We start from the raw sequence: 115,343 nt of genomic DNA on the forward strand, positions 1-115,343 counted from the left end.
GACGGCGAGGGTGGCTGCGGTGGTGCCGCCCGACGTCCCAGTCGACGTGCCGGTCGTCGTGCCGGCGGCGGGACCGTCGCCCGGCCCGGATCCTGCACCCGCACCGTGCTCAGGTCCGTCGCCGAGAGTGCCGCCGACCACGGCGTACGCCACCGGGCCGGTCGGTCGAGCCGGCCCGCGTCGCAGCGTCGGCCCCTCGGGGAAGCCCAGCTGCCGGGTCAGCGCATGGCCGAGCGGGGAGGCCAGCAGTCCCTCGAGCAGCGCGTCGGCGGCCCGCGGGCCGGGGGTCGCGTGACGGGTGGACGACGGCTTTGCGGACATCAGATCGCCTCCAGGATCGCGGCGACGCCCTGGCCGCCGGCGGCACAGATCGAGATGAGTCCGCGGGCACCGGGCCCGCGGGCGGCCAGCAGTTTCGCCAGCGTCGCCAGGATCCGCCCGCCGGTCGCGGCGAACGGATGGCCGGCGGCGAGCGAGGACCCGTTGACGTTGAGCTTCTCCGGGTCGATGGTGCCGAGGGCGCCGGGCAGGCGGAGGGCGTCGCGGCAGTAGGTCTCGTCCTGCCAGGCCGCCAGCGTGGTGAGCACGGTGGCGGCGAAGGCCTCGTGGATCTCGTACAGGTCGAGGTCCTGCAGGGTCATCCCGTTGCGTGCCAGCAGTCGCGGCACGGCACGCGCGGGGGCCATCAGCAGGCCCTCCCCGCCGGAGACGAAGTCGACCGAGGCGACCTCCGCGTCGACGATCCGTGCGAGCACCGGCAGGTGCCGCTCGCGAGCCCACTGTTCCTCGGCGAGCAGGACCAGCGCGGCGCCGTCGTTGAGCGGGGAGGAGTTGCCGGCGGTCATCGTGGCGCCCGGGCCCTTGCCGAACACGATCGGCAGGGACGCCAGCTTCTCCAGCGTGCTGTCGGGGCGCAGCGATTCGTCACGCGTGACACCGCGGTGCGGGGTCACCAGGTCGTCGAAGAAGCCTGCCTCCCACGCCGCGGCGAGCTTGCGGTGGCTGCCGAGCGCGTACTCGTCCTGGGCCGCCCGGGTGATCCCCCACCGGGCCGTGGTCAGCGCCTGGCTCTCCCCCATCGACAGCCCCGTCCGGGGTTCGGTCACCTGCGGGGCGACGGGGGCGAGGTCGCGGGGGCGCAGCTCGGCCAGGGCGGCGAGCTTCGCCTGGGTGGTCTTCGCGGCGGTGAACCGCAGCAGCACCCGCTGCAGACCGGCGCTGACCTCCAAGGGCGTGTCGCTGATGCTGTCGGCACCGCCGGCGATGCCGCTGTCGATCTGGCCCAGCCGGATCTTGTTGCTGATGTAGATCGCGGCCTCCAGGCCGGTGCCGCAGGCCTGCTGCAGGTCGACCGCCGGGGTGTCGTGGGCGAGCGCCGAGCCGAGGACCGCCTCCCGGGTGAGGTTGAGCAGCGTGCCGTGCTTGAGCACCGCGCCGGCAGCCACCTCACCGAGGCAGGCGCCGGCCAGCCCGAACCGGGCGACCAGCCCGTCGAGGGCGGCGGTGAGCAGGTCCTGCGTCGAATCCTGGGCGTACGATCCGCGCGCTCGGGCGAACGGGACGCGGTTGCCCCCGACGACCACGGCGGTGCGCGGCGGGCCGGTGCGTGCTGATGACCCGGCGTGCTGTGACGACCCGGTATGTTCTGACGACCCGGTGTGTTCTGACGACATCGTCATGCCTCCCCCGAGAGACCGGGTCGGCTGGACATCTTCCAGGCGCCCGCGTCCTGAGTCCGCGTCCACCTGACCGGTGTGGCGCCGTTCACATATTCTAGTGGGAAGCCAGCGTCCCGGGGCGGGATCCGGCCGTACGGCGAGGCCCTGTCACACGGATCGGCAGTCGCTCGACTCGCCGCCGCCCGGATCGGGCCGTACGGGACGCGGACGGACCCTCCCCGGGAGCCGACATGTCCTCCACCCTCCGGCCCGACGGCCCGCGCCCCGACGGGGCGGCCGCCGTCGAGGCGTACGCCACCTCGGACGCCGCAGCCCCGACCGCTGACGTCGTCCCCTCCTCCGCGGCACCGGCGACCACCACACCGCCCACCACCACACCGCCCCTCGGCCAGGCGCTGGTCGAGGCCGCCGACGGCCCCTTCCATGTGCTGCGCGAGCGGTTGCGCCGCGAGGTGCTGACCGCCGACCTGCTCCGCGATCCGACGCTGGACCTGGCCGCCGCGCGGGAGTGGACGACGCGACAGACCCGGCGGTTCGCCGACAGCGGGTGCGCCAGCATCGGCTACCCGCACCAGTACGGCGGCACCGGCGACGCCTCCGACCTGCCGGTCTGCTTCGGGATGCTCGGCTACGCCGACCTGTCGTTCGACATCAAGGTCGGCGTGCAGTTCGGGCTGTTCGCCGGCTCGATCCTCACCCTCGGCGGCCCGTGGCACCGCGAGACCTACCTGCGCGACGCACTCGCGATGCGGCTGCCCGGCGCCTTCGCGATGACCGAACTCGGGCACGGCAGCGACGTCCAGCACGTCGAGACGACGATCCGCTACCTGCCCGCCACCGAGGAGTACGAGATCGACTCCCCCACCCCGACGGCGACCAAGGCCTACATCGGCAACGCTGCCCGGGACGCCCGGATGGCGGTGGTCTTCGGCCGGCTGCTGGCCGGTGGCACCGACCACGGCGTGCACGCGGTGCTGGTGCCGATCCGCGACGAGGCAGGCACACCGCTGCCCGGAGTGACGATCGGCGACCACGGCCACAAGGGCGGTCTGCTCGGGGTGGACAACGGCACCCTGCGCTTCGACCACGTCCGGGTGCCGCGCCGGCTGCTGCTCGACCGGTTCGGCGGAGTGACGGCGTACGGCAGGTACCGTTCGCCGATCGAGAACCGGAACGCGCGCTTCTTCACCATGGTCGGCACCCTGGTCCGTGGTCGGATCAGTGTCGGTGGGTCGGCCGCCGCCGCGACCCGGCGCAGCATCGCGCTGGCCGCCCGCTACGCCCTACGGCGCCGCCAGTTCCCCGTCCCGGGCGGGGAGAGCGACGTGTTGCTGCTCGACTATTTGACCCACCAGCGCCGGCTGCTGCCGCGGATCGCCGAGGCGTACGCGTACGGCTTCGCCCAGAACGAGTTGCTCGGACAGTTGCGTCGGTGGGACGGCCTGGAGTCGCCGGATGTCGGCGTCGAACGGGAGTTGGAGACCCGGGCCGCCGCGCTCAAGGCGGCGCAGACCCGGTGGGCGGTCGACACCGTCCAGGCGATGCGCGAGGCCTGTGGTGGGGCGGGGTTCATGACCGAGAACGTGCTCACCCAGATCCGCCAGGATGTCGATGTGTTCGTCACCTTCGAGGGCGACAACACGGTGCTGCAGCAACTGGTCGCCAAGGAACTGCTGGTCGGCTACCGGGCGGCATGGGGCGACCTCGACCTGCTGGGGATGGCGCGGGTGGCCGCGCGGACGCTGGGCGAGGCGGTGCTGGAGCGGACCGCCGCCCAGCCATTGATCGCCCGGCTGGTCGCCCGGGCCCAGGTGCGTGACGAGGAGGGCCTCCCGCTGGAGCGCGGCTGGCAGGTGGTGATGTTCGAGGACCGCGAGCGGCACATTCTGGAGTCGCTGGCCCACCGCGCGCGGGAGGCGGCCCGGGCCCGGCCGGAGGAGGCGTTCGCGGCGCTGAACGCGCTGGCGCCGCACATGCTCGCCGCGGCGCGGGCACACACCGATCGGCTCGTGCTGGAGGCGTTCATCGCCGGCATCGACGCCACCCAGGACGGGCGGGCGGCACTGCTGCTCGACCGGCTCTGCGATCTGTACGTGATGTCGACCCTGGAGGCGGACCGCGGCTGGTTCCTCGAACACCACCGGATCACGCCGACCCGCAGCAAGGAGATCTCCGCCCGGGTGGACGCCCTGTGCGGGGAGTTGCGACCGTACGTGGCCGATCTGGTCGAAGGCTTCGGCATCCCGGAGGTGCTGCTGGACGCGCCGATGGTGCGCGACTGACCGGCGCCCCGACGTCCCGACCCTCACCTCCGACGTCCCGACCCCTCACCTCCGGACGCCCCCAACCCGCAGCTACCCTCGAGCCGTGAGTGCTGCGCCCCCGGCGCAGCAGCGCTCGAGTCGACACCGTCCGGCGTGAGGAGTCAACGATGTCCACGAGGTCACGGTCCCGAGGCCTGGCCGTGGGCCTGCTCACGGTGTCCTGCGCGCTCGCCCTGGTGGGTGCGAAGGCCGTCCTGTTCCCGCATTTCCGCTTCCCCACCCCGACCGGGCCGTACGCCATCGGCACAGCGACCCGTCATTGGGTGGATCCGACACGCCGGGACATCCTGGCCCCCGATCCGGAACAGCCGAGAGAGCTGATGGTCCAGTTCTGGTATCCGGCCGAACGTTCGGAGGCGCGACCGGCTCCGTACCTCGACGATGCCGCTGTGGTGACGCCTGCGCTGGCGAGGATCTTCGGCGTGCCACGGATGGCTCTCGATCACCTGGCGGCCGTCAGGACCCACGCGGTCGCCGGCGCGCCGGTGGCCGACGACCCGACGCGCTTCCCGGTCGTCCTGCTGCTGAGCGGGCTGGGCGGATTCCGGCAGTCGACGACGTTCCTGGCCGAGGAACTGGTCTCGCAGGGCTTCGTCGTCGTCGGCATCGACCTGCCGTACGCGGCAGCCGCCGTCGCCTTTCCGGACGGGCGGGTGGCCGAGATGGGATCACGCCGCAGATGAAGACGCTGTCCACCCAGAGCTATCTGCCCGCCGCGGAGGCGCCGCTCGCCGCCGGCGTACGACTCGAGAACGGGATGATCCCGTTCCTCGGCGAGGACACCAGTTTCGTGATCGACCGGCTCGAGGAGCTCGAGAAGGGGGACGCGGATCCCACGGCAGGCTCGTTGGCGGGGCGCCTCGACCTGTCGCGGATCGGGATCGCCGGGGTGTCCCTGGGCGGGCTGGTCGCCGGTGAGGTGGCCCGCGCGGACCATCGGATCGTGGCCGCGCTGATCCTCGACGCGCCGGTGCCGCTACGGACGGTCACGACCGGGCTCGACGTGCCGACGATGTGGATCACCCGGCCGCCGAGCACGATGCGCCTGGAGCGGGAACGATCGGGGGGCTGGCCGGAGGACGAGATCGAGGCGCACCACCGGACCATCCGGACGACGTACGACACCCTTCGAGCGCCCGGCTACATCGTCCAGGTGCCGCGGATCTCCCACATCGACTTCACCGACGCGCCACTGTGGTCCCCGTTGGTGCGATGGTTGAGGCTGTCCGGGCCGCGGGACGGCAGGTACGCGCACCGGGTGATCACCGACCACGCGATGGCATTCCTCGAGCACCATCTCCGCGCTCGGGCGCTCACCCCGCTCGACGAGCAGCAGGCCGATCGCCTGCGGGCGGCCCATCCTGGGGTGACCCTGGAGCTCCACCACCCACCGACTGATTGACAGCACGTCCTCGAGACCGGCAACAGCGGCCCACCTTTCAACCGGCAGTGACAGTCCGGGTTTGCGGCGGTCGGGTCGGGCTTCGACGCCAACGGCTACGGCGAGCCGTCCCCGAACGGACACGGCGAGCCGTCCTCGAACGGATACGGCCTGGCTCGGCCGCGGTGGTCGCCGACGATTCTCACGTACGCCGACGATTCTCGCGTACGCCGACGTTGGCCGGGTTCCCCGACCGTTCGGTCGGTGTTGCCGCGGAGCGTCGGGTGTCGGGGATGCTGAGAGTGGTCGGGGATCACAGCCGCGTCGATGTCGACAGACCGTCGCCGACAGCTCTTCACCTCGCCCGTACGTTTGTGCTGAATGACAGACACATCTGCACAGGCGAAATGCAGAGGTCGTCGAATGTGTCCGAACCGGTGCAGCGGGAGGAACTGCTCCGACCACACCTGCCACAGTCGCGGCACTCGGGGCCAGATCGCGGCGCTCGGGGCCCGATCGCGGCACTCGGAGCCCGATCGCAGCAGTCGGGGGCCGGTCGCGGCGTAGGCTGCGGTTCCTCACATCTCGACGAAGCGAAGGCGAGGACGGATGCGTACGCAGGGACTGCTCCTCGACATCGACGGCGTACTGATCGTCTCGTGGCGTGCCCTGCCCGGGGCAGTGGAGGCCTTCGCCGCGCTGCGGGAGGCCGGGGTGCCGCTGCGATTGATCACCAACACCACGTCCCGCACCCGCGCCGAGATCACCACCGCCCTGCAGGACGCCGGCTTCCCGGTGGAGGTCGACGAGGTGATCACGGTGGCGGCCGCGGCCGCCGCGTACGTGCAGGAGCACCATCCCGGCGCGCGCTGTCTGCTGCTGAACCGCGGCGACCTCGGGACCGATCTGGACGGCCTGACCCTGGTGTCACCCGGCACCCCACCCGAGGAGGTGGACGTGGTGCTGATCGGCGGGGCCGGGCCGGAGTTCTCGTACGCCGCGCTGAACCACGCCTTGGCCTGCCTGGTGGCAGGCGCGGCCCTGGTCGCCCTGCACCGCAACCTGGTCTGGCGGACCGATGCGGGGCTGGAACTCGACGCGGGTGCGTACGTCCTGGGCCTCGAGCAGGCCGCCGGGGTGGAAGCGGCGATCATCGGCAAGCCGGCACCGGCGATGTTCGCCACCGGCGTGGCCGCCCTGGGGCTGGACGCGGCGACCATCGCGATGGTCGGCGACGACCTGGTCTCCGACGTCCGCGGGGCGATGGCGGCGGGGCTGACCGGGATCCAGGTGCGGACCGGCAAGTTCCGCGAGGCCCAGCTGCACGATGGCGGGCCGGCGCCGGACGTGCTGCTCGACTCCATCGCGGATCTGCCGCGGTGGCTCAGCGGCGCCTGAGCCCTCCGACCCCGGAAGCGTCAGGTCCCCCGCGGAGCGCGGCAGGATCCTCCCTCGCCGGCCTGGGGATCAGCCGCGCGCCTGTTCGAGGCGGACCTGCAGGCCGAGGATCCTCCCGCGCGGCCTGTCAGCCCGCCCGCCGATGCGTCCAGGCCAACAGGTCCTCCACAGGCCAGGTGTTGACGATCCGATCCAGCGGCACCCCGGCCTCCTCGGCACGAGCACAGCCGTACGCCTGCCAGGTCAGCTGACCCGGGGCATGGGCATCGGTGTCGATCGCGAACAGGCAGCCGATCTCGACCGCCTCCCGCAACAGGCGCATCGGCGGGTCGAGACGCTCCGGCCGGGAGTTGATCTCCAGGGCGACGCCGAAGTGGGCGCAGGCCTCGAACACCAGTCCGGCGTCGAGCTCCGACTCGGGCCGGGTGCCGCGATCACCAGCGATAAGGCGTCCGGTGACGTGACCGAGGATGTCGACGTGCGGATCCGCGAGAGCGGTGATCATCCGCCGGGTCATGGCAGCGCCAGGCATCCGCAGCATGGAATGCACGCTGGCCACCACGACGTCCAACCGGTCGAGGAGCGCCGGTTCCTGGTCGAGTCTGCCGTCCTCGAGGATGTCGACCTCGATCCCGGTGAGCAGTCGGGCGGAGGGGCGCATGTCGGCGGGCCGTACGTCACCGTCCGCAGCCTCGGCGCCGATCGGCGAGGGAACGCCCGGGGACGGAACGCCCGGGGAGGCGAGCGCCGCAATCACGTCCAACTGATCGCGGAGGCGTTCGGCGGTGAGCCCGTGGGCGACCGTGAGGTGCGGCGAATGGTCGGTGAGCGCGATGTAGCGATGACCCAGGCCGGTGGCCGCGGCGACCATCTCGGGGATCGGGCTGCCACCGTCGGACCAGTTCGAGTGCAGGTGCAGGTCGCCCTGGAGAGCAGCCCGGATGCTCTCCCCGCCGGTCGTCACCGGGCCCGAGGCGTCACGCTCCAGCCCGGTCAGGTAGTCCGGGACGCGCCCGGCCAGGACCTCGGCGATCACTGCGGCCGTACGCTTCCCGACGCCGGGCAGCTCGGTCAGGGTGCCGAAGGTCGCGCTGCGACGCAGATCGTCGATGCCGATCCGCTCGGCGGTGTCCGCGGCATGACGGAAGGCCCGCGCCCGGTAGGTGTCGGCCGACGCGCGCTCCAGCAGGTAGGCGATCCGGCGCAGCACCGTGGCGGGATCGAGGTCGTCGGTGGCCACGGGCCCCAGTCTTCCACCGCCGGCCCTCCGCGGGGACGAGAGCGCAGGCTCGACAGTACGGAAGGGCCGCCCGGGACATCCCGGGCAGCCCTTCCGCCGTGCTGCGTCTGTCGGCTCGCGCGGGGCCTCAGGCGAGCGCCGACCGGGCCTGCCACTGCTCCCAGGAGTCGTTCCAGGCGGTCCAACCGTTGCCGGAATCGAGCGGCCGACTGGTGCCGGTGACGACCACCGGGTCGCCGATCTGGATGATGCCGAAGAGCTTCTGGGCGTCGGCGGTGCCCATGCCGACACAGCCGTGGCTCTGGTTGCTGCGGCCGAAGTAGGCGGCGTTCCACGGCGCAGCGTGGAGGAACTCGCCACTGGTGGTGATCCGGATCGCGTACTTCACCTGCAGGTCGTAGCCGTCGGCCGAGTCGTTGGCGATGCCGATGGTCTCCGAGGCCATCCGGGTCTGGGCGAGCTTCTCCATCACGACGCTGGTGCCGCTGCGGGTGGTGGAGCCGGACTTGCCGCCGCTCACCGGCACCGTCGCCACGACCGCGCCGTCGACGTACTGGGTCAGCTGCTTCGAGGACAGGTCGACCTTGGTGATCCGCGACTGACCGATGGTGAAGTCGGCCGAGGCCGAGTTCTGTCCGTATTTGCCGTCACCGGCGCTGACGCCGTTGAGATTGGCCTGCACCGTCACCTTGGTGCCGGGCTCGAAGTAGTTCTCCGGGCGCCACTGCACCTCGCGGTCGGAGAGCCAGCCCCAGGACCCGTTCTGGGCCGGGACCGTGGTGACCTGGAGCGCCTGCTCGAACGACGTACGGTCGGCCACCGGCAGGTCGAAGGTCACGTCGACCGGCATCGCCACACCATACGTGGAGCCGGACTGGTTGGTGATCGTCGCATGGATCTGCTGCTTGAGCGTCAGCGCGACGGTGGTGAAGCGGGAGGTGACCGAGGACTCCCCGGCACCAGAGGTCCCGGTCGCGACGACCGTGTAGACGGTGGCCGGATCGAGACGCTCGGTGGCCGTCCAGGTGCCGTCCTGACCGATCGCGCCCGGCACCGTGCTGGTGGACGGGCCGCCCTTCGTGCTGGAGCCGACGCCGGTGACCGCGACCGAGGTCAGGGTGCCCGACGACGGCGTGACCTTCACCAGCGTGTCGACCGCGACATCGGTCGCGTCGCCAGCGATGTTGACGGCCGCCTGGAACGCGGCGGGTGTCGCGTGGCCCGTGGCCTGACCGCCGACCCGGTCGGCGGATTCAGCCGGCGCGCAGGCACCGAGGGCGGCAGCCAATGCCACGGCCATCAGCGCGGCGGCCCCGCGGGACTTCCAGGTCATCAGTGCCTCCAGCGATCCCCGTACGAACGACCATCGGCGCCCAGAGTACCTGGCGCCGGCCCTCGGCCCAGAATCCGCTGTGAATACGGCGGAGAAACGCCGACCGGGCGCCATCGGGAACTGGCCCCGATGACGCCCGGATCTACCGTGCGCGAGCGTCGTACGACAGCGGGATCAGGCAGCCTTGATGGCGGAGATCTCGAACTCGAGGGTGATCTTCTCGGAGACGAGGACGCCGCCGGTCTCGAGCGCGGCGTTCCAGGTCAGGCCGAAGTCCTTGCGGTCGACGACGGTCGAGCCCTCGAGGCCGACGCGCTGGTTGCCGAACGGGTCCTGGGCGGCACCGGCGTACTCGAAGTCGATGGTGACGGGCTTGGTGACGTCCTTGATGGTGAGGTCGCCGGTGACGCGCAGGGTGTCGTCAGCAACGGCCGAGATCTCGGTCGAGGAGAAAGTGATGGTCGGGAACTGCTCGACGTCGAAGAAGTCGCCGGACTTCAGGTGACCGTCGCGGCCCTCATCGGTGGTGGAGACCGAGGCCACCTGGATGGTGACGTCGATCTTCGGGTCGGCCAGGCCGGCCTTGGTGGTGGCAGTGCCGGCGAAGTCGGCGAAGCGGCCGCGGACCTTGGTCACCATGGCGTGGCGGGCGACGAAGCCGATCTGGCTGTGCGACGGGTCCAGGTTGTAGGTGCCGTCCAGCTGGAACAGCGGGCCGTCGGTGGCGACCTCGACGGCGGTGGTGGTCTCGTCCTGCTTGCGGTTGAAGAAGCCCATGACATCTCGCATTCGTGTGGAAGTGATCAACTCTGAGGTTTAGTTGATAGTTAAATAATACAAGTTTTCAGCACTTGCGCAAGTCGAGTGTTCCGCCCGACGATCTGGCGCGTGCACCACGTCCGAGGTGTAATGGGGGTCACGTTTCCTGTGGCGGTGAGGAGCCGGCCGATGACCGAGCACCCGGCGCAGCTGCGCACCGAGATCAGCGACTCGTGGGACCGGTGCGCCACGACCGGGGTCAGCATCGACCTGCCCGCCGCCCCCGTCACGCTCGACGACGGTGCGCTCCGGCAGCGCCGCGGCACCCATCCGCTCCGCGGAGTGCGGCCGTTGGTGGAAGACGTGCTGGGCCAAGCGGTCCGCGACTGCGGTGCGGTGCTGGCGCTCGGTGATGCCGACGGCCACCTGCTGTGGGTCAGTGGTGCCTCGGTCGCGCTGCGGAGGGCGGAACGGATCGGGTTCGTCGCCGGCGGCAACTGGAACGAACGGGTCGCCGGCACCAACGCGCCGGGCACCGCCCTGCGGCTCGACACCCCGGTGCTGGTCCGCGGCCGCGAGCACTACGTCGACGCCGTCCGCGCCTGGAGTTGCGCGGCCACGCCGATCCACGACCCGGTCACCGCGTCGGTGCTCGGCGTGCTGGACGTGACCGGCGGCCGCCAGGTCGCCGTCCCGCAGACACTGGCCATGGTGCGGGCGGCGGCGCGGATGGCGGAGGCCGAGCTCGCCCGGCTGGCCCCGGCGCGGGGACCGGGCGATCGCGCCGCCGAGTTCGGCATGGACATCGGCGGCAGGGCGGCACCCGGCCGGGACGGGCACGCCCCGGACGGCTCGACCCTGAACGGGCTGGCCCTGAACAGGCTGGGTCCGGACGGCCTCGACACGGATGCTCTCCGGCTCGATGCGCTCGGACGCACCGAGGCCCTGCTCAGCCGCGCGACCGGCCGGAGCGTACGCCTCGGGCAGCGGCACAGCGAGATCCTGGTCGTCCTGGCGACGCACCCCGGCGGGCTGACCGGGACCGAGCTGGCCGACCTCGTCTACCCCCACCCGGTCAGTCCGGCCACTGTCCGCGCCGAGGTGAACCGGCTGCGCGCCTTGCTGGGACCCGAGGTGCTGGAGTCACGGCCCTACCGGCTGCGGGCACCGCTCGGCGGGGACTGGTGCACCGTACGATCCTTGCTGACCGTCGGCGACGTCGACGGTGCGGTGCGCGCCTACCGCGGGCGGCTGCTCCCCCGCTCCACCTCGCCGGCTGTCGAGGCGTTGGCGGACGACCTGGAGTGGTCCCTGCGGACAGCGGTGCTGGACAGCGGGCGCGTCGAGCTGATGGCCGCATGGACCCGGACCGCCGCCGGCGGAGACGACCTGGAGATGTGGACCGCCCAGCTCCACCGACTGCCGGCCGGATCGCCGCGGCGGCCGCTGGCGGCCGGACAGGTCGCCCGACTGGACCGCGAGCTCGGCGCCACCACGCCGATCCGGCGCCGCTGAGGCGAGAAGATCCTCGTCCGGCAGGTGTTCCTCGGTCAGCCCTTGGGGACCAGCGTCGGGAAGACATGGGCGAACGACACGGACATGCCGAACCCCGGGGCGATGATGACGAGCAGACCGGTGATGATCGCGAAGGCCACGATCAGACCGCAGAGGACGGCGAAGACCCAACCCATCGGGTGCGGTCGAGCATCGCGGTCCACCTCGGCGATGCCGGCCTGGGCCCAGGCCAGCGAACGGATGCCGAGGGCATAGAACACGGGCAGCCCACAGCCCAGGACCAGGCCGGCGAGCAGCACCTGCCAGGCGCCCTCCAGGGCGAAGACGACATTCTGCATCAGACGTGTGCTTCCTTCGAGGAGGGCCCGGCGGCGCGCGCGGCCGCAGGTGCGGAGCCGGGCGCGGCCACAGACGCCGGTGCGGAGGCCGGCGTCCGTCCCGGGGCGGCGGCAGGGGCAGGGGCGACGCCCTCGCTCCAATCGGCATTGACGTTGCCGGCGTGGACCGGCCTCTTCTGGGCGTGGTGATACATCCAGGCCGCCAGCACGAGGAGGATCACGAAGACGACGATCGGGCCGGCGACGAACCCGAGGGCCCGGCCGATCCACAGCATCACCGCTCCGACGATCGCGGACGCCGGCAAGGTGATCAACCAGGCGAGCGCCATCCGTCCGGCGACCCGCCAGCGCACCGTGGCACCCGGGCGACCGAGACCGGTGCCGAGGATCGACCCGGTCGCCACATGGGTGGTCGACAGGGCGAAGCCGAGGTGGCTGGAGGCAAGGATGGTCACCGCCGAGCTGGCCTCGGCGGCCATGCCCTGCGGGGACTCGATCTCGACCAGGCCCTTGCCGAGCGTACGGATGATCCGCCACCCGCCGATCCAGGTGCCGGCGGCGATGGCCACCGCACAGGCGATCTTGACCAGGATCGGCACGCTGGTCACGTCGTGCCAGACGCCGGCAGCGAGCAGGGCGAGGGTGATCACCCCCATCGTCTTCTGTGCGTCGTTGGTGCCGTGGGCGAGTGAGACCAGCGAGGCGGTGCCGATCTGGCCCCAGCGGAAGCCGGCCTCGGTGTACTTCTCGGCCACCGCACGGGTGATGCGGTAGATCAGCCAGGTGCTGGTGCCGGCGACGATCGCCGCGATGACCGGAGAGACGAGGGCCGGCAGGATGACCTTGCCGACGACACCGTCGAGCTTGGTGCCATCGCCGACCCAGTTGACACCTCCGAAGCCGAGACCGGCGATGGCGGCACCGATCAGACCACCGAACAAGGCGTGCGATGAGCTCGAGGGCAGACCGAGCAGCCAGGTCAGGAGATTCCAGACGACGCCGCCGACCAGGCCGGCGAACACGATCAACAACAGCAGGTGGCCACCATCCGCAGCAAGAGCGGGGCTCGGCGCCCCGCTCTTGTCCTGGATCCTGACGACGGCATTGGTCACTGTCAACGCGACCTGGACGGAGAGGAAGGCTCCGACAAGGTTGAGACAGGCCGACAGGATGACGGCCGGGCGCGGCGCCAGGGCGCCCGTCGCGATGGAGGTGGCCATCGCGTTGCCGGTGTCATGGAACCCGTTGGTGAAGTCGAAACCGAGCGCCGTGACGACCACGAGCGCCAGCATGATGATCTCGGTGGTCACCCGAAGGACATTAGCCATCCCGCTGCGGGTGCCGGACCGAGCCGCAACCGCCCGACGTGTCCGCTGAAGACCCCCTGGTGAGCCGCATCACAGACACCGCCGCCCCAGATCCCCGACACCGTGCTCATCAGGCCGCCGTGCGTGCAACGTTCACGCAACGTACGCGTGACTAGCATCACACCTCACCGGACAGAGTGGTTCGGATGAAAGGACAACGGGCATGACTGTGTACAGCCGACCGGGCAGCTCCGGCTCCACGATCGAGGTCAAGGACACGTACGGGCACTTCATCGGTGGCGACTGGGTGGCACCGACCAAGCGCGAGTACTTCGACAACTTCGCCCCCGCCACCGGCGAGCTGTTCACCCGGGTGGGCCGTGGCACCGCCGACGACGTCGAGGCGGCCCTGGACGCCGCCCACGCCGCGGCGCCCGCCTGGGGCAGGACGGCTCCGAGCGACCGGGCCAACATCCTCAACAAGATCGCGGACCGGATGGAGGAACACCTCGAGGACCTGGCCGTCATCGAGACCTGGGACAACGGCAAGGCGGTGCGCGAGACGCTGAACGCCGACCTGCCGCTCGCGGTCGACCACTTCCGCTACTTCGCCGCCGCGATCCGTACGCAGGAGGGTGGCATCAGCGAGATCGACGCCGACACGTACGCCTATCACTTCCATGAGCCGCTCGGTGTGGTGGGCCAGATCATCCCGTGGAACTTCCCGCTGCTGATGGCGGTCTGGAAGCTCGCCCCGGCACTCGCCGCCGGCAACGCGGTGGTGCTGAAGCCGGCCGAACAGACGCCGTGGTCGATCCTCAAGCTCGTCGAACTGATCGGCGACCTGCTCCCACCCGGCGTGCTCAACATCGTCAACGGGTTCGGGCTCGAGGCGGGCAAGCCACTGGCGTCCAGCAAGCGGATCCGCAAGATCGCGTTCACCGGTGAGACCACCACCGGCCGGCAGATCATGCAGTACGCCTCGGAGAACCTCATCCCGGTCACCCTGGAGCTGGGCGGCAAGTCGCCCAACATCTTCTTCGACAGCGTGGCCGACGACCGCGACTCCTTCTACGACAAGGCGCTGGAGGGCTTCACGATGTTCGCCCTCAACCAGGGCGAGGTCTGCACCTGCCCGTCGCGGGCGCTGGTCGAGCGGTCGATGTACGGCGACTTCATGACCGACGCGGTCGCCCGGGTGGAGAAGATCAAGCAGGGCGACCCGCTCGACACCGAGACGATGATGGGCGCCCAGGCGAGCACCGACCAGATGAAGAAGATCACCTCCTACCTCGACATCGGCAAGCAGGAGGGCGCCACGGTGCTCACCGGCGGCGGGCACGCCGAGCTCGGCGGCGATCTCAACGGCGGCTACTACGTGCAACCGACCGTCTTCCAGGGCCACAACCGGATGCGGATCTTCCAGGAGGAGATCTTCGGCCCGGTGCTGTCGGTCACCCCCTTCGACGACGAGTCGCAGGCGCTCTCGATCGCCAACGACACCCTCTACGGGCTCGGCGCCGGCGTCTGGTCACGCGACGCCTCACAGGCGTTCCGGATGGGCCGCGGCATCGAGGCCGGCCGGGTGTGGACCAACTGCTACCACCAGTACCCGGCGCACGCCGCGTTCGGCGGCTACAAGCAGTCGGGCATCGGCCGGGAGAACCACAAGATGATGCTGGACCACTACCAGCAGACCAAGAACCTGCTGGTCTCCTACAGCCAGGATCCGCTGGGCTTCTTCTGATCGGCTGGTCCGCGCCCCCCTCCGGAGGCCCCTGCGGGTGCAGATGTATCTGCGGGTTCAGATGTATCTGCGGGTTCAGGTCGCCTGTGACGGTTCAGATGCACCCTGACGGCCCAGATGCACCCTGACGTACGCATTCGTTCGTGGGCGCCCACGAACGAATGCGTACAACGGGGTGCATCTGCAGGACGTCGGCCCGCCGTTGCGCGCACGTGCGCTCACGAACACCCAGCACCGTACGTGCCCTCACGAACACCCAGCAGGGCCGCCATTGCCCGTACGTACGCTCACGAACCGCCGTGCTCGATGTCGAGTTCGACCCACTGGGCGGCGAAGCGGGTGATGCCCAACAGCAACGGGGTGCCGTCGGGCAGGACATCGAGGGCGCGGACGACCAGGACGACGGCGCCCACCGTGAGCTCCAGGTCGGCCGCCTCCGCGGCAGTGGCGTGGCGGGCGCCGACGGTGGTCGAGGCACGCAGGTAGTCGTCGATCCCGCCGGCCCGCAGCCCCGCGGTGACCGACCCGGTGCGCCGATACTTCTCGAGGAAGGCCGGAGCGAAGTCGATCGCCAGCCACTGGGTCCCCCGCAGCACCGGTCGCCCGTCGACCGTACGGACATTGTCGAGGCGCAGCGCCTCGCGGCCGTCGATCTGTAGACGGGAGGCGACCTCGGCCGGCGGAGTCTCCGGACCGGCGCCGAGCAGCCGCATGCCCACCGTCACCCCGGCGCCGAGGCTGTCGGTCAGTCGGGTGCGCATGCCGATCCGGTGCACCAGCACTGCATGCTCGTTGACGTACGTGCCGCTGCCGCGCCGAGCGACCACCAGACCGTCCGCGGCGAGTGCAGCGACCGCACGGCGCACGGTGTGTCGGTTGACGCCGAAGCGTTCGGCCAGTTCGCCCTCGCTGGCGAGCTTGGCGCCGACGGCGACGTGGCCGTCGAGGATCTCGCCGCGCAGTTCCTCCGCGATGAGGCGCCACGCCTGGTAGCCGCTGCTCACCGCGTGGTTCCCACCGATCAGGGGGGTGGTCATGCCACCCGCGGCGGCTTCGGTGGCAGTCGACGGGTCCGAACTGGTCATCGGCTCCGGAGTCTAGCGGCTGGTCATCCGGCCCAGCACGTACGCCGCCCGGCCGGCGGGCAAGGCCGTCAGTGCGTACGTTCCAGCTCGAGCAGCATCCGCTTGCGGGGCAGGCCGCCGCCGTAGCCCGTCAGCGACCCGCCGGCGCCGATGACGCGGTGGCACGGGACGATGATGGAGATCGGGTTGCGGCCGTTGGCCATGCCGACGGCGCGGGACGCCGTCGGCCGCCCCAGCGCCTGGGCCACCTGCCCGTACGTCACGGTCCGCCCGTAGGGGATCCTGGTCAGCTCGGTCCAGACGGCCAGCTGGAAGGGAGTGCCGCTGGGCGCCAACGGCAGATCGAAGATCTGCAGGTCCCCCTCGAAGTAGGCGTCGAGCTGCTGGCCGACGTGGTCGAAGGCGTCGGCGCTGCGCCGCCAGTCGTCGCCGATCGCCGGGGCGTAGCGGTGGTCGGGCAGCATGTAGAGCCCGGTGAGCGACCGCCCGTCCCCGGTCAACAGCAACTCGCCGATCGGGCTCGGGTGCACGAGGTAGAGGGGCGGCCCCGACAGGCGCGACGCGAACTCCACCGCACGCAGGCCGTCCGGTGCGGCGTCCAGCGGCGAGCCATCGGGCTGCGCCTCATCGTCGAGATCGTCGAGCGGCCCTCCCCAGGGAAGGGATTGCTGGGCGGAAGCGAGTGCTGAGCTGGTCACGTGTTCCATCATCCCCGACCCAGCGATCCTCGACCGGCAGGATTGCGACGTCACCCCCGGACATGCAGATGTCGCATTCCTGCTGGTCCCGGACGGCACGGCAGGCGATGCTGGTGGGGTGCATGAGGATTTCGAGCGGTGCGTACGGGCCGTACGTTCCCGCGACGCCCGCTTCGACGGATGGTTCATCACCGCCGTGCTGACCACGGGCATCTACTGCCGGCCGAGCTACCCCGCCCAGCCGAAGGAAGCGAGCATGCGCTTCTATCCGAGTGCCGCCGCGGCCCAGCAGGCCGGCTTCCGCGCCTGCAAACGCTGTCGCCCCGACGCCAGCCCCGGCTCTCCCGAGTGGAACGTCCGGACGGATCTCGTGGCCCGCGCGATGCGACTGATCGCGGACGGGGTGATCGACCGTGAGGGCGTGCCCGGGCTGGCGTCCCGGCTCGGGTACAGCGTCCGGCAGATCGAACGACAGCTGGTCGCCGAGCTCGGCGCCGGACCGATCGCGCTGGCCCGCGCACAGCGGGCGCAGACGGCGCGGATGCTGATCGAGTCCAGCACCCTCCCGATGAGCGACCTCGCGTTCGCGGCAGGGTTCGGCAGCATCCGTACGTTCAACGACACCGTGCGCGAGGTCTTCGGCGTGACGCCGACCGCGTTGCGTACCCGCGTCGGGCGGGACGAGCAGCCCGTGCCGGCGGGCACGCTACAGCTGCGGCTGCCGTTCCGAGCACCGCTGTGTCCCGACAACCTGTTCGGGCATCTCGCTGCCACGGCGGTGCCCGGGGTCGAGGAATGGCGCGACGGCGCCTACCGGCGCACCGTGCGGCTGCCGCACGGCCCGGGCATCGTCTCGCTCCGTCCGCGGCCGGACCACGTGAGCTGTCGGCTGACGCTGACCGACTTCCGGGACCTGTCGGTCGCGATCAGCCGCTGCCGGTGGCTGCTCGACCTGGATGCCGACCCGGTCGCCGTCGACGAGCTGCTCGGTGAGGACCCGGCCCTCGCCCCGCTGGTGGCCGCGAGCCCCGGGCGCCGGGTCCCTCGAACGGTGGACGGCGCCGAGTTCGCGGTGCGTACGGTCCTCGGCCAGCAGGTGTCGACCGCTGCGGCCCGCACGCATGCGGCGCGGCTGGTGAACGCCCACGGCCGGCCGATCGACGACCCCGGCGGCGGGCTGACCCACCTCTTCCCCGACCCCGGAGCGCTGGCCGAGCTCGATCCCGAGACCTTGGCGATGCCGCAGACCCGCCGCGTCACGCTCACCACCGTGGCCCGGGCGCTGGCGGAGGGGGACCTGGATCTCAGCGTCGGCGGTGACTGGTCGGACGCCCGGGAACGGCTCGCGGCGCTGCCGGGCTTCGGCCCGTGGAGTGTGGAATCCATCGCGATGCGCGCGCTCGGTGACCCCGATGCCTTCCTGGCGACCGATCTGGGCGTACGCGCTGCGGCCGCGGCACTCGATCTGCCCAGGTCCGGTGCCGCGCTGACCCGTCGCGCCGAGGCGTGGCGGCCCTGGCGCGCCTACGCGGTGCAGTACCTCTGGGCCACCGGCGACCATCCGATCAACCGCTTCCCCGGCTGACGGGTCGCGAGCCGGCCACGCGAGTCGATGGCGGCCCGGTCGCGAAACGAACGCGCCGAGTCACCGGGCTGACGGGTTACCAGATCGTCAGCGGGTGAGGTCGAGCACCATCCGGAAGCGGGCGTCGCCCGCCATCATCCGGGCGTACGCCGCGCCGGCCTCCGCCAGCGGCACCGTCTCGATCATCGCGGCGACGTCATGCCTACGGGCGAAGGCGACGTTGTCCTCGTTGTCGCTGGGCGTGCCGGTCAGCGATCCCACGATCGAGCGGCCGCCCATGATCAGCGGGACCGTGCCGACCTGGATCGGGTCCGGTGTCACACCGAGAACCACGAGCTGACCGCGCAGGCCGAGGCCGCCGACGAGCGGCGACATCGACGCGCCGCTGCTCGCGGTGGCGAGGATGACCCGGGCGCCGCCGAGTTCCTGCAGCGCCCCGGCCGGATCGACCCGGGTGGAGTCGAGGTAGTGGTGCGCGCCCAACTGCCGGGCCAGCTCTCGCTTCTCCTCGCCGCGGGCGATGGCGACGACCTCGAAGCCCATCGCTCGGGCGTACTGGATCCCGAGATGGCCCAGACCGCCGATGCCCTGCACGGCGACCAGGTCGCCCGGCCGGGCCGGTGAGGCCACCAGCGCGTGGTGCACGGTCAGGCCGGCGCACATCAGCGGCGCCAGTTCGACCGCCAGCACATCCTCGGGGACGGCGACCAGGCCGGAGGCGCGGGCGAGGAGATACTCCGCGTAGCCACCCTCCTGACTGTCGCCGAGCACGGGCTGGCCGGTGCAGTGGACGAACTCGCCGCGACGGCACATCGCGCACTCGCCGCAGGGACCGCCCAGATAGCCCAGACCGACCCGCTGGCCGACCGTCCACCGGGTGACGCCCTCACCGACGGCGTCGATCCGGCCGATCACCTCGTGGCCGGGCACCACCGGCGTGCCGGCGGGCCGGCTGCCGGTCAGGTTGTGGATGCCGGCGGCGTCGCTGTGGCAGACCCCGCAGGCCTCCACGGCGATCCTGACCTGCCCGGCACCGGGGGCGCGCAGCTCCCGGTCGACCAGGGCGAACTCGCCGGCGGTGGTCGCCTCGATGGCGCGGTAGGTGGTCATGTCGTTCTCCTTGCTGGGTGGGGCGTTGACGCTGGGGTCATCGGTCAGGCGTCAGCTGGTCAGGGTCGTACGTCCGGCAGGCATACGTCTCGGGGGTCAGTGCTGATCGGAGTCGGGCGTCGGCGCCCGGTCGGTCGGGGCGGGGTGCAGGTCCGGGCCCTCGATGACCAGTTCGTCCTCCCGGACGCGGTGACCGGCCTCGCACCGGATCTCGACATGCGCCGCCGCCCCACACCCGGCGTGGGTCAACACGGTCGCGCCGTACGAGGTGGGCACGTGTTCGCCCGCCCAATCGAGCAGCGCCATCACGGCCGGCAGCAGGTCATGTCCGGCGTCGGTGAGGACGTACGCAGATCTGGTGCGCTGGCCGGGCTCCCGGTACGGCTCCTTGGTCAACAGACCCGCGGCGACCAGACGCTTCAGATGCTGCGCCACCTGTGCCTCGCTGGCACCCACCCGTCGACACAGGGACTCGAAGCGGGACGCGCCGTGGAACGCCTCACGCATCAACAGCATCGCGACCCGGTTGCCGACCACCGCCATCGCCCGCTCGATGCCGCACGCCTCGCCCAGCGGCTCATCTCCCCGGGCCGCGAGCCGGCCCCGAAGCTGCACACTCATGACCCTGACCCTACCGGCTGACTTTGGATTTCAAAAGTCAGCTGCCTCATCCACTCCGCAGCGACAGGCTTTCCCGCACTGTTCACCTGCTGGCCATCCAGCAGGCCCCGTCGCGTCGCCGATCACCGGATAGCGTCAAGTTATCTACTCCAGTAGACAACTTGAGAGGTGAGATGAACGACACCGCAACCGCCCACCGGCGCCGTGCGGCCCGCGCGCTCGCGCTCGCGGACACCGCACGCCTCGCCGACCTCTGGGCGGCCTGGCCGGACGCCCCCGAAGTGGAGTACCTCCGGGGCCCCGAGGCCGGGCTCGTCATGGTGCAGGGCCGCATCGGGGGCAGCGGCGACCGGTTCAACCTCGGCGAGGCGACCGTCACCCGCGCCACCGCGCTGCTGCACGGCGGCGCGCTGGGCGCCGAGCGGCTCGGCACCAGCTACGTCCTCGGCAGCGACCCGGCCCATGCCGGGCTGGCGGCGATCTTCGACGCCCTGCTCACCGACCCCGCCACCGCGCCGCAGGCGCTCAGCGAGGTGATCGAGCCGCTCGAACGCGAGCAGGCGCACCGCGACGATCGAGCGCGCGCCGAGGCCCACGCCACCCAGGTCAACTTCTTCACGGTGGCCCGGGAGAACCTCGGCGGCGACGAGGAGGACGACGAATGACCACCGCGGGTTCCACCGACCGCGTGCACACTCCGGCCCCCGGCTTCGCCGATCCGGTGCACGACGCCCAGCAGACGTTCCGTACGTTGCTCGACGCGCTCGCCCGGCCGACCACCGCCATCCCGCTGCCGGTCGCGGTGACCGCCCCGGGCGCGCTCACCGATGGCGCGGCGGCTGTCCTGCTGACCGTCGCCGACGAGTCCACGCCTCTGTGGTTGGACCCGACGCTGGCCGGCGACGCCGATCTCGTCGCCTGGCTCGCCTTCCACACCGGCGCCCAGCCGGTCGACGACCCCGCGCTGGCAGCCTTCGCCGTCGTCGCCACCCCCTCGGCGCTGCCGCCGCTGGCCTCGTTCGCCCCCGGCACCGACGAGGCCCCCCACACGTCCACCACGGCGATCGTCGCGACGGGACGCGCCGTGGTGGGCACCACCCCCGCAGGACACACCATCCCCGCCGGACGGACCTTCACCGCCGACGGCCCCGGCTTCCCGGTGCCCGCGCTCTGGTCCGCCCCCGGTCTGCCGGCGGACTTCGCCGCCCAGTGGGCCGACAACAGCGCCGCCTTCCCCCGCGGCGTCGACCTCGTGTTCGCCGGTGACGACACCCTCGTCGGCCTGCCGCGGACGACCCGACTCACGGAGGTGGACTGATGTACGTCGCCGTCAAGGGTGGCGAGCAGGCGATCGCCAACGCCCATGCGCTGCTCGCCAAGCGCGGCCGCGGGGAGGAGACGACCCCGCGGCTGACCCCCGAGCAGGTCCGCGACCAGCTCGGCGTCCTGGTCGCCCGGGTGATGACCGAGGGCTCGCTCTACGATCCCGATCTTGCGGCGCGCGCGATCGTGCAGAGCCAGGGCGACGCGCTGGAGGCGATCACCCTGATGCGTACGTATCGCACCACGCTGCCCCGGCTGGGGACGACCGTCGCCCTCGACACCGCCGGCCTGCCGTCGGAGCGCCGGGTCTCGGCCACCTTCAAGGACATCCCCGGCGGCCAGCAGCTCGGCGCGACGTTCGACTACACCCACCGGCTGCTCACCGATCAGGACGTCAGCGACGGGCCGACCGACGTCCCCCCGGTGCCGACCGATGACGAACCGGCCGCGCCGATGCCGCGGGTCACCGACCTGCTCGGCGCCACCGCGATGATCGAGCCCGCCGTCGACCACCCCGCCGACGAGGACCCCGAGCCCGCCGATCTGACCCGCGAGCCGACGGTGTTCCCGATGTCGCGGGCCGAACGGATGCAGGCGATCGCCCGCGGCGACGAAGGATTCCTGCTCGGGATCGGCTACTCGACGCTGCGCGGCTACGGCTCGACGCATCCGTTCGTCGGCGAGGTGCGGGTCGGTGAGGTCGAGGTGGAGATGGTCGTGCCGGAGTTCGGCCACGCCGTCTGTCTGGGCCGGATCGAGGTCACCGAGTGCCAGATGGTCACCCAGTTCGTCGGCAGCGCCACCGAGGCACCGCGGTTCACCCGCGGCTATGGGCTGGCGTTCGGCCGCTCCGAGCGCAAGGCGATGTCGATGTCGCTGGTCGACCGCGCGCTGCGCTGGGAGGAACTCGGGGAGCGGAAGGTCGCCCCCGCCCAGGACGAGGAGTTCGTCGTCGAGCACGCCGACAACGTCCAGGCGACCGGCTTCGTCGAGCACCTCAAGCTGCCGCACTACGTCGATTTCCAGGCCGAGCTGGCGCTGATCCGCAGCATGCACGCCGATCTCGGCGCCCGTGCGGCCGCCGGGACGAACGCCGACGAGACCGAGACGTACGACACCGACACGTACGAGGCCCGGGCGTACGACGACGCGGCGTACGACGCCCACCCGTACGACACCGACCCGTACGACCCCGAGGCGAAGGAGGGGACGGCCCGATGACCGCACCGCAAGCGGGGATCTTCCCCCGCATCGAGTACAACGAGGCCTACCTCGACGAGCAGACCAAGCGGGTCATCCGCCGCGCGCTGCTCAAGGGGATGGCGATCCCCGGCTTCCAGGTGCCCTTCGCCAGCCGTGAGGTGCCGATGCCGCGAGGCTGGGGCACCGGCGGCGTGCAGGTCACCGCCTCGGTGATCGGCCACGACGACACCCTCAAGGTGATCGACCAGGGCGCCGACGACACCACCAACGCGGTGAGCATCCGACAGTTCTTCGAGAAGGTGACCGCCTGCGCGACGACGACGCGCACCGACGACGCGACGGTGATCCAGACCCGGCACCGGATCCCGGAGACCCCACTGACCGAGGGCCAGATCATGGTCTACCAGGTGCCGACGCCGGAGCCGCTGCGCTGGCTGGAACCGCGGGAGTCGGAGACCCGCCGGCTGCACGCCCTGGAGGACTACGGCTCGATGTACGTGAAGCTCTACGAGGACATTTCCCGCTACGGCCACATCGCGAAGACGTACGACTATCCGGTGATCGTCAACGGGCGTTACATGATGGCGCCGTCACCGATCCCGAGTTTCGACAATGCGAAACTCCACCGCTCCCCCGCGGTACACCTGTTCGGCGCCGGCCGCGAGAAGCGCATCTATGCGGTGCCGCCCTACACCGATGTCACCAGCATCGATTTCGAGGATTTCCCGTTCGAGCCACAGCAATTCGTGACGCCCTGCGAGATCTGCGGATCGGTCGGCGTCTACATGGACGAGGTCATCACCGACGACCACGGCGCCTCGATCTTCGTGTGCTCCGACACCGACCACTGCGAGCGCACCGCCGCCCAGCAGGCCGGACCGTCGCCGGTCGAGCACGACCAGCCCACGCTGCAGGAGGCACAGGCATGACCGACACCACCCTCGAGGACGGGCCGCTGCTCAGCGTCACCGGCGCCGGGCACCGCTACGGCGAGCGCTTCGGCTGCCGCGACGTCTCGTTCGACCTGTGGCCGGGCGAAGTGCTGGCGGTCGTCGGTGAGTCCGGCTCCGGCAAGTCGACCCTGCTCGGCATGCTCGCCCAACGGCTGAGCACCGACGAGGGCTCCATCCGCTACCGTACGAACGGCTCGTTGGTCGACCTCGGCGACTTCTCCGAGCGTGACGTACGGACGCTGTGGCGCTCCGAGTGGGGCTTCGTCCACCAGGACGCGACCGCCGGACTGCGGATGCACGTCAGCGCCGGCGGCAACATCGGCGAACCGCTGATGGCCACCGGCTGGCGGCACTACGGCCGGATCCGCGCCAAGGCCGAGGAGTGGCTCGCCAGGGTCGAGATCCCCGCCGATCGGATCGACGACGCCCCGGCCACCTTCTCCGGCGGCATGCGCCAGCGGCTGCAGATCGCCCGCAACCTGGTGGTCTCGCCGCGGCTGGTGTTCATGGACGAGCCGACCAGCGGGCTGGACGTCTCGGTCCAGGCCAGGCTGCTCGACCTGATCCGCTCGCTGGTCGGCGAGCTCGGCCTCGCTGTGGTGATCGTCACCCACGACCTCGCAGTGGCCCGCCTCATCTCGCACCGCACCGTGGTGATGAAGGACGGCGGGGTCATCGAGGCCGGCCTCACCGACCGCGTGCTCGACGATCCGCAGGCCGCCTACACCCAGTTGCTCGTCTCCTCGATCCTGCAAGGATGATCGTGACCGACACCCCACTGCTCTCCGTCCACGGAGTCGACAAGACCTTCACCATGCACCTGCAGGGCGGCCAGCGGCTGCCCGTGCTGCACGGCCTCACCCTGGACGTGCACCGTGGCGAGTGCGTCGTGCTGGCCGGCCCGTCCGGCGCCGGCAAGAGCTCGGTGCTCAAGATGGTCTACGGCAACTACGGCGTCGACGCCGGCTCGATCCTCCTTGACCGGATCGGTGGCCGGCTCGATCTGGCCACCGCCAGCCCGCGCGAGGTGATCGCCGCCCGACGCGACACCATCGGCTACGTCAGCCAGTTCCTCCGGGCGATCCCGCGGGTCTCCGCGCTGCAGGTCGTCGCCGAGCCGCTGGTCGAGCGCGGCGCCTCCCACGCCGTCGCCGAGGAGCGGGCCGCCACGCTGCTCACCCGGCTCAACATCCCGGAGCGGCTGTGGAGCCTGCCGCCGGCCACCTTCTCCGGCGGCGAGCAGCAGCGGGTCAACATCGCCCGCGGCTTCATCACCGGCCACCCGATGCTGCTGCTGGACGAGCCGACCGCCTCGCTCGACGCCCGCAACCGGGAGACCGTCATCGAGCTGATCCGCGAGCAGCTGTCCGACGGTGTCGGGATGCTGGCGATCTTCCACGACGCCGAGGTGCGCGAGGCGGTCGCCGACCGCTGCATCGACGTCGAGGCGTTCCAGGCCCCCGCCGGCGCGGCCGCATGAGCCCCCGCTACGCGATCTACGCGCTGCCCGGTGCGGTGGCGCCGGACCCGCTGCGCCGGCTCGCCGAGGCGTGGATCGGGCGCACGGTCGAGGGTCGTACGGTCGAGGGTCGTACGACGGACGATCGCGGACTCGGCGGCCTGACAGACCCTGCCGCGACACCGGCTGTGACCCCGGCCGGCTGGACCCGCGACGAGCTGGACGCGATCACCGTGGATGCCCGCCGCTACGGCTTCCACGCCACCCTCAAGGCGCCGTTCCGGCTCGCCGACGGCATCACCGCCGACGACCTCGACGACCGGGTCGCCCAGCTGGCCGCCGACCTGGCGCCGGCCGTCGTCCCTCGGATCGGCCTGCGGCTCATCGACGGCTTCTACGCGCTGACGGCCGGCGATCCGGCCCCTGGACTCCATGCCCTGGCCGACGCCGTAGTCCGTACGCTCGACGACCTGCGTGCCCCGCTGACCGACGCCGATCGCGCTCGTCGCCACCCCGAGCGGCTCAGTGCGCGTCAGCGCGAGTTGCTCGACGCATGGGGCTACCCGTACGTGTTCGACGAGTTCCTGCCCCACCTGACACTCACCGACCGGATCGCCGAGCCCGACCGGCCGCGGGTGTCTGCGGCGCTGGCCGAGCACTTCGAGGGCCAGTTGGACCGGGACGTGGCGGTCGACGCGTTGTGCGTGTTCGTCGAGCCCGCACCGGGCAGCCCGTTCGTCCTCCGGTCCGTCCACCCGCTCCGGGGCCTGCTCCCCCACGGCCCGCTCGACCGCGCCGCAGGCCCCTTCCACCACGACCCCGATCTCCTCGACGACAACCTCCTGGACGTCAACCCCCTCACCCCACCCGAGCCCGCCGCGGCGGGCGACCGAGAAGGAGAAGCATGAGCAGCGAGCATGTCCTGACCAACGCCCGGGTCGTCCTGCTCGACGAGGTCGTCAGCGGCTCCGTCGTCGTCCGTGACGGTCGGATCGCCGACCTCGATGCCGGCTCGACCCGGCACGGCGAGGACCTCGCCGGCGATTACCTGCTGCCCGGCATCGTCGAGCTGCACACCGACCACCTGGAGCAGCATTTCGAACCGCGGCCCGGCACGCACTGGGACCCGGTCGCCGCCGTCCTGTCCCACGACGCGCAGCTCGGCGCGTCGGGTGCGACGACCGTCTTCGACGCGGTCCGCCTCGGCAGCACCCCGAACGCGAAGGACGCCGCGCCCGCCAACGCGCACCGGCTCGCCGAGGCGATCGACCATGCCGCCGTCGCCGGCCTGCTGCGGGCCGACCACTGGATCCACCTGCGCTGCGAGGTCTCCGCGCCGGACTGCCTGACGTCCTTCGAGTCGTTCGAGGAGTCCCCGCGGGTCCGGCTCGCGTCACTGATGGACCACACCCCGGGCGAGCGCCAGTACGCCGATCTGGAGGCGTTCCGTACGTACATGGTCGGCAAGCGGCACATCCGCACCGACCAGTTCGACGACCACGTCGCGGCCCTCAAGGAGGCGTCCTCGGTGCACGCCGCACCGCACCGGCTCGCGATCGCCGAACGGGCGCGGGAACGCGGTATCGCGCTCGCCACCCACGACGATGCGACCGAGGCGCACGTCGCGGAGTCGACGGCGCTCGGCGTCGACATCGCCGAGTTCCCGACCACCGTCGAGGCGGCCCGGGCGGCCGTGGCGGCAGGCCAGCGGGTGGTGATGGGCGCGCCGAACATCGTCCGCGGCGGCTCGCAGTCGGGCAACGTGGCGGCGGCCGAACTGCTCGAGCTGGGCTACCTGCACATCCTGTCGTCGGACTACGTGCCGGCCAGCCCGCTCCAGGCAGTCGTCCGTCTGGTGGCCACCGGCGCGCTGAGCATGGCACAGGGCGTCCAGCTGATGAGCACCAACCCGGCGCAGGCCGTCGGCCTCACCGACCGCGGCGAGATCGCCACCGGCCTGCGGGCCGACCTGGTGCGGGTGCATGTGCACGAGGTGCCGTCCGCCGTCCCGACCGACGAGCACCACGTCCCGGTGGTGCGCAGCGTCTGGCGGGAGGGTCGCCGGGTCTCCTGAACCGTACGGCGGCGGTCCTCGTACGCCGCCGGCGTCGTACGACACAACAGATCAGCCTCACCCAATCGAATATCAAGCACCTCGACGGAAATACGCTCGAGGAATTTGACGCATATTCTTATCAAGATTCAAGGTGAACAAGAGGCAAATCTCTTTGCGGCCGAAATTCACCTGAGGACCACTTTCCGGTCGCCCGCCATCCACCTTCTTTTCCTACCGTTTTGATCGCACACGCCACCCCGACCACGGTGTGCCAACCGAAAGGCTCCCTGATGCATCTGTCCGCCCCCAAGCGCGTCATCGCGGCCGCCACCGCGGCGCTGCTCGCCTCCGCCGTCCTCGCCGGCTGCGCCACCGGCTCCGCCACGTCCGGCACCACCGCCAAGGCCAGCTCCAGCGCCGGCTGGGCCAAGGCCGAGGGCACCATCGTCTTCGGCGCCACGCCCGACCAGGCCGGCTCCGACTCGAACAACAAGCCGCTCGAGGACTACATCGCCAAGCAGACCGGCTACAAGGTCGAGTACTACCCCACCGCCGACTACACCGCACTGATCGCCGCCGCCGTCGCGGGCAAGATCGACGTCATGTCGTCCGGCGCCCTGCAGTACGTGATGGCCGTCAACAAGGGCGCCAAGCTCGAGCCGGTCGCCGCCACCCTCACCTCCCCCGACGTCGACGACCCGGGCTACTACTCCGAGGCCATCGCCCCGGCCAGCTCGACCATCAAGACCCTCGCCGACGCGAAGGGCAAGAAGGTCTGCTTCGTCGACCCGAACTCGACCTCCGGCTTCCTCTTCGGCCTCTACCAGCTCTCGAAGGCCGGTCTCGACGTCACCGCCACCGGCACCGACCCGAACGGCAACCCGACGTTCAAGGACTTCACCCCCTTCTTCGCGGGTGCTCACGACAAGTCGGCCCAGGCCATCGCGAGCGGCCAGTGTGACGTCGGCTTCGCGGAGGACACCGAGGCCGAGCCGGTCGTCTCCTCGGGCAAGGCCAAGCTCATCACCAAGGAGTACGTGCCCGGCGGCCCGCTGTCGATCTCCTCGACCCTCCCGGCCGACGTGAAGACGAAGCTCTCCGACACCCTCAGTGGCGCCTCGGTCGAAGCGATCACCGCGTCCGGTGTCCCGCTCACCGACGGCTTCAAGGAAGGCTACTTCGGCGCCAAGAAGGAGGACGCCGCCTACTACACGTCCATCACCAATCTCTGCACGTCGATCCCGGCCGCCAAGTGCGCCAAGTGACCTGCGGAACGGAGTGACACCATGAGCGGTACGACGATCTCCCCTGCCATCTCGGTCACCGGGCTCTCGAAGTACTTCAGCCAGACGCGAGCGCTCCACAACGTCACCATGACGGTGGAGCGGGGGGAGGTCGTCGTGCTGCTCGGGCTGTCCGGCTCCGGCAAGTCGACCCTGCTGCGCCACCTCAACGGCCTGGAGTTCCCCTCCCAGGGCCGGGTCCACGTCCTCGACCAGGAGGTGCAGACGCTGCGGCCGAAGGCACTGCGCGCTCTGCGCGGCCGGGTCGGGATGATCTTCCAGCAGTTCGAACTCGTCGGGTCGCTGACGGTGCTCGAGAACGTGCTCACCGGCGCCCTCGCCCGGCTGGCGGGTCCCCGCCTCGGGCTGTGGGCCTACCCCAAGCCGCTCAAGCTCGCCGCGCTGACCCACCTCGATCGCGTCGGCCTGCTCGAGAAGGCCTACCAGCGCGCCGACCAGCTGTCCGGCGGACAGCAGCAGCGGGTCGCGATCGCCCGCGCGCTGATGCAGAACCCCGAGATCCTGCTAGCCGACGAGCCGGTGGCCAGCCTCGATCCCGAATCGAGCACGCAGGTGATGGCGCTGATCCGCCAGATCGCCGCCGACGACGGCCTGACCGTGGTGTGCAGCCTGCACCAGATCGACCTCGCCCTCGGCTGGGGCGACCGGATCGTCGGCCTGCGCGACGGCGAGGTGGTGCTCGACACCAGCACCACCGGTCTGACCCGGGCGGAGGCGATGCAGATCTACGGTCGTACGACCGCTGCCGACGAGTTGGCCGCGCTCGACCGCCAGCTGGCCGACGTCGACACCGACGTACGCCTCGCCGGCGCCGGCGCCGCGTCGACCGAGGACGGTGCGCAGTGACCGCCCCGCTGACCGCCGTACGCCCCGATCCGGCCGCGGCGGTCGCGTCCGTCGCCGCCCGGGCGCCCCGGCGCCGAGTCGCCGTCGACCGGGTGGCCGGCCTCGGCGTGATCGTGGCGATGCTGGCCTTCGGGGTCTACTCGCTGACGACGCTCGACTTCACGACGGCCAATCTCAGCGCGAGCATCACCACCGCGGTCCGTACGTTCAGCCTGATGGACCCGATCAGCCTGCCCGGCCCGGCCGACCTCGCCTACCTGATCGGCCTGACCGTCGGCATCGTCATCCTCGGCACCCTGCTCGCCGCGCTGCTGTCGGTCCCGGTCGCCTGGATCGCCGCGGACAGCACCACCCCGGCCGGCTGGCTGCGCTGGGTCGGCCGGGCGATCGGCGTGATCACCCGGGCGGTCCCCGACGTCGTGCTGGCGCTGGCCTTCGCGCTCACCTTCACCCTCGGCAGCCCGTTGCCCGGCATCTTCGCGATGGGCATCCACTCGATCGGGATGATCTCCAAACTCTTCGCCGATGCGATCGAACGCGCCGACGACGGGCCACGGCTGGCGATCCGCGCGGCCGGAGGAGGCCGCGCACAGGAGTTCTGGGCGGGCGTCTTCCCCCAGGTGCTCCCGTCCTGGATCGCGACCGTCCTGCTGCGCTTCGACATCAACCTGCGGGGCTCGGCCATCCTCGGCTACGCCGGCGTCGGCGGCCTGGGCTACGCGATGCGGGTCGCCTTCCAGCAGTTCCCGACCGGTTATGGTCGCGGCCTCGGCCTGGCGGCCGTCATCTTCGTGCTGTGTGTGGTGCTGGAGATCGTCTCCTCGACCGTACGACGCACCCTGCTCGGCGTCGACCCGGTCGGTGTCGGGATCGGCGACCGGGTCCTCCGAGCGGTGACGCGCAGCCGACGGGCGACGCGACGCGTCCGCCCGACGGCAGCAGCCGGTGCTGCGCGAGTTGACACAGCCGACGTGGGCACCGCCGGGACCGCCGGGACCGCCGGGACCGTCCACACGGTCGGCCTCGCCGGCACCCGGCCCGCCCGCTCGTCCGCCGCCGGCCACTCCCGCTCGGTCGAGGCGATGCTCCGGCGGCCGTGGACCGCCGACCGGATCCGCAACGCCAGCTGGACCATGATCGCCGTCGCGCTGATCATCGCGAGCTGGTGGTGGGCCGATGTCGACTTCTCCCAGATCACCTGGGAGTACCTGGTGCCGACGCTGCAGAGCTTCTGGCCGCCGACCGTCGGCAGTCACACCTTCGGCGAGTTCGCCCAGGGGATGCTGGTGACGATCCAGGTCGCCTTCGCCGCCGCCCTGCTGTCGCTGGTGATCTCCCTGGTGATCGGCTCGCTGGCCGCCCGCAACGTTGCGCCGTCGGGCCGCGTACGCTCCGTCTTCCGTTTCGTGCTGGTGATCTTCCGCGGCGTGCCCGAGCTGGTCCTCGCGATCTTCCTGATCATGATCACCGGACTCGGCAACCAGGCCGGTGTTGTCGCGCTCGCCTTCGGCGGCATCGGCGTGCTCGGCAAGCTGATCGCCGACTCGTTCGAGGAGGTCCCGCACAGCCTGGAGCGCGCGGTCACCGCGACCGGCGCGACCCGCGCCCAGCGGTTCTTCGCGGCGACCTGGCCGGTCGGGCTGCCGTCGCTGATCGGCAACTCGATCTACCTGGTCGACACCAACATCCGCGCAGCGACGCTGCTCGGCATCGTCGGCGGCGGTGGCGTCGGCTTCTACATCACCCAGGCGTCGACCGTGCTGCAGTTCCACGGTCAGGTGACGGTGCTGGTTGCCATGGTCTTCATCACCGTGCTGGTCATCGAGGGCATCGCGGCGTGGCTGCGGCGGGTGTACCGCTGAACGGCGCCCGTCGCGCCGCGGTCGGCCGTACGACCCTTGCGACCGCGGCGGAGATGGCGCGGGTCGCCCGGGTCGGCGTACGGCGGATGCAGGAGACCTCGCCGCGGAACCGGGGCGTACGCCGCGCCGGGTCCTCCTCGACCTACGGCTGGACCGGGCCCGGGCCGACCTGCGAGGCGGCGAACGTACGGTGAGCGAGGTGGCGTCGGCGGGGGGGTCACGAACCCCGGGCGATTCGCCGCGGCCTACCGCAACCGGTTCGGGGTGCTGCCCTCCGCGGAGGGCGTCGGGAACCGACCGGGCGCTAGGTCCTTCTCCCATACGGACGTCAGCGTGCCCCGGCGGCCCCCTGTAATGCCGCCGAGATCCGGGCGGCGATCCCCTCCGTCAGCCGCTTGCCGCCCAGCACGCCGAGCACAAGGCGCTCGAGTTCCTCGGGATCATCGGCGTGGGTGCGGCTGGCGATGTTGCGCATTTCCTGGGGGTGGACGTCGTCGATGGTCAGTCCGGCGGTGACCAGTGCCTCGGGGCGGTAGCCACGGAAAGCGTACGGCTCGACGTCGGCGGGCCAGACGAACCCGTCGGCGTCGCGGCGGAAGCCCACCTCGCTGAGGATGTCGAGGGTCGACTCCCGGCGGGTCTGCCGGACCCGGCGCAGGTCGAAGGCGGCGCAGGTCAGGCTGACCAGGCGTTCCTCCCGGATCGGGTACTCGACGTCGACGATCTCGCGGGCCACCTGCTGGACGGCGGCGCGGGCCTCGTCCTCGCTGTCGGCGGCGTTGAGCATCGCCTGGTCGCCGACGATCCGCACCTGCCAGGCCGCGAAGGCCGACCGGCCGTCGGGGTCCCGGCGCGTCGTCGTGCCCTCGGCAGCAGGTGTCGCCTCCGTGAGGCCGGGCGCCGTCGACCGCTCGGCGGACCGCAACGCCGGCATCGGTCCCGAGGTCGCGGCATCCTCCTCGCCTCCGGGCGGCGTCGACGCCATCGCCCGGGACGGGGTGGTCGCTCCCCCGTCGATCCCGTCGACTCCATCCAGCACGTCGACCCCATCCAGCTCGTCGGCCCCGTCCAGCTCGTCGAGCTCTGCCCGGCGCGGAGCAGGGCCGTCCTCGACCGGCTCGTGCTTGTCGGTCAGCTCCGCGGCAGCCCGCCGCGTGGCCTCGACCAGACGGTCGACCACCGCCCCGGAGTCATCGAGCCATTCGGGCAGCCAGACCCGCTGGACGTCGGGCCAGTGCAGCATCCCGCCGAGCACATCGACGGGCAGGGCGTCGCGATCGCCCGTGGTCGCGCGCTGCGACCAGGGCACCGAATCGAGCAGCACGGCGACCAGCGGTCGACCGGCGTTCCCGTCCGGCCCCGGCACGGCGAGCACGAGGTCGATGCGGAAATCGGACAGGCCCACCGCGGTCTGGACGAGCAGCCCGCGGGCGCGCAGGGCCTCGGCGACCTCGTCGCGATGCCGGTCCACCTCCACTCGGCCCTTGCCGCCGCGGTAGCGCAGCGCCGTGGTCCCCCGCTCGGCGACCTCGAGGTAGGCCCGCAGGTCGCGCAGGCCTTCCGAGGAGGTCTCCTCCACCCGCAGGTCCTGCGGTGCGAAGCTGGAGAAGATCACCACCTCGCGCCGTGCCCGGGTGATGGCGACGTTGAGGCGCCGCTCGCCTCCGGAGCGGTTGAGCGGGCCGAAGTTGAGCGGCAGGACGCCCTTGGCGTTCTTGCTGAACCCGGTCGAGAAGAGGATGGTGTCGCGTTCATCGCCCTGGACGTTCTCCAGGTTCTTCACGAACACGCCCTCCGGGTCCTCCAGCGCGTCGGTGACCCGCTCGTCGTCGAGATCACGCAGCAGGTTCTCGATCAGATTGCGCTGTTGGATGTTGAACGTGACCACGCCCAGCGACGGCAGGCTCTCCGGGGAGGCCTCGAAGCGCCGGCGGATCTCGTCGACCACCGCCTGGGCCTCGACCAGGTTGGTCCGCAGCAGCTTGCCGCGGCCCTCCCGCTGGAACTGCCCGTCGACCCGGACCAGCCGGATCCCTCGACCATCGCCGGCCGCTCCACCGGGGGCGACCGGGGCGGGGAAGGACGACAGCCTGCCCTCGTAGTACTGCTGGTTGCTGAACGCGATCAGTGACTCGTCCTGGCTGCGGTAGTGCCACGACAGCCACACCCGCGGGACGCCGGCCTGGATGCATTCGGTGAGGATCGATTCCTCGTCCTCGACCGTCTCGACCTCGGTCTGCTCGTCGGTCTCCGCCGTCACCGCGCTGGCTTCAGCGATCGAGGTCGGCGGCATCTGCTTGCTGTCCCCGACGACGACCGCGGAGCGGCCCCGCCCCATCGCTCCGATCGCGTCGGCGACGCGGATCTGGGAGGCCTCATCGAACACGACCAGGTCGAACAGCTGGTGGTCCGGTGGGAAGAACCGGGCCGCGGAGTCCGGACTGACCAGGACGCAGGGAGTGATCTCGGTGATCAGGTCTCCGTACTCGGCGATCAGGGCCCGGATCTCGACGCGTTTGCGGCCGGTCAGTCGCCGGGTCAGTTCGCCGATCCGGCTGCGGCCGGTGGATCGGACGAACGTACGCCGATCAACGATCTCCTGCGGCAGCACGGTCCGCAGCTGCTGGCGGACCACCCCGGCGGTGGTGCTGAACCGTTCGACGTCCTGGCCATGACGCTCCCGGTCGAACGAGATCAGCCCGGTGGCGCGCATCCGCTCGCCGAGGGCCGCCCGGGCCAGACCGCTCTGCAGCCCCAGCCGGGCGTCCTCCCGGGAGAGCCCGCCGTCCAGATAGGCGGAGTACGCGGCGTGCAGTCCGCTGTCAGCCAGCGGCTGCAGCGCGGTGAGCAGGTCATTCCAGCGTCGCCAGGTGACCGGTGTCAGGTGCGCGGGAGCGGCATGTTCGCGGCGATCGGTCCATCGGGTCAGGAAGCCCTGCTCCCACGGCGACACGTACGGTTCGAGCGCGACCAGCGCCGCCTCCACCCGCGCCAACGCCTCGGACCGCGGCCCTGGACCGTTCTGCGGTGGCCGCGGGGCGGCGTACGCGTCGGCCAGCAGAGCCTGTGCCCGGGTGAGGTCGGGCCCGGCGCCGGGCCAGGCGAGCTGAGCGACCCAGGTGAGATAGTCCAGCCAGCGGAGCGCCTCGGCGCGATGCTCCGGATCGTACGGGTGCCAGTCGGGCGGCAGTTGCAGCCCTTCGAGGTCGCGGACCCGTTGGGCGACCGCGGTGCCCTTCTCCTGGAGCAGGACGAGGTCGTCGAGCAGCCCGCCGAAGGTGCTCTCGTCGACGGTCGCCTCGGGACGGCGGTACCGGTCGACCTGCTGGATCACCCGGCGCCGCTGACGGCCGCCGAAGATCTTTCCCTCGACCGCGCGCCACTCCTGGCGGATGCCGGCGAGGTCGAAGTGGAGCACCGCCAGGTCGTACGTCGCGGCCACCTGGGCGGGCAGCCGGTCCATCATCGCGAGGTCGGCGCGCAGGGCGTACGCCGCCTGCTGCCAGTCCGGGCCGACGGTGGCGCTGAGCACTCCCCAGGTCATCCACGGCTGGGCCTCCAGGGCGGCCAGCTGCTGCAGGTGCGTACGGTCCGGGAGGTGGTGGACGATCCCGCGCAGGTCGGGGGCGACGCGGGTCAGGTCGGCGATCGCCGCGTCGAGCTCGGTGGCGGCCGCGTAGAACAGGTCCTCGGCCCCGTCCGGGAGCGGGCGGCCGATCACCTGCCAGGGCACCGATTCCTCGTCGGTCAGCACGGCACCGAGGTCGCTGATCGATTCGGCCGCACGGCGCAGGGCGTCGAGCGCCGGCACGGACGCCCGGTGGACGAAATCCTCGTCGACCGGCGCCGGAGTGACCTCGCCCAGCGCGAGCAGCTTGGTGTGAGCGGTGTAGGCGGACAGGTCCAGCGCGTTCTTGCCGTGCACCTGGTCGCGGTAGCCGGCCAGCCGGCGGCGGGCCTGCTCCATCCGGGTGCTGCTGGTCTGCAGCCCCTGCAGGTCGGGGGTGGGCAGGTACTCCAGCGCTGCCCGGAGCTTGGCCTTCACCGCAGCCGGCTTCTGGCCGCGATCGTGCAGGTTGAGCACGAACGGACCGACACCGACATCGTCGAGGCGCTTGCTGACGACCTCCAGGGCGGCCTGTTTCTCGGCGACGAACAGCACCTTCTTGCCGTCGGCCATCGCTCGGGCCAGCAGGTTGGTGATGGTCTGTGACTTCCCGGTGCCGGGCGGCCCCTCGATCACCAGGGTGCGGCCGGCGAGCGCCAGCTGGATGGCACGGGCCTGGCTCGAGTCCGCCTGCACCGGCAGCCGGGCGGTCAGCTCGTCCAGATCGGTCGGATCCGGGTCGGGCACCGGGTCGTCGAACATCGCCGTCGGCATGTGCACCAGGTGGTGCACCAGCGGGTTGGCGGTCAGTGGCTGCCACGCTTCGGCAAGGTCCTTCCACAGCCGGAACTTGCCGAACTGCAGGATGGCCAGGTCGATCTGCGGTTCGACGGTGAACGGGAGACGGGCCTCGGTCATCGCCATCCGGATCGCGGTGAACAGCGCGTCGATGTCGAGTCCCGCACCATCCTCGGCCGGCTCGGCGAAGCCGGGGATGGACAGACCGTGCTCCTTGTACAGCCTCTCGAGCAAGGAGTAGTTGGGTGTCGAGGTGCCGGTGTCGTCCAGGCTGAGCGTGTAGAGGTGGCCGCCGCGGGCCGGCCGCAGGGTCACCGGCAGCAGCACCAGCGGCGACCACAGTTCCTTGCCGCCGGAGGTCCAGCGCAGGTTGCCGACCGACAGGTAGAGGTTGTTGGCGCCGGACTCCTCGATGATGGTCCGCGCCGTGCGAGCGAGCGTACGCAACGCGGCGGTGTACTGCTCGCTCGTCGCCCCGACGAAGGCCACCTTGGAGGTGAAGAGGTACTCCTCGATCACCTCGCCGGGCAGATCACCGGCCCGCTGGACACCCGCCTGGGCGTAGGTGGCCGGCACCTGGTCCATCGGTCGCAGCGTGACGGAGGCACCGCGGATCAGGGCGTCCTCGAAGTCCCCCAGCCGATGCTCGGGCACCCACAGCGGGAAGCGAGCGGAGCGGGGGAAGTTCAGCAGCCGGTTGCGCAGGCTGAGGTCGAGCAGGGCGTTCTTCCACTGTTCGATGCGGGCCGGCTCGCCGGGGCCGGCCGGGCGTACGGTCCCCTGCTGCGGCGTACGCTCCTCGACGGCGAGCTGGGGGCGGGAGTGCTGTGGGGTGTATTCGACGACCTGGACGGTGCCGTCGTCGAGCCGGGTGCGGCTGGGCAGCGGGATGATCCGGTCGCGGGTGCGCAACAGGTGGACGTCGCCGATGAGTTGGGACGCGGCCGAGCCGTCGATGAAGCCGCCGTGCAGGAACCGTTGCGCCAGCCGGCGGTGCATCTGCTCCCAGTCGACCGGCTCGGGCTGGGCGATCGCCGTGGTCTCGACCAGCTGGATGGCCCGCATGTCGACGTAATTGGTGAGGTCCTCGGGCAGGCTGGTGGAGGTGTCGACGCCGGGGGCCTCGGTGCGCCAGTAGCCGACGAAGATGTGCCCGTCGGCGAGCCAGAGCAGCGGATGCAGGCCGGCGAATTCGAGTGCTGCGGCGTACGCGACGGTGGTGTCGAGGCAGGTGCCCTGTTTGTTGCCGGACAGCACCTCGTCAGGGGTCCGGATCAGCTGGGTGAGCCCCACCCAGTTCGCCGGCGGCTCCACATAGCGGATGTCACGCGCCTGCATCGCCTCGAAGATCGCCCGGGCGATCTGGTCGACCCGCTCCGGGTCGCCGGACTGGTAGCCCTCCAGACTCCCGCTGGCACCCTGGCGTGCGAGCAGATCGGAGGCCTCTCGGGCCAGCTCCGCAACGGCCGGAGCGTTGGGCTGGACGAAGCTCGCCAGGGTCTCCACCGACAGGTCCAGCACTCGACTGCGGCCGGTCGGGCGGCCGGCGGCATCGAGGACGGGCTCGGCCAGCAGCTGCCACAGCCGCGGCGCGAGGACCCCGAGCGTGGTGGCAGAACGGGCGATCTCGGTGCCGTGCCGCCGCAGCACGGCGGTGAGGACCGCCTCCTGGGCGTCCTCCAGGCGTTCCAGACGGCGAAGGTCGACCAGCGGCACCAGCAGGGCGCGCCGCTCCCGCTCCGAGAGCCCCTCGCTCTCCAGGCCGAGCGGCAGGCCGACCTCGGCGCCCAACGGACCGGCCGGACCGGTCAGCGCGAGATCGAGGTGCCACCCGGGCCGCCCCCACTCGGGTCGGTCGACGAGGTCGACCGCGACGGGCAGCTGGCGCATGTGCGCCTGGGCGTAGGAGTACACGGCCGGGACGTGCAGGTGGACGTACGCGTCCAGGCCCAGCTGCCGGCCGACCGGAGCGGGGCAGTCCGCGGCGACGTCGACCGGGACGACGGTCGGTTGCTCACCGCCGTGCCGCATCGCACCCTCCGCCTCACGCACCTGTTCGGCGGCCGCGTCCAGACCGAGGGCGGTGAGCAGCGCGATCACCGTGTAGAAGGCATCGGCGATCGCGGCGCTGGAGGCGACCGCGGCGGGCGACGGGCCGGCGAGGTCGTCGACCAGGTCGCGGGCGGCGCGTACGCGTGCCTGCTGCGCCTCGTCGAGCCCGAAGCGCTCGGTCGCGACCTCGGGGATGGCCAGCAGGTCGAGCTGGAGTCGTACGTCGGACGGGATGAACGCCGCGGCGGCCGCTCGGTCGCCCGCGCGCTCCTGGAGGAACTCGACCCAGGTGTGACGTCCGCCGCTCTGCTGCCAGACGCGGTCGAGATGGTCGCGCACCGCGGGCACCACGACCCGGATGATCACGGCGTTCAGCTCGTCCTGCGCAGTCCAGTCCATCGTGTGGTGTCCTCCCCCTCATGCCGTACGCGGCACGTCCCGTCACAGGTTATTGGACACGATGCCTCTGACATTCCGGGGTATATCGTTGCACTCGCCCTTCGCCGCGCGTCAGGCCGAGGCCGTGTCCCGCCCCAACCCCGCACACAGCGGCAAGATCTCGGAGCCGATGGCGAAGAGTGAGCCCAGCGGTTCCCGTCGACGCCCGTCGGTCCACGCGCCCTTGACCTTGGGGAAGACGACCAGTTCGAGGGCCCCGGGAGACCGATCGAACCGCCGTTGCGAGGAAACGATCACCCGGCAGTCGATGCGTTCCACGAAGCGGCGGACCGAGGCGATCAGGGCTGTCCAATAGGCGTCCTCGCTGATGGCGGCCACGCCGGGCGCCCGCTTGCGCGGGGGCTCGATCACCAGCCCCAGCGAAGCGTCCGCCATCATCTCCTCGGACATCCGCCCACCACCCGTACGCCGGTTGGGTTCGAGCACTCCCCAGACGAAGGAGATGTCCTCCAGCGGTGCGTCGACGCCGTGCTCCACGACGCCGGGACGGGAGACGTGCGCCTTGATGCTGTGGCCGCGCCAGTCTTCGAAGACGTCGGCGAGACCATCGGCGAGATCCCCGATGGTCAGCCGGTCGAGGTCGTCCGGACGGAGGATCAGGATCGGCAGGTCGTCTTCCGGACGCCATTCACCGAGGACCCGCCACTCCCCCGACGCCTCGTCGATATCGACAGCTGCCATGTCTCACCTCCCTGATTCGGCCGCCGGACGCCGGTCGGCCACCTGACGCGGCGTCGCTCACCCGATCCGGTGCCCGGAAGCGCGGAGGTCGGCGAGCAGCGCCACAGGCATGGTAGGCGCTCACCGGATGTGATCCCCACCGCACACCGTGACGTACGGCCGCAGGATCTCGACAGCTGTCAGGGCACCTGTCGTCCGAGGCGACAGCACCCAGCTGAACGCTCGTCAGGGGCCCTGTCTAACATCTCAACGGCGTCCTGTTTGACATCTCAACACCGATCCGGCGCTCACCGAGTTGCATTCGCCGGCGCTCGGGGCCTCCCTCCCCAGATAACGTGGACGCACGAAGCGTACGAGGGCGCCGACACCGTCGACGACCCTCGTACGCTCAGGATCAGACCACCGGCGGCCGGCTGCTCAGAGCCAGGTGCCGCCCTGCACCTCGGACGGCTCCTGCTCGCCGGGCCGGAAGCCGTGGATCCAGTCCAGGTGCCGGTCGAACGCCCCCGGAGCGGCGAGCCGCGCGTTGCGCTCGTCGGCGCGTTCGCCGTCGGGCAGGTGCAACACGTCGGCGTGGGTCACCGAGGCGTGCTGGATCTTCCGGGTCCGGCCGCGGCGCAGCCGCTCGTATTCCGCCTGGGCCTCGCCGAGGTCGTCGTACGTCGCGAGCTGGTCGGCGAGCACGATGGCGTCCTCGATGGAGGTGTTGGCGCCCTGGCCGTGGTGCGGCACCATCGCGTGCGCGGCGTCACCGAGCAGGGTGACGCGGCCCTTCGACCAGTGGCTCAGCGGCGGCCGGTAGAACAGCGCCCACCGCTCGGTGCAGGAGACCGCGGAGACCATCTCGACGATCGCCGGGTGCCAGTCGTGGAAGCGGGCGAGCTTCTCCTCGTCATCGGTCGGGGCGATCCAGCCCTGGTGCGGCCACGGGGTGGGGTTGCGCTCGACCAGGAAGAAGTTGTGGGCGCCCTCGGCGTTGATCGGGTAGTGCAGGCAGTGCTGGCCCGGGCCCATCCAGAACTGGATGGCGTCCTTGTCGGGCATCGACGGCATCTGGTCGCTCGGGACGATGCCGCGGAAGGCGCTGGCCCCGGAGTAGAGCGCATCGTCGTAGCCGAGGAGGAGGCGTCGTACGGTCGAACGGGCACCGTCGGCGCCGATCACCAGGTCGGCGGCCGCGGTGCTGCCGTCGGCGAAGTGCAGGACGGCCTCGCTCCCGGAGTCGTCGATGCTGGTCAGCTTCTTCTTCAGGTGGATCGGGGCCATCCCGACCGCGCCGGAGAGGACGACCTGGAAGTCGGCGCGGTGGATGCCGACGTACGGGGCGCCGTAGCGGGCCCGGTAGTCCCAGCGGTGTTCGCTGACGATGCGCCCGTCGCGGCCGTCGCGGTGGATCAGCGCCTGGATCTCGTACCAGCGCTCGGCCAGCTGGGGCTCCAGGCCGAGGCGATCGATGTAGAACCGAGTGGACGCGGCGGACAGCGCCACGGCGGCACCGACCTCGCGCAGTTCCGACGCCTGTTCATAGAGGTCGACCTCCATGCCCTTCTCCCGCAGCGCCAGGGCCAGCGACAGGCCCCCGATGCCGGCGCCGACGACGGCGATCCGCAGCTTCTTCATGCGTTTCCTCCTCGTTGAGTGTGTGCTGCACCACACTAAGAAGCGGAAGGCGTTCGGTCACGAGACAAGAACGCAGACTGTACGGGCAGCCCTTCGACATATGTTCAATCGCCGTACGGTTGCTGGGGATCAGGGCGGCGCCGTACGCCTCCGACGGCTCAGATCAGGCCGGCGAGTTGGGCGATCCGCAGACCGGTGCCGAGTTCCCGGCGGAGGGTGGAGTCACCGAGGTCGACGTCGGCGAGGTCACGGATCCGGCCGAGCCGGTAATACAGCGTGGAGCGGTGGACGTGCAGCTGCTGCGCGGCGGCCGCTGCGTCGCCGCCGCGATCCAGGTAGACGTCGAGGGTGGTGAGCAGTTCCTCGCCGAGATCCGCGGCGAGGAGGCGGCGGACCGGCGCCGGCAGATCGCTCGAGGTCAGATCAGCCAGGGGGAGGCGGACGAGCACCCGGTCGATCCCGAGGGTCTCCCAGGCCGCGACGCGGGAGGATGTGCGGGTCACGCAGCTGACCCGGAAGGCGTCCCGGGCGCGCCGGAACGACTCCCCCAGTCCGGCGAGGTCACCCACGGTCGGGCCGATCCCGGCGCGGACCACCGCAAGGTCCGGGCGGTCCAGCACCCGTTCGAGCCGCCCGGCGACCACCGGGCGCGGGAACGCCAGCACGCCGGTGCCGTCGGGGAGCAGCGTGCCGATCACCGACGCGGTGCTGGTGCGGGAGACGAAGCTCAGGGTGGCCTCGACGGCGAGTTCGACCACCGCGTCGGGGTCGGTCACCTCACCGCGCCGACCCGGATCGCAGCCGAGCGCGACGGCCGAGTACTGCCGCGATGCCCCGAGCAGCCCCTCGCGGAGCAGCGCGTCGGCGGCCGTACGGCGCCCTGTCTCGTCCTCGCCCAGCAGCCCGCCGAGCAGATCGGAGGTCCGATGGCGGTCCCGCTCGGCATAGAGCGAGCGCAACGAGAGGAGGATCCCCAGCGTGGGCAGGTGCTGGGCGAGGATCTCGCGGGCCTCGGCGGGGAGAACGGTCTCGTCCGGGGCACACGGAACCAGGAGGAAGCCCACCCGCTGCCGGTTGTCGCTCAGCGCGATCAGCCGCAGCGGTCCGTGGCCGGGAAGCGTACGGACCTCCTCGTCGACCTCGAGCGACGGCACCGGCCAGGAGTCGCTGTGGGCGAGCACCGTGGACAGCCGCGCCCGGTCGGCGTCGGTCTCATGGATCGAGTAGCCGACCACACGGAGCTGCTCATCAGTGAGCACCAGCCGGCGTCGCAGGAGTTCGGACAGGTCCTGCAACGTGTCGTGGAGGTCGGCGATCGGGGCCACAGTCGGATGCTAGGCGGTCAGCCGACGCTTCAGGCGCGCCGGTAGCGCTCGTAGACCACGCCCGCCCCGTACGTCCTTGTCTCGAGCAGCTCCAGCGGGATCAGATCGGCAACGGGCGGAAAATATGGGGTGCCGCCGCCGATCACCACCGGACACCGGAACACCTGGAACTCGTCGACCAGCCCGAGCCCGATCGCCGCCGCGGCCAGACCGGCGCCGCCGATGGCGACGTTCTTGTCCGTCGCGGCGAGTGCCGCGGCGACCTCCTCGGCCACCGACCCCTCGGCCAGCCGGGCGTTGCCCTGGACGGCGTGGAGCGTACGAGTGAAGACGACCTTCGGCAGCGCGCTCCATCCATCGGCGAACGCCACCCCCAGCTCGTCGTTCCGCAGCGAGGGGTCGGTCTCCCACGGCAGCATGGTCTCGTAGAGCTTGCGCCCGCAGAGGTGGACGCCGAGCCCCAGGACCTCGTCGAGATGGGCCCGGAACCTGTCTTCGGTCGGCACCGACCAGCCGATACCGCCGTCGCGATCCTTGATGAAGCCGTCGGCCGAGACGCTCATCGAGTAGATCACCCTGCCCATGGCACTCTCCTCCCGCGTTCGCCGGCCCGCCGCATGGATGCTGCGGTCGGCCGGCGAACTCCGTACGTCCCCGGGGATCAGGCCGCAGCGAGCGCCTGCGCCTCGTCGTCGGTCAGCTCCAGATCGGCCGCCGCGCAGTTGGCCTCGAGGTGGGCCACCTTGCCGGTGCCGGGGATCGGCAGCATCACCGGCGAACGGCGCAGCAGCCAGGCCAGCGCCACCTGCGACGGGGTGGCCCCGTCGTGGGCCCGGACGATGTCATCCATCACGCTGCCCGGCCGGGCGAGCTTGCCGGCGTCCATCGGCGCCCACGGGATGAATCCGATGCCCTCGGCCGTGCAGAAGTCCAGCACGTCCTCGCTGGAGTGGTCGGCGAGGTTGTAGCGGTTCTGCACCGACGCGATGGTGAGGCCGGCAGCCTGGGCGGCCTGGATCTCCTCGACGTTCACCTGGGAGAGCCCGACGAGGCGTACGAGGCCCTCGTCGACGAACTCCTTCATCGCCCCGAACTGCTCCTCGCGCGGCACCTTGGGGTCAATGCGGTGCAGCTGCCACAGAGGGATCTGCTCCAGGCCCAGGCGGCGCAGCGACATCTGCACGCACTGGCGCAGGTACTCCGGGCGCCCGACCTGGACCCACTGGCCGGGTCCCTGGCGGGTGTGCGCGCCCTTGGTGGCGATGATGGTGTCGCCGTACCCGGTGCCGTCATGCAGCGCCTCGAAGATCAGATCCTCCGAGACGTACGGACCGTACGCGTCGGCGGTGTCGATGAAGTCCACGCCCAACTCGACCGCGCGCCGCAGCACGGCGATCGCCTCGTCGTGGTCGGCCGGCGGCCCCCAGATGCCCGGGCCGGTGATGCGCATCGCGCCGAAGCCGAGCCGCGTGACCGCCAGCTCGCCGGCCAGATTGAACTTTCCAGCTTGTGCAACTGTCATGATCTGACCCTAGTCGCGTGGTGGATAGCGACTCTTGCGAAGGGCTGGTCGAAGGCGCGTTCGTCCCGCGCAAGCGATCGTCATCCACATCTCCTCACGGTTGCCGCATCAGCAGGGTCGCGCTCTCTTCAGGGTCCCCAACCCCGACCTCGGCGACTCCAACGCGGCTTCCACGACGTACGCCTCGTGGTCCGACAATCGCCGATCTCCGACGACTGCGCTGACCCGTTCTGCCGATACGACATGCCACAGGTCGGGTACCGCGACGTGGTCGATGCTCCGGAGGTCTCCCACAGCGTGGGGCAGATCTGCCGTCGGCGCCTGAAGGCCGAGCTCATCGAGCGTTCCCTGGACAGCTGCCCGACCCGCCAAGCTGCCGGCCGTCTCCCGGCCCAGCAGTGAATGGTTCCAGTCCCCGCCCCAGACCCCGTCGGGGCGCAGGCTCCCCCGCAGCTGAGCCAGGCAGCGTTCGGTCTTCTCAGCGTGCTTCCCGGTCCCCCAGGGCTCGTCCGGCCCGCATCCGGTCCACGGCAGGATTGACGAGCAGAAGGTCCTGCCATCAACACGAGCAGCCGCGCTTGCTGGATGTGGCTCGGCCAGCGGCTCCAGTGGCCGCCGCGAGAACACTCCTGCCCAGTGCTGTCCGCGAGCCATCACGCCCGCCGTGAGGACCTTTGCGTACCCCGGAAGCTCCAGCCGCGGTGACACTTCGGTAAGCAGCAGCACGTCGCAGTCCATCCCGAGCAGCAGGTCGACATGAGTCGGCTGGTGCCGGGCGTCGAGATTCCAGGTTCCGACGCGAATGGACTCACCGCCGAGGACGGCGGCCCTGATCGCCGCCGCGGCGCTCGCCACACGTACGGGCCCGCCCTGCGCTGGCATTGGCATGGCCGGCCTCGGCGGGTCGATCACCGCTAACGCAAGTGACGCCGCTGGAGCATGACAGGAATCCATCCTTTCGAATTTTTCGAATCTTCGGTACCGTTGGGCCATGGGCACACAGACATTCGATCAGACAGTGCTGCCACCTCAGGACCTTGAGGCCATGCTGGATCTCTCCCGGTTTCTCGACCGCCACCCGGAGCCGGCGGCCCTTCTGGGGCCGGACGGACAGATGGTCCCGCTCCCCTTGGAGGTCTTCCGTGTTCTCGAGGCGGTTGCCGCGGCTATGCGCGAGGGCAAGGCCATCACGATCGCCCCCGTCGACCAGGTCCTGACCACCCAGGAGGCGGCCGACTTCCTCGGCATCAGTCGGCCTACGCTCGTGAAACTTCTGGAATCCGGCGAGATCGACTTCGAGCAACCCGGGGCAGGTCGCCATCGTCGCATACGGCTCCAGGACCTCATCGCCTACCAGGATCGTCGGCGCACCACACGGCGCCAGGCGCTCGACGACCTCACTCGCGAGGCGGCCGAAGGGGGGCTGTACGACACGGATGTCGACTACATCGCAGCGCTGAAGGCCGTTCGGAAGCGCCGCTCGAGGAGCGAAGATTGACCCGGTTCAGCGCACTCCTCGACGCATGCGTCCTGGTCCCCATCGCCCTGGCAGACACATTGCTGCGCTTGGCCGAGGCGGGCCTCTATCGTCCTCTCTGGAGCGACGCGATTCTCGACGAGATGGTGGCTGCCGTGGAGGAGATTCACCCGGACCTGGGCGACGGACGAGCCCGGCGCCGCTCCGACGTTATGCGCACGGCGTTCGAGGATGCGTGCGTCACGGGATGGGAGCCACTGCTTGCGGGTATCGAACTACCCGATGCAGACGACCGACACGTGGTGGCTGCAGCCCAGCGTGGGCGTGCAGACATCATCGTCACTGCCAACCTGACAGATTTCCCGCCATCAATCCTCAGTGGCTTCGACATCGAGATCCAGCACCCCGACGAATTCCTGTTGAATCAGCTCGACCTGGATCCTGACCGCACGATGCGCGTCCTCCATGACCAGTCGGTAGCCACACGTCGTCCGTCGATCACGATCCACGAGCTGCTGCGCCAACTCGCACGCTGCGGCGTTCCGCGCTTCGCAGAGGCGGCCAACGGCCAACTGTGGCGGATCCAGGAGGATTGATGGCGACGGGTCGTCACCGCTTCTTCTCCGATGGCCTTCCGTATCCCCTTCCCCTCGGAGGCTGCCTTGTCCGATCTCGCGGATGCCGTGCTGCCGATGGTGCGTACGCGCGCGGACCTGCACCGCTGGAGCGCCTCCAACGCGTACGGCAGCCAGCTGCACGAGGCCGTGGCCGTGCTCCGACAGGCCGCCCAGGACGAACCCGCCGACCAGGTGCTCGGGGTGACCCAGCGGGCGATCGCCAGTGCGCTGCGGGTGATCTGGCGAGCCGATGACTCCAGCGGCATCATCGGCGACGCCATCCAGGACCTGCTCGACCTGCACGCCGACCTGGTCAGGGCCGCGCAACCTCCATCAGCCAAGGTCGTGGACTGGATGATCAACTTCCAGTTCGTCCAGGAGGTCGACTACTTCACCATCGACCCGGTCGCGTACGCTCCGGCACTCGGCGAGAAGGGGCTGGCGCGCTACCGAGCCAAGCTGGCTGAGATCGCCGACACGCTGGGGCCGGAACTGACCGACGAGCAGGAGGCCGCACTCCGGAGCGAGCTGACCACCGACCCGGAGCGCTGGGAGCGTCGAGCTAACGAGCATCGCATCCGGTTCACGCTGGGCTGGAATGCGCAACGGCTCGCGGTCTGGGACCGCGACGTACCGGCGATCATCGCCACCCACGCCCGTGACCGCAAGGTCGCCGCCTGGTTCAAGGACACTGCCGAAGCCCTCGCGGAGATCGGTGAGTTCGACCTGGCCATCGACTGGGCCCGACAGGCCGCGGAATTCGGTCCGGGCCACCAGTCGGTCGACGCCGCCGCGTACTGGTGCACGCTGCTGGCCGAGCACCGTCCGCAGGACGAGCTGCCCGCTCGGCTGGAGGTGTTCCGCCGCTGGCCGACGGCCGGCCACGCGGCCACTGTACACCGGGCGGCCGGCGATGCCTGGCCCGACCATCGCGAGGCGATCATGGCCGGACTGGATAAGCGGCCCCGCGAGGCCGTCGCATTCGCCCTGCATACGCTCGAAGACCCTGGGCTGGCCTGGGCACTGGGGCACTCCCTCGACCTGGACGACCCCTCTCTGTGGGACGAGCTCGCCACTGCGTACGAGAAGATCGATCCGCTCGCGGCCCTCACGGTGCACACCGTGCGGGTCGTGGCGGACCTCGAGATCGCGGACGCCAAGCGCTACCGCGCCGCGGCTCGACGACTCGCGAGGATGCGCTCCCTCGCACGAAAGGCCGACCAGGTGGCCGAGGTGGACCAGCTCATCGCCGAACTCCGCACCACCCACCGTCGCCGGCCACGCCTGCAGCAGGAGTTCGACCGAGCTGGGCTGCCCTGACCGCGGCAGTCTCTCCGGTTTGCCCCGACCCCTCAGCGGCCGTGGAGCGTACGCCGTCCGGCTCGGGCAGCGAACCGGTCCAGCGCCTCGGTCAGCCCCGGCACGGTCCACACCGTCGATCCACGGATCGGCTTCTCCGGACGGATGATTCCGGCCTCGACCAGTCGATCGAGGATTCGATAGGCACTGGAGGCCGAGACCCCCCGATCGGTGACCATCTGCGCGGTGAACGCCGGTTCGCTGGCGCACAGCTCGGCGATCGTGAGCAGGTTGGCCGTACGGCGTTGCGCGGTGACGATCACCGCATTCCGGACGGCCTGCACGTACTCACGCAGGACGACCGCATTGTCGACGGCCCGTCGGGCCGCATGGGCGAAGCGTTCGACGATCGGTGCGAGATCGCCCTGTCGATAGGCGGTCAGGGCGGCGAAGTACTCCTCAGTGTCGACCAGCAGACCGGAGGAGATCGGCACCGACATGTGCTTCGTCACCGCCCTTCGCCGCAGAATCGCGCTCACCAGGGCGCGACCGGTCCGGCCGTTGCCGTCGGTGAACGGGTGGACCGTCTCGAACTGGGCATGCGCGATCGCTGCTTGAACCAAGGGCTGGATGTCGTCGCGCCGGATGAAGCCGACCAGATCGGCGATATCGCTCTCCACGGCGGCCGGGTGGACACCGACGTGGGCAGCGGTGACCGGCGACTGGCCGCCGATCCACACCCAGCGACTGCGGCGGCGCCCGGGGTGTCAGGGGCCGAGGAGGCCGAGGGGAACCACGGCGATCCCGTCGGGTCGTCGGTAGGCGTGGGCTCCTGTGCTGAGGACCATGAGGTCTTTGACTCGGGCTCCGTGGTGTTCCCGGAGCCATTGGAGGTGGCGGACGTCCTTGTCGTCGATGCTGGCGGCGAGTTTGACCTCGATTCCGATGACGTGGCCGTCGTGGCGTTCGACGATCAGGTCGACCTCGTGGTCACCTCTTTCGGTGCGGAGGTGGCTGGTGGCGGCATCGGCGGTTTGCGCGCAGACGCGCACGGTCAGGGTGGCGAGACTCTCGAAGAGTGCCCCCAATGCGGAGGCGGGCCCACCGGCCAGGACTCTTCCTTCGCCGTCGATCAGGGCCGACGCGCCGACCTTCATGAGGCGAGCGGCCAGTGCGGGGTCTGCAAGGTGGTGTTTGGGACCTTTCGTGAGGCCCTTCAGAGCGGTGCCGTAGGGCAGCCAGGCGGGCACCGGGTCCAGCAGCCACAGTGCGGTCAGCCAGTCCCGGTAGCGGATGGTGGTCGCCTTGCTGGGCGGATCCGCGTCGCCCGGGCTCGCGGCGGTCCGGATCTTCTCCCACGCGGCTGTGCTCGAGGTGGCGGAGGCGTACGCGGTGATCCAGGCGCGCAGGCTGTCGGGTCGACGCACCGTCACACCCTGCTCGTCGGTCAGGTCACGCGACAGGGCTCGGGTGAGATAGGAGTCCAGTTGGATCCGCCGCGCACGCGGCGCCAGTGGCCGGATCCCAGGAAAGCCGGAGGCCTCGATCTCGTGCGCGTAGTCAGCCAGGGTCAAGGAACACTCACCCCCGATGTCGGGGTGGTTTCCCTCGAGCAGGGAAGCCAGGCTCACGGTGGGCTCGCCCAGCCCGCGCTCGGGCAATGTCATAGGCCGCATGCGCAGTGACACGATCCGGCCGGCTCCGGAATGGGTGGTGGTCCCCAGGGCCGGGGTGGCACTGCCCGTCAGAAGGAAGGTCGACGCGGGTGCGCCATCGTCCACGGCACGCCGGACGTGATCCCACACCGCGGGGACTCGCTGCCATTCGTCGACGAGGATCGGCCGCGGCCCCGCCCAAGGCCCGGACCGGATCGGCGCGCAGCACCGACAGAGTCACGGGATCGTCGAGGCTGAGGACGGTGGTGGCCCGCTGCAGTCCGGTGGCGGTCTTGCATCAAACGAGACTTTTCCGCAGATCCAAACATTACCTCTCACGAAGTCAGGTCGCCTGAACCGCCCAGGGCCGACGACCTCCAGCACTGGATGTTGGTCGGGTCACGGACCCAGCAATGCCAGGGGGACGACCCCGACGCCATCGGCCCGGCGATAGGCCAGGCCACCCGTGTACACCACGAGGCGATCCACCAGCCGCTCCCCCAGTTGCTCCGCGAGCCAGTTCAGGTGCACCACGTCGGCGGAGGTGACCGCGTCGGAGAGCTTCACCTCGATCGCCACGACGGATCGATCGGCACCTTCCACCACCAGATCGATCTCGTGCTCGGTGTTCTTGGTCCGCAGGTGCCCGACTCTGGCCTCGGCCGTCTGGGCGTACACCCGGACCGACTGGGCGACCAGGGATTCGAACAGCGCCCCCAGCCAGGTGCCGGTCCCCGCGGCGAACGGCCCCCCCTGGCCACGCAGCAGACCGGCCTTGCCCACACCCACCAGCCGTGCGGCCAGAGCCGGATCGACCAGGTGATGTTTGGGCGCCTTCGTCAGCCGCTTGAGCGGGGCGAACGCAGGGATCCACGCCTCGACCGGGTCCAGCACGAAGACCCGCGTGAGGTGTTCCCGGTAGGTGTCCGCCGTCTGTCGCACCGGCTTGTCACCCTCGCCCGGAGTCGCCGCATCGAGGATGGTGCTGTACGCGGCATCGGTGGCCGTCGCCGCCGCATACGCCGATACCCATGCCCGCAGGGCGGCAGGACGGCGGACGACCACCCCGTTCTCCGGCAGCTCCCGCTCCAGGATCCGGTCGACATAGCTGTCCAACTGCAGGTTCCGCGCTCGTTCGGGGAGGTCCCGGATCCCGGGGAAACCCGAACGGAGGATCTCGTCGGTGTAATCGGCGAGACCGACCAGCGTGGTCCCGCTGATCGGAGGCGCCTCGCCGGCGAGGAGGGAGGTCAGGGACACCGTGGGGTCCCCGAGGCCGCGTTCAGCGATGGTCAGCGGCCGCATCGTCATGCGTACGATCCTCCCGGCGCCGGAGTGGATACGTACGCCCGGCGCGACCCCCGCCGATCCGGCCATTTCACATTTGGACGGGGACGAATTTAACGTTTGGACGACGATGAGTCGAACATCTGGACGGCCCGAGTCCCTGCGGTTCGCCGCCGAGTCGTCCGCCATGCCCCCAGGGCGTTCAGTCCGATCCCCTCCAAGGTTCAAATCGATGTCGTGTGGACGTTGCGCGGAGTTCGCCCCACAGCGGGAGTTTGCCAGAGCACATCCCTCCACCGAAGGAGCCCCATGGTCGACCTCAATCGTCGCCGCTTCCTCCAGATCGCGGGAGCGAGCGTCGCCGCCTCCGTACTGCAGGAGAGCATCGCCCGCGCCGCCACCATCGCCCCGTCCCACCGCACCGGCACCATCAAGGATGTCGAGCACATCGTCGTCCTGATGCAGGAGAACCGGTCGTTCGACCACTATCTCGCGTCCCTGCGCGGGGTCCGCGGATTCGGGGATCCCCACCCGGCCGTCCTGCCCGGCGGGTCGACCGTGTGGCACCAATCCGACGGGCACCGGGAGGTGCTCCCCTGGCACCCGGGCGACCCCGCCCTGGGCGGCGCCTACCTGACCGGCCTGGACCACACCTGGCGCGGCGGCCAGGACGCCTTCCACGACGCCAACTACGACCGCTGGATCCCGGCCAAGGGCGACCTGTCCATGGCGTACTACCAGCGCCGGGACCTCGCCTTCCATTACTCCCTCGCCGACGCGTTCACGGTCTGCGACGCCTACCACTGCGGCTTCATCGGCAACACCGATCCGAACCGCTACTACATGTGGACGGGCTGGACCGGCAACGACGGCAAGGCCGGCGGCCCGGTCCTGTACAACGACGAGCTGGGCTATGACTGGATGACCTATCCGGAGCGGCTCGAGAAGGCCGGCGTCTCGTGGAAGGTCTACCAGGACGAAGGCACCGGCCTGGACGCCGCCGGCTATTGGGGCTGGACCGATGACGCCTTCATCGGCAACTACGGCGACACCTCGCTGCTCTACTTCAACAACTACCGCAACGCCCAGCCCGGCGACCCGCTCTACGAGAAGGCACGCCGCGGCACCAAGGCCCGCGACGGCCAGGACTACTTCGAGCTCCTCCGCGCGGACGTGACGTCCGGCAAGCTCCCGGCCGTCAGCTGGATTTCCGCGCCGGAAGCCTTCAGCGAGCACTCGAACTGGCCGTCGGACTTCGGCGCCTGGTACATCGCCAAGGTGCTGGACGCGCTCACCAGCGATCCCGATGTCTGGAGCAAGACGGCCCTGTTCATCACGTACGACGAGAACGACGGCTTCTTCGACCACCTCGTTCCGCCGCACGCCACGACGCCCCTCATCCCCGGCGCCTCGACCGTCTCGACGGCGAACGAGTTCTACCCGGGCAAGGCGGGCAACGCCGACTATCCGGCCGGCAGCTTCGGGATGGGTCCCCGGGTGCCGATGTTCGTCGTCTCCCCGTGGAGCACCGGCGGGTTCGTCTGCTCCGAGACGTTCGACCACACCTCGATCATCCGTTTCATGGAGGCGCGGTTCGGCGTGCAGGAACCGCAGATCACGGGCTCTTCATAATCCGGGGTGTAGGTGGGGTCTGAATCCGCCGGCTTCGAGCAGGCAGCGGGCGATGTAGTTGGTGAGGTTGCGGAAGCCGAGGGCTGATCCTCGCAGGTGTTCCAGCCGACCATTGATGGCCTCGGTGGGGCCGTTGCTGGTGCCCGGGCGCTCGAAGTAGGCCAGGACGTCGGCGGCGCGCTTCTTCATCGTGCGGCCGAGGGTGATGATCTCGATCAGCGAACCGGGGACGCCGCTGCTGATGGCCTCGATCACGGCCTGCATACGGGTGCGGCCCTGGCCGGGGTCGGGGTCGCGGTAGGCCGCGATCATCCGCTGGTAGATGGCCCAGGTGGCCTCGACCTCGACGTGCTCATCGCCGGCGAACAGGGCCTGGATGCGTGTCTTCTGTTTGTCGGTGAGCAGGTCGATGCCGGTGTGCAGGGTCCGTCGGGCCGAGTAGAGCGGGTCGCCGGCCCGGCCGCGGTGACCGTGGAGGGCCTGCTGGACCCGGCGCCGGCAGGTATCGAGAGCCTCGGCGGCCAGGCGGACCACGTGGAAGGGATCCATCACGGCGATCGCGTCGGGCAGTTCCTCGCTGGTGGCGGTCTTGAACCCGCTGAAGCCGTCCATAGCGACAACCTCCACCCGGTCGCGCCAGTCCTGGTCCTGTTCGGCGAGCCAGGCCTTGAACGCCTGCTTGGAGCGGCCCTCGACCATGTCGAGCAGGCGAGCGGGACCAGTTCCGTCGCGGACCGGGGTGAGGTCGATGATCACGGTGACGTACTTGTCGCCGCGACGGGTGTGGCGCCACACGTGCTCATCGACCCCGATCGCCCGCACCCCGTCGAGGCGGGCCGGATCGGCGATCAGGACACGGCGTCCTTCGGCCAGGACCGCGGTATTCGCGGTGTTCCACGAGACCCTCAGTCCTTCGGCGACCCGTGCCATGGACAGGTGTTGGCAGACGATCCCGACCAGGGCCCACCGCAGTCCTGCACGGGAGATCTTGGCCCGCGGCTGGGCCGCCTTGGTGGTGTCCTGGCGCCACACGTGGCCACACTCGGTGCAGCGGTAGCGCCGAACGGTGACCAGCAGCGTGGTGGGGCGCCACCCGAACGGCTCGTGCGCCAACCGCCGCAGGACCGTATCGCGCGCCACGCCCTGACAGCCGCACCGCCCACACCAGTCGTCGGGCTCGACGACCCGGCAGGCCAGAACCGTGTGGTCGGACTTCAGGAGCTGGGCGGTGACTTCCAGGCCGAGGTCGTTCAGGCGAGTGAAGGTGGTCAGGTCGGGGCATGTGAAGGTAGCGTCAGGCACGTCGAGGTCTTCTGGATGGGCTGTGTGAGAACTCCCATCTTCGGAAGGCCTCGACCCCTCTCCGGCCCCGACGCGCCGCCCAGCCTCAAGCAGCCCCTACACCCTCAACTGCGAAGAGCCAGATCACGCCGTGGCGCCGTGCCGTGGCCGGCGACCTGACCTCCGCGTTCGACTTCACCACGACGGGCGCGATGCCGAGCCTGCCCGCCACGTCCGGCATGGCGCCGAAGGACAAGCTGCGCCACCCCAGCTACGCCCCCACCGCGCCCTCCGCCGGCACCATGCCGAAGCAGGAGTCCGGCGTCCGTCCGGCCCGTCCCCTCGGCTACGACCTGACCGTCACCGAGAAGGCTCACGCCGGCACGATCGCCGTCACGCTCCACAACGCCGGACGGCTCGGCGCCCACCTCCAGGCCCGTCTGGTCACCCCGGCCGGCCAGCCGCACAGCTACACGGTGTCTGCCGGTGCATCGCTCGACGCGTCCTGGCCGGTGGCCGGCGACTACGACATCCAGCTGCACGGCCCCAACGGCTTCTTCCGGCGCTATGCCGGACACGGCGACAGCACGCTGCTGGCCGACGTGGCTCCCGCCGGTGCGTCGCACCAGTTGCAGCTGAAGCTGAGCGGCGCCGCCGGCCAGCAGGTCGTCGTGACCGATGCGTACGGCGGCGTCGAACGGCGCCTCAACGGGAACGGCGCGCTCACGCTCGACCTGCGCGCGTCGTCGGGCTGGTACGACGTCACGCTCCGCACGGTGGACGGCTCGTGGACGCGTACGTTCGCCGGGCACATCGAGAACGGCAAGCCCAGCAGCAGCGATCCGCAGCTGGGTCGCTGAGCCGGAGCCATCGGCGGCGCTGACCTACGGATCACGCCGCCGATGGCATCGGTACGTCATGGCCTACCGGGCTCGCCCGGCGAAAGGCGCCGCAGCATTGCTGGTGCGCGCCGGCCGAGTAGAGCACGAACAACGCCCCGAGCCCGGCGGGCGACGGCGCGTACGCCAGGCACTGGGAGAGCGCGAAGGCTGCCCGACCACCGCGAGGACCACCGCGGGGCGGCGCCGGCGCACGGCGAGCGGCATTGTCTGCGCCAGGATCAGGACCACCCGCCAGGCGTCGTCACTGCGGGTCGGCAGCCCGCCGAGGACAAGACCGCGGACCCAGCGCCGGGACCAGGGCGACGCCCGCGAACACGGCGGCGAGGGCAACGTCGCGCCACCACACCGACGCCGGGACCCGGGACCACCTCACGCTGCCCGCCTTAGGGCGGCTCACGCCGGAGGAAAGGCGTTGGCAAGCCGGCGCTGCAGGCTCTGGATCCGGGGCGGGTCGAGGGGTCCCGATGCGCCCAGCATGCCGGCGAGTTTCTTCGGCCACACCACGTCGACGTCACGGATGGTGAACGCGCCGCCGATCAGCGGCCAGTCACCATCCACGAAACAGATGACGCCCCGTACAGGTGCATCGTCGTCGGGAACGGCAGCGCGGACCAGCCCCTGCTGCTTCAGGACGCCGTCGACGAGGGTCGTACGGTCGCGACCACCGACCATCAGCTTCTCCACCCGGGGTCGCAGCAGTCCGCCTTCGACCCGCAGCTCCGGATGCTTTCCCTGATATCGCTTGGCGTCGACGACGAACACGCCGGCCGGGCAGATGATGATGTGGTCGATGTTGGCCCTCGACCCCGGGATCCGTCGATCGTGCAGGATCCGGAGCGTCTCCCCGGCCGCCTTGTCCAGCCGCTGCTCCCCCGCGGGCGCCTTGACGGTCAGCTCGGGCAGCGGGTCATTGTCATCCACCCCACGCAGAGCATGCGCATACTTCGGAGCGACCACCGTCACGCCATCCAACCCGGGATATCCCAGATCGATCAGCGCCGCGACGAGGGCGTCCTGCCAGGCGTCTTGTTGGTCGCCCGATCCCACGCCATGTAGGAACAGAAGGATCGGCTTGTCAGACATCACGTACTCCTGAAACCGCTACCGGAGCGACCAGCCGCTCCCCCCTGATCCGAAAGATAGCGGCACTCCGATTGTCCTGAATGCAGGTCGGCCGTACGGCGATCGTCACCGGCGACTCCCGCCGTCGCCGTCGTCGTCACATGCGTCGGATTGCCAACCGTGCTGCGCCAGCACGTCATCGCCACCCAACACCGTGTGATCACGGATCAGGTAGTCGCGCAGGCCCCTCGGCTCTCCTCGTCATCCACTCTCAGCTCCTCTGAAGATCACCGAAGATCACATCGGGCGTACGTCGAGCGGTCCGAATGTCCCGCATGCAATGCTGCAGCCGCCGCGCCCTCAGCGCGCTCACGACCGCCTCCTGATCGGCATTCCAGCCCGCCTCATCGCACCGCCAGAGGGGATGTCCCAACACCACTGCCTGACGCCCCGACACCAGGACCGGTATTCCGCATTCTTCCTCGATGGACAACCCGCCATCCTCCCCCAGGTGCTCCCCATAGGCGGCGCTGAATGCGTCCGTGGTTTCGTCCGCCAGCCCAAACCAGCGCTCCAGCTTGAGGGGTCGACCGAGGGCCAAGTCGGCCATGTCCAGCGCCAGCCGCCAGTCCAGCAAACCGTGAATGCGACTGTTGTCGTACGACCGGATGCAGTCCGCACACGATGGATCACAGTCGCGATGGGCGGAGGACTCCCACTTCGCTCCGCTCACCTCGGCTACGGACAGGAGCACGTCCTCCAGGTGGGTCCCCTGAGCGAGCTCACTGGCGTAGCCGGCCCCGTTGTCCAAGGTGTCAGCGAGGTAGACGCTCGCGGTGTGCAGGCCCCCGTCGCGCAATGGCTGAAGCCCCGCGACGAGGTCGGCAGGTTCGATGTCGAGTTCAGCCGAGCAGCCCCGAAGCAATGCTTCGGCGAAAGAGTGGAAGGCGGCCTTACCCGCTCGGCACTTCTTCAATTCAGTGGCGACGGTCCCGCCGACGATACGGGCCCTCTCCAACCGCAGGATCAGCGCATCTGTGGTGCGGACGTCTCCGATGGCCCCCTCTTTGGCAGGGCGATCCTTACTCTTGCCCGAGGTGGCGACATACGACAAGCGGTCGGGGAAGAACTGGAACCCCATACCCCGGTTGTCGTTCACCGTCACCAGTTGGGCCTGTCGTTGCTGCCAGAACCGCACGCGGCCAAGACGCTTGGGATCGTCGGACAAGTCGACCCATCCGAGGGCCGGGTGGCTGGCACTCGCGGAGTCGTCGTGCGCACCCAGCCAATCCGTCCGGCTTGTAGCCCTGAATCCGCTGGGCTGATAGACCGTCTGCCGGGTCATGATCGCTCCGCACACGGGACAGAGTGGGTCGGCACTCTGGACCCGCGCAGCACCGCAGGTGCACCGCAGGACCTCGACCACTTGGCGCAGCGGATCGGAGGTCGCATCTCTCCTTCCCCCGATGCCGGGTGGAGAGATCACCCCATCCGCTGTGTAGCACCAGCCGTCCTTGACCACGACCGATCCTGGACCGAACATCGAGACGGCCAAGGCCAGCGGACGTTCGGAAACCTCCTCACAATCTCCGATGATCGGGTCGTAGAAGAGCTTCCGGACCTTGGTCGGGAACCCGAACATGGGAAGGAGACCCGCGTTGGCCAGCCGCTCGCTCAGATCGCGTTGCACGAAGAGCGGATTCGCGACGACGGCATCGATCTCTGCAACAAGATTCCTCCGCAGCACGCCGATAATTCCGGTGAGATCGCGGCTGGTCAGCCCCGTGTACACCCCGAATCGACGAACGATGCGATCCACCTCCGGAGAACTGGCCAGCCACCGCTGGACATCATCGCGACGCTTTCCTTCCCAATTCGAGGCGAACCCGAACGATCCGTGGACATTCCGGGGACCGGACTCCTCCTCCTTGTCGAACTCGATGCCGCTCATCGCCTGCCGCATCAGCTCCGAGACGATCACGCGACGGACGAGCGATTCCCTCGCCGTATCGATGAAGGGCGCCGGCGCAGGGTCGCCGGTGATCCGGTCCGGCGCGTTGAAGTAGTAGTCGTCGTGGCTGCGGTCTCGACAGACTGTCAAGGCGTAGGCGAAGGTCTGCTGCTTACGTCCCGCACGTCCGACCCGCTGCTGGTAGTTGAAACGCTGGGGCGGCATGTTTCCCATGACCACGGCCTGAAGGTCGCCGATATCGACACCGACTTCCATCGTGGTGGTCACGCTCAGCACGTCGAGTGAACTGGCGAGGAGATTCTCTTTGCCCGGCAACAGCGCCCGGCGGAATCGCCGCTGCCGCTCACGTTGCTGCTGACGATCGGTTTGACCGGTCAGTTCTGCCGAGACGAGACGGCGAGGTTCCTGGGTGGCCAGCCATCCGTAGTAGTCGCCGGGGGCACCGTCCGCAGAGTCCCAGGCTCTGTCCTGGACGAGAGTCCCGGTACACCCCTCGCGTGTGCACACCCCTCCCGAGTCGTGTCCATGGAAGCGCCCGCAGGTCCGGCAGATCCAGCGTTCCTGCATCCGGCCGATCAACAAGGGCAACTCTCGGTCCTCGAGCAAGATCGCGCCGCCGCCTGCCATCATGGCCTCGACAGGCGGAAGCACCACGGCTTTGATGTCGTCCGTGCTCCGCGCAAGACGCGCAGCCACCCGATCCAGATAGTCGGTCACCCGCCTCGGATTCCGCCCCGACGGGCGGGCCTCGCCGGGGAGCCAATAGCCGGCCTGGAAGTACAGCCTGAGGACGGATCGCGAGACGTTCACCAGGTCAGCCGGCAACCGAGCCTCATCGGCCACCGTGAGCACGCCTGTCCCGGTCTGCTCGAGGTCTCTTCCTCCGCTGTCCGACACTGCCTTGGCCACCGATTCGATCAATGCCGTGCGGTACTTGTCGTGGGTGTCGGCCCGTTGCGAGACGGGGAGCGGGTTCCACAACCCAGGCGTCGGAGGGGTGAAGGCGCGCTCCCACGGATAGCCGCTCTTGCTGGGTTCCAGCAGGCTGGCACGAGTCCCTCCCGGCGGCGTGCCCAGGGCGACCAGCCTCTCCTCCAGCCCAGCAATCAGGTCGGCCCACCGCCTGCCGGACCCCGCATCATGTTCGGCGCTCGCAATCACCGCCAGATCATCCTGGTCAGCCGCTCCAGCGGCAGCGAGACGGTACGCGGCGGCGAGCAGCTTGTACGCGCTCGACTGCCGCAGTTGGTCATAGGCATCGCGGTCGGTACCGGAGAGCTGCCCGGCACTGCCACGGCGGAGCAGGTCAAGCACCCGATGCTCGTCGTGAGTCGCGATGTCCTCGCGGAGGAGCTGCCGGATGAGATCGCCGTAATGGTCCTGGTTGAGGCGTATGGAGGTCCTCGACGCAGCATCGCGGCTGTCGGCAAACACCACCGTTCCCGGGTCTCCCAGCGCCGGGCTGAGCGTACGCAGGACATGCTCGACCACGAGTTGCGTTGTGCGTTCATACCCCTGTGCGGCGGGTTTCAGGGGGCTCCGGGTGCGGGACCGGACCACGTGCCGCTGCTGCGGATACTCGCCACAGGCAACGCACTTCGGCGGAAGGCTCGAGGGCACCCAGTCGGGGTCCGGTCCGGTCGCCCTGAACACGGTGACCGGACTGTCGCAGGCACTGGGGTCCTCTGACAGGAAACCGATCTGTGGACTGAACGACCCGGCACAGTAGCGCCAGGTCACCTCACCGTTGTTGTAGTCGATCCGGTCGGTGGTGGCAGCTCCCGGCCGGAACCAGCGGAACTCCGACTGCCTCAAGTCCCGTATGAGGAGCATGCCGTCGCGCTCCGCCTCGGATGGCGTGGCGGCGAGCATGGACCCTCCGTCGCGCTTGGTGACGACGTACCCACCGAGACTCACATCACCGCATTGTTCACAGATCAGCACCTGAAGAATCCGGCCCCCGCAGGGGCAGAAGTACTTCGGCGAGGAATAGAGTCGGCCGACGCGCGGTCTCTCGTCGCGGAATTGGGGGTCGATCTCCGAGCAGTGGGGATTGGTACAGGCCCACAGACCTCGGACGCCGCGAGCGAACAAGTGCACCCGCAGCGAGATCTGCTCCGGCTCCGGGGCACGCGCCAAGGCCTCCAGGAGCCGCTCGGTTAACCCGACGTCCGAGTGTCCGAAGAGGCGCTCGGACAGGACGCTGAGCGAGGTGGCTCGTGTGTGGCCCTCAGCGTCCTTGCAGGCGACGGCCACCGCCTTGTCCCAGTCCCGTCCTCGCCGACCAGCAACAAGCGCCTCGGCGACCCGAGCGGACGACAGAGGCAGGTCGAGATCAACGGAGCGCGGCGCGCCCGTGATCGTCCGGAAGGTGCTGCGGGAGATGCCGAAGAAGCGTTCCAGGTGATCGGCGCCGTTCCGATCCTGATGGACCGTGTCGGCCTCCAGCGAGGCGCTGGTCCCGATCACGCGGAACTGGTCCGAGTCGACCTCGAGCCCAAGCCGATCGGCCAAGCTTCGGATGATCATGGCGACCTCGGCCCCCTGCGAGCCGCGATAAAGGTGCAGCTCATCCACCACGAGGGTGAATACGTGGGTCCGATCAGCAGCGAGCCATGCGCGGGTCCGTTCGAAGAGCGCATCTTCGCGGGAACGCATGAGCATCACGTTCAGCATGGAGTAGTTCGTGACAAGGATGTCTGGAGGCTGGGCGATCATGTCCCAGCGGGTCATCATCTCGACTCGACGGGGGTCCTGGAACTGGGCGAGTGCCGATCGGTCCAACGCCCCCGCTGCGAGGTCGTCGAAATCCTTCTCCAATACGGTCAACTCATCGGCGGCGAGCCCGACGTCCTTCGAACTTCGGAAGGGCAGAGCGCCACGGCCGAGCGTGGCTGACGTATAACGACCGAACCAGATCTGGGGCCCTCCGTCATCCCAGATGGCGCGCAGCGTGCGCCGCAGACGGACGATCTGGTCTTCCACCAGAGCGTTCATCGGATAAAGGATCATCGCCCGCATCGCCGCGGTGGAATCGCCACCCCTACTCGGGGCCCACCGCGACGGTCGAGCCGACCACCAGGGCTTCGGGGCGGGGCGTTGCCAGGTACGCCCTTCGACGAGGAGCCTTGCCAGGAGCGGGAGCAGGAACGCCTCGGTCTTGCCGGATCCGGTGCCGGATGTGACGATCGGGTTGTGCTGCGCTTCCGCTGACAAGGCACATTCGAGTGCCTCCGCCTGATGCTGGCGAAGTTTGAAGCCGTCGATCGGGACCCCGGGAAACAGCGACTCCATGAGTATGGTGGCCTCGCGGGTGGTCAGTCCCGCTCGACGGCAGGACTCGATGCCCGGCACCGTCCCGTCGTACGGGAGCACGGGCTCGATCATCAACTCGCGCACCAGGGCAGCGCCATTTCCCAAAAGTGCGCGCCGCTCCCGCTGCAGGGCATCACTGCCCAGTCGCGCCTCGGTCTCCGCCAGCCGCATCAAGGTCTCGCGCAAGGTCGTTGTCAACGTGATAGGGCCAATATCGGAAGGCATCTCGAACGAGCCTTTCTGAAGAGAGGTGGAAGAGTCGCTGCCTGACTCAGTGGGTGGCGAGGAAGGCCAGATGCTCAGCGATGTCAACGGGCACATCGAGGTAGGTCATACTTCTGCCTTCCTTGACCGGCAGGGATCCCGAACACAGCACCGCCGCCCGGGCGTAGAGCGCCGGCAGTTCCGCCCCGAGCGGTACGGACAATGCGCGGCGCTTGGCGTCGTACGCCATCAGCGGTCGGTCCAGCACCAGCGCCGACGCAAGGTGCTTGGTGAGCTGGACATTGCCGATGCCCATAGTGCCGCGATCGAGGTCCTCCTCGGTTCGAACGGCATCGATGGTGGAAAACCGGGTCATGCGATAGGCGCCCTTCAGTCCCATCCCGTCGGCCTCCACCCATCGCGCTTCTTCTGGATCGAACCATCTGAGCTGGCCGGAGGACGACACGGGCACCCGCGGAAGGCCCGCCGCAACCCGGGAGAGTACCGGCAACACGGCACACTGCCTGCGGGCGGCGTCCTCAACGACCTCGACACCGTCGACCACGACGTCCGGACGCCGATCGAAATACCACGAGGACGGCCCTTCGGCGTTCTTCCACTCACGGAGGATGCCGCCTACGCCCCGCTCCGCCAGGTCCGCCTGATGATTCGTCTTCCCGTCAGGCCAGTAACCCGACAGGAAGTACCCGCGCGAGGTCTTGGCGAGCACGCTTGGGCTGACCTCCCACGCGACGGGGCGCAACGAGTCTGGCCCGCGCTGGATGTCGATGTGCCCCAGAGACTCCAGTGCTCGGGCCAGTTGGTCGACGAAGATCCCGCTTGCCTGGACATGACGTGCCAGCCGCTCGAACAAGGCCCAGCTGCCGCCGCCGGCATGGAACAAGGCATCAAGGACAAGGTCCCAGGACGGTCGGTCGGTGTCGGCCACCAGCATGGCTTCCAACTGGGAGACATCAGTTGCATGGTGGCGGGCCTTTTCGGCTTGGTGGAGCTCATGGGCCCGTACATTCCGTCTGTAACTCGTCGGATACCAGCGCTCGAGCCCACATTTCCGACACGTGCCCTTCGAGTAGGGCACCGTGGGGTACCCCCGCCGATCCAGCGGCACCTGCTCCACCTGCTCGATGTGGGCGCCAGTGTAGAGACAGGAGTCCTTCGGCACGACAGTCACACTGATCGGCCGGCGGGCCACGGCGCCGGAGCGGACAGGGCTCCACAGGGGCAATGCCGGCAAAGCGGTGCGGGGCTGCTGGGCAACGTCGATGACCGCTGGTCCATCGAGGACGGTGGCGCCCACAATGGTCGCCCCGTCCGATGCAGTCCCCGCACCGAGGCTTCCCAGCGGCGCCGCGACGGTGTAGCCGATTGAATCGACGGCGTCCCACTGCGTCGTGTCGATCGAGTCACCGTCACGCAGGTGGAAGGTGATGACGGTGGTCGCCTCATCGGCGTCATCACCGGAGTAGAGCGCCATTTCATAGTCACCGACCCCCAGGTCTGCCTCGACCAGATCGACCACCATGGCTCCGGTCCCGTCGTCCGACCACTGCTCGAGGATCTGGGAGTCGTCGTCCCACGACGTGGCATCCGTGCGGTCCCGGAGAACGAGTCGCATGGGTTCCGGCCGGTCGGTCACGGCCCGGATCTCGGGCGGCTCCGCGACGTGCCAAACGTTGCGCATCTTGACGGGAAGCCGAAATCCTCCAGCGATCGTCAACTGGGTGGTTGCGAGCGGCACCAGGACCTGCAGGTCAGTGAGACCGGAGGGGACGAGGTTGCCGGGAGGTCGGAAGAGTTCAACGCCGGTGATGACGGTCCACTTCGGCGGTATGCCCGGGAAGTCAGCCGTCATCCGGCGCCATCCTGGCCGCGCAGCGGCGTCGAGGATGGCGGTAACCCTGGGCAACAACGCGTCGTAGCAGACCAGGACGAGGTCTTGGGTCAGCATGACGCGATCGGCCTCGATCCAGCGGCCGGTCGCCTCGTCGTGGCGGAAGGCGACAAGGCGCCGAGGCTGGCGGGTGAGGGTCTTGTCGGAGAGTGAGTCGACTATCGTCAGCCTGCCCTCGAGGATGCTGGCGGTCTCGATTGCGGAGCTGTCGGCCATGCCCAGCGCCCCGGGGATGCTCGGGGTCAGGTCCAGCGCGCGTGCGCCGTCGGCCGCCAGTATCTGCGCGCACCGCGGTTCGTTCGCTTCCGGAAGGAAGGCAAGCACGCTGATGCCGAGCCGCTTCTTGGGGAAAGTGCCGATGCTCAGCTGGAGGGCGAGGCGACCACCCGCACCGTGCTCGGCGTCGCCGCGCGCGACCCGGCCGTCCCAGGCAGCCAGAGCCGCGGAGGCGTTCTCCAGCAGGCTCCGCTGGGCGTCCCTTCCACTGCTCCAGAGACGCAGGAGGTTCGCGGTCGCGGGAGACGGTCGGCGACCGATCCACGCCTCGAGCGTTCCCCTCAGTTGCCCAGCATCGATCACTGCGCCGGGTGGGAGACCCGAATCCTCGAAGAAGGAAATGAGACGCTCACGGTCGGCGGCGCGAATCATCGCCTGGGCAATGGGATATCCGACGAATCGAGGCTTGGCCGCCACGATCGTGGACAAGCCCCGATTGCCCTGATGGTGTCGCAGCCAGTGGTCGAGGGCCCGCCAGTATGTTTCGCCAACACTCCGGTATGCCTGTTCGACCAGCTTCCGCTGATGGTCGTCCAGTTCCAGGAGTTCGGCCAGCCGGTAGTAGAAGTTGGTGGATGCGACGCCATCGCCTGCAGCCATGTTCTCGGCAGCCATGCAGAGCGCAGCAAGAAAGCCGAGGACCGGTGGGGGCGGATCCTGCCTGCCCGGGGTGCCCCAGAGCCTGAGGTGCCCGGTCAGCCCCCTCAAAACGTCCGCCGGGCCGCCAGTGAGGTCGAGCGCCCCTCGAACCGCAACGGCAAGATCTCCCAGGACGGCATCGGACGCGATGCCCATGCGATGGGCCAGTTCTCGCCGTATGTCCTCCTCAAGATCGAGGTAGACCGGACCCGGCGAATCCGTCAGGGGGTAGACGACATCAGCAATCGCAGCTGTCCAGCGCTCGTACCGATCCCACTTCTCCGAAGTCATGCGCGTGCATCCCCCTCGATCACCCACAGCGGCCACAGCAGCGGCCTGGGAATACCCTAAGCTCGCCTCGCTGCGCTTTCTCGGGAACCGTAACCAGGACCTCTGACATTTCACCTGGATCGCCGAGTAGCGACGAGATGACGGGTGAGCGGTGTCCGGCAGGGCCTCGCGGACGCCGCGGGCTGCACGTGTCGACGGCGGTTGAAGACTGGTCGGTAACGGCGCTCGAAAAGTGAACACTCTCTCGACGATTGGAGTGTGATCACTGTGGAGGACTGGGCGTTGATCAGGAGGCTGTCGGCGGAGGGTGTGCCGAAAGCCAGGATCGCTGCGAGGTTGGGGATCTCGCGCACGACGGTGGTGAAGGCGGTCGCCTCCGATGGGCCGCCTCGGTATGAGCGCAAGGCGGGCCCGACCTCGTTCACCCCGTTCGAGGAGCGGGTGCGGGAGTTGCTCGTCGAGACCCCGGACATGCCCGCGACGGTGGTCGCCGAACGGGTGGGGTGGACCGGCTCGATCCGCTGGTTCCGCGACAACGTGAACCGGCTGCGGGTCGAGCAGCGCCGGCCCGATCCGGCTGATCGGCTGTCCTGGTCGCCGGGGGATGCGGCCCAGTGCGACCTGTGGTTCCCGCCGTCGAAGATCCCGCTGGAGAACGGGACATCCACCCTGTTGCCGGTGCTGGTGATCACTGCGGCGCACTCCAGGTTCATCTGCGCCCGGATGATCCCGACGCGCAAGACCGAGGACCTGTTGCTGGGCACCTGGGAGCTGGTCCAGCAGCTGGGTCGGGTCCCGCGCCGGCTGATCTGGGACAACGAGGCCGGCATCGGCCGTGGCAACCGGCGGGCCCAGGGGGTGGACGAGTTCGCCGGCATGCTGGCGACGAGGGTGGTGCAGCTCAAGCCCCGCGATCCCGAATCGAAGGGGGTCGTGGAGCGGCGCAACGGGTTCTTCGAGACCTCGTTCATGCCGGGGCGCCGGTTCGCCTCCCCGGCCGACTTCAACGCCCAGTTCAGCCACTGGCTCACCGGCGCCAACCAGCGGATCGTGCGGACCATCAAGGCCAAGCCGGCCGACCTGGTCGACGCGGACCGGGCAGCGATGCTGCCCCTGCCGCCGGTCATCACCCAGCTGGGCTGGCGCTGCCAGACGCGGCTGGGCCGGGACTACTACGTGCGCCTCGACACCAGCGACTACTCGGTCGACCCGACCGCGATCGGGGGGATGGTCGCCGTCGCGGCCGATCTGGAACGGGTCCGGGTCACCGCGAACGGACGCCTGGTCGCCAACCATGACCGGCGCTGGGCCCGCGGCCTGACGATCACCGATCCTGCCCACCTGGCCACCGCCGCCCGGCTGCGCTACGACTACCAGCATCCCCGCCCACCCGCCGGCGCCGACGAGGGCCTGGCCCGCGATCTGGCCGACTACGACCGGGCGTTCGGCCTGGACCAGGCAGGCCTGCGATGACCCCGCCGACAACCCCGGCCGAACAGACGCTCAAGCAGCTCGCGCATCTGGCCGCCGCGCTGAAAGCACCCCGGATCACCCAAGCCGCGACCCGGCTGGCCGACCACGCCCGCGACGCCGGCTGGACCTACGAGGACTACCTCGCCGCTGTCCTGGAACGCGAGGTCTCGGCCCGCAACGCCTCCGGCGCCGAACTACGGATCCGGGCTGCCGGGTTGCCGGCCCGCAAGACACTGGAGGACTTCGACTTCGACCGCCAGCCGGCCGTCCGCTCCCAGATCGCGGCCCTGGCCTCCGGAGCGTTCCTGACCGAGGCCCGCAACGTGGTCCTCCTCGGCCCGCCAGGCACCGGCAAGACCCACCTGGCGACCGCGCTGGGGATCGCCGCGGCCCGCCATGGTCACCGGGTCCTGTTCGCCACCGCGACCGACTGGATCGCCCGGCTGGGCGAGGCCCACCAACGCGGCCGGCTCCCGGCCGAACTCACCCGGCTACGGCGCTACGGGCTGATCATCGTCGACGAGGTCGGCTACCTGCCCTTCGAACAGGACGCCGCGAACCTGTTCTTCCAACTGGTCTCCTCCCGCTACGAACACGCCTCGCTGATCCTGACCAGCAACCTGCCCTTCTCCGGCTGGGGAGGCGTCTTCGGTGACCAAGTCGTGGCCGCCGCCATGATCGACCGGATCGTCCACCACGCCGACGTCATCCCCCTCAAAGGAGCCAGCTACCGACTCCGTGACCGCGGGATCGACACCCTGCCAAGCATCAAAGCCGACCAAGACCAGGGCTAAACTGCCCGACAACCGTTCACTCTTCGCCCGCCGAAACCGTCCAGTTTTCGAGCGCCGTCGACAGCACGTGTTCGGATCTCGGAAAGCACCCCAGTCCCGCCGGGCCGGGGTATCCCGTTGCAGCGTCCCAGTAGGGGACGAGTCGCGCGCCCGGTGCGTCACGACGGGAGGTGTTAACGGTCCATCCGACCGGAGAACATCACCCGATCGGCCGATACATCGTCAGCCACCGCTCGGTAGGGTGCTGGTACTCAGCCGCGTCAAAGGAGCCAGAGACCCCATGCCTTCCCCCACCACCAACGTCATCGCCCCAGGTGTCACGGTGGTGGTCCGCGACGAGGAATGGCTGGTCACCTCCGTCGACCAGACCAACGACGGGCAACTTCTCCACGTCCAGGGCCTCGGCGCGCTGGTCAAGGGCACCACCGCCAGCTTCTACGAGTCGCTCGACGACATCCAGATCCTCGATCCGGCGCAGGCCAGGCTCACCCCGGACAGTTCCCCCGGCTACCGCCGCGCCAGGCTCTGGCTCGAGGCGACGCTCCGGAAGACGCCGGTCCCACTCAGCGACGACAAGCTTGTGGTCTCCACGCAGATGCTCGCCGACCCGCTCGCCTACCAGCAGTCCGCGGTCCGCAAGGCGCTCTCCCCCGACAACCTGAGGACCCGCATCCTGCTCGCCGACGCGGTCGGCCTGGGCAAAACGCTCGAGATCGGCATGATCCTCGCGGAGCTGGTCCGGCGCGGCCGCGGCGACCGGATCCTCATCGTCTGTCCCCGCCATGTCCTGGAACAGATGCAGCACGAGATGTGGACGCGCTTCGCGCTGCCGTTCGTACGTCTCGACTCGGTGGGCGTGCAGCGGGTGAAGCAGAAGCTGCCGGCGACCCGCAACCCGTTCACCTTCTACCGACGGGTGATCATCTCCATCGACACGCTGAAGCAAGACCGGTTCGCCAATGATCTGCGCGGCCACCGCTGGGACGCGGTCGTCATCGACGAGTCGCACAACGTCACCAACTCCGCCACCCAGAACAACCGGCTGGCCCGCATCCTCGCGCCGAGCACCGACGCACTCATCCTGGCCTCCGCGACCCCGCACAACGGCCGCGAGGAGTCCTTCGCCGAGCTGATCCGCCTGCTCGAGCCGACCGCCGTCACCCCCGACGGCCGGCTCCGCCCCGACGAGGTCGAGCGGCTGGTCGTACGACGCCACCGGCACAGCCCCGAGGTCGCGAACGTCGTCGGTGCCGACTGGGCCGAACGCAAGGAGCCGCAGAACCTTCTCGTCCCCGCCTCCCCGGAAGAGGACGCGGTCGCCGACGAGCTCGACCGGGTCTGGCTGCACCCACGAGGCTCCTCGCCCTACTCCGGCAAGGTCACCCAGCTGTTCCCGTGGACGTTGGCCAAGGCGTTCCTGTCCTCCCCCGCCGCCCTGCGTGCGAGCATCCACAATCGGATCCGCACGCTGCAGGCCCACCCCACCACCGACCAACAGCGGGAACTCGACGCCCTGCGCCGCCTCGACACGCTCAACGACGCCTCGTACGCGACCGCCGGTGGCAAGTACGGCCGCCTCGTCTCCTACCTGCGCCGGATCGGCGTCGCCAAGAACTCCACGATGCGGGCGGTCATCTTCGCCGAACGGGTCGACACCCTGCGCTGGCTGCGGGAGCGGCTGCGCAAGGAGTTCGGCATGACCGAGGACCAGGTCCAGGTGCTGCACGGCGGCCTGAGCGACGTCGAACAGCAGGAGATCGTCGAGTCGTTCAAGCAGTCCGGCTCGCCCATCCGGGTGCTGGTGACCGGCGACGTCGCTTCCGAGGGCGTCAACCTGCACAAGCAGTGTCACGAGTTGATCCACTACGACATCCCGTGGAGCCTGATCCGGCTGGAGCAGCGCAATGGCCGCATCGACCGCTACGGCCAGAAGACGCCGCCGCAGATCACCACGCTGTTGCTGCAGCCCTCCGCCGAGTCCTTCTCCGGCGACCTGGTCGTGCTGACCAAGCTGCTGGAGCGTGAGGAACAAGCGCACACCGCGCTGGGTGATGCCGCCTCCTTGATGGGCAAGTACTCCGTCGAGGCCGAGGAGGAGGAGATCCGCAAGGTCCTCGCCGGCCAGCAGGACCTCGACGAGGTCGTCGCTGACGTCCAGTCCGTGGCCAGCGGCGGTGGTCTGGCCGGGCTCCTCGCCCGGCTCGGCAGCGCCGCCGCGGCCCCGACCACCGCACCGACGAACGGCCAGCCGCGTCCGCTGCTCTACACCAAGCAGGTCGATTTCCTGCGCGATGCCCTGCAGGAGGCATTCCAGACCCCGGCGGCCCCGAAGTCAAAGAACGGCGTCGCCTGGAAGGAGTACCCGCAGGCGAGGATCGCCGAGTTCACTCCCCCGGATGACCTGCGCCAGCGCCTTGAGGTGCTGCCCGGCACCTACCTCGCCGAGCGCAAGGTGCTCGAGGACCTCAAGCTCGTCACCACAACCACGCGCGGCCAGGAGATCCTCGCCGAGGCGCTGGCCGACGCCGCGTCGCGCACGTCGTGGCCGGAGGCGCACTACCTGGGGCCGCTGCACCCGGTGCTCGACTGGGCCGCCGATCAGGCGCTGGCCTCCCTGTCGCGCAACGAGGTGTTCGCGGTCCGCGGCACCGTGGAGTATCCGACCGTCCTGCTGGTGGGCACGCTCACCAACAAGCGCGGGCAGGTCGTCTCGGCCGCGTACATGTCTGTCGAGTTCTCCGACCCGGACAGTCCCGGCTACGTCACGCCGTACGCGGGCCCGCAGGACATGCTGCAGGCCGTCGGGCTGACCGACGCGATGAGCAACCCGGGTGCTCCCGCCGGCACCGACGAGCTCCAGCGGCTGATGTCCGCGGCGGTGCGGGACGGGCGGTCCTACCTCGAGCTGGTCTATGCGGCCAACGCCGAGGACACCCAGCGGCGGGTGGACGAGTGGGTGCACCGCACCGACGCCTGGATGGATGCGTACGAGTCCGACGTGTTGATCAAGCGCGAGGAGGTCAAGCAGCGCCGGATCGGCGTCGCGGAGGAGAAGAAGCTGCTGGTCTCGATGGCCCCCGACCGGCAACTGCTGCGCCCGCTGGCGATGGTGCTGCCCACCGGCCACCCCGTCGCGCCGGCCAGCTCACCGGCCGCATTACCCGGCACATCGACCACACCCACTCCCCTCGGAACGGAGGCCTGAGCCATGGCGACCAGCGACGCGATCCTCGACGTCGAGGACTGGATCTCCGAGCACTTCTTCACCACCGATGCCAAGGGCGAGAGCTTCCACAAGGCCGTCCTCGACCGGCGCAAGCAGTGGGATGAGTACGACGGGCCGGGCGGCTCGCCGCGCTCCCGGTTCACGTCCTCGCGCAGCAAGCTGCTCGACGCACTGACCGCGCTCTACACCGACGGGGATCCCGACCGCGAGACCACCGCGCAACGGATCACCGACCTCTACCACGAGCTGCGGACGGTCCTCGGCTACGCGAGCGGGGAGTTCCACGTCGAGCAGACAGGCCCGGTCCGCTTCTACAACACACTTGGCGTGACGGCCGACGCACCGTTCGTGATCATCGACGCCATGCCGGTGGAGGCACTCGACGAGCTGCTTCCCAAGGACCAGCCGACCCTGCGGTGCCCCTTCCCGATCAATGAGAAGGACGCGCTGGCCTCGGTGTCACGGACACTGTCACACCTGTTCGTCCGCGAGGACGGGCCGCAGTTCGCCCTGGTAATGGCCGGGCGCTGGTTGGTCGTCGCCGAGCGTGGCCGCTGGTCCGAGGGCCGCTACCTGGCCGTCGACCTCCAGACCGTCGCCGACCGCAACGACGCCAAGCGCGGCGGCGAGATCGACAAGGCCCTGACCTGCCTCAGCGCTGACTCGCTGGCCCCGGACGCCGACGGCGCGATCTGGTGGACGAAGATCCTCGAGGAGTCGATCAAGCACACCGTCGGGGTCAGCCAGGATCTGCGCGAGGGCGTACGCCTGTCCGTGGAGGTGATCGCCAACGACGTCGTGCAGCGCCGCAAGGCCAAGGGTCTGCCGCCGCTGGCGGCCGACCAGGCTCAGCCGCTGGCTCGCCAGTCGCTGCGGTTCATCTACCGGATCCTCTTCCTGCTGTACGCCGAGGCCTCCCCCGAGCTCGGCGTGCTGCCGGTCGGCGCGCCGGAGTACCAGAACGGCTACAGCCTGGACCGGCTGCGCGACCTCACCCTGGTCAAGCTGGGCTCCCCGCACGCCCGCACCGGCACTCACCTCTACGACTCCCTCGGCGTGCTGTTCCGACTGGTCGATCAGGGCCACCACGCGCCGGCCTCCGACGCCGACACGGACGAGATAGCCGGCACCCAGGGGCTGGAGTTCAACAGCCTGCGCGCCGACCTGTTCCTCCCCCAGGCGATCGAACACATCGGCGAGGTGAAGCTCGGCAACACCGCCCTCCAGCAGGTGCTGCGCCACCTGCTGCTCAGCAAGGAGCAGAAGGGCAAGGACCGCGGCTTCATCTCCTACGTCGACCTCGGCATCAACCAGCTCGGCGCGGTCTACGAGGGGCTGATGTCCTACACCGGCTTCTTCGCCGAGACCGACCTCTACGAGGTGGCGAAGAACGGCAACGCCGAGAAGGGCTCCTGGGTAGTGCCGGTCGTGCGCGCCCAGGACATCGCCGAGACCGACTTCGTCACGACCACCGACCCGATCACCGGCGAGACCACGCCGGTGAAGCACGACCGCGGCACCTTCGTCTTCCGGCTGTCCGGCCGGGAGCGCCAGCAGTCCGCGTCGTACTATTCCCCCGAGGTCATCACCCGGTTCGTCGTCTCCCAGGCGCTGGAGGAGTTGCTCGACCAGGACGGGCAGCGGACGCCGGCCCGCGACATCCTCGACCTGACGGTGTGCGAGCCGGCCCTCGGCTCCGGTGCCTTCGCCGTCGAGGCGGTCCGCCAGCTCGCCGAGCAGTACCTCACCCGCCGGCAGGAGGAGCTGGGCGAGCGGATCGACCCCGACCAGTACCCGCAGGAACTGCAGAAGGTCAAGGCCTCGATCGCCCTGCACCAGATCTACGGAGTGGACCTCAATGCCCAGGCCGTCGAGTTCGCCGAGATCACACTGTGGCTCGACTCCATGTCGAAGGACCTGCAGGCGCCGTGGTTCGGCCTGCACCTGCGCCGCGGCAACTCCTTGATCGGCGCCCGGCACGCGCTCTACAGGCGCGACCAGGTCACCTCTCGGGCCTGGCTGACCACCCCGCCCACCGACGCGCCCCTCACCGGCCTGGCGGACAAGCTGGCCGACGAGGGCCACGACATCGATCCGGCCGGGCGGATCCACCACTTCCTGCTGCCCGCCGATGGTTGGGGGTCCACCGCCGAGGCGAAGGAGGCCAAGCAACTCGTCCCCGCACGAGCCAAGGCGATCACGGCATGGCGCCGGTCGATGACCCGCAAACCGACCACCCGCCAGGTGACCGCGTTGGCCGAGCTAGCCCGTCAGGTGGAGGCGGTGTGGCTGCTCGCCTACCGACGGCTCGTCGTCGCCGAGCGGGAGTCGCGCCGCAGCATCGCGCTGTGGGGGCTGGACGAGAAGCAGCCCGGCACGACCGTCACCCGAGAGCAGATCGAGGCATCGCTTTCTGACCCGAACGGCGCCTACCAGCGGCTGCGGCGGGTGATGGACGCCTGGTGCGCGCTGTGGTTCTGGCCGCTGCACGACGCCGAGGTGTGGAGCGGGGGCCCCGACGGCGCGGACACGGCACGGATCAGCCCGCCCGATCTGGACGAGTGGATCGCCACGCTGCGCGAGATCCTCGGTGACGACCGGGCGGCGCGCCGCAAGGCGGCGTTCGGTGCAGCCACCCTCGCCCCGGCCGACGCGTGGCAGGCACTGGCCGATCAGGAGGACCTGGAGATCAAGGGTGCCGGCGCCCGCCCGATCGCCGCGGTGCTCGCCGACCACCCCTGGCTCGGGGTATGTGAGCGGGTCGCCGCCGAGCAGAGTTTCTTCCACTGGCAGCTCGACTTCGCCCCCGTCTTCGGCCGCGGCGGCTTCGACTTGCAGGTCGGCAACCCGCCGTGGGTACGGCCCCGCACCGACGTCGACGCGCTGCTCGCCGAGGGCGATCCGTGGTGGCAGCTCGCGCTCAAGCCGAGCGAAACTGAACGGCGGGACCGCCGGGAGCAGACATTGGCGCTGGCTGGTGTGCGCGATCTGGTCGTCGATGCGACCAGTGCGGTCGTGGCCACCGCCGAGTACATCGGCGCAACGGCCAACTATCCCTTCCTCGCCGGTCTACAGCCGGACCTCTACCGCTGCTTCATGGAGCAGACTTGGACACACGGTTCATGGAGCGGGATCGCGGCCCTCGTCCATCCGGAGTCACACTTCACCGACGAGAAGGCTGGCGCCCTGCGCCGGGAGACCTACCCGCGATTACGAAAGCACTGGCAGTTCATCAACGAATTCAGCCTTTACGAACTCCAGCACCAGAAGATCTACGGAGTCAACGTTTACGGGACACCGCGGCCAGTCCGGTTCCTTCAGGCCACCTCGGTCTACCACCCCGACACCGTCGAACGGTCCCTGCGGCACGACGGTTCGGGAGAGGAGCCGGGCTTCAAGGACCCAACAACCGGCACCTGGGACCTGCGCCCGCACCGTTCGCGGATCATCGAGGTCACCGAGGACGTGCTGGGTGTGTGGCACGCGATCCTCGAAGAAGGCAGCACCCCTGTGGCTGAGACCCGAATGGTCTACACCGTCAACACGGCGGCCGCCGACGTGCTCCGGCAGCTGTCCCATCAGCCGCGGATCGGGTCCTTGGACCTTCAGTTCTCCCGCGGTTGGGACGAGAGCATCGACCGCAAGAAGGGCTACTTCGTGTCCCGGTGGGGACGACCGAAATCCTGGGACGACGTCATCCTGCAGGGCCCCCACCTGTACGTGGCCACGCCGTTCTACAAGTCGCCGAACGCGACGATGAAGCACCAACAGGACTGGTCCGCGACCGACTTCGAGACCCTGCCCCCCGACGCGATCCCCGTCACCTCGTACAAGCCCGCCGGCGACCCCGCCCGCTACGCCACGGACTACACCCATTGGGACGGGCAGTCCGCGCGGGACTTCTACCGAATTGCATGGCGGTGCATGGCCGCCAACACCGGGGAACGAACGTTCATTCCGTCGCTGATTCCACAGGGCGCCTCGCATGTTGACGGGCTCTTCTCCTGCGGGTGGCCTCAGGGCACGAACCGCGAGCTGCTCCTCATGGGTGCGCAGATGATCTCCCTGATTACCGACTTCTCTGTGCGGGCTGCACCGAAGTCCACCATCCGTGCCAACACCGCGAACCGCTTGGCGGTCGTACTCCAACATCCCTCTGCGCCCCACCTCCTGCTTCGTGCCCTCCGTCTCATCTGCGTGACAGAGGCGTACGCGGACCTGTGGGAAGACGTCTACGAGCGCAGCTTCGCGGACGATAAGTGGATCGTCGGTCCGAACCGACCCGACCGACCCGCCGTGGGGGCGGTCGAACCGCGCTGGACCGCTGACACGCCACTGCGTCGGGCCGAAGACCGGCGAGACGCCCTCGTGGAGCTCGACGCGCTGGTGGCGCTGATACTCGGAGTCACCGCGGACCAGCTGTGCACGATCTACCGCACCCAGTTCGCCGTGCTCTACGGCTATGACCACAACACCTACCTCTATGACACGAACGGCCGGCTCGTGCCCAACTCGGTGCTCACCGTCTGGCGAAACAAGGGCGACCGGATCACCGCCGAGGAGCGCACCGCCACCAATCAGGCCGGGAACACGTACACGTACGAGCTGCCATTCCGGGTGCGGGACCGGGAGGCCGACATGCGGCAGGCGTACGCCGAGTTCGAGCGCCGACTGGCGGAGTGCTCATGAGTGAGCTGCTGCCCACCCTCCAGGCCCGCGACATCCAGCGCGGCCTGCGGGACTACCTCACCACCACATTCGCCCTCGCCGACGCCGATGCTCGGCGTGCCCTCGACGACTTCCTCAGCGACGAGCACGACGGCATCTTCAAGGGCCCGTACGTGCGGATGCGGCTCCCCTACCGGTCGGCGCCCAAGTACGCGGCACCGTCGCTGGAGTGGCAGCCGCCCTACCCGCCGTACGCCCATCAGGCGACGGCCTGGTCGCGGCTGACCACCCTCGACCTCGGGCCGGACAAGCCTCGACCGCTGCCGACCTTGGTCACCACCGGCACCGGTTCGGGCAAGACCGAGGCGTTCCTCTATCCGATCCTCGACCACGTGCTGCGGGCTCATGACAGGGGCATCACCGGCGCCAAGGCGCTGATCCTCTACCCGATGAATGCGCTGGCCAACGACCAGGCGCTCCGCCTCGCCAAGCTGATCGCCGACCCGTCCAACGGACTGACCGGCGTCACCGCCGCCCTCTACACCGGCGAGGAAGGCCCGCAGCGGACCAAGGTCAGCGACAAGGGGCTGATCACCGACCACGGCATTATCCAGGACACCGCGCCGGACATCCTGCTGACCAACTACAAGATGCTCGACCAGCTCCTGTTGCGCGAGAAGGACCAGGACATCTGGCGGCAGAGCGCCGAGAGCCTGACCTACCTGGTGCTCGACGAGTTCCACACGTACGACGGCGCCCAGGGCACCGACGTCGCGATGCTGCTGCGCCGCCTCGGCCTGACGGTCAAGAGCCACTGGGCGCCCGGCAGCCACACGCCTGAGGACCTCGCCCGGCCGCTGGGCCGGATGACCCCGGTCGCGACCTCCGCCACCCTCGGTGACAAGGGTGACCCCGCGGAGATGGTCGGCTTCGCCAGCACCGTGTTCGGCGAGCCCTTCACCGCCGATGACGTGGTGACCGAGACCCGCTACTCCCTCGACGAGTGGTGCGCCGGGGCCAAGGCTTGTGTCGCGGACCTTGGCCTCTCCCCCGCACCGGTGCAGCTCAGCCTGCTGCGGACGATCAACGACTCCGTCGCCGACCTCGGCGAGGCCCCCGAGCCGCACGACCTCGCGGTCACGGTGCTCAACGGCCTCTACCGCCCCGACGACCCCACCGTGGAGACCCCGCTGCCGCCGCTCAGCGCCATCGAGGACCTCGAAGCCCTGGCCAAGGCCCATCCGCTGGTCCGCTCCCTCATCGACCACAGCGACGACGCGATCAGCCTGGAGACCCTCGCCGCCGAGCTGTTGCCGTTGGCCGGCGTCGGACGGGACGGGATCGCAGCGGCAACCGAGTTCCTCACCGACCTGATCGGGGCGCTCAGCCACCTGCGCGCCGAGCTGGGCCGCGGGTTCGTCACCGTGGAGACCCACCTGTGGGTGCGCGAACTCACCCGGATCGACCGGGTCGCCGAGACCAATCCCGGCTACCGATGGGCCGACGACGGTGTGGTCACCGGTGGTGCCGGCGGCCTCGCCGGAGACCCGGGCGCCGTCTCGTTCCCCGCCGTCTACTGCCGCCACTGCGGCCGGTCCGGCTGGGGGATCGGTCTCGGGCCCACGGGCACCACACTCACCCATGACGACAAGCGGATCCGCGCCGACCATGCCGTCGGCAGCGGCCGCTTCCGGGCCCTGATCACGGCCACCCCAGCCGAGGCGGACCAGCTGGCCGCCGATCCTGCCGACAACAGCGAGTTCGGCTGGTTCCACGTTCGCGGCCGCGAGCTGACCCGGACCGCGCCTGATGAGAGCGGCGAAGGGTCTCAGGACGGCGACGACCTTCCGGTCCTCACCCACTGGGGAGAGCACGCCGACGACCTGTCCCGCAAGGACACCTGCCCCGCCTGCCTCAAGGACGACGGCATCCGCTTCCTCGGCTCGGCCATCGCCACCCAGCTCTCGGTGACGCTGTCGGGTCTGTTCGGCACCGACAACCTCGACCCCAACGAGAAGAAGGCGCTGGTCTTCACCGACAGCGTCCAGGACGCCGCGCACCGGGCCGGATTCATCGAGTCGCGCTCCCACACCCTGACGCTGCGCGCCGCGCTGCGCGCCGGCATCGGGGTCGAGCCGGTCAACCTCGACACCGTCGTCTCCGCCGTCCTCGCCGAGGCCGGCAAGGACTCCTTCCGCCGCTATCGCCTGCTGCCGCCCGATGTGGTCAACCGACCCGACTTCTCCCCTTTCTGGGACACCGATGCCGCCGGGCCGGCGAAGGCGAGCGCGTCGCGGCGCGTACGGCGCCGGTTACTCTTCGACACCGCGCTGGAATTCGGCCTGCAGTCCCGGCTCGGCCGCACCCTCGAGCTCACCGGATCGGTGGCTGCCGAGGTCGACGCCGGTCTGCCCGCCGCCCTGGCGAACATCGCCCGGCAGGTGATCAAGCAGGCCGACAACGAGCCGGGCCTGTTCACCCCGTTCGACCAGCGCCCCGATGCGGTGCTGGTCCGGTGGGTCCGCGGAGTCCTGGAGCACATGCGCACCCAGGGGTCGATCGCCCACGAGTGGTTCAAGCCCTACATCGAGAACGACGGCAACCGCTGGAAGATCTGGGGTGGCCGCCCGCGCGGCCAGGGCATGCCCGCCTTCCCCAAGGGCCGATCCGCCCCTGCCTTCCCGCGCGTCGGCGGCGCCCAGCTCAAGGGCGACCAGCTGCTCGACCCCGTCACGCCCACGCAGAGCTGGTACTCCCGCTGGGCCCAGAAGTCCCTCGGCGTCACCCCGCAGCTGGGCGCCCGGCTCAGCAAGGCTCTGCTCGGCCGGCTCGCCGACGCCGGCGTCCTCACCGCCACCACCACGAAGTCCTCCGCGACGGTCTACGCCATCCCCGCCGACCGGGTGCTGGTGCACAGGCTCGACCTGGCTGACCTCAGTGACGAGAAGCACCGGCTGCGCTGCACGGTCTGCCACACCGAGCACCCCGGCACCGCCCAGACCGTCGACCAGCTTGACGGCGCGCCTTGTCTGCAGGTGCGCTGCCCCGGCAGCCTGGTCCGCGCCCACACCGACGACAACTACTACCGCCACCTCTATGACTCCTCCGACATGCGTCGCGTCGTCGCCCGCGAGCACACCAGCCTGGTCGAGGACGCGGACCGCCTGGCCCTGGAGGATGCCTTCCGCAGCGGCGGTTCCGACCCGAGCGCGCCCAACGTCCTCGTCGCCACGCCCACCCTGGAGATGGGCATCGACATCGGCGACCTGTCCGCGGTGTTCCTGGCGTCGTTGCCGCGTACGGTCGCCTCGTACGTCCAGCGGGTCGGGCGGGCCGGACGCCTCACCGGCAACGCGCTCGACATGGCCTTCGTCACCGGCCGCGGCGAGCACCTGCCGCGCCTGGGCGACCCGCTGTCGATGATCAACGGCGCGGTCCGTCCCCCGGCGACGTACCTGAGCGCCGAGGAGATCCTGCAGCGCCAGTACATCGCGCACATCTTCGACGAGTTCGCCCGGGACTCCGGACGACCACAGCCGAAGCATGCCGGGGACTTCATGGGGTCGACCGACCCCGACACGGTCCTGGGTGAGGTGATCGCGTACGCCGAGGAGAACGCCGGGCAGCTGCTGGATCGCTTCCTCGGGGCGTTCGCCGGCCTGGCACTGGCGGCGACCGAGCACCTGCGTGCCTGGGCGACGCCCGGCGAGACCCCGCGCAGCAGCGGTCTGGCCGCGCTGGTCATCGGGGCGTCGGGGCGCTGGGCCCGTACGATCGACGAACTGCGCCAGCGCAAGCTCGCGATCCAGAAGGAGATCCCCGACCTGCGCCAGCGGGCTGACGTCCCTGCCGCCAGCGCCGACGACAAGCGCGATCTGCGGATCGCGGAGGCCACGCTGAAGATGACCAACGGTCAGCTCGGCGAGCTGACCCGGGACCACTGGATCGGGACGCTCGAGGAGTACGGCATCCTGCCGAACTACACGCTCATCGACGACGGCGTGCACCTCGACGTCTCCGTCTCCTGGCTCGATCCGGACAGCCAGACGTACGAGAGCGACTCCTTCGGGATCGAGCGGACCGGCAACGCGGGGGCACTGCGGGAGTTCGCCCCGGGCGCGACCTTCTACGTGCACGGCCTGGAAGTCGCCATCGACGCCGTCGATCTGGGGCCGAACGCCTCCGCCATCCGCACCCTGGCGGTGTGCAGCGAGTGCGGCTACGTCGAGGACATGGCGCTCACCGGCCACCAGCAGGACCCCCAGGCATGCGCCCGGTGTGGCAGTACCTCGACCCGCGACACCGGCAACCACCTGCCCGTCGTCGAACTCACCCGGGTCACCGCGGCCGTCCGGCGCGACGAGGCACTGATCTCCGATCGGTCGGACGAGCGGCGCCAGATGTGGTTCAGCATCGTCCCCGCGGTCGATGTCGATCCGGCCGAGGTCGCCGAGCAGTGGTACGTCAAGGGCTACGACTTCGGGGTGAAATACCTGCGGCGGATGACGCTGCGCTGGCTGAACCTCGGGGAACAGTCGGCGTTCGGGCAGAAGCGGCGGATCGCCGGCACCGACATGGTCGCTCCGCTGTTCCGGGTCTGCACCGGGTGCGGGTGCCGCGACCAGGCCGCCAAGAGCAACAGCCGCAGTGAGCACCGGCCATGGTGCCCCTACCGCAGCAGCAGCGACGAGCACGTCGAGGAGATCGCACTGTCGCGGACCCTGCACACACAAGGTGCGGTGATCCCCCTGCCGGTCTCGGTGACGACAGGCGATCCCTTCGCGATCCCGAGCCTGTCGGCAGCGCTGAAGCTCGGGCTGCGGGAGCAGTTCGGCGGGGCGCCCGACCACATCGGCGTCGCCGAGGTGCCCGATCCGCTCGGCCCCTCCGACGGGACCCGCGACGCGCTGCTGCTGTACGACACGGTGCCCGGCGGGACGGGCTACCTGGCCGAGTTGACGGATCCGGCGCGTGTGCACGACCTGATCTACCGGGCCTGGCGCAAGGTCGCCGAGTGCCCGTGCCGTGACGAGGAGCGGCTGGCCTGCCACCGCTGTCTGCTCCCGCTGGCCTCGGGGCGCGAGATCGACCGGGTGTCGCGGCAGGCCGCCGAACGCCACCTGCGGGCGATCCTCACCGCCGGGCGGTTGGACGAGCCGTCCGCTGAGGACCGCTGGGACGTGACCGTCGAGCGGCCGACGGTGGACCGGTCCCTCTCCCCGCTCGAACTGCGCTTCGCCGAGCTCTACCACAACCTGCTGGAGGACCTCAACGGCACGGTCCAGCTGGTGCCCGGGACCTGGGGCAACACGATCCGGGCGAACGTCGGCCCGCGTCGCTGGACGTTGGAGCCGCAGGTCAACGTGCTGGGCTCCAAGCCGGACTTCGTGCTGCGCTCCGACGACACCAGCGTGCCGCCGGTAGCGATCTTCACCGACGGGCTGGCCTTCCACGCCAGCGTCGACATCAACCGGCTCGCCGACGACGCCGGCAAGCGGTCCGCGCTCGGGGAGGCCGGCTATCTGGTGCTCAGCGTGACGGCCGCCGATGTGTCGGCGGAGGAAGAACGGCGAGAACAGGGCCGGGAGACCGTGACGCCTCCGTCGTGGTTCAACGAGCAGCTGGCCGGGGCCATCTCCAATGAAGGAGGCTTCCAGACCGGTGACTTCGCGATGGTCACCGGAGGCCCCTTCGACTTCCTGCGGCGCTGGATCCGGGCACCGTACCCGGATGCTCAACGGAAGATGGCCGACCATCTGCCGATGATGCTCGCCTTGTCGGGCGCAGCCACCCAAGGGCAGGTCCCCGCCGACCAGGACCCGGTGGAGCAGGCCCGCCGCATCGTGCAGGGCGGCTCCCCCGGTCTGGGAGTCGGCGAGACGGTCCCGGCGTGGTGGTGGCACGCCGGCCCCCTCGTGGTGCTGTCCCGCGTCATCGGGGACGCGATGGTCGAGGTCGTGTCGATGGTCGACGACCGGCCGGCGGCTGTCGGGTCGGCTGGATTCCCTGACGCCTGGCGCGACTGGCTGACCCTCGCCAATGGCCTGCAAGGCCGGGGGTGGCCGACCACGATCACCACGCTGGAACGGGCCAGGTCGTCGGCCCACCACGCTGGCGCACCGAGCGCGCCACGGCCGACGATCCGTGTCGAGGTCTTCACCTCGGACTGGCAGACAGTCCTCGACGATGCTCTGGACGACGAGCGCTCGCTTGCCGCAGAACTGGCCCACGCCGGAGTGCGCGCTCCCGATGCGACCGGGGATGAGGTCGGCGACACCGGCATCCCCGCGATGTTCGTCTGGCAGGCCGAGCACGTGGCCGTGCTGAGCGATCTCGTCGCGGAGGACGTCGAGGATCTGCGTACGCAGGGCTGGACAGTGGTCGGCCCCGAAGCGGCCGGGATCACCGCGGCGCTCGGCGGGAGCGCCGCCTGCTGTACGAACAACGAGGGAGAGGAGACCCACTGATGGCACGGTCGCAGCTCGTCCTGCCCCGGGACATGACCCGACTCGACCCCACCGTGCGGGCCAAGGCGGGGGCCTTCTACGAGAAGCTCCGCGACGACGACAGCGCGCCCGGCCTGCACATCGAGCCGATCACCAACTGCGTCGACCCCCGGGTGCGGACCGGGCGGGTGGATCTCCAGTACCGCGCTGTGCTGTTCCGCCTCGACGGTTCGCAGGGCCCGACGTACGTCGTGCACGGCGTCTGGAACCACGATGACGCCATCAAAGTCGCCCAACGGGCGAAGCTGACCATCAACCCGGTGAACGGCCTCACCGAGATCATCGAGGCCACCACGCCCGAGCCCGTACCGGCCGGGCCGTGGACTCCCGCGCCGCCGGTCACGCCCGCGCCGCCGGTGACGCCCGAGCCTTCGACGGCGGAGGCGACCGTGGAGACCGCCGCAGCCCCCGGACCTCGGCCTGCCGAGCCCGCCGCGCCGACGCCAGACGCCCCAGCTTCGGTACGACCGTCGGCGCCCTGGACGGTCGCTGCCGCTCGCGACGAGCTGGTGAAGGGCCTCGGACTCGATGAGGAGCTCGCTGCCCGGGTGCTGGCGTGCACCGACGAGGATCGGATCCTCGCCCTGGCCGAGCAGTTCGTGGACTGGCGCGGAACCGCCCTGTTGGAACTGGCGGCGGGCGCGACAGTGGCTGAGGTCAAGGATCGCCTCGACATCTCCGAGACGGTCGCCCCGCAGGCCGGCGATCACAGCGACCAGGCCATCCTGGACAGCCTGCACCAACCGGCCTCGCAGTCCTCGTTCACCTTCATCGAGAACAACGAGGAACTGCGCCGGATCATCGAGGAGGGCGACTTCGGCGCCTGGCGCGTCTGGCTGCACCCCGAACAGCGCAAGTACGTCACCCGGAACTACCAGGGCCCCTTCCGGCTGTCCGGCGGCGCCGGCACGGGCAAGACCGTGGTCCTGCTGCACCGGGCGCGTCGTCTGGCCAAGGAGAACCCGCAGGCCCGCATCGTCCTCACCACCTACACCACCAACCTCGCGGACGCACTGGCACGTGACCTCGCCCGACTCGACCCCGACCTGCCGCTGGCGTCCTCGCTCGGCGAGCCCGGCATCTTCGTGCGTGGCATCGATGCCTTGGCGTACGCCGTGGTCAAGACCGCCGGAGCCGACATCACCGCGGCGGTCGCCGAGGTCCTCGGCACGCCGAGTGCCCACGTGCTGCAGCGCACGTCCGCAGACGCGTGGAAGATGGCAGCCGCCGGCGCGGGGGCGGATCTGCCGTCGGCGCTGCGAACGCCTCACTTCCTCCAGGCCGAGTACGAGGCGGTCGTGCTGCCCGGGTCGCTGACCACCGAGGCCGACTATCTCCGGGTCCGGCGCCCGGGCCGAGGCGTTCGGCTGAGCCGCAAGGACCGCGCCGCGGTGTGGCGGGCCATCGAGACCTACCGCGCCAGCGCCCGGGTGGAAGGCTCGCTCGACTTCGCCGAGACCGCGACCGTGGCCGCAGCCCATCTCGACGGGCTGGGCGCCGAACGGCTCGGTCGTCCGGCGGATCACGTGCTGGTGGACGAGGGCCAGGACCTCACCCCCGCGCACTGGCAGCTGCTGCGGGCGCTGGCCGTTGAGGGACCGAACGACCTGTTCATCGCCGAGGACTCCCACCAGCGGATCTATGGCCACAAGCTAGTGCTGAGCCAGTACGGCATCCGGATCGTCGGTCGCTCGCAACGCTTGACGCTCAACTACCGTACGACCGCCGAGAACCTGCGCTTCGCCCTCGGGGTCCTCGACGGCGGGGCGTACGCCGACCTGGAGGACCAGCCCGAGGACACCGCTGGCTACCACTCCTCGCGTCGGGGACCGGTGCCGAGGATCGTGGCGTGCAAGAACCTGCCGGACGAGCTCGATCGGGCCGCCGAACTGATCCGTGCCTGGACCGACGATGCTGCGAGGGCCGGGCGAGGTGCTGAGACAATCGCGATCCTGGTCCGGGACCGGTATCAGCGCGACCGGGTGGTCAGCGGACTCGGCGAGCGTGGCATCGACATACGGCCGGTTGACCGCGAGGCAGTGAAGCCCGGCCCGCCGGTGGCGATGACGATGCACCGGGCGAAGGGCACCGAGTTCTCGAAAGTCCTGCTGTTCGGGATGAGCGAGAGTTCGATCCCGAAGATTCTGCGCGGAGCGGACTACTCCGAGTATGAGAAGCAGGACGCACTGTTGCGGGAACGATCGCTGCTGTACGTCGCGGCGTCGCGAGCTCGCGATGAACTAGTGGCGACATGGAGCGGGGATGTGAGCACGTTTCTACCAGCATGAATAACAGAAGTGTTTTAGAACGCCAAATATCCACACCCAAGCCACCAAACGATTGACGCGACAGGAATTAGAACCTCCAGCATCGAGACGACGGAAAGACAGAACAGAAACATACCACATGAACCACCGCCGGAAATTGGAAGCAACAGAAGCCCCTTGGCCGCCAAGAAGCACGGAGTAAAAAGATCACCCATGGATCTCGTCAGCATGCGCATCCGCCTGTTCCGAACAATCGGCCACACCGATATAGAATTGCCTTTGGACCGCTACCTGACAATCGTGGGCCCAAACAACAGCGGCAAAACGAACCTCCTGCGCGCGATTCAAATGTTCTTCACAGGACACGAAAATGAGCTACACTACTCCCGCCCACGCGACTTCACCTTCTCAGGCGGCACAGGAAAGACGAGCCTTCTAGCCACCTTCCGAGTCGCAGACGATTCTGTCGAAGACGCACACATAATCGCACAGCTCAATCGACTCTACGATCTATACGGCCTCTCACACCCCCAGGAAACCTTCTCCCTCAGCCTCGTCTTTTCCCCCTCCGACGTACCCACATATCAGTTCCTACCCAACACTAAGAAACCCGAGGAGAATTCAGTACAAACACAGATTTCTCGAACACAAAAACAGTTGGTGACCGACTTGCTCAGTCGCTTTTCATGCCACTACGTTCCATCCGAGAAGTCGGTTCGACAGCTCTACGACGAGGTTCTCAACCCATTCCTAAAAAAGGCCGCCGCAGAAGCACTGAGACCCCAGATGGGGCATCTTGTCGCCGCCCTTGAAAGCGTCTCTGAACGCATCAATAATGAGCTCGCTCACGCAGGGCTGCGGGGCCTTCATGCGGCATTCTCGGTACCTGACGGAAGCCTCGAGGCCCTTCTTGACCGCTTCGACTTCCGCATGAGCGACCCTGTGGACACCGCCCTAACATTCAAAGGGCAAGGAATTCAGAGCACAGCCTTTTTCGCTGCGCTTCGCTGGGTAAGCGAAGAGGAACAAGCGAAAGGACTTAAGAGCATCTGGCTACTCGAGGAGCCAGAAGCCTACCTACACCCAGAACTAATGCCCACGGTTCACGGTCTCCTTGAACGGGTCGCCGAGATCTCAACCGTTGCCGTGTCTACACACTCGCTTTCCTTCGTTCCAGCCGACCCGAAAACCGTCCTCGGAACACGCCTGAAGGATGGCTTCACGGAAGCGGTTCGATACCCTACTTACGCCGAGGCGACCCAAGCAATCAGAAGCTCCTTGGGGGTACGGTTTTCCGATTTTTACAACTTGGGCCGCTTCAACTTAGCGCTTGAAGGGAAATCGGATCGCGAAATGATTTCCTGGTACCTCACATCAGTCGACAAAGACGTCCTACCGCTCTCGAGACTACGCGAAGCCCATCTCTTGGACTTCGGAGGCGTAAAGCAGCTTTCTGGATGGCTTCGCGCCACCTATCAATATGTAAGAATGGAGCGCGCACTGGTTTCAGTTTTCGATGGCGATTTGGCGGGCGAGAAAGAGCGTAAGGACCTTAACCAGTACTTCGGAAATCAGAAGATTCCATTCCAGGCCAACCGCCACTACTTAGTTGTTCGCGCAGGATTCTCAATCGAATCACTATTCCCGGATGCATGGATCAGTCAAATCAATGAAGATCATCCAAATTGGTTTGAAGATCACTCGGTTGACGTCAGCGGGGCACTGGTGGCCTTCAAGGTGAATGATTCAGAAAAATCAAGGCTGCAGAAAGCACTCATGCGCAAGGCAGATCAAGAGCCCGACACCGACTGGCGGGAACGGTGGGATAACTTTGCACTGGCTGCGGAAGAGGCACTGCGCCTTGAAGATGAGAGATTCAGCAGCTAGCACTCAGCGAGCCAGCCTCCATCTTCATTCATTGCATAGATCGTCGAACACCCCAGCAGACAACATCGCCCTCACTGCAGACTCTTCTCTGCTGGAGTGAACCAAGTATTGTGCGAAGTGAGAGCTGACGGCCTGCCGTACGTGCCGGCGAACTTCAGTTACGACCCTCGTTCGACCGCCGAGTTCGGCGGCACCTACAACCAGGCCGGCGACATCTCCCGCTGACCCTCCAACCTCGGCCTGGCCGCCACGTTCAACCCCGACACGATGTTGCAGTTCGCCTCGATGTCCTCGGCCGAGTACCGCGCGATGGGGATCGCCACAGCACTCGGCCCGCAGATCGACCTCGCCACCGAGCCGCGCTGGCTGCGCGTCGACGGCACGTTCGGTGAGAACGACGAGCTGGCCTCGGCGTACGTCGACGGCTCGCAGAACACCTACGGCGCCGACGGATCCTCGATCGGCTGGGGTGCGGACTCGATCTCCACGATGATCAAGCACTTCCCCTGCGACGGCGGCCGCGAGGCGCACATGAACTCCGGCAAGTACGCCGTCTACCCGGGCAACAACTTCGCCGAGCACCTCAAACCGTTCACCGCCGCGCTCGACTCCATGGCCGTGATGAGCTCCTACTCGATCGCGATCGACGCGAACAGTGACGCGCTGACCGGCAACCGGGTCGGATCGGCGTGCGACAAGGCCAAGCTCTACCTGCTGCGCCTGGACAACGGCTACGAGGGCGTGATCTGCACCGACTGGGTCATCACCATGGGCTACCAGGACCCGGGCGTGCCGTTCGGCATGGCCTGGGGCATGGAGGACCTGACGGTCGCCGAGCGCCACTACGCGATCCTCGAGGCCGGCGTCGACATGTTCGGCGGCAACAGCAAGGTGCCGATCCTCGAGGCGTACGACATGTGGGCGGCCGAGCACGGCACCGCCAGCGCGGACGCGCGCTTCCGGACCTCGGCCGAGCGGATCCTGAAGATGTTCCTGGCCCCGGGCCTGTACGAGAACCCGTACCTGGACTTGGGCACCTCGCAGGGCATCGTCGCCTCGCGCCCGCGGGATCGCCTTCACGGGTGACGCCGACGCCCCGGTCGACCCCATCCTTGGCTCAGGCCCAACGGAGGGCCGCGAAGGCGTCGAGCAGGTCACGTGCAGTGCCGTCGACATCGGTGAGCTTCGACAACCCGAACAGGCCGATCCGGACGGCCCGGTAGTCCGGCCGCTCGCCGAGCTGCAGGGGAACGCCGTTCGACACGCGGATGCCGGTGCCGCCGGTGTCGCCCGTGGCCAGGGCGTCGTCGGCGTACACCACCACGACGCTCGGGCTCTCGAAGCCTGGGGCGGCGACCGACGGGTAGCCGAGGTCAGCCAGGCCGGCGCGCACCCGGGTGCCGAGCTCCCACTGGCGCGCCCGGGCGGTATCGAAGCCGAGGTCGCGCACCGCCGCCAGCATGCGGGAGTTGACGATGATCGTGTCGGTCGGCAACGTCGCGTGGTAGTCGACCTTCATCGCGCGGCCGCTGTCGGCGATGCGGGTCCAGTGCGCGAGGTCGAGGGCGAACGAACTCGTCGGCACCAGGCCGGCCTTCACCGCGTCCGTCATCGTCACCATGGCCCCGCACGGGGTTCCGCTCCAGGTCTTCTGGGGGCGGAGATGACGACGTCGGCCCCGACCGTGGGCATGTCGACGAACAGCGGGCCGGCGGCGATGGCGTCCACCACCAGGAGGCCGCCGACCGCGTGGGTGGCCTCGGCGACGCGGGTGAGGTAGTCGTCGGGAAGCAGCATGCCTGCCGACGTCTCGACCTGGGGCACGAACACCACCTCGGAGCGCTGCTCGGTGATCGCGGCGACCACCTCGTCGACCGGCGGCGGAGCGAACGGGGCGGTGGGGGCGTCCTCGACCTGGCGGACCTTGAGGACGCGCACCTCGCTAGCGATCTGCGCCGCGTCGAGGATCGCCGACCACCGGAACGAGAACAGCCCGTTGCGTACGACCAGGCAGCGCTTGCCAGGGGCGAGTTGGCGCGCCACCGACTCCATCCCCCGGTGCCCGTGCCCGGCACGAACGTCGCTGAGCCGGCCCGGTACGCCTCCTGGGCGATCTCGAGCGTCAGCTTGAACGCCTCCATGAAGTCGGGCGCCGCGTGGTGCGTGGCGTGCGCGGTGTAGACGACGGAGAACTCGGTGTGCGGCATCGGTGCGTCCCTTCGGTGGCGTACCCCCGCATCTAGGCGGCGAGGCCCCGCCGGGCCAGCGGCGCGCGGCACAGACCCGGGCTTCGACGGCGAGAGACGGGGAGAGTGACACTTGTCACATCCTCACGTGCTCGCCACCCTAGAATGCCCGTGGGGGCTTCCTGCCCTGACCGCCTGCGATGCGGCGGCGCCGGCTTTTGGCGCGGTGTTATCGCTCGAGTCGGCACGCACTGACGATCCGCTGGTCGGCGTCACCGCTCTGGCCCCGTCGGCGATCCCCGCTCACCTGGCCGCCGGACGCTGAGCACTCCCCTGGCCACAGAGACCTTCACGGCGGGGTCGCCCTCCTGCCATCCCGTGAGCGCATCGAGCACGTGCATGGTGGAACGGGCAGCGGCGATCGCCGCTTAGCGCAGGTCCCCCTGATCGACACTCCAGCCAAGATGGTCCAGGAGAGCCGGGCACCGATCCCCCGATCGGTAATCGCCCCCCGGCGGCGATGATCAACAGCGCCAGGATGCCCGCGTCGCGCTCAGCCGGACGCCCCAGCGGGAGGCGGGAAGCGATGTGTCGCAAGAGCCCCCGCGGATCATCCACCAGTTGCTGCCCCACCTTTGTGACCAGCAGCGTTCCTCGACTCATGCGCAGGAGCCCGAGGGGCCTGGCCGACTCCCGCAGCGCGAGGACCGGGAAGGTGGTGTCCTCGCGATTACCCTTGCGCATCCAGAGCCCGTCGAGGCCGAGTTCCGTGACGAGCGCCGCCACGATCCTCGGCGGCAGGTAGCCCGCTTCAGCCCATCTCCCACTGTGCGGAGCAAATGGCGTACGGGTGGACGGCCGCAGTGAGGACGCCGAGCAGCCGCCCCAGCCGCCCGTTGCCGTCGTGGAACGGGTGCAGGGCCTCGAACATGTAGTGGCCCACGGCGCAGGTGACGACCGGGTCGATCGCGCCACCGTGATCCGGCGACATCTACCCCAGCAGATCCCGGACCCGCGCCTCGAGATCCGAGCCGGGTGGAGCGGGCACGAACTGCGGTCCTCCGCCCCCAACACCCGCGCCAGCGGTTCGTACGTCCCTTCAAGTGCCGCAGTCGACTGGGCCTCGACGTGGAGCGTCGTCTGCCGGAACAAGGTGGGATTCAGCAACGCACGAGCAGTGCTGTCCAGAGCCGCCAGAGCGGCTCTCGCGTTCGCGACCGCGCGGTAGGTGGTGCCCGCCAACTCGGGTGACTCAGCCGACAAGGGGTGCGGTATGAACGCGGCGTGCATCCACTCGCCGCGGAACATCCGCCACACGACCCCAGTGACAGGAGCGGGGCTGCCGACGATGCACCGCCGTGGCGAACGGAGTGGTGGTGCGGCACCCGGGTGGGCACCTGTGATGAAGGCGCATCCCGATGCTTCCATAGGGCAGAACTATCACCAAATTCTCGATCGCTCCCCCTGCCCGTCATCTATGGCGCCCCATACCCACCGCCGCCCGGCGTCTCGATCACCAGCGTGTCCCCCGGCTCCACCTCGACCGAGTCGCACCCGGCCAGCTCCACGACGCTTCCGTCGGCGCGCTCCACGTAGTTCCGCCCCAGCGCCCCCGGCGAGCCGCCCGCCATCCCGTACGGCGCCACCCGGCGGTGCCCCGACAAGGTACTCACCGTCATCGCCTCGGTGAACTGGATCCGACGGACGCCACCGTCACCGCCGTGCCAGCGTCCCGCGCCGCCACTCCCCCGCCGGATCGCGTACTCCCGCAGCAGCACGGGGAAGCGCCATTCGAGCACTTCGGGATCGGTGAGCCGTGAGTTCGTCATGTGCGTCTGCACCACCGACGCCCCGTTGAAGCCGTCACCGGCCCCCGACCCGGAGCCGAGGGTTTCGTAGTACTGGTGCCGATCGTTGCCGAAGGTGACGTTGTTCATCGTCCCGGCCCCTTCGGCCTGCACCCGCAGTGCGCCGAACAGCGCGCCGGTGATCGCCTGGGAGGTTTCGACGTTGCCGGCGACAACCGCGGCCGGGTAGGTCGGGGCGAGCATCGACCCGGCCGGGATGACGAGGTGCAGCGGGCGCAGGCAGCCGTCGTTGAGCGGGATCTCGTCGGCGACCAGGGTCCGGAAGACGTAGAGCACCGCGGCGGTCACCACCGACGACGGCGCGTTGAAGTTGGTGTCCAGCTGGGGCGAGGTGCCGGTGAAGTCGATGGTCGCACTGCGGGCCGTACGGTCGACGCTGACGCGTACGGCGATCGTCGCCCCGGAGTCCATCGTGTAGCGGTACTCCCCGTCGCCGAGCTCATCGACGACGCGGCGCACCGCCTCCTCGGCATTGTCCTGGACATGCCGCATGTACGCCTGGACGACGTCGAGGCCGAAGTGGTCGATCATCCTCCCCACCTCGTCGACCCCCTTCTGGTTGGCCGCGATCTGGGCGCGCAGATCCGCGAGGTTGGCCTCGGGATCGCGCGACGGGAACGGGGCCTCGACCAGCAGTCGCCGGGTCGCCGTCTCACGGAAGTGCCCACCCTGCCCGCCGTCCACCAGCAGCCAGTTGTCGAACAGTACGCCTTCCTCGTCGATGGTGTGGCTGCGCGCCGGCATGGACCCGGGGGTGACGCCGCCGATCTCGGCGTGGTGGCCGCGCGACGCGACGAAGAACAGGATCTGCTCGCCGGCCTCGTCGAACACCGGGGTCACCACCGTGACATCGGGCAGGTGGGTGCCGCCGTGATAGGGGTCGTTGACCGCGTACACGTCGCCGGGCCGCATCGCCGCGCCCCGGCGCCGGATGACTTCCTTGACGGTGCTGCCCATCGAGCCGAGGTGGACGGGGATGTGCGGGGCGTTCGCGACCAGGCCGCCGTACGGGTCGAACAGCGCGCAGGAGAAGTCCAGCCGCTCGCGGATGTTCACCGACTGTGCTGTCGACTCCAGCCGGAAGCCCATCTGCTCGGCGATCGACATGAAGAGGTTGTTGAAGATCTCCAGCAGCACCGGATCGGCCTCGGTGCCCGCGTCGGGCTGCGCGGGTGCCACCACCCGTTCGGCGAGCAGGTGTCCCGACGCGGTGAGTGTCGCCCGCCAGCCGTCGTCGACGGCGGTGGTCGCGTTCGCCTCGGCGATGATCGCCGGCCCCGTCACCGTCTCCCCGGGCCGCATTCGCTCGCGGTGCCGCAACGGGGCGTCGCGCCACTCTCCGCCGACGTGGACGCGGACAACAGCGGATGGGCCGGTGGTGGCCGGCGACTCGGTGTTGGCGGCGTGGGCGGTGGCGTCGGCCGTGGCGCGGAGACCAGGGCTGACGGCGGCCGGCGACTCGGCGGTGTCAGCCGTGGTAACGGGGCCAGGGCCGCTGGCGCCCGCGTCATCGGCGGACGCGCTGTCACTGGTGTCGGTCGCGTCGGTGCCATCACCCGGCTCGCCGACACGGGACAGATCGGGTTGCTCGGTCAGCCCGATGGCCTCCACCGCGACCGCCCCGGCGATCAGCGGGCGATCCATCAGGAAGGAGTACGTCGCCCGGTGCGCGGCCTCGAACGCCGCGGTCATCGCATCCAGCTCGGCGAGGTCGACCGGGATCGCGGTGTCGGTCCCGTCGTAGCGTACGTGGACCCGGCGGACGACCCGGATCCGCTCCGCCGGGACGCCCTCGGCCCGCAGTTCGGCGCGGGCAGCCTGCTCGAGGGTGTCCGCGACCGTGGCCAACTGCTCCAGCGCGGCCGGCTCAAGACGGACCTCCACCGACTGTTCTCGCATCGCGGTGGTGTCGGCCAGGCCGATGCCGAGCGCGGAGAGCACGCCGGCCATCGGCGGGACGAGCACCGTACGGATCCCCAGCGCGTCGGCGACCGCGCAGGCATGTTGCCCGCCGGCGCCGCCGAACGTGGTCAGCACGTAACGGGTGACGTCGTGGCCCTTCTGCACCGAGATCGTCTTGACCGCAGAGGCCATGTTCGCCACGGCGACCTGCAGGAATCCCTCGGCGACCTGTTCGGGCGTACGGTCATCGCCGGTCGCCGCCCGGATCTCGTCGGCGAGGTCGGTGAAGCGGCGCCGGACGACCTCGGCATCCAGCGGCTGATCGCCGCTGGGGCCGAACACCGCCGGAAAGTGCGCGGGCTGGATGCGGCCGAGCATCACATTCGCGTCGGTCACGGTGAGCGGCCCGCCGTTGCGGTAGCAGGCCGGACCGGGATCGGCGCCGGCCGAGTCCGGACCGACCCGGTAGCGGATGCCGTCGAAGTGCAGCACCGAGCCGCCGCCGGCGGCGATCGTGTGGATGTCCAGCATCGGGGCGCGCAGCCGCACCCCGGCCACCTGGGTGGTGAACACCCGGTCGTACGAGCCCGCCCCGTCTGTCGTGGCCCCGTGTGTAGCGGCGTAGTGGGACACATCGGTCGAGGTGCCGCCCATGTCGAAGCCGATGACGCGGTCGAAGCCGGCCAGGGCCGACATCCGCACCATGCCGACGATGCCACCGGCCGGACCCGACAGGATCGCGTCCTTGCCGCGGAAATGCCGCGCCTCGGCCAGCCCACCGTTGGACTGCATGAACATCAGCCGTACGCCGCGCAGTTGCTCGGCGACCCGGTCCACGTAGCGGCGCAGCACCGGCGACAGGTACGCGTCGACCACGGTGGTGTCGCCACGCGGGACCAGCTTCATCAGCGGGCTGACCTCCGACGACAGGGAGACCTGGTCGAAGCCGATCTCCTCGGCGACCCGGCCGATCTGGCGTTCGTGCGCCGGGTGGAGATAGCTGTGCAGGCACACCACGGCGACCGTACGGATCCCGTCGGCATAGGCCTGGCGCAGCTGTCCTTCGAGCGGGCCGAGATCGGGGGCGCGGAGCACGGTGCCCTGCGCGGTGACGCGTTCGTCGACCTCGATCACCCGCTCGTAGAGCTGCTCCGGCAGCACGATGTGCCGGTCGAAGATGCGGGGCCGGTTCTGGTAGCCGATCCGCAGCGCATCGCCGAATCCGCGGGTGATCACCAGGACGGTGCGCTCGCCCGTACGTTCCAGCAACGCGTTGGTCGCCACCGTGGTGCCCATCCGTACGGCCTCGATGGTTGCCGACGGCACCGGCTCGTCGTCGGCCAGCCCGAGCAGGGCGCGGATCCCGGCGACCGCGGCGTCCTGGTAGCGCGTCGGGTTCTCCGACAGCAGCTTGTGCGTCACCAGCCGCCCGTCGGGTCGGCGCGCCACGATGTCGGTGAACGTGCCGCCCCGGTCGATCCAGAACTGCCACCCGGTATCCATCATCAGAGGCCCTCCGTCCTCGCTGACTGCAGGCATACGCCCTGTTCGGCCGCCGACCACACGGCATACGCCCCCGTGCCCGACCGCTGCCCGACCGCTGCCCGCGGGAACGTTGGGGGTGTGTGATCGACTGAACTTCCATAGGCCTTCCCTATGGAACTGTTGCGGAACCGCACAGACCAGCGCACGTCCCAGAAGGCCCGTCAGCGGGCCAGCCCCAGGAACGTCATCACCGCGCGCTCGACATCGACCAGTAGATCGCTGGTCAGTCGTCCCACGCGGGTCTGCACGTTGCTGCGTCGTACGGTCGTGATCTTGTCGATCATGATGTCGCTGTCGTCCGCCAGCCCGGTGATGCCTCCGGCCATCACCCGGATACGTAGCAGCGGCGCGTCCATCAGCGCCGTTGTCAGCGGAACCACAGTCACCGAATCGGTGGCGTCGAACAGATCATCCTGAACGATGACCGCGGGCCTGGGCTTCGAGGCATACACCCCGCCCGCAACGGTCCACAGCTCGCCGCGCTTCACTCCTCATCCCAGTCCACAGAGATTGCCTCGATGAACTCCTGGTCGTCACCATGACGATCGGCTTCCGCGACTCGTGCCGCCTGGCGCCGAGCTTCGGCCGCAAACTCGGGCGTGCGGACATCAGGCACCCAGACCTGCACCGGGCGGTAGCCGCGGGCCCGCATCCGCTGGCGATACCCACTGACACGATCCTTGACCGACATACCGCAATGTTACATGTAACGCCCGCACAGGAATGAGGTTCAGCGGCGCATCAACCGGCCGAGCCGCCCGACGCCACCAAGCTTTGGCGGAGGGCCGGTAAGGCTCCCACCCAGGCGCCGGCGTCACGCCGCGATCAGATCGTCCGGACCGACGTACGTCACCCCCTCCACCGAGCATCCGGCCCGAGCCACCGCGATCAGCGGCGCATCCACCGGGGCGCCGGGCAGTTGCGTACGGTGAGCGTGCAGGGCTCCCAGGTCATGCCGGTCGAAGGGTGCGTTGTCCAGCCATTTGATCGACCCGAGCGCCAGGATCCGCTTGGCGACAGGGGCGCGGTCACCGACGACGAGGTCGATCTCCGGGGCGTTCGTCCGCGTCCAGTACCCGCGTACGACCCCGGGAACGTCGTCCTCGCCACGAATGACGGCCGGGGCCAGCCGCTCCAGCGCCTCCCGGATGACCGGTTCGACCGCACGCCCGCGCCAGGAGGTCCACGAGGCCCGAATGCGCGCCAGGACCCGGTCCCCGCGGCCTCGCTCGATCTCGTCCAGATGCGGGCCGAGAAAGGCGAGCCAGAAGCGCAGGTACGGATCGGCGACCCGATAGCGCTTGTCCCGCGCCCCCGACCTGGTCGACAACGGCTCGTCCACCGCGACCACCCGCTTCGCGGTCAGCGTCTCCAGGGCCCGACTCAGTGATCCCTGCGGAATCCCGCCCGCCGCCCGGCCGATAGTGGTGAAGGTCCGTTCCCCGCTGCCGATCGCCCCCAACACGACGCGTGCCTGCGCTTCGAACGGGAACTCCGCGGCCAACGACCGCTCCCCGGACACCAGCAGGGCCGAGGTCGGGTCGACCACCGCGGCGCCCAGGTAGTCCGACAGCGATGTGCCCGAAGGCCATTCGCCACAGATCAACGGGAGTCCACCGGTCACCAGGTACGCATCGAACGCCTCAGCCGCGGGCAGGTCGAGCAACTTCCCCACCTCCGCTGGACTCAATGGCGGAACGACCATCTCGGTCGCGCGCTGGTGGAAGGGGCGACCGTACTCGTTCAACGCCTCCATCATCCCGAGGTCCGAGCCGATGCCGATCAGCAGCACCCGCTTGCGGGCCAGTTCCCGGTCGAATGCCCGCTGCAGAGTCCCCTCGAACCCGGGATCCGCGGCGATCACGTACGGCAACTCATCGAACACCACGACGCAGCCGTCATCCGGCAGCGCCGCCCCGAGCAGCCGCAACGCCGCGTCCCAACTGGCCAACTCGACGCCCTCGAACAGGGCTGCCCCGGGCAGGTTCGAGGCCGCCATCTCTTGGGCAAACAACCGCAGTTCCTCGCGTACCGGGCGGCCCGAGGCTGCGAAGAACACCTGCGGTACGCCGGCGCGGTCGACAAATTCTTCGACCAGGCGAGACTTTCCGACCCGCCGGCGGCCACGAATCAGCAACGCTCGGCCGGGCTTGGCATCGGAGTCTGCCCGAACACCCTCCAAGAGTGCGGTGAGCTTGGTGAGCTGGAGCTGCCGACCGACAAACATAACTCTCCCTAAAGTTAGTCTCATTGATGAGAGTATCATCAATGAGACTTGTGGCGGCAGTGCTGTCACTCCCCCTCCGAGTCTCCGTCATCGACCGATACGCCGGCATCAATGCTTGGACCAGCGGCGCGGCCCATCGCAGAGTGGCGCACCCCGCAGGACTAGGCTCGCCCCATGTCCGGTCAGGATGCGTACGTCACTGCCCTTTCCGACGCCGGCGGGGTCGCCTCGGCCGGTGGCAAGGGAGCCAATCTCGGCGAACTGGTGCGGGGAGGCTTTCCCGTGCCGGACGGGTTCGTCGTGACCACAGGGGCGTACGACCGATTCGTCGCCGACAACGATCTCAGCGACCGCGCCGCAGCCCTGGCCGCCGAGGGCGACACCACCTCGGCCGCCGACGGCGGGACCACCGCGATCGGCGCCCTCTTCGAGGAGGCCACGTTCCCGCGGGAACTGGCGGCGGCGATCACCGAGGCGTACGCCGCGCTCGGCGAGGGACCGGTCGCCGTACGCTCCTCCGCCACCGCCGAGGACCTTCCCGGCGCGAGCTTCGCCGGCCAGCAGGACACCTACCTCAACATCGTCGGCGCCGACGATGTGCTCGATGCGGTCCGCCGCTGCTGGGCATCACTGTGGACGCCACGGGCGGTCGCCTATCGCGCCCACCGGGCTGACGCGATCGCGGGCACCAGCGCGGGCGGCCCCGGCACCACCGACGCAGCCGCTGACACGGCCAACGACAGACTGAGCATCGCCGTCGTCGTGCAGCGCCTCGTCCCGGCCGACGTGTCCGGCGTCCTGTTCACCGCGAACCCCGCCACCGGGCGTCGCGACGAGACCGTCATCACCGCCGCCTGGGGTCTCGGCGAGTCCGTCGTCGGCGGCCGCGTCGAACCCGACGAGTACGTCGTCCGGCCATCCGTCGACGGCCCGCAGGTCACCGTACGCGTCGGCGACAAGCAGGTGATGACCGTCCCCACCGAGGCCGGCGCCGACGAGATCGCCACCCCCGACGACCGCCGCCACGAGCGCACCCTCACCGACCCCCAGGCCCTCGACCTCGCCGCGCTCGGCGCGCGGGTCGCGGCGCACTTCGGCGTCCCCCAGGACATCGAATGGGTGCTGCACGACGGCGGGTTCCAGCTCGTCCAGGCCCGCCCGATCACCGCACTGCCCGAACCGACCGGCGAGGTCCCGACCAGTTGGCCGGTCCCCCGCCGCGGCAGCCTCTACTTCCGTGCCAGCATCGTCGAGCAACTGCCCGACCCGCTCAGCCCACTGTTCGCCGACCTCGCCCGGACGGCCGTCCCCCGCGGCCTCAACGGCCTGATGGGCGAGCTGTCCCCCAAGGCCACTGCGCTCGACGCCGACTTCCCGACCATCAACGGCTACGCCTTCTACGACTACAGCCGCACCGCGTTCCTCGGGATGCTGTCGCTCAGCCCAGGCCTGCTCAAGGTGATCGGCGAGAAGGGGTTCGTCCTGGACCGGTGGCGGGACCGCGAACTGCCGCGCTACCGCGCCACCGTCGCCCGCTGGGCCGACCGCGATCCTGCCGCGCTGACGGCCGCCGAACTGGTCCACGGCATCCAGGACCTGGTCGATGCCGGCTGCCTCTACTACACGACGGTGCAGACCATCATCCCCGTCGCGTCGATGGCCGAGCTCACCTGGACGACCCTCTACGACCGCGCGCTGCGCCGCCGCGGCGATGCGGCCGCCACCGACTACCTGCTCGGTTTCAACTCCACGCCGATCGCGGTGGAGAAGTCGCTGGCCCGGCTCGCTTCCTGGTGTCGTACGGCCGGGCTCACCGACGCGCTGCTGTCGCCGGACACCGACCCGCTCGCCGCCGAGCCGCCGGCCGGGGCGAACGCGGCAGCGTGGGCGGGCTGGCGCGAGCGGCTCGACGCACATCTGGCGGCGTACGGCCACACCACCTACAACCTCGACATCATCAACCCGGTGCCGGCCGAGGACCCGACCCCGGTGCTCCAGGCGCTGCGCTACCAGTTGGGCGGCACCGCACCCGACCCGGTCGTACGCCAGCAGCGGCTGGCCGAGCGGCGCGAACACCTGACGCGCGACCTGCTGGGGCGGCTGGATCCGGCGCGTCGGGCGCTCGCCCGCCACCGCCTGACGTCGGCCCAGCGGTGGGCGCCGATCCGCGAGGACGCGCTCGCCGCGATGGGACTCGCCTGGCCGACCATCCGCCGTCTCGCCCTCGAGGCGGGCCACCGACTGACCGACGCCGGTGCGCTGGCCGGGCCGGACGAGGTCTTCTGGCTGACGCTGGCCGAGCTGATCGATCTCGGAGCGCGGGCGGAGGCTGGGGAGACACTGCCGAGTCAGGCGGCGGTCATCGCCGAGCGGCGAGCCACCTGGCGGGGCCAGGCCCAGGCGACGCCGCCGCAGTATCTCCCGGAGAGCCGCGCGATGAAGGCCTGGGAGAGCTTCCTGCCCGCCAAGGAACAGGCATCCGGCCCGGTGCTCGCGGGGACGACGGGGTCCGGGGGCCGGGTGACCGGGCACGCCCGGGTGCTCCGAGGACCGGCCGACTTCGCGGCCTTCGTCCCCGGAGAGATCCTCGTCGCCTCGATCACCACCCCGGCGTACACGCCGCTCTTCGCCCAGGCCGCGGGCGTGGTGACCGACATCGGCGGCGTGCTGAGCCACGGCTCGATCGTCGCGCGGGAGTTCGGCATCCCGGCCGTCCTGGGCACCGGCGCGGCGACCAAACGGATCGCGACCGGCGACCTGATTACCGTGGACGGCGTCGCGGGCGAGGTGCGGCTCGAGGGCGCCCCGGAGGCGGCGGAGGAGAAGCGCTCCGGACGGCCCGTCCTCGTCGCGGGAGCGGTGGTGGCCGCGTCGATCGGCCTGGCGCTGGCTGTCCGCGCCCGGCGGCATCGTCGGAGGTGAGCCCGGCATGCGGCTACGTCGTCGGGGGGTGAGCCCGGCGCCCGGCACCACCGTCGGGGGTGAGCCCGCAGGCCGTGGCGCCCGGGCGACACCAGGCCCGCGCGTTGCCGGTGCCGCGCCGTGACGGCCGCCCTACACTTCCACCACAGTGACCTCTGGGGGTGCCGCACGACTCCCAGAGCCCCGACGACGCCGCGCGAAGGAGCGAACCGATGCCATCCAGAGACGGCTCCACCCCCATCGAAGCCGACCTGGTCGAGCACTTCGGCGAGGCCCGGATCCCGCCTGGGAATCGGCCGAGGCGCGAGAGCCGCTGGGACAAGACGCTCCAGGTGCGGCTGCCCGTCGAGGACTGGGAGGCGTTGGTGGCTGAGGCGGAGAAGCGCGGTCTTCCGGTCTCCACGATGGCCGGCGAGTTGCTGATCGCGCAACTGGCCTCCCTGGGCACCTCCACCCCTGGTCTGGTCGCCAGGATCCGGGCCGATCTCGACACGCTGGCATCCCGACTCGAAGCGGAGTGATCGAGGTCCGTACGCCTCCTGATGGCCGGACCCGAGGGATGTTGACCGCATCTTCACCGAACGTGCACAGGACGTAGAGGAACGGCCTGAAGGCTTTCCGGGACCACACGATCCTGGAGGCCGCCGTTGAACACCTGTCCGCGACCCAGAACCGCGCTCTACCTCGCCGCCGTCGCGCTCGCCGTACCTCTGACGCTTGCGTCCGGTCCCGCACCGGCCAGTGCCAGCCCGACGCAGGCACCGACCCCAGCGGTCTCCGCCGCTGAGACGACCGACATGTCGGGGCACGACATGTCCGGGCACGACATGTCCACGATGACCACGGAGGGCTCGTCGACGATGTCCCACGACCACTCCGCCGGCACCGGCACCGCGGAGAGTGTCGCGCCGGGGTCCTCGGACTCTCACACCGGTGGGCACAGTTCAGGTCATGACACCACGGGACACGACACGGGCGGCACGTCCGGGCATGGATCCGCGTCGGTCACCGTGGTCACTCCCGACGCAGCCGGCCGCTTGGCCGTGCTCGGCGGCTTCGGGGCGCTGAACCTCCTCGTCCTGGCCACGGCGGGCGTCCTCCGGCTGAAGGGTCGAGGAGCCCGCGCGGCCAGGCTGGCGCAGCGATCCGTACGTTCCGCACGGGTCGTCGCCGGCCCGGCCCGCACCGACGACCTCTCCGGGGGAAACGCATGACCAGACAGGAACTGACCACGACCCCGGAGCCCGAGCAGCAGCCCGACGAGCGCCGGCGGCTGCCCCTCATCCCCGTGCTTCCGCCGGACACGACGCCCGAGCCGCGCGGCAGGAACCTGCTGGACGTTCCGCTGGTCCGCCGCGTGATGACGAGCCCGCTCTATCCTCGGGTGTTCCAGTGGGCGGTGCTGGCGGGCTTCGTCTTCGTCGGCTACCAGCTGCTCGCCGGGCCGGAGTCGGCCCACGAGAACATCGGCACCGTCCTGATGTGGGTGATCTGGTGGCCGTTGATCCCCATCGTGTTCTTCCTGATGGGTCGCTTCTGGTGCGCGATCTGCCCCTTCGCCACCCTGAACGACTGGGTCCAGAAGGTCGTCGGCCTCGAACGGCCCGTCCCACCCTTCCTCAAGAAGTACGGGATCTGGCTCATCGACGCGTCCTTCATCGCCATCACCTGGGCCGACCACATGTGGGGCGTCGTCGCCTCGCCCTGGGGCTCCGGGGTGATGGTCCTGCTCCTGACGACCGCCGTGGTCGTCTCCGGGGCACTGTGGCAGCGCCGGGCGTTCTGCCGCTACCTGTGCTTCCTCGGCGGCGTCGCCGGCAACTACTCCCGGACCGCCATGGTCACCCTGCGGGCCGACCAGGACATCTGCAAGACCTGCAAGGCCCGCGCCGTCTGCTACAACGGCAGCGCCGACGTCCCCGGGTGCCCGCTGTTCTCCTTCCCCCGCACGCTGGACTCCAACGCCACCTGCAACCTGTGCGCCAACTGCATCAAGAACTGTCCGAACGGCGCCATCTCGGTGACCGTGCGCAAGCCCACCCAGGAACTGTGGTTCATGGACAAGCCGCGGGTCGAGGTCGCCTCCCTCGCGATGGCCATCATGGGCATCGTCCTCATCCAGAACCTGTCGATGCTCAGTGTCTGGCCCACCATCCTGGCGGCCATCGGCAGTGTCATCGGGACGACGTTCTACCCGATCGTGTTCACTGTCGCGTTCGTCATCGCCATCGCGCTCCCGGTCGGCCTGCTTGCCCTGGCATCCAAGGTGGCCGCGACGCGCAGCGCCGAGGGCATCTGGCAGAACTTCGCTCGCTTCGGCTACGCCCTCATCCCCCTCGACGTCGCCGCCCACATGGCGCACAACCTGTTCCACCTGCTGTCCGAGGGCAAGGCCGTCTTCTACACCGCCTTCCCGCTGTTCGGTCTCGGCATGCCCACCGACTCGCCGGCACTGCTCGGGCCGGCGGCGATCCAGGTGCTGCAGTTCACCCTCCTCGCCCTCGGGATCGCGGGCTCGCTCTACACCTGCCACCGCATCGCCCGCCGCCGCTACCCCGGAGGCGTCCATCGCGGTCTCATCTCCCCGTACTACGCGCTCGTCACCGCCCTGGGTCTGCTGAACATCTGGATGTTCACCCTGCCGATGCTGCACCGCGTCTGACCTGGGGCCGCCATGTCGGTCATGATGGAGATCACACCACCTCCGCTCGGCGGGAGACCGACATGTCAGCCATCTCGACGCACACGCTGCGGGTGCCCGGGGCCACCCTCACCTACGATGTCCGCGGCGTACTGCCGACGACCGACCGGCCTCCGCTGCTGATGATCGGCCAACCGATGGGCGCCGAGGGGTTCGGCACGCTCGCGTCGCACTTCCCGGAGCGGACCGTGGTCACCTACGATCCGCGCGGACTGGGGCGCAGCACGCGGGACGACGGCCGCAGGGACAACGACCCTGCGGTCCAGGCCGAGGACCTGCATGCCCTGATCGGCGCCCTCGGCTCGGGACCGGTCGAGGTCTTCGGCAGCAGCGGTGGGGCGGTGACCGGGCTGGCCCTGGTCACCGCGCATCCCGACGACGTCAGCACCCTGGTCGCCCACGAGCCGCCGCTGCTGGCCGTGCTCCCCGACGCCGACCGCGCCTTCGCGGCCGAGCGGGCGGTCCGGGAGGCCTACCACGCCGGCGGATCCGGAGTCGGGATGGCGCAGTTCATCGCAATGTCCATGTGGCACGGCGAGTTCACCGACGCGTACGCCGCCCAGCCCGCAGCCGACCCGGCCGCGTTCGGCATGTCCGCCGACGACGACGGCCGCCGCGACGACCCCCTGTTGTCCGGTGTCTCCGACGCGGTGACGCACTACCGGCCGGACGTACGCGCCCTCACGTCGTCCCCGACACGCCTCGTCATCGCAGCCGGCGTGCAGTCCACCGACACCATCACCGGACGTACGACGGCAGCCCTCGCGGAGGCGCTCGGGCTGCCGCTGACGATCTTCCCGAGCCACCACGGCGGATTCCTGGGCGGCGAATACGGCCAGGCCGGGGAGCCCGATGCCTTCGCCGCCAGACTCCACGACGTGCTCGACACCGCCTGACCATCTCCGGCGCGGCCTGAGCTCTCCCCACTCGATGCCGTCCCCCTGCCGCGATCGAACTCCGAGACGGCGGCGTGTCCGGCGACCAATCCCAGGCAGGGGCATTGCCTGTGGCGGCTCCACGAGACTCAGGTAATCTTCAGGTTGCCGATCGAAGGGGGCCGCGCATGTCATCGTCAGAAGAGGGAACCGCCAACGCAGCAGTGGACTTGCGTGATGAGCCAATGGTGAGTCTGGTCGAGTTCGCGCCGGGTATGGCCGTGCTCTTCGCGGACCAGCCACCGAGCGGCTTCGAGCTGATCCCCTTCGAGGGGCTGGGTACCGAAACCACCAAGGTGCTGACCGACAAGTTGGCTATGGCCTCAGGCCTCGGCAACGTAGCCGTGCAGGGCTCACAGGGTCTGATCCAGGCACAGGGACTGGTGCGCCTGGCACCCGAGACAATGCTGGCGCTCCAAACAGCGCAGCCAATGACGTCGGGCGGCTGGAACCTCGGTGCGCTCGTCAACAGCAACGGGCAGATCGCCCACTCGGTGCGCTGGGCGCCGGCGACGGGTGTGCAGTCCGCCACAATGCTCACGGCTCTCGGACCGGCGGCCGCCCTCCTGGCACTGCAGATGCAGCTGGCGTCCATCTCACGTCGGGTCGATGAGAACATCCAGCTCACCCGCGACGTTCTCCAGGCGCTGCACGAGGATCAGTGGGCGACCCTGCTTGGCCTGTACGAGACGACGATGCGCGCGGTGCGCGAGGCCCAGGCGGTCGGTGCGGTCAACGACCACATCTTCGATGCCATCGCCCCCAGGGAGGCTGACCTGCGCAAACAGCGGCACCTCTTCATGTCGCTGATTCGCGGGCACCTCGAGGCGCTCGACACTGATGCTGCGGGTAGGCGCGACTACCTTCAGAAGCACATCGAGCAGATCGTCGCCGACTCGCACGGGATGCTCATGGCCGAGGGCTCTTGGTATCGCGCGCAGGTGCTGCGCTCCGGTCATATCAGCCGCGACGGGGCGACCGCTGAGAACGAACGTCTTCTAGAGGAGCTTGTCTCCGAGACTCAGCGCGAACACACCCGGGCCATGGATGAGATTGCGCAGCTTCTTACCCAGCTCGAGCGTCAATGCCGTTTGATGGCCGAACTGCCGGGCGAACGCAGTCTGCCGTTCACAGCCAAGCGTCAGAACATGCGTGACGCCGCTGCCATGGCCGAAGCGTTGGCTAGGCGGGTTGCCGAACTGCGCGACATCATCCACACACAACCCCCGACGCTGGATCCGGCTGTCACGGTGTTCCACGAGGCTGTGCCCGAGGATGTCCTGCGGATCCTGCGTTGGGCTGTGCCCGATGAGGGACCCGTCCTGGCTATCGCCGACGTCAATCGCGACCGCCTTGTCGGCGACAACGCCTACCTCGGAGTAACCCCTGAGCGCTGCTTCATCTCGGCACAGAATGCGGTGCGCAAACAGGGCCTGATCGAAGAAGACTTCCTGCTCTCGGATATTCGTTATGTGCGGTTTCGCGAGCGCGACAAGCAAGGTCCCGTCCTAGACATCATCACCAACGACGAGAACATCAGGATCACGTTCGACGCTTGGGCTACCAAGGGACAAGGCTTGGACGACGCCCGTCGGCTGAGCAATCTCCTTGCCGCGGCAATGAATCTTCCCGAAGACGAGCGACGCACCGACCCCCTGCTGAATGAGACGTCATCGGGGCAGGCGGCCCTCACCACCTAGCCGAAACGTCCCGGCAGTGGAGGTCGCTCCGCCATCAAGGGCTGACGGCACCCCTGCCGTATCGCATTGGTAGCGATGCCAAGACCGACGCGGCGCTTGAAAGGCGCACGAACAGACCGGCCACAGGCGACCCCAATTGACTACAGTGGTCGATCTCCGGCGCACCCGAACGCCGGGGTCAGAGTTTCCCGTGCGCCCGGGTCGGCACCGACCTTCTGGACGAGCGGCATAGGTGAGCCCGCTCAGGGGTTTCACCCAGAAGCCGAAGCGTGAGTCTCCCGACGCCGCTCGTACATATCCAGGCAGCGCGCCACGATCAGCGCCACCCGGGAAACGGTCACTGTCCCAGCTTCCATAGCGAACACCTATGGCGGGATTCTCGACCACCATTCCTGCATCGGCGAGGCCGAACGACGGCATGGCGCACATCCTGGAGGGCAGGAGGCACCATGGAGAGGGCAGGAAGGAGCATCGGCATGACCGTCACGCTCAACCACACCATCGTCAACGCGACCGACAAGCACGCCTCCGCCGCATTCCTGGCCGAGGTGCTCGGCCTCGCTTCCCCGGTGACCTACGGGCCGTTCGTCGTCGTCCAGATCGGAGAGACCTCACTGGACTTCGCCGACGACCATGCGCCGCACGGTTTCCAGCGCCAGCACTATGCCTTCCTCGTCTCCGAGGAGGAGTTCGACGCGATCTGGGGCCGCATCAGGGCGCGCGGCCTGACCTTCTGGGCGGATCCGTACCATCACGCCGAGGGCACCATCAACCACCACGACGGAGGACGTGGCCTCTACTGGAAGGACCCCGACGGCCACAACCTGGAGATCATCACCGTCCCGTACGGCGGCAGGCGCTGAGTCCGGCCCAGCAAGCGCCAAGGCGCCAGGACGGGGATCACCCGTCCTGGCACCGCCGCGACGAACAGTGGATCAGGCTGTGGTGGTGGCCTTCGTGGCCTCCGCCACCACCTCGGGCCACAGGTTCTCGTACGTGTGACCGGTCAGCTGCTCGACGACCTTGCGGGTCTCGGGGGTGACGTCGGCCTTCGAGCCGCCCTCCTCGAGCCGCTGGATCTCCGTACGCAGCACGGCGTGCGTACGCGCGTCCAAGTGGATGAACCGCGACGTGATCAGCGCGATCGCGATGAGCACCATCGGCAGGAAGACGGTGACGGCCGCGATGACGTGGTTGGCGGTCGCGGTCTGCACCAGCGGGCACGCGGTGGTGCACGACGGATCCTGCTTGACACCGCCCGCCGTCCCGGGCTGCAGGAAGCCGCCGAGGCTGAGCAGCCAGGCCACCAGCAGCGTGGCGACCGCACCGGTCGACTTGCGGCCGAAGGTCATCACCGCGGCGTAGATGCCGGCGCGGTGCTGGCGGCTGATGAGGTAGTCCACGTCCGGGATGAACGGGTAGACGTTCCACGGCGTGAACTCAAGGATGGCCCGCCCGCACTGGTAGGCGAGACCGACGACGACCAGCAGCGCGATCGTCGACGACGGCTTGAACAGGTAGATGGCGCCGAAGGCCAGCAGGCAGGCGATGATGATCGAGAACGACGTGGCCCACAGGAAGCGCGGCCCCTTGCGGATCATCAGGAACCCGGCGGCGATCGTCACCGGCAGGCCGATGATCGACAAGGCCTGCAGCGTCAGGCCGAACGTCTCCCCACCCTCGATCGCGTACACGATGAAGAACGTCAGGGCGGTGGAGAACACGTCCTTGCCGGTGAACGAGAACAGGTACACCACCAGGTGCTTGACGAAGCTGACGTTGGTGAACGTCGTCGCGAAGTCGACGAAGGTCTTCTTGAGCATCGCGCCCACACCGAGCCGCGGCTGGGCATCGAGCTCCGCGACGAACTCGGGGGTGAGCTTGCGCTCCCAGGTGGTGAAGTAGGCGATCGCAATGGCGGCAGCGAACAGCACCGTGCAGATCAGCCCGGCGATGAAGAAGGCGTTGGGGTTGTGGGTCGCCTTGACCTGCGCCGGGATGTAGAAGACCAGGAAGGTGCCGGTGGCCGACAGGAACATCCGCGTCGAGCTCAGCTTGGTGCGCTTCGTGTAGTCGGCGGTCATCTCGGTCGGCAGCGTCTCCCACGGGATGAGGATCATCGCGATGATGATCTCGGTGGCGAGGTAGACGAGCAGGTAGTACCAGTAGCCCTGCGCGGACACCCACAGCAGCGGGAAGACCACGAGGAGCAGCGGGCAGCCGATCAGCAGCAGGAAGTGGCGCCGACCGTACTTCCGGCCGACCCGGGTGCGGTAGAGGTTGTCGGTGAGCGGGCCGATGAACAGGCTGGCCACCGCGTCGACGATGCGCGCGATGAACAGGATCGAGCCGGCCTGGAGTGCCGTCACATGACCGTACGTGGTGAAGAAGTACAGCATCAGGCCGCTGACGATGGTGTTCCAGCCACCACCCATCAGGTCGACGACGCCGTAGCCGACGCTGCGGGCGAGCGTGATCGGCTTCGCCGTGTAGACGCGTCGCGTCGAGTAATCCGTTGTTTCCTGCCGGGAGCTCACGACACCACGCTCCCGCTTCGCAGGGCGGGTCCGCAGTTCCCCGCGATCCCATGGCGGCGGAGGCAGGTTCCTCTGCGCATCTCCAAGCTTCCTCTCCATCGAGTAAGCCCTGGGGGTCGTCCCTCTCAGCGGTGTTCGTGGGGGTCTGGCACCAGACCCGCCGCCACTGAGTGTAGGTCCTGACCGTAGGGCGACTGTGTCCTACGCCGGCAAGCTGCCGTGCGCACTAGAACGCTACCATGGTAGCGTACGTCTGTCGACGGAGCCGGACCTGTCGATCGAGCCATCGATCGGCAGGCAGCCCACGCTCACTCAAGGAAGAGTTAGGAGTAGGGAAATGGACAGGACCCAGATGCAGTGCCGCACGGAAGGCGGAGCGCGATGAAGCAGTTCCTCGGCGAGGACTTCCTCCTCGACACCCCGGCAGCCATCCGCCTCTACGACGCGGTCGCCGACCTGCCGATCATCGACTACCACTGCCACTTGTCGGCCCAGGAGCTGCACGAGGACCGGCTGTTCCGCTCGCTCACCGACGTGTGGCTCGGCGGTGACCACTACAAGTGGCGGCTGATGCGCGGCGCGGGTGTCGCGGAGCGGTTCATCACCGGCGACGCCACTGACTGGGAGAAGTTCGAGCAGTGGGCCGGCGTGCTCCAGCGCGCGATCGGCAATCCGCTCTACCACTGGTCCCACCTCGAGCTGCGCCGCTTCTTCGGCATCGAGGACACCATCACCGCCGCATCCGCCCGGTCCATCTTCGACCGGGCCAACGAGCTCCTCGCCCGCCCGGACTTCAGCCCGCGCCACCTGGTGCGCAAGAGCAACGTCGAGATCGTCTGCACCACCGACGACCCGCTCGACCCGCTGACCCACCACGAACTGCTGGCCGCCGACCCGAGCTTCGAGACCCAGGTGCTGCCCGGCTTCCGGCCGGACGCCGTGCTGCGGATCGAGCGCAACACCTTCCTCCCGTACGTCCAGCGCCTGGCCGAGGCGACCGGCCACGAGATCGTCACGCTGGACGACCTCGTGGCGGCCCTCGGCGTACGGGTGCAGTTCTTCGCCGACCACGGCTGCCGCGTCGCCGACCACTCGCTCGAAGTGTTCCCGAAGACCCCGGCCACCGACGCCGAGGCCGAGGCCGCACTCGTCGCGCGCCTGGCCGGCGAGACCCTCACCCCGGAGCAGACCGGCGCCTTCCACTGGGTGCTGCTGACGAAGCTCGCGGCGCTCTACCACCAGCAGGGTTGGGTGATGGAGTGGCACCTGACCGCGCTGCGTGACGCCAGCCGGCGCTTCCTCGACGCGATCGGCCCGGACACCGGCTTCGACGCGGTCGGTGAGGACATGCCGATCTACGCGGTCGCCCGGATGCTCAGCGATCTGGATGCCGCCGGAGAGCTGCCGAAGACGCTGCTCTTCACCCTCGACGAGAACGCCAACAAGCAGTTGGCCGTGCTGGCCTCGTGCTTCCCGGCCGAGGGTGTCAAGGGCAACGTGCAACTCGGCAACGCCTGGTGGTTCAACGACACGATCGCCGGAATGACCGACCAGATCGCCACCTTCGCCGAGGTCGGCCACCTCGACGCGGCCGTCGGCATGGTCACCGACTCCCGGAGCTTCCTGTCCTACCCGCGCCACGAGTACTTCCGCCGCATCGTCGCCGACCTTGTCGGGGGCTGGATCGAGTCCGGGCTGTACCCCGATGAGGAGACCGCCGCCGCGGTGCTGCGTGGCGTCTTCCACGACAACGCGATCGACTACTTCGGCTTCATGGAGGGGTCCGCCGATGAGTGAGCCCCGGACGGACACCCGGACCGCCGCGGCATCCGAGCCGCTGCGCCTCGAGGACGCGGCGTCTCGGCTCGATGCGTACGCCCGCGCGGGATTCGCGGTGCCCGGGTACGACATCACCCGGATGCGGGAACGGACGACGACGCATCCGGCCTGGGTGCACCTCGGCCCCGGCAACTTCTTCCGCAGCCTGCACGCGACGGTCGCCCAACAGCTGCTCGACACGGGGGCTCTGGACACCGGGATCGTGCTGGTCGGCACGCACGACCCCCGGACGATCGAGCACTGCCATGCGACCGACGAACTGTTCGTCAACGCGGTGATGGACGCCGACGGCGGCGTCGCGCCGACGCTGGTGGCGAGCGTCGCGGAGAGCCACTTCGTGTCCGCCGGGACGACGGAGGCCTGGGCTCGGCTCGTCGAGGTCTTCACCGCCCCGTCGCTGCAACTGGTGACCCTGACCATCACCGAGAAGGGCTACCGGCTGCGGGATCCCGCCGGCGACCTGCTGCCCGCGGTGGCGTACGACGTCGAGCACGGGCCGGGCGGCGACACCCACGCGATGGGCGTGCTGACCGCCCTGCTCTGGGAGCGGTTCCGCGCCGGCGGGCAGCCGATCGCGGTGGTGAGCACCGACAACTTCTCCGAGAACGGACTGCGCCTGTCGGCGTCGGTGTGGGAGCTCGCCGAGCTGTGGGCGGCCCGTGGGCACGTCGACCGGGGCTTCGTCGACTACCTGCGCGATCCGCAGCAGGTCGCCTTCCCCTGGTCGATGGTCGATCGGATCACTCCGGTGCCGTCGCCGCGGGTCGCCGAGGCGCTCGGCCGTCTCGGGCTCGCCGACACCGCCCTCGTCACCCGCGAGGGCGCCTCGCCGCTGGCGTCGTTCTCGAACACCGAGGAGATCTCCTACCTCGTCATCGAGGACAGCTTCCCCAACGGCCGCCCGGCACTGGAGCGCGGCGGCGTACGCCTCGCCGACCGGGAGACGGTCAACAGGGCCGACCGGATGAAGGTCTGCACCTGCCTCAATCCGCTGCACACCGCGATGGCGGTCCTCGGGTGCGTGCTCGGATACACCTCCATCGCGCAGGAGATCGGCAACCCCGACGTCCTCGGGCTGGTCAGGGGCATCGGGTACGCCGAGGGGCTGCCGGTCGTCGCCGACCCGGGCATCATCTCTCCGCGGGACTTCCTCGACGAGGTCGTCACCCGCCGGCTCCCCAATCCGGGCATCCCGGACACGCCGCAGCGGATCGCCACCGACACCTCCCAGAAGGTGGGGATCCGCTTCGGCGAGACGCTCACGGCCCATGCCGCCCGCGGCACCGGCACGTCGTTGCGGTTCATCCCGTTCGCGATCGCCGCATGGATCCGCTACCTGCTCGCCGTGGACGACGAGGGCCACCCGTTCGACCTCAGCCCGGATCCGCTGGCCGACCACCTGCACCGCTTCGTGGCCGACCTGCGGGTGGGCGACCCCGACACCCTCGGCGAGCACCTGCACCCGCTGCTGTCGAACGCCGAGCTCTTCGGGCTCGACCTGTACGCGGCGGGTGTCGGACCGACCGTCGAGGGATACGTCCGCGCGCTGATCGCCGGACCCGGAGCGGTCGCCCGGACGCTGCACGAGCTCGTCACCGACAGTGCGATCACCACAGACCACCACCTCACAGAAGGGGCAGACGAACGATGAAGATGTCATTCCGCTGGTTCGGCGAGAAGGACGACACGATCCCGCTGTCGTACATCCGACAGATCCCGGGGGTGGAGACCATCGTCGGCGCTCTCTACGACGTGCCGGTCGGCGAGGTGTGGCCGACCGAGAAGATCGCGGCGCTGAAGGCGCAGGTCGAGGGCGTGGGCCTCGCCCTCGAGGTGATCGAGAGCGTCAACGTCCACGACGACATCAAGATCGGCGCGCCGACCCGCGACCGCTGGATCGAGAACTACCGGCAGACCATCCGCAACCTTGCCGAGCACGGCATCAAGGTCATCTGCTACAACTTCATGCCGGTCTTCGACTGGCTGCGGACCGACCTGTCGATGCAGCTGGCCGACGGCTCGTACGCGATGGCGTACGACCGGGCACTCGCCGCCCGGATCGACCCGGAGGACCTGCTGGAGCGGACGGCGTCGGGCGCCGGCGGCGTGATGCTGCCGGGCTGGGAGCCGGAGCGGCTCGCGGACCTGCGACAGCTGTTCGAGGCGTACGCCGACGTCGACGAGACCGCGCTGCGGGCCAACTTGCAGTACTTCCTCGAGGCCATCATCCCGGTCTGCGAGGAGGTCGGGATCACCATGGCGATCCACCCGGACGACCCGCCGCACAGCCTCTTCGGACTGCCCCGTGTGGTGAAGAACATCGACGACCTCACCGCGATCGTCGACATGGTCGACAGCCCGCGCAACGCCCTCACGGTGTGCACCGGCAGCCTCGGCGAGAACCCGGACAACGACGTCGTCGCGATCCTGCGTCACTTCGTGGCGCGCGACCGGGTGGCGTTCGTCCACGCCCGCAACATCAAGTGGACCGGCGACGGCAGCTTCCACGAGTCGGCGCACCTGTCGCGGGAGGGATCACTCGACCTCTACGAGATCATCCGGGCCCTCTACGAGAACGGGTTCGACGGGTACATCCGCCCCGACCACGGCCGGATGATCTGGGACGAGGTCGGCCGGCCCGGCTACGGCCTGTACGACCGTGCCCTCGGCATCGCGTACCTCAACGGACTCTGGGAGGCGGTGGAGAACAGCGCCGTCCGAGGAGCCGTCACCGCCCCGCAGCGTCCCACCGTCGCCGGTGCCGCGCCGGTCGGCAGCCGGTGAGCCGGCGGAGATAGGGCACAATCGGACACATGTCGGCCGCCTTGAACCTTCGCGCTGCCCGGCGCCGCGGGGAGAACACACGTCGCCTCGTCTACGACTTCCTGCGGGAGCGGATCGTCGACCTGCAGTTGCCGCCCGGGGAGCCGCTGTCGGAGGCCGACATCGCCGAGCGTCTCGGCGTCAGTCGCACACCCGTCCGGGAGAGCCTCATCCTGCTGTCGGAGGAGGGGCTGGTCGACGTCTATCCGCAGCGAGGGAGCTTCGTCGGGCCGATCCGCCTGGAGGAGGTCCTGTCGGCCCAGTTCGTCCGGGAGACCCTGGAGTGCGCCTCCCTCGATTCCGCGGTCCCGCGGGTCGGGGGAGGCGAGGACGCCCCGTTGCGGGCCCTCATCGACCAGCAGCGCCGTGCGGACGAGCGACAGGACGTCGACGAGTTCTTCGCCCTCGACGAACGGTTCCACCAGCAACTGATGGCGCTGGGTGGGCACGAGACGGCGTGGCGGGTGGTCGCCCAGGCCAAGACCCAGCTGGATCGGGTGCGGCACCTGTCGCTGCCGCGCATCGAATCGCTCGGCCGGCTGATCGACCAGCACCAGGAGGTGCTCGACGCCGCGGCAGCGGGCGACACGCCCCGCGCCGTCGCCGCACTGCGGGCGCATCTGCGCCTGGTGCTGGCGGATCTCGATCTGATCCGCGGTCAGAATCCGGAGTTCTTCGCCGCCGACGACGAGTAGACCGACGACCTGCTCGTCGTCGGTCTACTCCTCGTCGGCCGGCCGCGCGTCAGCGATCCACCCGCGCGCTGCCCCCGCCCGCCAGCTTGATGACCTCCTTGAGGGTCGCCATCGAGGTGTCCCCGGGGGTGGTCATCGCCAGCGCACCGTGGGCGGCACCGTAGGTCACCGCGGTCTCCAGGGATTCGCCGGTGAGCAGGCCATGGACCAGCCCGGAGGCGAAGGAGTCTCCCCCGCCGACACGATCCAGGATCTCCAGTCCGTCGCGTTGCACCGCCTGGACCAGTCCGCTCGAGCGGGACCAGGCGACGGCGCCCCAGTCGTTGACCGTGGCGCTGCGTACGCCCCGCAGGGTGGTCGCGATCACCGAGATGTTCGGGTAGGCAGTGGCCACGTCGTCGATCATCCGGCCGAACGACTCCACCGGGAGCTCGGTCAGCCGGTCGTCCACGCCCTCGACCTCGAAGCCGAGCGCTGCGGTGAAGTCCTCCTCGTTGCCGATCATCACGTCCACGTACTGGGCGAGTTCACGGTTGACGGTGCGGGCCTGCGCCTGGCCACCGATGGCCTTCCACAGGCTGGGACGGTAGTTGAGGTCGTACGAGATGACCGTGCCGTGTTCCTTGGCCGCCCGGAGGACAGCAGCACAGGTCGTCGCCGCCTGCTCGGACAACGCCGCGTAGATGCCCCCGGTGTGCAGCCAGCGCACCCCCAGCTCGCCGAAGAGGTGATCGAGATCGAGCTCGTCGGGTGTCAGCTGGGACACGGCGGTGAGGCCGCGGTCGGAGACCCCCACGGCGCCGCGGACGCCGAAGCCGCGCTCGGTGAAGTTCAGGCCATTGCGGACCGTACGACCGACGCCGTCGGACGCGACCCAGTGGATGAATCGGGTGTCGACGCCACCGGCCATCATCAGGTCTTCCACGAGGTGGCCGACCTCGTTGTCGACGAGCGCGGTGAGAGCCGCCGTACGATGCCCGAAGACCTTGCGGAGGCCGCGGACGACGTTGTATTCGCCGCCACCCTCCCAGGCGTCGAACGACCGGGCGGTGCGGATCCGCCGCTCCCCCGGATCCAGGCGCAGCATCACTTCGCCGAGGGACACCGCGTCATAGGCGCAGTCGGTCGCCGGGCGGACGGTGAGTCGTGGCGCGTCGGTCATCAGCGTTCCTTTCGTGGTCGCGATGGGTCAGCGGACGGCCGCGGCCGCGTCGACGGCGGCACGGACCAGCTGGGTCAGGGCGTCGACGTCGCCGGACGCGACGAGCGTCGAGGGCACCATCCAGCTGCCACCGACGGCGGGGACAACCTCGAGACCGAGGTAGTCCGCGAGATTGCTCGGACTCACCCCGCCGGTGGGGATGAACTGCATGCCCGGGAACGCGCTGGACAGCGCCTTGATGGCTGCGGGCCCGCCGATGACCGAGGCGGGGAAGAGCTTCACCGTCGTCAGGCCCAGGGCCTTCGCCTCCATCAGCTCCGTGGCGGTGCCGATCCCGGGGACGATCGGCACGCCGATCTCCTGCGCCCGGCGTACGACGGCCGCGGACAGTCCGGGCGACACGATGAACCGCGCGCCCGCCGCCACGGCCTCCTCGAGCTGGTCGACGGTCAGCACCGTGCCTGCCCCGACGAGGATGTCCCCCCGAGCGACGAGCCGGCGGATGGCCTCGGCAGCGGCACTCGTCCGGAAGGTCACCTCGGCGACCGGCAGGCCGCCGGCGACCAGCGCCTCGCCGAGCGTCTCGGCATGGGCGGCTTCCTCGAGGACGACGACAGGAATGACGCCCCACTGGGCGATATCCGCCAGGGACGCAGGGGTTTCGATCGGTACACCAGCCACGAGAACACCTCGGTTTCACTAGACGCAACACTGGTTCACTTGTTGCAACAAGTGAACCACATGGGCACGTCAGCTGAACACCCGGGGAGGGGACTTCACAGCGTCCGGACGCCGCACGCCATGGCCGTACGGCGTCGTACGTCGGACTGCCTCGGCGCACGGCGCGGTACATCGGGACGCATCACCGTGCGTCGTCGTACGTCGGACCGCCTTGCCGTACGGCGTCGTACGTCGGACTGCCTCGGCCGGTCACGGATGGTCCCGGATCGCCGAGCACTGCGGGGACTGCGAGACTGAGCCCATGAGTCCCACCCCCATCGAGTCCGTGGCGCGCTCCATCGCGGTCCTCCGCGAGCTGGCCTCGGCAGGGCCGGGCGGCCTCACCCTGACCGAACTCGCCAAGGCCGTCGGCCTGCACAAGACCACCGTGTACCGCCTGGTCAGCACGCTGCGCCTGGACGGATTCGCCACCCAGGACGAGGCCTCGGGGCTCTACGCCCTGGGACCGGGGGCAGTGGCGCTGGGTCGGAGGTTCACCGAGAGCGACCTGAGCATCCAGTTGCACCCGACGCTCACCGCGATCAGCCGCGCCGCCGGGGAACTGACCCACCTGGGTGTGCTCGCCGGGGATTCCGTCGTGTACGTCGGCAAGGTCGAGCCGGACCGCGCGGTCCAGGTGCGGTCACAGATCGGCACCGTCGCCAAGGCCGCGACCACAGCACTCGGCCGCGCACTGCTGGCGGCCCGGAAGGTGCCGATGTCCTCGCTGGGGGCGTACGTGGCGGACGACGGGGTGGCCCACCTGGCGAGCGAGCTCGACTTCTGCCGCACCCACGGCTATTCACGTGAACTCGAGGAGAACGAGCCGGAAGTCGCCTGCATCGCGATGGCCGTGTGGGACGCCAGCACGCCGGTCGCGGCCATCTCCATCACCGCCCCCGCGGTGCGGATGACCGACGATCGGCAGGCCGAACTGGCCGAGATCATGCGCCGCGAAGGAGCACGGTACCTCCCTGCCCCGCTGGCCCTGGCCGCCCCTCACGACTGATCCGGCCGTCGAGGCCGTCAAGGAGCGAACTGCCGTCAAGAGACGTCGGCCGTGTGACCATGGCCGACGTCGACGAGCGGGCGGGATTGGACGAGCAAGCGAGATCCGACGGCCGCCCAGACCGTTCCGGTGGCCAGACCGTACCCGCGGCCCAGACCGTACCCGCGGCCCAGACCGTACCGGTGGTAGTCATTCCCACTCGGGCGACCGGTTCCGAATGCGCACCACGGGTACGGTCTGGCTACCTGGCGTCCTTTTCAGAGGAGCATGCCCCGGTAGGAGCCCGGTGGGAGCGTCCCGTCGGCGCTTCAGACGTCCTGATCCGGCGTGGTCATGTCGCCGGTCCGCAGCGGGCCGGCCGGCCCGTAGCGCAGCAGCACCGCCCCCTTCTCGGAGACGATCGGCGGGGCGAGCAGGGCGAGTGTCGCGGGCACCGCACCGTCGGGGAAGACCTTCTTGCCCCGCCCGATCACGATGGGATACACCCACAGCGACAGCACGTCGTACGCGTCGGCGGCGAGCAGCGACTGGACGAAGCCGACGCTGCCGATCACGTGGATGTCCTCGTGCCGGTCACGCAGGGCCGCGACGCCGGCGACGGCATCCGCCCCCAGCTGGGTCGTGCCGGGCCAGTCCAGCGTCGGCGCGCCGCGCGAGGCGACGTACTTCGGGATCTCATTGAACTTGCGGCCGATCCGGCCCTCGCCGTCGCCCTCGGCGTGCTGAGGCCAGTAGCCGGCGAAGATGTCGTACGTCCGACGGCCGAGCACGAGGGCATCCATGGCCTCGATGCCCTCGCCGACCAGACGGCCGACGGTTTCGTCCATCAGTGGCGCCTGCCAGCCACCGTAGGGGAAGCCACTCGAGGTGTCCTCCTCGGGACCGCCCGGCGCCTGGGCGACCCCGTCGAGAGTGGTGAAGAGGTCGATGCTGATCCGTCCGGCCATGGCCTGCTCCTTCCGCTGTGTCTGCGGTGCCCTACTCCTGCAGTGTGGCGTAGAGGAAGCCGAGATTGTTGCCGTCGGGGTCCTCGAGGTCGCGGCTGTACATGAAGCCGAGGTCCTCCGCGGGGCGCGGCTCGGTGCCGCCGTTCGCGAGACCTCGTTCGACGATCGCGTCGACCTCGTCGCGCGACTCACGGGTGAAGTTGATCGAGGTCTGGACCGCGACCTTGGGGTCGGTGATCTGCTTCTCGGTGAACGTCGCGAAGAAGTCCCTGGCGAGCACCATGAGGAACACATTGTCGTCCCAGGCGAAGCAGGCGGCGTTCTCGTCGGTGTACTGCGGGTTGATCGGGGCGCCGAGCGCCGTGTAGAACGCCTTCGCACGTTCGAGGTCGTTGGTCGGGATGCTGACGAAGATCTGGGTCATGTCCCCTGCTTCCTTGCGGTGCCACCGGGGCGGCCGCCTCGACAGCTCCAGACTGACAAACCGCACGGTGCTTGTCGAGAGTCGGCAGAGCCAGCATGCGACGTACGCGGCGCGGGCGTAGCAAACCCGCGCGTGCAGGAGCGTGCCCCCGAGGTTGCCCGGTGCCGACAGCGCGCCGGAGTAGCAGCCCGCGCGGGCAGGAGCGTGCCGGGCGGCCGGGGACACCACGGTGTCACCGGTGAGGCGATCAGCTCCCAGCGCCCCACCTACGCTGGGGCCATGTGCCGTAATATCCACCAGCTCCACAACTTCGAGCCGCCGGCCACCGAGGACGAGGTGCGGGCCGCGGCCATCCAGTTCGTCCGCAAGGTCAGCGGGTCGACCAAGCCGTCGCACGCCAATGCGGACGCGTTCGACCGGGCGGTGGAGGAGATCGCCGAGGCCACCCAGCGACTGCTCGATACCTTGGTGACCACCGCACCGCCGAAGAACCGGGAGGTCGAGGCGGCCAAAGCCAAGGAGCGGGCCCGCCAGCGCTACGGCGCACCCGCGAGCAGCGGCCGCGACAGCCTCACCGCGTAGCGGGGACAGCGGCGACACCTGGCCGACGGATCGGACTGTTCACGAAGTTCGCGCTTCACAATGTCACACAACTGGCCGATGGCAACACATTCAGCCGAAGAATGTTCATGAACGACACTTCCGCCCGGCCGATGTGCACGGAAGGCCGCCTTCCCGAACATTGCCCGTCCCCCCAGGAGAGTGACGACTCAACTCCGCCCGTGCGGCCCGCCCCGGCCGGCCACCATCGCCCACAGCAGCGGCAGCGCCGACAGCCCCATCAGCCACCGCCCGAGCACCGGCTCGCTGCCGGTCACGAGCGCACCGGCCACCAACAGCGCGGCGAAGACCAGCAGGCCGTTGGCGCGCTGAACTGCCCGTTCGAGCCGGCGCAGTCGCCGGTCGAGCAGTGGCGTACGGATGCTCAGTTCGCCGTGCTCGGCCAGGGTGAGAACCCGGTCGGCCCGTCCGGGCAGGCCGAGCGCGACCATGGCGATCTTGCCCGCCTCGGCCAGCACCCGCTCGACCGTCGAACCGCCCTCCTCGGCGACCAGTTCCTTGGCGTACGGCGTGATGGTCTCCCAGATGTTGAACTCCGGGTCCAAGCCCGTACACATCCCCGACAGCAGCCCGATCGAGCGGCCGAGCATCAGCAGGTTGTCCGGCAGCTGGAAGGGCAGGTCGCGCATCAGGTCGCGGAACTGCAGTCCGAAGCGCATCATCTCGGCGTGGTCGATCCCGCGCAGTTGATCCATGCTCATCCCGCCGAAGCGGTCGAAGACCTGCATGCTGGCCCGTTCGATCAGCG

General features: G+C 69.5%; 82 protein-coding genes and 2 pseudogenes (2 of these 84 running past the window's edge). 46 read left to right on the forward strand and 38 right to left on the reverse strand.

The features are described from left to right. Both R0146_RS00485 and R0146_RS00490 read right to left on the reverse strand, forming a co-directional pair. Positions 1–321: the 5' portion of a 3-oxoacyl-ACP reductase gene (locus R0146_RS00485; protein ID WP_317690913.1), read on the reverse strand. It extends 1,248 nt beyond the left edge of the window; only the first 321 of its 1,569 coding nucleotides appear in the window; its start codon is at positions 319–321; its stop codon lies beyond the left edge, outside the window. After that, complete coding sequence (locus R0146_RS00490) at positions 321–1,673, reverse strand: acetyl-CoA C-acetyltransferase (RefSeq protein ID WP_317692311.1); 1,353 nt, start codon at positions 1,671–1,673, stop codon at positions 321–323. Before R0146_RS00490 ends, R0146_RS00485 begins: the two co-directional genes overlap by 1 nt. Before the next feature lie 236 nt (positions 1,674–1,909). On the opposite strand from R0146_RS00490, the gene R0146_RS00495 reads away from it, so the two are divergent. From R0146_RS00495 to R0146_RS00510, 4 genes are all read left to right on the forward strand, one after another. Then, positions 1,910–3,961: an acyl-CoA dehydrogenase family protein gene (locus R0146_RS00495; protein WP_317690914.1), complete on the forward strand. Its 2,052-nt coding sequence runs from the start codon at positions 1,910–1,912 to the stop codon at positions 3,959–3,961. 149 nt (positions 3,962–4,110) lie between these two features. Beyond that, complete coding sequence (locus R0146_RS00500; RefSeq protein WP_317690915.1) at positions 4,111–4,686, forward strand: alpha/beta hydrolase; 576 nt, start codon at positions 4,111–4,113, stop codon at positions 4,684–4,686. Further along, the gene (locus R0146_RS00505; protein WP_317690916.1) at positions 4,683–5,405 is read left to right on the forward strand and encodes an alpha/beta hydrolase; all 723 of its coding nucleotides are present in this window, start codon (positions 4,683–4,685) and stop codon (positions 5,403–5,405) included. Before R0146_RS00500 ends, R0146_RS00505 begins: the two co-directional genes overlap by 4 nt. 588 nt (positions 5,406–5,993) lie before the next feature. Then, positions 5,994–6,782 (forward strand): HAD-IIA family hydrolase, encoded by a 789-nt coding sequence (locus R0146_RS00510; protein ID WP_317690917.1) that lies wholly within the window; start codon positions 5,994–5,996, stop codon positions 6,780–6,782. 127 nt (positions 6,783–6,909) lie between these two features. Here R0146_RS00510 and R0146_RS00515 read toward each other — a convergent pair whose 3' ends face one another. The 3 genes from R0146_RS00515 to R0146_RS00525 all read right to left on the reverse strand — a co-directional run bounded on the left by R0146_RS00515 (position 6,910) and on the right by R0146_RS00525 (position 10,132). Then, positions 6,910–8,022: a PHP domain-containing protein gene (locus R0146_RS00515; protein WP_317690918.1), complete on the reverse strand. Its 1,113-nt coding sequence runs from the start codon at positions 8,020–8,022 to the stop codon at positions 6,910–6,912. Between the two features lie 127 nt (positions 8,023–8,149). Further along, positions 8,150–9,355 (reverse strand): L,D-transpeptidase, encoded by a 1,206-nt coding sequence (locus R0146_RS00520; protein ID WP_317690919.1) that lies wholly within the window; start codon positions 9,353–9,355, stop codon positions 8,150–8,152. A 174-nt stretch (positions 9,356–9,529) separates the two neighbouring features. Beyond that, complete coding sequence (locus tag R0146_RS00525; RefSeq protein WP_317690920.1) at positions 9,530–10,132, reverse strand: YceI family protein; 603 nt, start codon at positions 10,130–10,132, stop codon at positions 9,530–9,532. A gap of 171 nt (positions 10,133–10,303) precedes the next feature. Here R0146_RS00525 and R0146_RS00530 point away from each other — a divergent pair, with 171 nt between their 5' ends. Further along, positions 10,304–11,629, forward strand: a complete 1,326-nt coding sequence (locus R0146_RS00530; protein ID WP_317690921.1) for a helix-turn-helix domain-containing protein — start codon at positions 10,304–10,306, stop codon at positions 11,627–11,629. Positions 11,630–11,664: 35 nt separating this feature from the next. Here R0146_RS00530 and R0146_RS00535 read toward each other — a convergent pair whose 3' ends face one another. After that, on the reverse strand, positions 11,665–11,967 hold the full coding sequence (locus R0146_RS00535) for a hypothetical protein (protein WP_317690922.1): 303 nt from the start codon (positions 11,965–11,967) through the stop codon (positions 11,665–11,667). Further along, entirely contained in the window at positions 11,967–13,277 is a 1,311-nt protein-coding gene (locus R0146_RS00540) for an inorganic phosphate transporter (protein WP_317690923.1), read from the reverse strand. Before R0146_RS00540 ends, R0146_RS00535 begins: the two co-directional genes overlap by 1 nt. Positions 13,278–13,497: 220 nt before the next feature. Here R0146_RS00540 and R0146_RS00545 point away from each other — a divergent pair, with 220 nt between their 5' ends. Beyond that, positions 13,498–15,021, forward strand: a complete 1,524-nt coding sequence (locus R0146_RS00545) for an acetaldehyde dehydrogenase ExaC (protein ID WP_317690924.1) — start codon at positions 13,498–13,500, stop codon at positions 15,019–15,021. A gap of 287 nt (positions 15,022–15,308) precedes the next feature. On the opposite strand, the gene phnF is transcribed toward R0146_RS00545, so the two are convergent. After that, complete coding sequence (gene phnF, locus R0146_RS00550) at positions 15,309–16,106, reverse strand: phosphonate metabolism transcriptional regulator PhnF (RefSeq protein ID WP_317690925.1); 798 nt, start codon at positions 16,104–16,106, stop codon at positions 15,309–15,311. 68 nt (positions 16,107–16,174) lie between these two features. Further along, positions 16,175–16,804, reverse strand: coding sequence for a methylated-DNA--[protein]-cysteine S-methyltransferase (locus tag R0146_RS00555; protein ID WP_317690926.1), 630 nt, complete (start codon positions 16,802–16,804; stop codon positions 16,175–16,177). 118 nt (positions 16,805–16,922) lie between these two features. Between R0146_RS00555 and R0146_RS00560 the strand changes: the two genes are divergently transcribed. Continuing rightward, positions 16,923–18,389: an AlkA N-terminal domain-containing protein gene (locus R0146_RS00560; protein WP_317690927.1), complete on the forward strand. Its 1,467-nt coding sequence runs from the start codon at positions 16,923–16,925 to the stop codon at positions 18,387–18,389. A gap of 87 nt (positions 18,390–18,476) precedes the next feature. Here R0146_RS00560 and R0146_RS00565 read toward each other — a convergent pair whose 3' ends face one another. Together R0146_RS00565 and R0146_RS00570 are read right to left on the reverse strand one after the other, a co-directional pair. Then, positions 18,477–19,499, reverse strand: coding sequence for an alcohol dehydrogenase catalytic domain-containing protein (locus R0146_RS00565; protein WP_317690928.1), 1,023 nt, complete (start codon positions 19,497–19,499; stop codon positions 18,477–18,479). Between the two features lie 96 nt (positions 19,500–19,595). Further along, complete coding sequence (locus R0146_RS00570; protein ID WP_317690929.1) at positions 19,596–20,120, reverse strand: winged helix-turn-helix transcriptional regulator; 525 nt, start codon at positions 20,118–20,120, stop codon at positions 19,596–19,598. A 173-nt stretch (positions 20,121–20,293) separates the two neighbouring features. Here R0146_RS00570 and phnG point away from each other — a divergent pair, with 173 nt between their 5' ends. From phnG to R0146_RS00630, 12 genes are all read left to right on the forward strand, one after another. Continuing rightward, a complete protein-coding gene (gene phnG / locus R0146_RS00575; protein ID WP_317690930.1) occupies positions 20,294–20,785 on the forward strand; it encodes a phosphonate C-P lyase system protein PhnG in 492 nt (163 codons plus the stop codon). Continuing rightward, complete coding sequence (gene phnH / locus R0146_RS00580; protein ID WP_317690931.1) at positions 20,782–21,438, forward strand: phosphonate C-P lyase system protein PhnH; 657 nt, start codon at positions 20,782–20,784, stop codon at positions 21,436–21,438. The genes phnG and phnH overlap by 4 nt, the downstream gene beginning before the upstream one ends. Beyond that, the gene (locus R0146_RS00585; RefSeq protein WP_317690932.1) at positions 21,438–22,664 is read left to right on the forward strand and encodes a carbon-phosphorus lyase complex subunit; all 1,227 of its coding nucleotides are present in this window, start codon (positions 21,438–21,440) and stop codon (positions 22,662–22,664) included. Before phnH ends, R0146_RS00585 begins: the two co-directional genes overlap by 1 nt. Then, positions 22,661–23,575: an alpha-D-ribose 1-methylphosphonate 5-phosphate C-P-lyase PhnJ gene (locus R0146_RS00590; RefSeq protein WP_317690933.1), complete on the forward strand. Its 915-nt coding sequence runs from the start codon at positions 22,661–22,663 to the stop codon at positions 23,573–23,575. Before R0146_RS00585 ends, R0146_RS00590 begins: the two co-directional genes overlap by 4 nt. Then, on the forward strand, positions 23,572–24,360 hold the full coding sequence (phnK, locus tag R0146_RS00595; RefSeq protein ID WP_317690934.1) for a phosphonate C-P lyase system protein PhnK: 789 nt from the start codon (positions 23,572–23,574) through the stop codon (positions 24,358–24,360). The genes R0146_RS00590 and phnK overlap by 4 nt, the downstream gene beginning before the upstream one ends. Before the next feature lie 2 nt (positions 24,361–24,362). Continuing rightward, a complete protein-coding gene (gene phnL, locus R0146_RS00600; RefSeq protein WP_317690935.1) occupies positions 24,363–25,079 on the forward strand; it encodes a phosphonate C-P lyase system protein PhnL in 717 nt (238 codons plus the stop codon). Continuing rightward, positions 25,076–25,966 carry a DUF1045 domain-containing protein gene (locus tag R0146_RS00605; protein WP_317690936.1) on the forward strand — a complete coding sequence of 297 codons (891 nt, stop codon included), beginning with the start codon at positions 25,076–25,078 and terminating at the stop codon, positions 25,964–25,966. The genes phnL and R0146_RS00605 overlap by 4 nt, the downstream gene beginning before the upstream one ends. Continuing rightward, positions 25,963–27,132: an alpha-D-ribose 1-methylphosphonate 5-triphosphate diphosphatase gene (locus R0146_RS00610; RefSeq protein WP_317690937.1), complete on the forward strand. Its 1,170-nt coding sequence runs from the start codon at positions 25,963–25,965 to the stop codon at positions 27,130–27,132. The genes R0146_RS00605 and R0146_RS00610 overlap by 4 nt, the downstream gene beginning before the upstream one ends. Before the next feature lie 272 nt (positions 27,133–27,404). Then, positions 27,405–28,379 carry a phosphate/phosphite/phosphonate ABC transporter substrate-binding protein gene (locus R0146_RS00615; RefSeq protein ID WP_317690938.1) on the forward strand — a complete coding sequence of 325 codons (975 nt, stop codon included), beginning with the start codon at positions 27,405–27,407 and terminating at the stop codon, positions 28,377–28,379. Between the two features lie 21 nt (positions 28,380–28,400). Beyond that, the gene (gene phnC, locus R0146_RS00620; protein ID WP_317690939.1) at positions 28,401–29,264 is read left to right on the forward strand and encodes a phosphonate ABC transporter ATP-binding protein; all 864 of its coding nucleotides are present in this window, start codon (positions 28,401–28,403) and stop codon (positions 29,262–29,264) included. Then, positions 29,261–31,126 carry a PhnE/PtxC family ABC transporter permease gene (locus R0146_RS00625; protein ID WP_317690940.1) on the forward strand — a complete coding sequence of 622 codons (1,866 nt, stop codon included), beginning with the start codon at positions 29,261–29,263 and terminating at the stop codon, positions 31,124–31,126. The genes phnC and R0146_RS00625 overlap by 4 nt, the downstream gene beginning before the upstream one ends. Continuing rightward, positions 31,102–31,320 carry a hypothetical protein gene (locus R0146_RS00630; RefSeq protein ID WP_317690941.1) on the forward strand — a complete coding sequence of 73 codons (219 nt, stop codon included), beginning with the start codon at positions 31,102–31,104 and terminating at the stop codon, positions 31,318–31,320. The genes R0146_RS00625 and R0146_RS00630 overlap by 25 nt, the downstream gene beginning before the upstream one ends. A 134-nt stretch (positions 31,321–31,454) precedes the next feature. Here R0146_RS00630 and R0146_RS00635 read toward each other — a convergent pair whose 3' ends face one another. From R0146_RS00635 to R0146_RS00660, 6 genes are all read right to left on the reverse strand, one after another. Further along, complete coding sequence (locus R0146_RS00635) at positions 31,455–37,982, reverse strand: anti-phage protein ProA (RefSeq protein ID WP_317690942.1); 6,528 nt, start codon at positions 37,980–37,982, stop codon at positions 31,455–31,457. Positions 37,983–38,093: 111 nt separating this feature from the next. Continuing rightward, the gene (locus tag R0146_RS00640; RefSeq protein ID WP_317690943.1) at positions 38,094–38,723 is read right to left on the reverse strand and encodes a hypothetical protein; all 630 of its coding nucleotides are present in this window, start codon (positions 38,721–38,723) and stop codon (positions 38,094–38,096) included. Between the two features lie 417 nt (positions 38,724–39,140). Beyond that, on the reverse strand, positions 39,141–40,343 hold the full coding sequence (locus R0146_RS00645; RefSeq protein ID WP_317690944.1) for an FAD-dependent monooxygenase: 1,203 nt from the start codon (positions 40,341–40,343) through the stop codon (positions 39,141–39,143). A gap of 158 nt (positions 40,344–40,501) precedes the next feature. Further along, on the reverse strand, positions 40,502–41,668 hold the full coding sequence (locus R0146_RS00650; protein ID WP_317690945.1) for a PucR family transcriptional regulator: 1,167 nt from the start codon (positions 41,666–41,668) through the stop codon (positions 40,502–40,504). 29 nt (positions 41,669–41,697) lie between these two features. Continuing rightward, positions 41,698–42,252 (reverse strand): dihydrofolate reductase family protein, encoded by a 555-nt coding sequence (locus R0146_RS00655; RefSeq protein ID WP_317690946.1) that lies wholly within the window; start codon positions 42,250–42,252, stop codon positions 41,698–41,700. 77 nt (positions 42,253–42,329) lie between these two features. Next, complete coding sequence (locus R0146_RS00660; protein ID WP_317690947.1) at positions 42,330–43,190, reverse strand: aldo/keto reductase; 861 nt, start codon at positions 43,188–43,190, stop codon at positions 42,330–42,332. A gap of 243 nt (positions 43,191–43,433) precedes the next feature. Here R0146_RS00660 and R0146_RS00665 point away from each other — a divergent pair, with 243 nt between their 5' ends. The 4 genes from R0146_RS00665 (at position 43,434) to R0146_RS00680 (ending at position 46,604) form a co-directional block, all read left to right on the forward strand. Further along, the gene (locus R0146_RS00665) at positions 43,434–43,592 is read left to right on the forward strand and encodes a hypothetical protein (RefSeq protein ID WP_317690948.1); all 159 of its coding nucleotides are present in this window, start codon (positions 43,434–43,436) and stop codon (positions 43,590–43,592) included. Positions 43,593–44,181: 589 nt separating this feature from the next. Beyond that, on the forward strand, positions 44,182–44,688 hold the full coding sequence (locus tag R0146_RS00670) for an excisionase family DNA-binding protein (RefSeq protein ID WP_317690949.1): 507 nt from the start codon (positions 44,182–44,184) through the stop codon (positions 44,686–44,688). Further along, positions 44,685–45,263, forward strand: a complete 579-nt coding sequence (locus R0146_RS00675) for a PIN domain-containing protein (protein WP_317690950.1) — start codon at positions 44,685–44,687, stop codon at positions 45,261–45,263. The genes R0146_RS00670 and R0146_RS00675 overlap by 4 nt, the downstream gene beginning before the upstream one ends. A gap of 66 nt (positions 45,264–45,329) precedes the next feature. After that, a complete protein-coding gene (locus R0146_RS00680) occupies positions 45,330–46,604 on the forward strand; it encodes a DUF6880 family protein (RefSeq protein ID WP_317690951.1) in 1,275 nt (424 codons plus the stop codon). 32 nt (positions 46,605–46,636) lie between these two features. Here R0146_RS00680 and R0146_RS00685 read toward each other — a convergent pair whose 3' ends face one another. The 3 genes from R0146_RS00685 to R0146_RS00695 form a co-directional block, all read right to left on the reverse strand. After that, positions 46,637–47,323, reverse strand: a complete 687-nt coding sequence (locus tag R0146_RS00685) for a Fic family protein (protein WP_317690952.1) — start codon at positions 47,321–47,323, stop codon at positions 46,637–46,639. A gap of 27 nt (positions 47,324–47,350) precedes the next feature. After that, positions 47,351–48,454, reverse strand: coding sequence for an ATP-binding protein (locus tag R0146_RS00690; RefSeq protein WP_317692312.1), 1,104 nt, complete (start codon positions 48,452–48,454; stop codon positions 47,351–47,353). 183 nt (positions 48,455–48,637) lie between these two features. After that, a complete protein-coding gene (locus R0146_RS00695) occupies positions 48,638–49,549 on the reverse strand; it encodes an ATP-binding protein (RefSeq protein ID WP_317690953.1) in 912 nt (303 codons plus the stop codon). A gap of 285 nt (positions 49,550–49,834) precedes the next feature. On the opposite strand from R0146_RS00695, the gene R0146_RS00700 reads away from it, so the two are divergent. After that, positions 49,835–51,157, forward strand: coding sequence for an alkaline phosphatase family protein (locus R0146_RS00700; RefSeq protein ID WP_317690954.1), 1,323 nt, complete (start codon positions 49,835–49,837; stop codon positions 51,155–51,157). On the opposite strand, the gene R0146_RS00705 is transcribed toward R0146_RS00700, so the two are convergent. Further along, complete coding sequence (locus tag R0146_RS00705; RefSeq protein WP_317689725.1) at positions 51,152–52,459, reverse strand: ISL3 family transposase; 1,308 nt, start codon at positions 52,457–52,459, stop codon at positions 51,152–51,154. The genes R0146_RS00700 and R0146_RS00705 overlap by 6 nt on opposite strands. Positions 52,460–52,602: 143 nt before the next feature. On the opposite strand from R0146_RS00705, the gene R0146_RS00710 reads away from it, so the two are divergent. Next, a complete protein-coding gene (locus tag R0146_RS00710) occupies positions 52,603–53,298 on the forward strand; it encodes a phospholipase domain-containing protein (protein ID WP_317690955.1) in 696 nt (231 codons plus the stop codon). A 435-nt stretch (positions 53,299–53,733) separates the two neighbouring features. Here the strand turns inward: R0146_RS00710 and R0146_RS00715 are convergent, their stop codons facing one another. The 3 genes from R0146_RS00715 to R0146_RS00725 all read right to left on the reverse strand — a co-directional run bounded on the left by R0146_RS00715 (position 53,734) and on the right by R0146_RS00725 (position 63,011). Next, the gene (locus tag R0146_RS00715) at positions 53,734–54,423 is read right to left on the reverse strand and encodes a nuclease-related domain-containing protein (RefSeq protein ID WP_317690956.1); all 690 of its coding nucleotides are present in this window, start codon (positions 54,421–54,423) and stop codon (positions 53,734–53,736) included. A 250-nt stretch (positions 54,424–54,673) separates the two neighbouring features. Beyond that, complete coding sequence (locus R0146_RS00720) at positions 54,674–59,914, reverse strand: DEAD/DEAH box helicase family protein (RefSeq protein WP_317690957.1); 5,241 nt, start codon at positions 59,912–59,914, stop codon at positions 54,674–54,676. 46 nt (positions 59,915–59,960) lie between these two features. Further along, on the reverse strand, positions 59,961–63,011 hold the full coding sequence (locus tag R0146_RS00725) for a hypothetical protein (RefSeq protein ID WP_317690958.1): 3,051 nt from the start codon (positions 63,009–63,011) through the stop codon (positions 59,961–59,963). A gap of 267 nt (positions 63,012–63,278) precedes the next feature. On the opposite strand from R0146_RS00725, the gene istA reads away from it, so the two are divergent. The 8 genes and pseudogenes from istA to R0146_RS00765 form a co-directional block, all read left to right on the forward strand. Then, positions 63,279–64,484: an IS21 family transposase gene (gene istA, locus R0146_RS00730; RefSeq protein ID WP_411567181.1), complete on the forward strand. Its 1,206-nt coding sequence runs from the start codon at positions 63,279–63,281 to the stop codon at positions 64,482–64,484. Further along, positions 64,481–65,278, forward strand: a complete 798-nt coding sequence (gene istB, locus R0146_RS00735; RefSeq protein ID WP_317690960.1) for an IS21-like element helper ATPase IstB — start codon at positions 64,481–64,483, stop codon at positions 65,276–65,278. The genes istA and istB overlap by 4 nt, the downstream gene beginning before the upstream one ends. A gap of 280 nt (positions 65,279–65,558) precedes the next feature. Beyond that, the gene (locus R0146_RS00740) at positions 65,559–68,483 is read left to right on the forward strand and encodes a helicase-related protein (protein WP_317690961.1); all 2,925 of its coding nucleotides are present in this window, start codon (positions 65,559–65,561) and stop codon (positions 68,481–68,483) included. A 3-nt stretch (positions 68,484–68,486) separates the two neighbouring features. Beyond that, a complete protein-coding gene (locus R0146_RS00745; protein ID WP_317690962.1) occupies positions 68,487–73,193 on the forward strand; it encodes a class I SAM-dependent DNA methyltransferase in 4,707 nt (1,568 codons plus the stop codon). After that, positions 73,190–79,639, forward strand: a complete 6,450-nt coding sequence (locus tag R0146_RS00750; protein ID WP_317690963.1) for a DEAD/DEAH box helicase family protein — start codon at positions 73,190–73,192, stop codon at positions 79,637–79,639. Before R0146_RS00745 ends, R0146_RS00750 begins: the two co-directional genes overlap by 4 nt. Next, positions 79,639–81,966: a UvrD-helicase domain-containing protein gene (locus tag R0146_RS00755; protein ID WP_317690964.1), complete on the forward strand. Its 2,328-nt coding sequence runs from the start codon at positions 79,639–79,641 to the stop codon at positions 81,964–81,966. The genes R0146_RS00750 and R0146_RS00755 overlap by 1 nt, the downstream gene beginning before the upstream one ends. Before the next feature lie 192 nt (positions 81,967–82,158). Next, positions 82,159–83,832, forward strand: a complete 1,674-nt coding sequence (locus tag R0146_RS00760) for an ATP-dependent nuclease (RefSeq protein ID WP_317690965.1) — start codon at positions 82,159–82,161, stop codon at positions 83,830–83,832. A gap of 237 nt (positions 83,833–84,069) precedes the next feature. Next, a pseudogene (locus R0146_RS00765) lies at positions 84,070–84,918 on the forward strand (glycoside hydrolase family 3 N-terminal domain-containing protein); the annotation flags it as partial. Between the two features lie 31 nt (positions 84,919–84,949). Here the strand turns inward: R0146_RS00765 and R0146_RS00770 are convergent. The 8 genes and pseudogenes from R0146_RS00770 to R0146_RS00800 all read right to left on the reverse strand — a co-directional run bounded on the left by R0146_RS00770 (position 84,950) and on the right by R0146_RS00800 (position 93,347). Next, on the reverse strand, positions 84,950–85,453 hold the full coding sequence (locus tag R0146_RS00770; protein WP_317690966.1) for a PLP-dependent aminotransferase family protein: 504 nt from the start codon (positions 85,451–85,453) through the stop codon (positions 84,950–84,952). Then, positions 85,447–85,875 (reverse strand): pyridoxal-phosphate-dependent aminotransferase family protein, encoded by a 429-nt coding sequence (locus tag R0146_RS00775; RefSeq protein WP_317690967.1) that lies wholly within the window; start codon positions 85,873–85,875, stop codon positions 85,447–85,449. The genes R0146_RS00770 and R0146_RS00775 overlap by 7 nt, the downstream gene beginning before the upstream one ends. A gap of 954 nt (positions 85,876–86,829) precedes the next feature. Continuing rightward, the gene (locus R0146_RS00780; protein ID WP_317690968.1) at positions 86,830–87,009 is read right to left on the reverse strand and encodes a Fic family protein; all 180 of its coding nucleotides are present in this window, start codon (positions 87,007–87,009) and stop codon (positions 86,830–86,832) included. A gap of 74 nt (positions 87,010–87,083) precedes the next feature. Next, positions 87,084–87,446, reverse strand: a pseudogene (locus R0146_RS16145) (Fic/DOC family N-terminal domain-containing protein); the annotation flags it as partial. A 47-nt stretch (positions 87,447–87,493) separates the two neighbouring features. After that, positions 87,494–91,294, reverse strand: a complete 3,801-nt coding sequence (locus tag R0146_RS00785; RefSeq protein ID WP_317690969.1) for a hydantoinase B/oxoprolinase family protein — start codon at positions 91,292–91,294, stop codon at positions 87,494–87,496. 200 nt (positions 91,295–91,494) lie between these two features. Next, positions 91,495–91,821, reverse strand: coding sequence for a type II toxin-antitoxin system PemK/MazF family toxin (locus tag R0146_RS00790; RefSeq protein WP_317690970.1), 327 nt, complete (start codon positions 91,819–91,821; stop codon positions 91,495–91,497). Beyond that, the gene (locus R0146_RS00795) at positions 91,818–92,024 is read right to left on the reverse strand and encodes an antitoxin MazE-like protein (protein WP_317690971.1); all 207 of its coding nucleotides are present in this window, start codon (positions 92,022–92,024) and stop codon (positions 91,818–91,820) included. The genes R0146_RS00790 and R0146_RS00795 overlap by 4 nt, the downstream gene beginning before the upstream one ends. A gap of 123 nt (positions 92,025–92,147) precedes the next feature. Continuing rightward, entirely contained in the window at positions 92,148–93,347 is a 1,200-nt protein-coding gene (locus R0146_RS00800; protein WP_411567166.1) for an ATP-binding protein, read from the reverse strand. Positions 93,348–93,734: 387 nt separating this feature from the next. On the opposite strand from R0146_RS00800, the gene R0146_RS00805 reads away from it, so the two are divergent. From R0146_RS00805 to R0146_RS00835, 7 genes are all read left to right on the forward strand, one after another. Beyond that, positions 93,735–96,482 (forward strand): PEP/pyruvate-binding domain-containing protein, encoded by a 2,748-nt coding sequence (locus tag R0146_RS00805; protein WP_317690972.1) that lies wholly within the window; start codon positions 93,735–93,737, stop codon positions 96,480–96,482. 212 nt (positions 96,483–96,694) lie between these two features. Beyond that, entirely contained in the window at positions 96,695–97,003 is a 309-nt protein-coding gene (locus R0146_RS00810; RefSeq protein ID WP_317690973.1) for a hypothetical protein, read from the forward strand. Positions 97,004–97,492: 489 nt separating this feature from the next. Beyond that, positions 97,493–97,696 (forward strand): hypothetical protein, encoded by a 204-nt coding sequence (locus tag R0146_RS00815; RefSeq protein ID WP_317690974.1) that lies wholly within the window; start codon positions 97,493–97,495, stop codon positions 97,694–97,696. Continuing rightward, positions 97,693–99,144 (forward strand): 4Fe-4S binding protein, encoded by a 1,452-nt coding sequence (locus R0146_RS00820; protein WP_317690975.1) that lies wholly within the window; start codon positions 97,693–97,695, stop codon positions 99,142–99,144. Before R0146_RS00815 ends, R0146_RS00820 begins: the two co-directional genes overlap by 4 nt. Positions 99,145–99,206: 62 nt before the next feature. Beyond that, complete coding sequence (locus R0146_RS00825; RefSeq protein ID WP_317690976.1) at positions 99,207–100,079, forward strand: alpha/beta fold hydrolase; 873 nt, start codon at positions 99,207–99,209, stop codon at positions 100,077–100,079. Positions 100,080–100,246: 167 nt separating this feature from the next. Continuing rightward, a complete protein-coding gene (locus R0146_RS00830; RefSeq protein ID WP_317690977.1) occupies positions 100,247–101,818 on the forward strand; it encodes a hypothetical protein in 1,572 nt (523 codons plus the stop codon). A gap of 476 nt (positions 101,819–102,294) precedes the next feature. After that, positions 102,295–102,681 (forward strand): VOC family protein, encoded by a 387-nt coding sequence (locus tag R0146_RS00835; protein WP_317690978.1) that lies wholly within the window; start codon positions 102,295–102,297, stop codon positions 102,679–102,681. 72 nt (positions 102,682–102,753) lie between these two features. Here the strand turns inward: R0146_RS00835 and R0146_RS00840 are convergent, their stop codons facing one another. Next, positions 102,754–104,355, reverse strand: a complete 1,602-nt coding sequence (locus R0146_RS00840; protein WP_317690979.1) for an MFS transporter — start codon at positions 104,353–104,355, stop codon at positions 102,754–102,756. A gap of 381 nt (positions 104,356–104,736) precedes the next feature. Between R0146_RS00840 and uxaC the strand changes: the two genes are divergently transcribed. Genes uxaC through R0146_RS00860 form a run of 4 tightly spaced genes read left to right on the forward strand, consistent with a single transcriptional unit; the run spans position 104,737 to position 109,712 of the window. Beyond that, complete coding sequence (gene uxaC / locus R0146_RS00845) at positions 104,737–106,152, forward strand: glucuronate isomerase (protein WP_317690980.1); 1,416 nt, start codon at positions 104,737–104,739, stop codon at positions 106,150–106,152. Continuing rightward, entirely contained in the window at positions 106,145–107,845 is a 1,701-nt protein-coding gene (locus tag R0146_RS00850) for a mannitol dehydrogenase family protein (protein ID WP_317690981.1), read from the forward strand. Before uxaC ends, R0146_RS00850 begins: the two co-directional genes overlap by 8 nt. Continuing rightward, on the forward strand, positions 107,842–108,978 hold the full coding sequence (gene uxuA / locus R0146_RS00855) for a mannonate dehydratase (protein ID WP_317690982.1): 1,137 nt from the start codon (positions 107,842–107,844) through the stop codon (positions 108,976–108,978). The genes R0146_RS00850 and uxuA overlap by 4 nt, the downstream gene beginning before the upstream one ends. Before the next feature lie 29 nt (positions 108,979–109,007). Continuing rightward, positions 109,008–109,712 carry a GntR family transcriptional regulator gene (locus R0146_RS00860; RefSeq protein WP_317690983.1) on the forward strand — a complete coding sequence of 235 codons (705 nt, stop codon included), beginning with the start codon at positions 109,008–109,010 and terminating at the stop codon, positions 109,710–109,712. Between the two features lie 49 nt (positions 109,713–109,761). Here the strand turns inward: R0146_RS00860 and R0146_RS00865 are convergent, their stop codons facing one another. After that, positions 109,762–110,874: a sugar kinase gene (locus R0146_RS00865; RefSeq protein ID WP_317690984.1), complete on the reverse strand. Its 1,113-nt coding sequence runs from the start codon at positions 110,872–110,874 to the stop codon at positions 109,762–109,764. A 27-nt stretch (positions 110,875–110,901) separates the two neighbouring features. Beyond that, the gene (gene eda, locus R0146_RS00870) at positions 110,902–111,555 is read right to left on the reverse strand and encodes a bifunctional 4-hydroxy-2-oxoglutarate aldolase/2-dehydro-3-deoxy-phosphogluconate aldolase (protein ID WP_317690985.1); all 654 of its coding nucleotides are present in this window, start codon (positions 111,553–111,555) and stop codon (positions 110,902–110,904) included. A 301-nt stretch (positions 111,556–111,856) separates the two neighbouring features. Between eda and R0146_RS00875 the strand changes: the two genes are divergently transcribed. Beyond that, the gene (locus R0146_RS00875; protein ID WP_317690986.1) at positions 111,857–112,603 is read left to right on the forward strand and encodes an IclR family transcriptional regulator; all 747 of its coding nucleotides are present in this window, start codon (positions 111,857–111,859) and stop codon (positions 112,601–112,603) included. Between the two features lie 308 nt (positions 112,604–112,911). On the opposite strand, the gene R0146_RS00880 is transcribed toward R0146_RS00875, so the two are convergent. Further along, positions 112,912–113,550: a dihydrofolate reductase family protein gene (locus R0146_RS00880; RefSeq protein ID WP_317690987.1), complete on the reverse strand. Its 639-nt coding sequence runs from the start codon at positions 113,548–113,550 to the stop codon at positions 112,912–112,914. Positions 113,551–113,581: 31 nt separating this feature from the next. Then, positions 113,582–113,974 (reverse strand): VOC family protein, encoded by a 393-nt coding sequence (locus R0146_RS00885; protein WP_317690988.1) that lies wholly within the window; start codon positions 113,972–113,974, stop codon positions 113,582–113,584. A gap of 279 nt (positions 113,975–114,253) precedes the next feature. On the opposite strand from R0146_RS00885, the gene R0146_RS00890 reads away from it, so the two are divergent. Further along, positions 114,254–114,556 (forward strand): DUF2277 domain-containing protein, encoded by a 303-nt coding sequence (locus R0146_RS00890; RefSeq protein WP_317690989.1) that lies wholly within the window; start codon positions 114,254–114,256, stop codon positions 114,554–114,556. A 188-nt stretch (positions 114,557–114,744) separates the two neighbouring features. On the opposite strand, the gene R0146_RS00895 is transcribed toward R0146_RS00890, so the two are convergent. Further along, positions 114,745–115,343: the final stretch of an ABC1 kinase family protein gene (locus R0146_RS00895; protein WP_317690990.1), read on the reverse strand. 1,093 nt of this gene lie beyond the right edge of the window; the window shows 599 of its 1,692 coding nt (coding positions 1,094–1,692); its start codon lies beyond the right edge, outside the window; the stop codon is at positions 114,745–114,747.

This window comes from Raineyella sp. LH-20 (genome assembly GCF_033110965.1).
Taxonomy (GTDB): Bacteria; Actinomycetota; Actinomycetes; order Propionibacteriales; family Propionibacteriaceae; genus Raineyella.

Excerpts from the sequence above, each read along its gene's own strand:
- R0146_RS00720 (WP_317690957.1), bottom strand. The coding sequence starts at position 59,914 with ATGCCTTCCGATATTGGCCCTATCACGTTGACAACGACCTTGCGCGAG.
- R0146_RS00490 (WP_317692311.1), bottom strand. The coding sequence starts at position 1,673 with ATGTCGTCAGAACACACCGGGTCGTCAGAACATACCGGGTCGTCACAG.
- R0146_RS00825 (WP_317690976.1), top strand. The coding sequence starts at position 99,207 with ATGTCAGCCATCTCGACGCACACGCTGCGGGTGCCCGGGGCCACCCTC.
- R0146_RS00695 (WP_317690953.1), bottom strand. The coding sequence starts at position 49,549 with ATGACGATGCGGCCGCTGACCATCGCTGAACGCGGCCTCGGGGACCCC.
- R0146_RS00570 (WP_317690929.1), bottom strand. The coding sequence starts at position 20,120 with ATGAGTGTGCAGCTTCGGGGCCGGCTCGCGGCCCGGGGAGATGAGCCG.
- R0146_RS00865 (WP_317690984.1), bottom strand. The coding sequence starts at position 110,874 with ATGACCGACGCGCCACGACTCACCGTCCGCCCGGCGACCGACTGCGCC.
- R0146_RS00755 (WP_317690964.1), top strand. The coding sequence starts at position 79,639 with ATGGCACGGTCGCAGCTCGTCCTGCCCCGGGACATGACCCGACTCGAC.
- R0146_RS00635 (WP_317690942.1), bottom strand. The coding sequence starts at position 37,982 with ATGGACTGGACTGCGCAGGACGAGCTGAACGCCGTGATCATCCGGGTC.
- R0146_RS00745 (WP_317690962.1), top strand. The coding sequence starts at position 68,487 with ATGGCGACCAGCGACGCGATCCTCGACGTCGAGGACTGGATCTCCGAG.
- R0146_RS00780 (WP_317690968.1), bottom strand. The coding sequence starts at position 87,009 with ATGTCGCCGGATCACGGTGGCGCGATCGACCCGGTCGTCACCTGCGCC.
- uxaC (WP_317690980.1), top strand. The coding sequence starts at position 104,737 with ATGAAGCAGTTCCTCGGCGAGGACTTCCTCCTCGACACCCCGGCAGCC.
- R0146_RS00750 (WP_317690963.1), top strand. The coding sequence starts at position 73,190 with ATGAGTGAGCTGCTGCCCACCCTCCAGGCCCGCGACATCCAGCGCGGC.
- R0146_RS00830 (WP_317690977.1), top strand. The coding sequence starts at position 100,247 with ATGTCATCGTCAGAAGAGGGAACCGCCAACGCAGCAGTGGACTTGCGT.
- R0146_RS00495 (WP_317690914.1), top strand. The coding sequence starts at position 1,910 with ATGTCCTCCACCCTCCGGCCCGACGGCCCGCGCCCCGACGGGGCGGCC.
- R0146_RS00520 (WP_317690919.1), bottom strand. The coding sequence starts at position 9,355 with ATGACCTGGAAGTCCCGCGGGGCCGCCGCGCTGATGGCCGTGGCATTG.
- istB (WP_317690960.1), top strand. The coding sequence starts at position 64,481 with ATGACCCCGCCGACAACCCCGGCCGAACAGACGCTCAAGCAGCTCGCG.
- R0146_RS00655 (WP_317690946.1), bottom strand. The coding sequence starts at position 42,252 with ATGGGCAGGGTGATCTACTCGATGAGCGTCTCGGCCGACGGCTTCATC.
- R0146_RS00505 (WP_317690916.1), top strand. The coding sequence starts at position 4,683 with ATGAAGACGCTGTCCACCCAGAGCTATCTGCCCGCCGCGGAGGCGCCG.
- R0146_RS00805 (WP_317690972.1), top strand. The coding sequence starts at position 93,735 with ATGTCCGGTCAGGATGCGTACGTCACTGCCCTTTCCGACGCCGGCGGG.
- R0146_RS00875 (WP_317690986.1), top strand. The coding sequence starts at position 111,857 with ATGAGTCCCACCCCCATCGAGTCCGTGGCGCGCTCCATCGCGGTCCTC.
- R0146_RS00880 (WP_317690987.1), bottom strand. The coding sequence starts at position 113,550 with ATGGCCGGACGGATCAGCATCGACCTCTTCACCACTCTCGACGGGGTC.
- R0146_RS00725 (WP_317690958.1), bottom strand. The coding sequence starts at position 63,011 with ATGACTTCGGAGAAGTGGGATCGGTACGAGCGCTGGACAGCTGCGATT.
- R0146_RS00510 (WP_317690917.1), top strand. The coding sequence starts at position 5,994 with ATGCGTACGCAGGGACTGCTCCTCGACATCGACGGCGTACTGATCGTC.
- R0146_RS00500 (WP_317690915.1), top strand. The coding sequence starts at position 4,111 with ATGTCCACGAGGTCACGGTCCCGAGGCCTGGCCGTGGGCCTGCTCACG.
- R0146_RS00670 (WP_317690949.1), top strand. The coding sequence starts at position 44,182 with ATGGGCACACAGACATTCGATCAGACAGTGCTGCCACCTCAGGACCTT.
- phnK (WP_317690934.1), top strand. The coding sequence starts at position 23,572 with ATGACCGACACCACCCTCGAGGACGGGCCGCTGCTCAGCGTCACCGGC.
- R0146_RS00740 (WP_317690961.1), top strand. The coding sequence starts at position 65,559 with ATGCCTTCCCCCACCACCAACGTCATCGCCCCAGGTGTCACGGTGGTG.
- R0146_RS00535 (WP_317690922.1), bottom strand. The coding sequence starts at position 11,967 with ATGCAGAATGTCGTCTTCGCCCTGGAGGGCGCCTGGCAGGTGCTGCTC.
- R0146_RS00545 (WP_317690924.1), top strand. The coding sequence starts at position 13,498 with ATGACTGTGTACAGCCGACCGGGCAGCTCCGGCTCCACGATCGAGGTC.
- R0146_RS00810 (WP_317690973.1), top strand. The coding sequence starts at position 96,695 with ATGCCATCCAGAGACGGCTCCACCCCCATCGAAGCCGACCTGGTCGAG.
- R0146_RS00890 (WP_317690989.1), top strand. The coding sequence starts at position 114,254 with ATGTGCCGTAATATCCACCAGCTCCACAACTTCGAGCCGCCGGCCACC.
- phnH (WP_317690931.1), top strand. The coding sequence starts at position 20,782 with ATGACCACCGCGGGTTCCACCGACCGCGTGCACACTCCGGCCCCCGGC.
- R0146_RS00640 (WP_317690943.1), bottom strand. The coding sequence starts at position 38,723 with ATGGCAGCTGTCGATATCGACGAGGCGTCGGGGGAGTGGCGGGTCCTC.
- R0146_RS00850 (WP_317690981.1), top strand. The coding sequence starts at position 106,145 with ATGAGTGAGCCCCGGACGGACACCCGGACCGCCGCGGCATCCGAGCCG.
- R0146_RS00835 (WP_317690978.1), top strand. The coding sequence starts at position 102,295 with ATGACCGTCACGCTCAACCACACCATCGTCAACGCGACCGACAAGCAC.
- R0146_RS00795 (WP_317690971.1), bottom strand. The coding sequence starts at position 92,024 with ATGTCGGTCAAGGATCGTGTCAGTGGGTATCGCCAGCGGATGCGGGCC.
- R0146_RS00605 (WP_317690936.1), top strand. The coding sequence starts at position 25,076 with ATGAGCCCCCGCTACGCGATCTACGCGCTGCCCGGTGCGGTGGCGCCG.
- R0146_RS00585 (WP_317690932.1), top strand. The coding sequence starts at position 21,438 with ATGTACGTCGCCGTCAAGGGTGGCGAGCAGGCGATCGCCAACGCCCAT.
- R0146_RS00525 (WP_317690920.1), bottom strand. The coding sequence starts at position 10,132 with ATGGGCTTCTTCAACCGCAAGCAGGACGAGACCACCACCGCCGTCGAG.
- R0146_RS00610 (WP_317690937.1), top strand. The coding sequence starts at position 25,963 with ATGAGCAGCGAGCATGTCCTGACCAACGCCCGGGTCGTCCTGCTCGAC.
- R0146_RS00565 (WP_317690928.1), bottom strand. The coding sequence starts at position 19,499 with ATGACCACCTACCGCGCCATCGAGGCGACCACCGCCGGCGAGTTCGCC.
- R0146_RS00615 (WP_317690938.1), top strand. The coding sequence starts at position 27,405 with ATGCATCTGTCCGCCCCCAAGCGCGTCATCGCGGCCGCCACCGCGGCG.
- uxuA (WP_317690982.1), top strand. The coding sequence starts at position 107,842 with ATGAAGATGTCATTCCGCTGGTTCGGCGAGAAGGACGACACGATCCCG.
- R0146_RS00590 (WP_317690933.1), top strand. The coding sequence starts at position 22,661 with ATGACCGCACCGCAAGCGGGGATCTTCCCCCGCATCGAGTACAACGAG.
- R0146_RS00860 (WP_317690983.1), top strand. The coding sequence starts at position 109,008 with ATGTCGGCCGCCTTGAACCTTCGCGCTGCCCGGCGCCGCGGGGAGAAC.
- R0146_RS00885 (WP_317690988.1), bottom strand. The coding sequence starts at position 113,974 with ATGACCCAGATCTTCGTCAGCATCCCGACCAACGACCTCGAACGTGCG.
- phnC (WP_317690939.1), top strand. The coding sequence starts at position 28,401 with ATGAGCGGTACGACGATCTCCCCTGCCATCTCGGTCACCGGGCTCTCG.
- R0146_RS00700 (WP_317690954.1), top strand. The coding sequence starts at position 49,835 with ATGGTCGACCTCAATCGTCGCCGCTTCCTCCAGATCGCGGGAGCGAGC.
- R0146_RS00665 (WP_317690948.1), top strand. The coding sequence starts at position 43,434 with ATGCCACAGGTCGGGTACCGCGACGTGGTCGATGCTCCGGAGGTCTCC.
- R0146_RS00715 (WP_317690956.1), bottom strand. The coding sequence starts at position 54,423 with ATGTCTGACAAGCCGATCCTTCTGTTCCTACATGGCGTGGGATCGGGC.
- R0146_RS00660 (WP_317690947.1), bottom strand. The coding sequence starts at position 43,190 with ATGACAGTTGCACAAGCTGGAAAGTTCAATCTGGCCGGCGAGCTGGCG.
- R0146_RS00770 (WP_317690966.1), bottom strand. The coding sequence starts at position 85,453 with ATGGTGACGATGACGGACGCGGTGAAGGCCGGCCTGGTGCCGACGAGT.
- phnG (WP_317690930.1), top strand. The coding sequence starts at position 20,294 with ATGAACGACACCGCAACCGCCCACCGGCGCCGTGCGGCCCGCGCGCTC.
- R0146_RS00760 (WP_317690965.1), top strand. The coding sequence starts at position 82,159 with ATGGATCTCGTCAGCATGCGCATCCGCCTGTTCCGAACAATCGGCCAC.
- phnF (WP_317690925.1), bottom strand. The coding sequence starts at position 16,106 with ATGACCAGTTCGGACCCGTCGACTGCCACCGAAGCCGCCGCGGGTGGC.
- R0146_RS00530 (WP_317690921.1), top strand. The coding sequence starts at position 10,304 with ATGACCGAGCACCCGGCGCAGCTGCGCACCGAGATCAGCGACTCGTGG.
- R0146_RS00820 (WP_317690975.1), top strand. The coding sequence starts at position 97,693 with ATGACCAGACAGGAACTGACCACGACCCCGGAGCCCGAGCAGCAGCCC.
- R0146_RS00785 (WP_317690969.1), bottom strand. The coding sequence starts at position 91,294 with ATGATGGATACCGGGTGGCAGTTCTGGATCGACCGGGGCGGCACGTTC.
- R0146_RS00645 (WP_317690944.1), bottom strand. The coding sequence starts at position 40,343 with ATGAAGAAGCTGCGGATCGCCGTCGTCGGCGCCGGCATCGGGGGCCTG.